This is a genomic window from Nonomuraea sp. NPDC049486, from assembly GCF_040676925.1.
Classification (GTDB): domain Bacteria; phylum Actinomycetota; class Actinomycetes; order Streptosporangiales; family Streptosporangiaceae; genus Nonomuraea; species Nonomuraea ferruginea.
Genome location: NZ_JBFAPV010000006.1, coordinates 218803 through 331455 on the forward strand (window position 1 = coordinate 218803; position 112653 = coordinate 331455).

General features: G+C 72.3%; 103 protein-coding genes and 1 riboswitch (2 of these 104 cut by a window edge). Of the genes, 60 read left to right on the forward strand and 43 right to left on the reverse strand.

Annotation, left to right across the window (positions count from 1 at the left end; translation table 11 throughout):
- The 8 genes from metH to AB0K05_RS19860 form a co-directional block, all read left to right on the forward strand.
- Positions 1-1166, forward strand: partial view of a methionine synthase gene (gene metH / locus AB0K05_RS19825; protein ID WP_148031404.1) — the 3' end only. It extends 2299 nt beyond the left edge of the window; the window shows 1166 of its 3465 coding nt (coding positions 2300-3465); its start codon lies off the left edge, out of view; the stop codon is at positions 1164-1166.
- A gap of 26 nt (positions 1167-1192) precedes the next feature.
- Positions 1193-1837 carry an HAD family phosphatase gene (locus AB0K05_RS19830; protein WP_148031405.1) on the forward strand — a complete coding sequence of 215 codons (645 nt, stop codon included), beginning with the start codon at positions 1193-1195 and terminating at the stop codon, positions 1835-1837.
- Positions 1838-2019: 182 nt separating this feature from the next.
- Positions 2020-2544, forward strand: coding sequence for a cellulose synthase (locus AB0K05_RS19835; protein ID WP_345482960.1), 525 nt, complete (start codon positions 2020-2022; stop codon positions 2542-2544).
- Positions 2545-2772: 228 nt separating this feature from the next.
- Positions 2773-3765, forward strand: a complete 993-nt coding sequence (locus AB0K05_RS19840; RefSeq protein WP_219545732.1) for an ABC transporter permease — start codon at positions 2773-2775, stop codon at positions 3763-3765.
- 45 nt (positions 3766-3810) lie between these two features.
- Positions 3811-5574: an ABC transporter substrate-binding protein gene (locus tag AB0K05_RS19845; protein WP_219545731.1), complete on the forward strand. Its 1764-nt coding sequence runs from the start codon at positions 3811-3813 to the stop codon at positions 5572-5574.
- Positions 5575-5658: 84 nt separating this feature from the next.
- On the forward strand, positions 5659-6672 hold the full coding sequence (locus AB0K05_RS19850; protein ID WP_219545730.1) for an ABC transporter permease: 1014 nt from the start codon (positions 5659-5661) through the stop codon (positions 6670-6672).
- Positions 6669-7694: an ABC transporter ATP-binding protein gene (locus AB0K05_RS19855; RefSeq protein WP_364230691.1), complete on the forward strand. Its 1026-nt coding sequence runs from the start codon at positions 6669-6671 to the stop codon at positions 7692-7694. The genes AB0K05_RS19850 and AB0K05_RS19855 overlap by 4 nt, the downstream gene beginning before the upstream one ends.
- Before the next feature lie 32 nt (positions 7695-7726).
- Positions 7727-8722, forward strand: a complete 996-nt coding sequence (locus AB0K05_RS19860) for a dipeptide ABC transporter ATP-binding protein (protein ID WP_364230942.1) — start codon at positions 7727-7729, stop codon at positions 8720-8722.
- Positions 8723-8741: 19 nt separating this feature from the next.
- Here the strand turns inward: AB0K05_RS19860 and AB0K05_RS19865 are convergent, their stop codons facing one another.
- The 3 genes from AB0K05_RS19865 to AB0K05_RS19875 are packed head-to-tail and all read right to left on the reverse strand — an operon-like array spanning position 8742 to position 11525.
- The gene (locus tag AB0K05_RS19865; RefSeq protein ID WP_148031410.1) at positions 8742-9434 is read right to left on the reverse strand and encodes a response regulator transcription factor; all 693 of its coding nucleotides are present in this window, start codon (positions 9432-9434) and stop codon (positions 8742-8744) included.
- Positions 9431-10606, reverse strand: coding sequence for a sensor histidine kinase (locus tag AB0K05_RS19870; protein ID WP_148031411.1), 1176 nt, complete (start codon positions 10604-10606; stop codon positions 9431-9433). Before AB0K05_RS19870 ends, AB0K05_RS19865 begins: the two co-directional genes overlap by 4 nt.
- A gap of 58 nt (positions 10607-10664) precedes the next feature.
- Positions 10665-11525, reverse strand: a complete 861-nt coding sequence (locus AB0K05_RS19875) for a RecB family exonuclease (protein WP_364230695.1) — start codon at positions 11523-11525, stop codon at positions 10665-10667.
- A gap of 225 nt (positions 11526-11750) precedes the next feature.
- On the opposite strand from AB0K05_RS19875, the gene AB0K05_RS19880 reads away from it, so the two are divergent.
- Both AB0K05_RS19880 and AB0K05_RS19885 read left to right on the forward strand, forming a co-directional pair.
- Entirely contained in the window at positions 11751-12845 is a 1095-nt protein-coding gene (locus tag AB0K05_RS19880; RefSeq protein ID WP_187281139.1) for a site-2 protease family protein, read from the forward strand.
- Positions 12846-13139: 294 nt separating this feature from the next.
- On the forward strand, positions 13140-14585 hold the full coding sequence (locus tag AB0K05_RS19885; protein ID WP_148031414.1) for an FHA domain-containing protein: 1446 nt from the start codon (positions 13140-13142) through the stop codon (positions 14583-14585).
- Positions 14586-15990: 1405 nt separating this feature from the next.
- Here the strand turns inward: AB0K05_RS19885 and AB0K05_RS19890 are convergent.
- Entirely contained in the window at positions 15991-16542 is a 552-nt protein-coding gene (locus AB0K05_RS19890; protein ID WP_148031415.1) for a hypothetical protein, read from the reverse strand.
- A gap of 96 nt (positions 16543-16638) precedes the next feature.
- Complete coding sequence (locus AB0K05_RS19895; protein ID WP_364230699.1) at positions 16639-17745, reverse strand: GNAT family N-acetyltransferase; 1107 nt, start codon at positions 17743-17745, stop codon at positions 16639-16641.
- 55 nt (positions 17746-17800) lie between these two features.
- On the opposite strand from AB0K05_RS19895, the gene AB0K05_RS19900 reads away from it, so the two are divergent.
- Complete coding sequence (locus AB0K05_RS19900) at positions 17801-18652, forward strand: tRNA (adenine-N1)-methyltransferase (RefSeq protein WP_148031417.1); 852 nt, start codon at positions 17801-17803, stop codon at positions 18650-18652.
- 204 nt (positions 18653-18856) lie between these two features.
- Complete coding sequence (arc, locus tag AB0K05_RS19905; RefSeq protein ID WP_148031418.1) at positions 18857-20620, forward strand: proteasome ATPase; 1764 nt, start codon at positions 18857-18859, stop codon at positions 20618-20620.
- 57 nt (positions 20621-20677) lie between these two features.
- On the opposite strand, the gene AB0K05_RS19910 is transcribed toward arc, so the two are convergent.
- Entirely contained in the window at positions 20678-21904 is a 1227-nt protein-coding gene (locus AB0K05_RS19910; RefSeq protein WP_364230702.1) for a serine hydrolase, read from the reverse strand.
- Between the two features lie 504 nt (positions 21905-22408).
- Here AB0K05_RS19910 and AB0K05_RS19915 point away from each other — a divergent pair.
- Both AB0K05_RS19915 and dop read left to right on the forward strand, forming a co-directional pair.
- Complete coding sequence (locus AB0K05_RS19915) at positions 22409-23488, forward strand: acyltransferase (RefSeq protein WP_271278153.1); 1080 nt, start codon at positions 22409-22411, stop codon at positions 23486-23488.
- 85 nt (positions 23489-23573) lie between these two features.
- Positions 23574-25088 (forward strand): depupylase/deamidase Dop, encoded by a 1515-nt coding sequence (gene dop / locus AB0K05_RS19920; protein WP_148031420.1) that lies wholly within the window; start codon positions 23574-23576, stop codon positions 25086-25088.
- A 12-nt stretch (positions 25089-25100) separates the two neighbouring features.
- Here dop and AB0K05_RS19925 read toward each other — a convergent pair whose 3' ends face one another.
- Positions 25101-25505 carry a hypothetical protein gene (locus tag AB0K05_RS19925; RefSeq protein ID WP_148031421.1) on the reverse strand — a complete coding sequence of 135 codons (405 nt, stop codon included), beginning with the start codon at positions 25503-25505 and terminating at the stop codon, positions 25101-25103.
- Positions 25506-25657: 152 nt separating this feature from the next.
- On the opposite strand from AB0K05_RS19925, the gene AB0K05_RS19930 reads away from it, so the two are divergent.
- Positions 25658-25867: a ubiquitin-like protein Pup gene (locus AB0K05_RS19930; RefSeq protein WP_148031422.1), complete on the forward strand. Its 210-nt coding sequence runs from the start codon at positions 25658-25660 to the stop codon at positions 25865-25867.
- A gap of 389 nt (positions 25868-26256) precedes the next feature.
- On the opposite strand, the gene AB0K05_RS19935 is transcribed toward AB0K05_RS19930, so the two are convergent.
- Positions 26257-27309, reverse strand: a complete 1053-nt coding sequence (locus tag AB0K05_RS19935; protein WP_364230705.1) for a DNA polymerase IV — start codon at positions 27307-27309, stop codon at positions 26257-26259.
- An 18-nt stretch (positions 27310-27327) separates the two neighbouring features.
- Positions 27328-28692, reverse strand: coding sequence for an extracellular solute-binding protein (locus AB0K05_RS19940; RefSeq protein WP_271278157.1), 1365 nt, complete (start codon positions 28690-28692; stop codon positions 27328-27330).
- Positions 28693-28962: 270 nt separating this feature from the next.
- Here AB0K05_RS19940 and prcB point away from each other — a divergent pair, with 270 nt between their 5' ends.
- From prcB to AB0K05_RS19980, 8 genes are all read left to right on the forward strand, one after another.
- Positions 28963-29709, forward strand: a complete 747-nt coding sequence (gene prcB, locus AB0K05_RS19945; protein WP_364230944.1) for a proteasome subunit beta — start codon at positions 28963-28965, stop codon at positions 29707-29709.
- Positions 29710-29730: 21 nt separating this feature from the next.
- Complete coding sequence (gene prcA, locus AB0K05_RS19950) at positions 29731-30510, forward strand: proteasome subunit alpha (RefSeq protein WP_187281424.1); 780 nt, start codon at positions 29731-29733, stop codon at positions 30508-30510.
- An 88-nt stretch (positions 30511-30598) separates the two neighbouring features.
- A complete protein-coding gene (locus tag AB0K05_RS19955) occupies positions 30599-31120 on the forward strand; it encodes a hypothetical protein (protein ID WP_364230708.1) in 522 nt (173 codons plus the stop codon).
- Positions 31121-31182: 62 nt separating this feature from the next.
- On the forward strand, positions 31183-32541 hold the full coding sequence (gene pafA / locus AB0K05_RS19960; protein ID WP_148031426.1) for a Pup--protein ligase: 1359 nt from the start codon (positions 31183-31185) through the stop codon (positions 32539-32541).
- A 79-nt stretch (positions 32542-32620) separates the two neighbouring features.
- Entirely contained in the window at positions 32621-33550 is a 930-nt protein-coding gene (locus tag AB0K05_RS19965) for an FKBP-type peptidyl-prolyl cis-trans isomerase (protein ID WP_148031427.1), read from the forward strand.
- Positions 33551-34066: 516 nt separating this feature from the next.
- Positions 34067-35281 carry an FKBP-type peptidyl-prolyl cis-trans isomerase gene (locus tag AB0K05_RS19970; protein WP_364230711.1) on the forward strand — a complete coding sequence of 405 codons (1215 nt, stop codon included), beginning with the start codon at positions 34067-34069 and terminating at the stop codon, positions 35279-35281.
- Between the two features lie 186 nt (positions 35282-35467).
- On the forward strand, positions 35468-36112 hold the full coding sequence (locus AB0K05_RS19975; protein WP_219545719.1) for a helix-turn-helix domain-containing protein: 645 nt from the start codon (positions 35468-35470) through the stop codon (positions 36110-36112).
- A 33-nt stretch (positions 36113-36145) separates the two neighbouring features.
- Positions 36146-36625: a DUF3291 domain-containing protein gene (locus AB0K05_RS19980; protein ID WP_219545718.1), complete on the forward strand. Its 480-nt coding sequence runs from the start codon at positions 36146-36148 to the stop codon at positions 36623-36625.
- On the opposite strand, the gene AB0K05_RS19985 is transcribed toward AB0K05_RS19980, so the two are convergent.
- Complete coding sequence (locus tag AB0K05_RS19985) at positions 36571-37671, reverse strand: DUF3866 family protein (RefSeq protein WP_364230714.1); 1101 nt, start codon at positions 37669-37671, stop codon at positions 36571-36573. The two genes, AB0K05_RS19980 and AB0K05_RS19985, sit on opposite strands and share 55 nt — an antisense overlap.
- 37 nt (positions 37672-37708) lie before the next feature.
- On the opposite strand from AB0K05_RS19985, the gene AB0K05_RS19990 reads away from it, so the two are divergent.
- From AB0K05_RS19990 to AB0K05_RS20020, 7 genes are all read left to right on the forward strand, one after another.
- Complete coding sequence (locus AB0K05_RS19990) at positions 37709-38683, forward strand: WYL domain-containing protein (RefSeq protein WP_148031431.1); 975 nt, start codon at positions 37709-37711, stop codon at positions 38681-38683.
- Complete coding sequence (locus AB0K05_RS19995) at positions 38680-39645, forward strand: WYL domain-containing protein (protein ID WP_364230716.1); 966 nt, start codon at positions 38680-38682, stop codon at positions 39643-39645. Before AB0K05_RS19990 ends, AB0K05_RS19995 begins: the two co-directional genes overlap by 4 nt.
- On the forward strand, positions 39642-39797 hold the full coding sequence (locus AB0K05_RS20000) for a hypothetical protein (protein ID WP_187281141.1): 156 nt from the start codon (positions 39642-39644) through the stop codon (positions 39795-39797). The genes AB0K05_RS19995 and AB0K05_RS20000 overlap by 4 nt, the downstream gene beginning before the upstream one ends.
- 67 nt (positions 39798-39864) lie before the next feature.
- Positions 39865-40185 carry a Sec-independent protein translocase subunit TatA gene (gene tatA / locus AB0K05_RS20005; protein ID WP_364230718.1) on the forward strand — a complete coding sequence of 107 codons (321 nt, stop codon included), beginning with the start codon at positions 39865-39867 and terminating at the stop codon, positions 40183-40185.
- A gap of 30 nt (positions 40186-40215) precedes the next feature.
- On the forward strand, positions 40216-41091 hold the full coding sequence (tatC, locus tag AB0K05_RS20010) for a twin-arginine translocase subunit TatC (RefSeq protein ID WP_246640117.1): 876 nt from the start codon (positions 40216-40218) through the stop codon (positions 41089-41091).
- 17 nt (positions 41092-41108) lie between these two features.
- A complete protein-coding gene (locus AB0K05_RS20015; protein ID WP_219545716.1) occupies positions 41109-41996 on the forward strand; it encodes a YegS/Rv2252/BmrU family lipid kinase in 888 nt (295 codons plus the stop codon).
- Positions 41997-42071: 75 nt separating this feature from the next.
- A complete protein-coding gene (locus AB0K05_RS20020) occupies positions 42072-44807 on the forward strand; it encodes a DEAD/DEAH box helicase (RefSeq protein ID WP_148031435.1) in 2736 nt (911 codons plus the stop codon).
- A 78-nt stretch (positions 44808-44885) separates the two neighbouring features.
- On the opposite strand, the gene AB0K05_RS20025 is transcribed toward AB0K05_RS20020, so the two are convergent.
- From AB0K05_RS20025 to AB0K05_RS20035, 3 genes are all read right to left on the reverse strand, one after another.
- Positions 44886-46310 (reverse strand): RNB domain-containing ribonuclease, encoded by a 1425-nt coding sequence (locus AB0K05_RS20025; RefSeq protein WP_364230722.1) that lies wholly within the window; start codon positions 46308-46310, stop codon positions 44886-44888.
- Between the two features lie 64 nt (positions 46311-46374).
- Positions 46375-47268 (reverse strand): 5'-3' exonuclease H3TH domain-containing protein, encoded by an 894-nt coding sequence (locus AB0K05_RS20030; protein WP_364230946.1) that lies wholly within the window; start codon positions 47266-47268, stop codon positions 46375-46377.
- Positions 47268-48440 (reverse strand): SpoIIE family protein phosphatase, encoded by a 1173-nt coding sequence (locus AB0K05_RS20035; RefSeq protein WP_271278166.1) that lies wholly within the window; start codon positions 48438-48440, stop codon positions 47268-47270. Before AB0K05_RS20035 ends, AB0K05_RS20030 begins: the two co-directional genes overlap by 1 nt.
- 130 nt (positions 48441-48570) lie before the next feature.
- On the opposite strand from AB0K05_RS20035, the gene AB0K05_RS20040 reads away from it, so the two are divergent.
- The 3 genes from AB0K05_RS20040 (at position 48571) to AB0K05_RS20050 (ending at position 56184) form a co-directional block, all read left to right on the forward strand.
- Positions 48571-49680, forward strand: a complete 1110-nt coding sequence (locus AB0K05_RS20040; RefSeq protein WP_364230725.1) for a Xaa-Pro peptidase family protein — start codon at positions 48571-48573, stop codon at positions 49678-49680.
- 201 nt (positions 49681-49881) lie between these two features.
- A complete protein-coding gene (locus tag AB0K05_RS20045) occupies positions 49882-53022 on the forward strand; it encodes a hypothetical protein (RefSeq protein WP_364230728.1) in 3141 nt (1046 codons plus the stop codon).
- A 333-nt stretch (positions 53023-53355) separates the two neighbouring features.
- On the forward strand, positions 53356-56184 hold the full coding sequence (locus tag AB0K05_RS20050) for an AAA family ATPase (RefSeq protein WP_364230731.1): 2829 nt from the start codon (positions 53356-53358) through the stop codon (positions 56182-56184).
- A 230-nt stretch (positions 56185-56414) separates the two neighbouring features.
- Here the strand turns inward: AB0K05_RS20050 and AB0K05_RS20055 are convergent, their stop codons facing one another.
- The 3 genes from AB0K05_RS20055 to AB0K05_RS20065 all read right to left on the reverse strand — a co-directional run bounded on the left by AB0K05_RS20055 (position 56415) and on the right by AB0K05_RS20065 (position 58881).
- On the reverse strand, positions 56415-56861 hold the full coding sequence (locus tag AB0K05_RS20055; RefSeq protein ID WP_187281145.1) for a hypothetical protein: 447 nt from the start codon (positions 56859-56861) through the stop codon (positions 56415-56417).
- Positions 56858-57466: a sigma-70 family RNA polymerase sigma factor gene (locus AB0K05_RS20060; RefSeq protein ID WP_219545710.1), complete on the reverse strand. Its 609-nt coding sequence runs from the start codon at positions 57464-57466 to the stop codon at positions 56858-56860. The genes AB0K05_RS20055 and AB0K05_RS20060 overlap by 4 nt, the downstream gene beginning before the upstream one ends.
- A gap of 71 nt (positions 57467-57537) precedes the next feature.
- Entirely contained in the window at positions 57538-58881 is a 1344-nt protein-coding gene (locus AB0K05_RS20065; protein WP_148031438.1) for a S8/S53 family peptidase, read from the reverse strand.
- A gap of 137 nt (positions 58882-59018) precedes the next feature.
- On the opposite strand from AB0K05_RS20065, the gene AB0K05_RS20070 reads away from it, so the two are divergent.
- From AB0K05_RS20070 to AB0K05_RS20095, 6 genes are all read left to right on the forward strand, one after another.
- Positions 59019-61601 (forward strand): CHAT domain-containing protein, encoded by a 2583-nt coding sequence (locus tag AB0K05_RS20070; RefSeq protein WP_364230735.1) that lies wholly within the window; start codon positions 59019-59021, stop codon positions 61599-61601.
- Positions 61602-61711: 110 nt separating this feature from the next.
- On the forward strand, positions 61712-62584 hold the full coding sequence (locus tag AB0K05_RS20075; RefSeq protein WP_364230738.1) for a hypothetical protein: 873 nt from the start codon (positions 61712-61714) through the stop codon (positions 62582-62584).
- Between the two features lie 249 nt (positions 62585-62833).
- A complete protein-coding gene (locus tag AB0K05_RS20080; RefSeq protein ID WP_148031441.1) occupies positions 62834-63427 on the forward strand; it encodes an ATP/GTP-binding protein in 594 nt (197 codons plus the stop codon).
- A gap of 23 nt (positions 63428-63450) precedes the next feature.
- Complete coding sequence (locus AB0K05_RS20085) at positions 63451-63936, forward strand: Lrp/AsnC family transcriptional regulator (RefSeq protein ID WP_148031442.1); 486 nt, start codon at positions 63451-63453, stop codon at positions 63934-63936.
- Between the two features lie 34 nt (positions 63937-63970).
- Positions 63971-65533 carry a glycerol-3-phosphate dehydrogenase/oxidase gene (locus AB0K05_RS20090; protein WP_148031443.1) on the forward strand — a complete coding sequence of 521 codons (1563 nt, stop codon included), beginning with the start codon at positions 63971-63973 and terminating at the stop codon, positions 65531-65533.
- A gap of 117 nt (positions 65534-65650) precedes the next feature.
- Positions 65651-65833 carry a hypothetical protein gene (locus tag AB0K05_RS20095; protein ID WP_148031444.1) on the forward strand — a complete coding sequence of 61 codons (183 nt, stop codon included), beginning with the start codon at positions 65651-65653 and terminating at the stop codon, positions 65831-65833.
- Between the two features lie 7 nt (positions 65834-65840).
- Here AB0K05_RS20095 and AB0K05_RS20100 read toward each other — a convergent pair whose 3' ends face one another.
- Positions 65841-68057, reverse strand: coding sequence for a hypothetical protein (locus AB0K05_RS20100; protein ID WP_364230741.1), 2217 nt, complete (start codon positions 68055-68057; stop codon positions 65841-65843).
- A gap of 144 nt (positions 68058-68201) precedes the next feature.
- Complete coding sequence (locus tag AB0K05_RS20105; RefSeq protein WP_364230743.1) at positions 68202-69461, reverse strand: ROK family transcriptional regulator; 1260 nt, start codon at positions 69459-69461, stop codon at positions 68202-68204.
- Positions 69462-69822: 361 nt separating this feature from the next.
- Here AB0K05_RS20105 and AB0K05_RS20110 point away from each other — a divergent pair, with 361 nt between their 5' ends.
- The 4 genes from AB0K05_RS20110 to AB0K05_RS20125 all read left to right on the forward strand — a co-directional run bounded on the left by AB0K05_RS20110 (position 69823) and on the right by AB0K05_RS20125 (position 75570).
- Positions 69823-72060, forward strand: a complete 2238-nt coding sequence (locus tag AB0K05_RS20110) for a UvrD-helicase domain-containing protein (RefSeq protein ID WP_364230948.1) — start codon at positions 69823-69825, stop codon at positions 72058-72060.
- A gap of 655 nt (positions 72061-72715) precedes the next feature.
- The gene (lnt, locus tag AB0K05_RS20115; protein ID WP_308248983.1) at positions 72716-74236 is read left to right on the forward strand and encodes an apolipoprotein N-acyltransferase; all 1521 of its coding nucleotides are present in this window, start codon (positions 72716-72718) and stop codon (positions 74234-74236) included.
- A 2-nt stretch (positions 74237-74238) separates the two neighbouring features.
- Complete coding sequence (locus AB0K05_RS20120; protein ID WP_364230746.1) at positions 74239-74982, forward strand: polyprenol monophosphomannose synthase; 744 nt, start codon at positions 74239-74241, stop codon at positions 74980-74982.
- A gap of 75 nt (positions 74983-75057) precedes the next feature.
- The gene (locus tag AB0K05_RS20125; protein ID WP_148031449.1) at positions 75058-75570 is read left to right on the forward strand and encodes an FxsA family protein; all 513 of its coding nucleotides are present in this window, start codon (positions 75058-75060) and stop codon (positions 75568-75570) included.
- Between the two features lie 72 nt (positions 75571-75642).
- Here AB0K05_RS20125 and AB0K05_RS20130 read toward each other — a convergent pair whose 3' ends face one another.
- From AB0K05_RS20130 to AB0K05_RS20165, 8 genes are all read right to left on the reverse strand, one after another.
- Positions 75643-75987 carry an RNA polymerase-binding protein RbpA gene (locus AB0K05_RS20130; protein WP_043625492.1) on the reverse strand — a complete coding sequence of 115 codons (345 nt, stop codon included), beginning with the start codon at positions 75985-75987 and terminating at the stop codon, positions 75643-75645.
- 141 nt (positions 75988-76128) lie between these two features.
- Complete coding sequence (locus AB0K05_RS20135; protein ID WP_148031450.1) at positions 76129-77571, reverse strand: MFS transporter; 1443 nt, start codon at positions 77569-77571, stop codon at positions 76129-76131.
- Between the two features lie 15 nt (positions 77572-77586).
- Complete coding sequence (locus AB0K05_RS20140; protein WP_364230750.1) at positions 77587-78387, reverse strand: glycerophosphodiester phosphodiesterase; 801 nt, start codon at positions 78385-78387, stop codon at positions 77587-77589.
- A 36-nt stretch (positions 78388-78423) separates the two neighbouring features.
- Complete coding sequence (locus tag AB0K05_RS20145) at positions 78424-78963, reverse strand: TrmH family RNA methyltransferase (protein WP_148031452.1); 540 nt, start codon at positions 78961-78963, stop codon at positions 78424-78426.
- The gene (locus AB0K05_RS20150; protein WP_364230753.1) at positions 78960-79550 is read right to left on the reverse strand and encodes a methyltransferase; all 591 of its coding nucleotides are present in this window, start codon (positions 79548-79550) and stop codon (positions 78960-78962) included. Before AB0K05_RS20150 ends, AB0K05_RS20145 begins: the two co-directional genes overlap by 4 nt.
- Before the next feature lie 11 nt (positions 79551-79561).
- On the reverse strand, positions 79562-80509 hold the full coding sequence (locus AB0K05_RS20155; RefSeq protein WP_271277720.1) for a VWA domain-containing protein: 948 nt from the start codon (positions 80507-80509) through the stop codon (positions 79562-79564).
- A complete protein-coding gene (locus AB0K05_RS20160; RefSeq protein WP_148031455.1) occupies positions 80506-81441 on the reverse strand; it encodes a DUF58 domain-containing protein in 936 nt (311 codons plus the stop codon). Before AB0K05_RS20160 ends, AB0K05_RS20155 begins: the two co-directional genes overlap by 4 nt.
- Positions 81442-81448: 7 nt before the next feature.
- Entirely contained in the window at positions 81449-82450 is a 1002-nt protein-coding gene (locus tag AB0K05_RS20165; RefSeq protein ID WP_148031456.1) for an AAA family ATPase, read from the reverse strand.
- A gap of 55 nt (positions 82451-82505) precedes the next feature.
- On the opposite strand from AB0K05_RS20165, the gene AB0K05_RS20170 reads away from it, so the two are divergent.
- Together AB0K05_RS20170 and AB0K05_RS20175 are read left to right on the forward strand one after the other, a co-directional pair.
- Complete coding sequence (locus AB0K05_RS20170; protein ID WP_187281146.1) at positions 82506-83282, forward strand: hypothetical protein; 777 nt, start codon at positions 82506-82508, stop codon at positions 83280-83282.
- Positions 83283-83316: 34 nt separating this feature from the next.
- Positions 83317-84171, forward strand: a complete 855-nt coding sequence (locus AB0K05_RS20175) for a DUF2268 domain-containing putative Zn-dependent protease (RefSeq protein ID WP_271277721.1) — start codon at positions 83317-83319, stop codon at positions 84169-84171.
- Positions 84172-84182: 11 nt separating this feature from the next.
- Here AB0K05_RS20175 and AB0K05_RS20180 read toward each other — a convergent pair whose 3' ends face one another.
- A complete protein-coding gene (locus AB0K05_RS20180; protein WP_271277722.1) occupies positions 84183-84821 on the reverse strand; it encodes a response regulator transcription factor in 639 nt (212 codons plus the stop codon).
- Positions 84818-86017, reverse strand: coding sequence for a histidine kinase (locus AB0K05_RS20185; protein ID WP_271277723.1), 1200 nt, complete (start codon positions 86015-86017; stop codon positions 84818-84820). Before AB0K05_RS20185 ends, AB0K05_RS20180 begins: the two co-directional genes overlap by 4 nt.
- A 146-nt stretch (positions 86018-86163) precedes the next feature.
- On the opposite strand from AB0K05_RS20185, the gene AB0K05_RS20190 reads away from it, so the two are divergent.
- The 3 genes from AB0K05_RS20190 (at position 86164) to AB0K05_RS20200 (ending at position 88234) form a co-directional block, all read left to right on the forward strand.
- Positions 86164-86727, forward strand: a complete 564-nt coding sequence (locus AB0K05_RS20190) for an ATP-dependent Clp protease proteolytic subunit (protein ID WP_148031459.1) — start codon at positions 86164-86166, stop codon at positions 86725-86727.
- Position 86728: 1 nt separating this feature from the next.
- Positions 86729-87346, forward strand: a complete 618-nt coding sequence (locus AB0K05_RS20195; RefSeq protein ID WP_271277724.1) for an ATP-dependent Clp protease proteolytic subunit — start codon at positions 86729-86731, stop codon at positions 87344-87346.
- Between the two features lie 126 nt (positions 87347-87472).
- Complete coding sequence (locus tag AB0K05_RS20200) at positions 87473-88234, forward strand: TSUP family transporter (protein ID WP_148031461.1); 762 nt, start codon at positions 87473-87475, stop codon at positions 88232-88234.
- A gap of 30 nt (positions 88235-88264) precedes the next feature.
- On the opposite strand, the gene AB0K05_RS20205 is transcribed toward AB0K05_RS20200, so the two are convergent.
- A complete protein-coding gene (locus AB0K05_RS20205) occupies positions 88265-89581 on the reverse strand; it encodes an MFS transporter (protein WP_364230760.1) in 1317 nt (438 codons plus the stop codon).
- Positions 89578-90339, reverse strand: a complete 762-nt coding sequence (locus AB0K05_RS20210) for a DeoR/GlpR family DNA-binding transcription regulator (RefSeq protein ID WP_271277726.1) — start codon at positions 90337-90339, stop codon at positions 89578-89580. The genes AB0K05_RS20205 and AB0K05_RS20210 overlap by 4 nt, the downstream gene beginning before the upstream one ends.
- Positions 90340-90382: 43 nt before the next feature.
- Here AB0K05_RS20210 and AB0K05_RS20215 point away from each other — a divergent pair, with 43 nt between their 5' ends.
- From AB0K05_RS20215 to AB0K05_RS20230, 4 genes are read left to right on the forward strand one after another with little or no spacing between them, the layout of a single operon-like run.
- Positions 90383-91354, forward strand: coding sequence for a WYL domain-containing protein (locus AB0K05_RS20215; RefSeq protein ID WP_148031464.1), 972 nt, complete (start codon positions 90383-90385; stop codon positions 91352-91354).
- A gap of 30 nt (positions 91355-91384) precedes the next feature.
- Entirely contained in the window at positions 91385-91999 is a 615-nt protein-coding gene (locus AB0K05_RS20220) for a LysE family translocator (protein ID WP_148031465.1), read from the forward strand.
- Positions 91996-92724, forward strand: coding sequence for an alpha/beta hydrolase (locus tag AB0K05_RS20225; protein WP_271277727.1), 729 nt, complete (start codon positions 91996-91998; stop codon positions 92722-92724). Before AB0K05_RS20220 ends, AB0K05_RS20225 begins: the two co-directional genes overlap by 4 nt.
- Positions 92725-92727: 3 nt before the next feature.
- A complete protein-coding gene (locus tag AB0K05_RS20230) occupies positions 92728-92940 on the forward strand; it encodes a hypothetical protein (protein ID WP_271277728.1) in 213 nt (70 codons plus the stop codon).
- On the opposite strand, the gene AB0K05_RS20235 is transcribed toward AB0K05_RS20230, so the two are convergent.
- Together AB0K05_RS20235 and AB0K05_RS20240 are read right to left on the reverse strand one after the other, a co-directional pair.
- Positions 92937-93356, reverse strand: coding sequence for an SRPBCC domain-containing protein (locus AB0K05_RS20235; protein ID WP_271277729.1), 420 nt, complete (start codon positions 93354-93356; stop codon positions 92937-92939). The genes AB0K05_RS20230 and AB0K05_RS20235 overlap by 4 nt on opposite strands.
- Positions 93353-93667, reverse strand: a complete 315-nt coding sequence (locus tag AB0K05_RS20240; protein WP_246640116.1) for a metalloregulator ArsR/SmtB family transcription factor — start codon at positions 93665-93667, stop codon at positions 93353-93355. The genes AB0K05_RS20235 and AB0K05_RS20240 overlap by 4 nt, the downstream gene beginning before the upstream one ends.
- Positions 93668-93753: 86 nt before the next feature.
- Between AB0K05_RS20240 and AB0K05_RS20245 the strand changes: the two genes are divergently transcribed.
- Both AB0K05_RS20245 and AB0K05_RS20250 read left to right on the forward strand, forming a co-directional pair.
- On the forward strand, positions 93754-94092 hold the full coding sequence (locus AB0K05_RS20245) for a VOC family protein (RefSeq protein WP_148031470.1): 339 nt from the start codon (positions 93754-93756) through the stop codon (positions 94090-94092).
- Between the two features lie 135 nt (positions 94093-94227).
- Positions 94228-95049, forward strand: coding sequence for an NmrA family NAD(P)-binding protein (locus AB0K05_RS20250; protein WP_364230765.1), 822 nt, complete (start codon positions 94228-94230; stop codon positions 95047-95049).
- On the opposite strand, the gene AB0K05_RS20255 is transcribed toward AB0K05_RS20250, so the two are convergent.
- Entirely contained in the window at positions 95050-95841 is a 792-nt protein-coding gene (locus AB0K05_RS20255; protein ID WP_219545693.1) for an SAM-dependent methyltransferase, read from the reverse strand.
- Between the two features lie 172 nt (positions 95842-96013).
- Positions 96014-96793: a sigma 54 modulation/S30EA ribosomal C-terminal domain-containing protein gene (locus AB0K05_RS20260; protein WP_271277731.1), complete on the reverse strand. Its 780-nt coding sequence runs from the start codon at positions 96791-96793 to the stop codon at positions 96014-96016.
- Between the two features lie 227 nt (positions 96794-97020).
- On the opposite strand from AB0K05_RS20260, the gene AB0K05_RS20265 reads away from it, so the two are divergent.
- From AB0K05_RS20265 to AB0K05_RS20275, 3 genes are read left to right on the forward strand one after another with little or no spacing between them, the layout of a single operon-like run.
- Positions 97021-98163: an ABC transporter permease gene (locus tag AB0K05_RS20265; protein ID WP_364230768.1), complete on the forward strand. Its 1143-nt coding sequence runs from the start codon at positions 97021-97023 to the stop codon at positions 98161-98163.
- Complete coding sequence (locus AB0K05_RS20270; RefSeq protein ID WP_246640423.1) at positions 98160-98885, forward strand: ABC transporter ATP-binding protein; 726 nt, start codon at positions 98160-98162, stop codon at positions 98883-98885. The genes AB0K05_RS20265 and AB0K05_RS20270 overlap by 4 nt, the downstream gene beginning before the upstream one ends.
- 24 nt (positions 98886-98909) lie before the next feature.
- The gene (locus tag AB0K05_RS20275) at positions 98910-99515 is read left to right on the forward strand and encodes a helix-turn-helix domain-containing protein (RefSeq protein WP_364230771.1); all 606 of its coding nucleotides are present in this window, start codon (positions 98910-98912) and stop codon (positions 99513-99515) included.
- 39 nt (positions 99516-99554) lie between these two features.
- Here AB0K05_RS20275 and AB0K05_RS20280 read toward each other — a convergent pair whose 3' ends face one another.
- The 5 genes from AB0K05_RS20280 to AB0K05_RS20300 all read right to left on the reverse strand — a co-directional run bounded on the left by AB0K05_RS20280 (position 99555) and on the right by AB0K05_RS20300 (position 105164).
- Entirely contained in the window at positions 99555-100325 is a 771-nt protein-coding gene (locus tag AB0K05_RS20280) for an ABC transporter ATP-binding protein (protein ID WP_148031476.1), read from the reverse strand.
- Positions 100322-101122, reverse strand: coding sequence for an ABC transporter permease (locus tag AB0K05_RS20285; RefSeq protein ID WP_148031477.1), 801 nt, complete (start codon positions 101120-101122; stop codon positions 100322-100324). Before AB0K05_RS20285 ends, AB0K05_RS20280 begins: the two co-directional genes overlap by 4 nt.
- Before the next feature lie 90 nt (positions 101123-101212).
- Positions 101213-102580 carry an ROK family protein gene (locus AB0K05_RS20290; protein WP_364230775.1) on the reverse strand — a complete coding sequence of 456 codons (1368 nt, stop codon included), beginning with the start codon at positions 102578-102580 and terminating at the stop codon, positions 101213-101215.
- A gap of 48 nt (positions 102581-102628) precedes the next feature.
- Complete coding sequence (locus tag AB0K05_RS20295; RefSeq protein WP_364230777.1) at positions 102629-103633, reverse strand: aliphatic sulfonate ABC transporter substrate-binding protein; 1005 nt, start codon at positions 103631-103633, stop codon at positions 102629-102631.
- Positions 103634-103676: 43 nt separating this feature from the next.
- Positions 103677-105164: a sulfatase-like hydrolase/transferase gene (locus tag AB0K05_RS20300; protein WP_364230780.1), complete on the reverse strand. Its 1488-nt coding sequence runs from the start codon at positions 105162-105164 to the stop codon at positions 103677-103679.
- A 168-nt stretch (positions 105165-105332) separates the two neighbouring features.
- On the opposite strand from AB0K05_RS20300, the gene AB0K05_RS20305 reads away from it, so the two are divergent.
- Entirely contained in the window at positions 105333-107699 is a 2367-nt protein-coding gene (locus AB0K05_RS20305; RefSeq protein WP_364230783.1) for a family 20 glycosylhydrolase, read from the forward strand.
- Here AB0K05_RS20305 and AB0K05_RS20310 read toward each other — a convergent pair.
- Positions 107689-108189, reverse strand: coding sequence for a class I SAM-dependent methyltransferase (locus AB0K05_RS20310; protein ID WP_364230785.1), 501 nt, complete (start codon positions 108187-108189; stop codon positions 107689-107691). The two genes, AB0K05_RS20305 and AB0K05_RS20310, sit on opposite strands and share 11 nt — an antisense overlap.
- A 115-nt stretch (positions 108190-108304) precedes the next feature.
- Here AB0K05_RS20310 and AB0K05_RS20315 point away from each other — a divergent pair, with 115 nt between their 5' ends.
- A complete protein-coding gene (locus AB0K05_RS20315) occupies positions 108305-108685 on the forward strand; it encodes a cupin domain-containing protein (RefSeq protein ID WP_271279984.1) in 381 nt (126 codons plus the stop codon).
- Here AB0K05_RS20315 and AB0K05_RS20320 read toward each other — a convergent pair.
- Entirely contained in the window at positions 108682-109059 is a 378-nt protein-coding gene (locus AB0K05_RS20320; protein ID WP_148031482.1) for a MerR family transcriptional regulator, read from the reverse strand. The two genes, AB0K05_RS20315 and AB0K05_RS20320, sit on opposite strands and share 4 nt — an antisense overlap.
- Positions 109060-109130: 71 nt before the next feature.
- On the opposite strand from AB0K05_RS20320, the gene AB0K05_RS20325 reads away from it, so the two are divergent.
- Positions 109131-109508, forward strand: coding sequence for a hypothetical protein (locus tag AB0K05_RS20325; protein ID WP_271279983.1), 378 nt, complete (start codon positions 109131-109133; stop codon positions 109506-109508).
- 44 nt (positions 109509-109552) lie between these two features.
- Here the strand turns inward: AB0K05_RS20325 and AB0K05_RS20330 are convergent, their stop codons facing one another.
- Together AB0K05_RS20330 and AB0K05_RS20335 are read right to left on the reverse strand one after the other, a co-directional pair.
- Positions 109553-110323: a GH25 family lysozyme gene (locus AB0K05_RS20330; RefSeq protein ID WP_364230790.1), complete on the reverse strand. Its 771-nt coding sequence runs from the start codon at positions 110321-110323 to the stop codon at positions 109553-109555.
- Positions 110324-110334: 11 nt separating this feature from the next.
- Positions 110335-110468: riboswitch (cyclic di-AMP (ydaO/yuaA leader) on the reverse strand.
- Between the two features lie 223 nt (positions 110469-110691).
- Positions 110692-112653, reverse strand: the 3' portion of a protein-coding gene (locus AB0K05_RS20335; protein ID WP_345483123.1) for a bifunctional polysaccharide deacetylase/glycosyltransferase family 2 protein. It continues 132 nt past the right edge of the window; the window shows 1962 of its 2094 coding nt (coding positions 133-2094); the start codon falls outside the window, past its right edge — the gene reads right to left on this strand; it ends in the stop codon at positions 110692-110694.

The window sequence follows — 112653 nt, forward strand, 5'->3', positions numbered from 1 at the left end:
AGGCCGCCGACGAGCAGAAGGCCGACGTCATCGGCATGTCCGGCCTGCTGGTCAAGTCGACCGTGGTCATGAAGGAGAACCTCGAGGAGCTCAACTCCAGGGGCCTGGCCGAGAAGTACCCCGTGCTGCTCGGCGGCGCCGCGCTCACCCGCGCCTACGTCGAGCAGGACCTCGCCGAGCTGTTCGCGGGCGAGGTCCGCTACGCCCGCGACGCCTTCGAGGGCCTGCGCCTGATGGACGCCATCATGGCGGTCAAGCGCGGCGTGGCCGGCGCCCAGCTGCCGCCGCTGCGCCAGCGGCGGGTCAAGACCGGCGCCAAGCTCGACCGCACCCCCGTCGAGGAGCTGCCGTCCCGCTCCGACGTGGCCGCCGACAACCCGGTGCCGAAGCCGCCGTTCCACGGCGACCGCATCGTCAAGGGCATCCCGCTGGCCGACTACGCGGCCTTCCTCGACGAGCGGGCGCTGTTCCTCGGCCAGTGGGGGCTCAAGCCGACCAGGGGCGGCGACGGCCCCGGCTACGAAGAGCTGGTCGAGGCCGAGGGCCGGCCGAGGCTGCGCATGTGGCTGGAGCGGCTGCAGACCGAGGGCCTGCTGGAGGCGGCCGTCGTCTACGGCTACTTCCCGTGCGTCAGCGACGGCGACTCGCTGATCATCCTCGACGAGTCGGGCGGCGAGCGCACCCGCTTCACGTTCCCGCGCCAGCGCCGCGACCGCCACCTGTGCCTGTCCGACTTCTTCCGGGGCAAGGACTCGGGGGAGACCGACGTGGTCGGCCTGCAGGTCGTCACCATGGGCAGCAAGATCTCCCAGGCCACGGCCGAGCTGTTCGCCAAGGACGCCTACCGCGACTACCTGGAGCTCCACGGCCTGTCGGTGCAGCTCACCGAGGCGCTGGCCGAATACTGGCACGCCCGCACCCGGTCGGAGTGGGGCATCGGCGGCGACGAGTCGCTCGACGACATGCTCAAGGTCAACATCCAGGGCTGCCGCTACTCGTTCGGCTACCCCGCCTGCCCCAACCTCGAGGACCAGGTGCAGCTGTTCCAGCTGCTCGACCCGGAGCGTATCGGGGTCACGCTGTCGGAGGAGTTCCAGCTCCACCCGGAGCAGGCCACCTCCGCCCTCGTCGCGCACCATCCCGAGGCCAAATACTTCAACGTCTGACGGTCCGTCGGTCCCAGGGAGCACGGGTGGAAGCGGTTTTCTTCGACATGGACGGCCTCCTGGTCGACACCGAGACGGTGTGGCTGGAGGTCGAGACCGAGGTGATGGAGCAGCTCGGCGCCCAGTGGACCCCCGGGCACCAGGCCCACCTCGTCGGCGGCTCCATGGAGCGCACCGTCGACTACATGCTGGCCGTGTCGGAGTCGACGGTGCCCGCGTGGACGGTCCGGGAGTGGATGGCGACCGGCATGGTGGCCCGCCTGGCGGGCGGCGTGCGGGTCATGCCGGGCGCCTCCGAGCTGCTCGACGCGCTGCGTGACGAAGGGGTGCCGGTGGCGCTGGTGACCGCCTCGCTCAAGGAGATCGCGGACGCGGTGCTGAAGGAGGTGGGGCGCGACCGGTTCGACGCCGTCGTCACCGCCGACGACGTCCTCCGCACCAAACCCGACCCGGAGCCCTATCTGACGGCGGCCCAGCTGCTGGGCGTCGAGCCGGTGCGCTGCGTGGTGCTGGAGGACTCGCCCAACGGGGTGGCCGCGGCGACGGCCGCGGGCTGCGCGGTGGTCGCGGTGCCCAGCCTGCTGCCGGTGGAGCCGGCGCCGGGCCGCTTGGTGGTCTCGTCTCTCGCGGAGGTCGGCCCCTCCGACCTGCGCGCCCTCCTGGCCGCCTGACGCCCTCACGCTCCCGTACGGGCGCGAGAAGGCGCACGGGTGAGCCCTCGGGGACGAACCCGGAGATCCCGTAGGCCGGGAGCCGGGTCCCCCTAAGGGATCGGTGGTTCTCCCGGAGGAGGGGCAGACGCCGGATCGCGTGCCAGGATGGAGAGAAACGCGCATACCGAGGGGTGTCCCGAATGGGTTTCGAACAGATCGCATGGTTCCCGCTCTGCATCGGCCTGACCGCCGCGGGGCTGGTGCTGAGCTTCCTGGCGTTCCGGCGCAGGGGAGCGGCCTCGGGGCTGCGGATGCTCGCCTGGGCGCTGCTGCCGCTGGCCGCCTACCTGACCGACGCCCTGCGCGCGATCTGGACCATCGGCTCCACCGCCGTGGGGTTCGTGGCCAACCTGGTGTTCAACCCGGTGGTGTGGTCGGGCGTGGCCGTGGCCGGGCTCTCGGTGGTGCTGTTCGTCGTCTCCGGCGTGCTGCGCGGCCGTAAGCTCCGCAAGGCCGAGTCCGGGGCGCCCGCCGCCGCCGAGGCCCCGGCGAAGCCCTCCGCGAAGCCCTCCGCTCAGGCGCCCGCCGCAGGCCGGCCGCAGGCGCCCGCCGCAGGCCGGCCGCAGGCGGCCGCCAAGCCCGCCGTCGAGAACAAGAAGGCCTCGAAGGGCGATGACGATTTCTCGGACATCGAGGATCTTCTCCGGCGACGTGGCATCAGCTAGATCCGCGTATGTCACGGATCTGAGACGCAACCAGGACTGGCCGTGGACAATCCCACCAAGATCGATACGAATGCGTTTCGCGTCAATCACAGTTGAGCCACATAGCGGTCTGAGGGGCTAGTCAGCGCAGCTCAGGCCATACATTCTGCCTCCTGAAGGTCGCGACGAAGCGGTCTGAAAGACGAAACTCCAGACAACGTCGTCTGAGAATTCAGGGGGCTATCCGGCATGACCGCACCGCTCGACGTTTCCGGTGCTTCGGCGCAGGTGCCGCCGGAGCCCACGCTTTCCGGAGCGGACAGAGCCGTCCAGGGCCGGTCCCTCACCCGGATCGCCTGGATGCGGCTGCGGCGCGACAAGATCGCGCTCGCCGGCGGCATCACCGTGCTCCTGCTGATCCTCATGGCGATCTTCGCCACGCCCATCATCAACCTGTTCGGTCAGGACCCCCTGGAGTTCAACCAGGACGCGATCGACCCGAACACCCTGCTGCCCCTGGGCGCCTACGGCGGCATGGGCGCCGAGCACCTGCTCGGCGTCGAGCCGGTCAACGGCCGCGACATCTTCAGCCGGATCGTCGCCGGGGCCGGCATCTCGCTGCTGATCGGCTTCCTGGCCACGATCGTGTCGGTGCTGATCGGCACCGTCATGGGCGTCGTCGCCGGCTACTTCGGCGGCTGGGTCGACCAGATCATCGGCCGCATCATGGACGTGTTCCTGGCCTTCCCGCTGCTCGTCTTCGCGATCGCGCTGGTCGGCGTGATGCCGAACGAGGGGTTCGGGCTGGAGGGCAACGGGCTGCGGATCGCCATGCTGATCTTCATCATCGGCTTCTTCAGCTGGCCCAGCATCGGGCGCATCGTCCGCGGCCAGACGCTGTCGCTGCGCGAGCGCGAGTTCGTCGACGCCGCCAGGAGCCTGGGCGCACGCAACGGCTACATCCTGTTCCGGGAGATCCTGCCCAACCTGATGGCGCCGATCCTGGTCTACGCGACCCTGCTCATCCCGGCCAACATCCTGTTCGAGGCCGCGCTGTCCTTCCTCGGCGTCGGCATCAACCCGCCCACCCCCACGTGGGGCGGCATGCTCTCGGAAGCGGTGCGGTTCTACACGCTGCCGCACTTCGTGATCTTCCCCGGTCTGGCGATCTTCATCACCGTGCTGGCCTTCAACCTGTTCGGCGACGGGTTGAGGGACGCCTTCGACCCCCGGGCTCACTGACATTCGCCAACGCTCCATCCCCATCTCCACTAACAAGGGGTATCAATGAGAAGGAAATCCGCACTGGCAGGGGCCGCGACAGCGGCGCTCGCCCTGGTGCTCTCCGCCTGCGGCGGCGGAGGGGGCGGTACGCAGCAGCCGGCGCAGTCGGCTTCGGGCGCGGCCGCGCAACCCGCGGCCGATGCCGCCCTCACCCAGGTCTACAACCCTTCCACCAAGAAGGGCGGGACCCTCAAGGCCGCGCACTCCTCCGACTGGGACAGCCTCGACCCCGGCGACACCTACTACGGCTACTCGTTCAACTTCGGCCGGTTCTACTGGCGGACGCTGACGATGTACAAGCCCGGACCGGGCGCCGAGGGCAACACCGTCATCCCGGACCTCGCCGAGTCCCTCGGTGAGCCGAGCGCCGACGGCAAGACCTGGACGTACAAGATCAAGTCGGGTCTCAAGTTCGAGGACGGCACCCCGATCACGTCGAAGGACGTCGCCTACGCGGTGGCCCGCTCCTTCGACAAGGAGACCTTCCCGCACGGCCCGTCGTACCTCAACGAGCTGCTCGACTGGCCGAAGGACTTCAAGGGCGTCTACAAGACCCCGGACGCCGACTACAGCTCCGCCATCGAGACCCCTGACGACCAGACCATCGTCTTCCACCTGAAGAACCCGTTCGCGTCGATGGACTACGTGGTCCAGATGCCGATGACGGCTCCGGTGCCGAAGGACAAGGACACCGGTGCGAAGTACCGGGAGAAGGTCGTCTCGTCCGGTCCGTACAAGTTCGAGACCAACGAGATCGGCAAGCGCTTCACCCTGGTCCGCAACGACCAGTGGGACCCGGCGACGGACCCGAACCGTCCCGCGCTGCCCGACCGCATCGAGGTCCAGCTCAACGTCAACGCCGACGACCTCGACAACCAGCTCATCGCCGGTGACATCCACCTGGACATCCCCGGCACCGGTCTCCAGCCGGCCGCGCTCGGCAAGGTGCTCCCTGACCCGGCGATGAAGGCCCGCACGGACAACCCGGTGATCCCGAGGCTCTGGTACATCTCGGTGATCCCGGACAACCCGCCGCTGGACAACGTCGAGTGCCGCAAGGCCGTCATGTTCGCCGCCGACCGCGTGGCCAACCAGACCGCCTACGGAGGCCCGGTCGCCGGTGGCGACATCGCGACCAACGTCATGCCGCCGCCCATCGTCGGCCAGGAGAAGTTCGACCTCTACCAGACGCCGGAGAACAAGGGCGACGTCGAGAAGGCCAAGCAGGCCCTCACCGCCTGCGGCCAGGCTGACGGCTTCGAGACCACGATGGTCTACCGGGCCGACCGCCCGCGCGAGAAGGCGCTGGCCGAGGCCATGCAGCAGGCGCTGGCCAAGGCCAACATCAAGCTCAACCTCAAGGGCTTCCCGGCCTCCAGCTACTTCTCCGACTACGCCGGCAACGTCGAGTACGTCAAGAAGAACAACATCGGCCTGGCCGGTCACGGCTGGGGCTCCGACTGGCCCGACGGCTACGGCTTCATGCAGGCCATCGTCGACAGCCGCACCATCCGCGACGCCGGCAACTACAACCTGAGCGTCAAGAGCGACAAGGTCGACGGTCTGATCGACCAGGCTTCGGCCGAGCTCGACGCGACGGCCCGCGCCAAGCTGTGGGTGGAAGTCGACAAGGCGGTCATGGAGGACGCCTCCCTGCTGCCCGTGGTCTGGGCCAAGGCCCTGCTCATGCGCGGCCAGGGCGTCACCAACATCGCCTACAACGAAGGCCAGAGCATGTACGACTACATCTTGCTCGGCGTCGAATAGCAGGCGAGGTACGGGGATCTAGCGAAGGCAGGTGAAGGCAGGGATGGCCTGCCCGGCGACGGGCAGGCCATCCGGCCGGTAGCGGTGCTCACATACATCATCAGACGATTCATCGGCGCGATCGCCATGTTGATCGTGATCAGCATGGTCACCTTCGGCATCTTCTTCGTCGTGCCGCAGTGGGCCGGGTCCACCCCCGAGTCCCTCGCCTCGCGGTACGTCGGCCGCGCGGCCACGGAGGAGACGGTGGCCCTGGTCGCCGAGCGGCTGGGATTCAACGATCCCGTGATCGTGCAGTACGGCCGGTTCCTCAAAGGCATCTTCCTCGGTGCCGAGTACGACTACGGCGCGGGTGTGGAGCACTGCCCGGCGCCCTGCCTCGGCTACTCCTTCATCAGCGGCCAGCCCGTCTGGCCTGACCTGATCGACCGCATGCCGGTGACGTTCTCCCTCGCCATCGGCGCCGCGATCCTCTGGGTGGTCGCCGGCGTCTCCGTAGGAGTCATCTCCGCGCTGCGGCGCGGCAGCTTCTTCGACCGCCTGTCGATGGGCACCGCCCTGGCCGGCGTGTCGCTGCCCATCTTCTTCACCGGCATGGTCTCGCTCGTCGTCTTCTCCTACGGACTCGGCTGGACACCGCCGGGCGGCTCGTGGACGGACTTCACAGAGAATCCGGCGCAATGGGCCTACAACCTGCTGCTGCCATGGATCACGCTCGCGTTCCTGTTCGCCGCCACCTATGCGCGGCTCACCCGCGCGGGCATGCTGGACACCATGGGGGAGGACTACATCCGCACCGCCAGAGCCAAGGGCCTGCGAGAACGGGATGTGGTGGTCAAACACGGCCTGCGGGCCGCGCTCACCCCCATCCTGACCCTCTTCGGCATCGACTTCGGCCTGCTGATCGGTGGCGCCATCCTCACCGAGACCACCTATACTCTGCCCGGCCTCGGTCAGTTCGCCATCCTGGCCATCAGAAACCAGGATCTGCCGCAGGTCATGGGAGTGGTCCTGTTCGCCGCGAGCTTCGTGGTCGTCGCGAGCCTGATCGTCGACCTGCTCTACGCCTGGGTCGACCCGAGGGTGAGGTTGTCGTGAGCTTTCTTGACGTCAAGGACCTGAAGATCCATTTCCCCACCGACGACGGCCTCGTCAGGTCGGTCGACGGTCTCACCTTCTCCCTCGAACGCGGCCGTACCCTCGGCATCGTGGGCGAGTCCGGCTCCGGCAAGAGCGTGACCAGCCTCGGCATCCTCGGCCTGCACAAGGGCGGCCGGGCCCAGATCTCCGGCGAGATCTGGCTCGACGACGAGGAGCTCGTCGCCATGTCCGCCGAGCAGGTACGCCGCCTGCGGGGCAAGAAGATGGCGATGATCTTCCAGGATCCGCTCTCGTCGATGCACCCGTACTACAGCGTCGGCCACCAGATCATCGAGGCCTACCGGATCCACCACGACGTCAGCAAGCAGGTCGCCCGCAAGCACGCCATCGACCTGCTCGGCCGCGTCGGCATCCCGGAGCCGGCCAGGCGCGTCGACAGCTACCCGCACGAGTTCTCCGGCGGCATGCGCCAGCGCGCGATGATCGCCATGGCGCTCTCCTGCGACCCCGAGCTGCTCATCGCCGACGAGCCGACCACCGCGCTCGACGTGACCGTGCAGGCGCAGATCCTCGACCTGATGCGCGACCTGCAGCGCGAGTTCAACTCCGCGCTCATCATCATCACGCACGACCTCGGCGTGGTGGCCGAGCTGTCCGACGACATCCTCGTCATGTACGCGGGCAAATGCGTCGAGTACGGCAAGGCCGACGACATCTTCTACCAGCCCGAGCACCCCTACACCTGGGGGCTGCTCGGCTCGATGCCCCGGCTCGACCGCGAGCCGACCGAACGGCTGCTGCCGATCAAGGGCTCCCCGCCGTCCCTCATCAACGTGCCGCCGGGCTGCGCCTTCCACCCCCGCTGCCCGTACGCCGAGCGCACCGAGGGGCGCGCGTCCACCGAGGTCCCCGACCTGGCCTCGACCGAGCGCGGCCACCTGGTGCGCTGTCACATGCCCAGGACGGAACGGCGGGCGCTGTGGGAGAACGAGATCAAGCCAGTCCTGGAGACCCAGTGAGCGAGAACGAGCCGCTTCTTTCCGTGCACAACATGGAGAAGCACTTCCCTGTGACCGCGGGCCTGTTCAGAAGGCAGGTCGGCGCCGTCAAGGCGGTCGACGGGATCAGTTTCGAGGTGTTCAAGGGCGAGACCCTCGGCCTGGTGGGCGAGTCCGGCTGCGGCAAGTCCACCACCGGGCGGCTGGTCACCCGCCTCCTGGAGCCCACCGGCGGCAAGGTGGTCTTCGAGGGCCAGGACATCACCCACCTGGGCCAGGGCAAGCTCCGGCCGCTCCGCCGCGACATGCAGATGATCTTCCAGGATCCGTACTCGTCGCTCAACCCCCGGCACACGGTCGGCGCCATCGTCGGCGCGCCCTTCCGCATCCAGGGCATCAAGACCGAGCAGGGCACCAAGAAGGCCGTCCAGGACATCCTGGAGCTGGTCGGGCTCAACCCCGAGCACTACAACCGCTACCCGCACGAGTTCTCCGGCGGCCAGCGCCAGCGCATCGGCATCGCCCGCACGCTCGCGCTCAAGCCCAAGCTGATCATCGCCGACGAGCCCGTCTCCGCCCTCGACGTGTCCATCCAGGCCCAGGTGGTCAACCTGCTGGAGGACCTGCAGAGCGAGCTCGACCTCACCTACGTGGTCATCGCCCACGACCTGTCGGTGGTGCGGCACATCAGCGACCGGGTCGCGGTCATGTACCTCGGCAAGATCGTCGAGATCGCCGACCGCAAGAGCCTGTATGCCGCGCCCATGCACCCCTACACCAACGCGCTGCTGTCGGCGGTGCCGGTGCCCGACCCGAAGGCGCGCAGGGACCGCGAGCGCATCCGCCTCACCGGCGACGTGCCCAGCCCGCTCAACCCGCCGCCCGCCTGCCGCTTCCACACCCGGTGCTGGAAGGCGCAGGAGATCTGCAAGAAGGTCGAGCCGCCGCTGGAGAAGCTGGCCGACGGCCACCAGGTGGCCTGCCACTTCCCGGAGAACGCCCCGGTCGCCACCGCGGGAGCCGCCGCGGACGACGCCGCGCAGGCCTGATCGCCGCTCCGGGCGTCCGCTACGACAGGGCGCCCGGGGTGATCAGGCCCGTCTCGTAGGCCAGCACCACCGCCTGGACGCGGTCGCGCAGCCCCAGCTTCGTCAGCACGTTGCCGACGTGGGTCTTGACCGTCGTCTCGCTGACCACCAGCTTGGCCGCGATCTCCGCGTTGGACATGCCTTTGGCGATCAGCCGCAGCACCTCCAGCTCCCGCTCGGTCAGCCGGTCGAGCCGCGCGGGCGCGGGCTGCTCGTGAGCCGCCGGCAGCCGGGCCGCGAACCGGTCGAGCAGCCTGCGCGTGACGCTCGGCGCCACGATCGCGTCGCCCGCCGCCACCACCCGGATCGCCTGCACCAGCTCGTCCGGCGGCACGTCCTTCAGCAGGAACCCCGACGCCCCCGACCGCAGCGCCTCCACGATGTACTCGTCCAGGTCGAAGGTCGTCAGCACCAGCACCTTCGGCACGTGCGCCGACGGCACCGCCCGGGGCGCGTCGCGGACGATCCGGCGGGTCGCCTCGATCCCGTCGACCCCCGGCATGCGGATGTCCATCAGCACCACGTCCGGCAGCAGCGCCCTCGTCTGCTCCTGCGCGGCCTTGCCGTCGCCCGCCTGACCGACCACCGTGATGTCGGGCTCTGCCTCGAGGATCAGGCGGAAACCGGTGCGCAGCAGCGGCTGGTCGTCCACCAGCAGCACCCTGATCGTCATGATCCGTCCTTCAACGGGAACCTCGCCCGCACCTCGAAACCGCCCCCCGATTTCGGGCCGATGTTCAGAATTCCACCACAGAGGGCCACCCGCTCGCGAATTCCGACCAGACCGTGACCCGCCTCCTCCGGTCGCGCAGCCTCGCCGCGCCCGTCGTCCACCACCCGCACGTCCAGCTCGCACCGTCCGTGACGCACGGTCACCACCGCCTTCGCGCCCGGCCCCGCGTGGCGCAGGCTGTTGGTCAGCGCCTCCTGGACCGTGCGGTAGGCGGCCAGGTCGACGCCCGCCGGCAGCGGGACCGCCTCGCCCTCGACCGACAGCCGCGCCGGCAGGCCCGCCTCCGTCATCTGCTCCACCAGCGCGGGCAGATCGCGCACCCCCGGCTGCGGCCCGAGCTCCACGCCCGCGTCGGTGCGCAGCACGCCCACGATGTCGCGCATCTCGGACATCGCCAGCCGGCCGGTGTGCTCGATCGCGGTCAGCGCCTCCCGCGCCACGTCGGGATCCGACGCCAGCACCTTGCGCGCCGCGGCCGCCTGCACCGTCATCACCGACACGTGATGCGCCACCACGTCGTGCAGCTCCCTCGCGATCCTGGAGCGCTCCTCCGCCCGCGCCGCCCGCGTGTCGGCCGCGTGCGCCCGCTCCAGCCGCGCCGCCCGGTCCTTCAGCTCCTCCAGGTACGCCCTGCGCAGCCGCATGCTCCGGCCCGTGCCCCAGACCGCCACCAGCACCACGGCCATCATCAGATGGTCGCTCCAGTGGGCCGTGCGGACCGGCCCGGCCGCCGCCCCCACCGAGTAGACCGCCAGCGACACCAGCAGCCCGCCCAGCGCCGCGGCCAGCCCCCGGTTGGCGGCCACCGAATAGAGCATCACCAGCGCCCCCACCCCGGCGAGGCCGTAGCCGTAGCCGAAGGCCGCCAGCAAGGTCTCGGGCACCAGGCTCGCGCACAGCCCCGCCAGCGGCCAGCGCCTGCGCGCCGCCACCGGAGCGCAGCTCGACAGCACCAGGAAGGCGCCCAGGGAGTCGGGGCCGCGCAGCCCGTCGACCACCAGCCCCTGCGCCTCCAGCCGGCCGACGTTCTCGGTCAGGAACAGCGACAGCGACACCACGGCCGCCAGCACCGCCAGGACCGAGTCATGGAACGTCGTTCGGTCTGCGCGCACCGCTTCACTGTAAGCCCAGGTGAGCCGGGGCTCCTCCTCCTGCAGGAGGAGAAGGCGGCTACAGCTCGTCGGTGGCGGCGCGGCGGCTGCCGCGCACCGTGTCGCCCGGCTGCCGGTCGGGCACCGGCGGGGGAGTGCCGCCGAACTCGGGGCACAACGCCTGGTGATCGCACCAGTCGCACAGCCGGCTGCGCCGCGCCCGCCACTCGCCGGTGTCGAGCGCCCGCGCGATCGCCTTCCACAGCGCCTTGACCTTGCGCTCGGTGGCCAGCAGATCGGCCTCGTCGGGCGCGTACCGCAGCACCTCGCCCCGGCCGCCCAGATAGACCAGCTGCAGCAGCCGCGGCACCTCGCGGCGCAGGCGCCACAGCACCAGCGCGTAGAACTTCATCTGGAACAGCGCCTTGGCCTCGAACTCCGGCCCCGGGGCGCTGCCCGTCTTGTAGTCGACCACCCGGACCTCGCCGGTCGGCGCGACGTCCAGCCGGTCGACGTAGCCCCGCAGCATCAGCCCGCCGTCGAGCACCGCCTCCACGTAGAGCTCGCGCTCGGCCGGCTCCAGCCGGGTGGGATCCTCCAGCGTGAAGTAGCGCTCCAGCATCTCGCGCGCCTGGGCCAGCCACGCCGCCTGCTCGCCTTCGCCGGTGAACATCTCCGCCAGCTGCGGGTCCTCCTCCAGCAGCCGCAGCCACTGCGGCTCCAGCAGCTCCAGGGCGGCGCGTACCGACCGCTCCGGCGCCGGCAGGTCGTAGAGCCGCTCGAGCACCGCGTGCACGACCGTGCCGCGCACCGCCGCCTGCGACGGCTTCTCCGGCAACTGGTCGACCACCCGGAAGCGATAGAGCAGCGGGCAGGTCATGAAGTCGCCCGCCCGGGACGGGGAGAGGGCTCCGATGATCTCCGGCTCGGTCAACGTCATGACCCGCACTCTAGGCCACCCCTCCGACACAATGCCCCGGCACAAAAGGGACACGCGCGTCCTGGATCACCCTGCGCGGCGCGTAGCATCAAGGCAGGCACAGCCCGTGGCCGAGGGCGCTTTCGACGGCGCGTTCGACGGCTCCGACGGCATGTGGACGGCGCTTGGACGGCAAGGAGTGCGGTGAGCGAGCAGAGCCCGCGACAGGAATCCTCCGGAATTCTGATGGGAAAGCCGTTCGGCATCCCGGTCTACGTGTCGTGGACGTGGTTCATCGTCGCGGCCTTCATCACCTGGCTCTTCGGTGACACCTTCCGCTACATGATCCCCGGCGTGAGCGCCGCCGGGGCCTACGGCGTCGCGTTCGCCTTCGCGGTGTTGCTGTACGTGTCGGTGCTGCTGCACGAGCTGGCCCACAGCGTCCTGGCCAAGTGGTACGGCCTGCCCGTCCGCCGCATCACCCTCTACCTGCTCGGCGGCGTCTCCGAGATCGAGAAGGAGCCGCCGACCCCCGGCAAGGAGTTCATGGTCGCCGCCGCCGGGCCCGCGCTCTCCCTCGGCCTGGCCGGCGTCGGCTGGCTGGCCGACGTCTTCCTGGTCGAAGGCGACGGGATCCCGCAGGTGCTCATCTGGCAGCTGTGGGTGGCCAACCTCATCGTCGGCGTCTTCAACCTGCTGCCCGGCCTGCCGCTCGACGGCGGCCGCATGCTCCGCGCGGGGATCTGGAAGATCGCCCGCGATCCCGGCACCGGCACCGTCGCCGCGGCCTGGGGCGGCCGGATCCTCGCCGCGCTGCTCGTCGCCGCCCCCTTCGCGCTGGCGACGGCCACCGGGCAGGAGATCGACTTCCGCGACCTCATCTGGCCGCTCGTGCTGGCCTCCTTCATCTGGATGGGCGCCTCCCAGTCGCTGCGCGCGGCCCGCATCCGCGCCCGCATCCCCCAGGTCAACGCCCGCACCCTGGCCCGCAGGGCGATCCCCGTCACGGCCGAGACGCCGCTCGCCGAGGCGCTGCGCCGGGCCTCGGAGGAGCACGCCGGCGCGCTCGTCGTGGTCGACCACGACGGCCGCCCGCTCGCCATCGTCAACGAGTCGGCCGTGCAGGCGACGCCCGAGCACCGGCGCCCCTGGGTGAACGTCGGCTCCATGGCCAAGTCCCTGGAGCCGTCCCTGGTCCTCGCCGCCGACCTGGTGGGTGAGCCGCTCATCGAAGCCATGCGCGAAACCCCCGCGGGCGAGTACCTCCTCGTCGAGCGGGGCGGCGAGATCTACGGCGTGCTGTCCACCGCCGACGTCAACCGGGTCTTCACCGGCGTCTGATTTGTCCCACTCGAATAAGCGGCCGGCCACGACTAGTGTCTTTCCCGGTGATCTAGCCGGCCCTGCGATTCGAAGGCACGACGTCTGGCCCGATAGTGTGCTGTTTGGCCAAACTTGCACAGTTGACGGGTTCACCGCGTCCCACGGTTCACCGAATCGAGACGCGACGCGGCCCCGTTGCCTGGGTATGCGTATGGCTGGTGGCCAGCACGGTGATGCGCGCACCACGGCATCGCCTGCTTCCGGGAAGGACAGTTGAGTGACCGAGCGCAGCACGGTCATGTGGGAGGACTCATGACGGACCAGGGCTTCGGGACGGTGCGGCCGCTTCCCGGCAACGGGCTCGTCGCGTACGAGAGCGGCCTGCTCCTGGTGTGCGACGTCGACGAGGACTCCGGCACCCGCCTGATCGACGCGCTGCGCCAGACGGCCGCATCCGGGGGCGACGGCAGGGCGCTCGCGCGGCGCGCCGCCCAGGTGCTCGCCGCCACCATGACCAGCGACCCCGGCACCTGCGCGGTCGCCGGCCGCGTCGGCGACGGCGTGGCCGTCCTGGTCAGCGGCGCCGCCTCCGCCCATGTCACCGGCCCGGCCGGCGAGACGCGCCTGTCCGGCAGCGACTCGCTCACCTGGGCCGACCGGCTCATCGGCGGCCCCGTCGAACGCGTCGAGCTGGTCCTGCCCGGCGCCGGCCGCCCCCACCCCGCCGTCCGCTTCGAGAGCGGCGTCGTCCACGGCGGCGGCATCGTCGGCGAGCTCACCGCCCAGAGCCCGGCTCCCTCCAGGCCGCTCACCAGCGAGATGCCCAACACGGCGCTCCACTTCGAGCCCGACCTGATGCCGCGCCAGGAGCCGCCCGCGCCCGCCCAGGCGCCGCCCTACCCCATGTCGGGCACCGACCAGCCGCCGCCGCTCCCTCCCCAGCCGCCCTCCGGCCCGCAGCCGCAGCCCCACTCCCAGCCGCAGATGGGGCCGCCGGTCATCGACCAGCCGCCCGCCAGGCCCGAACCGGCGCCGTTCCCCTCCTACGACGAGCCCGCGCCCGCCGCGCCGTCCTCCGGCAACGGCACCATGCCGGAGTACGAGCAGCAGCCCGCCCCCATGGGCCCGCCCCCGCAGGACCACTACGACCCCGGCCCGCCCCTCATGGGCCCGCCCCAGGACCTGCAGCCGCCGATGGGCCCGCCCCACGACCTTCACCCGCCCATGGGCCCGCCGTCGCAGGAGCAGCAGGCCGCGCCCGTCCAGGAGCAGGACCACGGCGACCGGCCGCTCGTCTACGGCGTCGACTGCAAGAACGACCACTTCAACGACCCGCGCGCGCCCTACTGCGCGGTGTGCGGCATCGCGCTCGTGCAGCGCGCGCTCGTCCCCTACAAGGGCCCGCGCCCCGCGCTGGGCGTCCTCGTCCTCGACGACGGCACCGCCCTGCCGCTGGAGACCGACTATCTGCTGGGCCGCGATCCCGAGCGGGCGCCCGAGGTCGCCGGCGGCAGCGCCCGCCCGGCCAAGGTGACCAGCCCCGACGGATCGGTCTCCCGCCGCCACCTGCGCGTGGCGCTCGACGGCTGGGACGTCAACCTGGTCGACCTCGGCTCGGTCAACGGCACCCAGATCCAGCCGCCCGGCGACCCCAACTTCTACGACATCCCGCCCAACGAGCCCGTCACCATCGCCCCCGGCACCACCGTCCGCGTCGGCGTCTCCCGCACCCTCCGCTTCGAACCCCACCGCGGCTGACACCCCACGCCCCGCGCCTTCCCCGAAGGCGCGGGCATCATCGACGCCCAGCCCCTCTCAGGCTGGACCACGTCGACGTCCTCCCCGTACACAACCCCTTCACCGTACGGACCTAGTCACCGTACGGACGCAGACCGCGAATAGCCTCAGCCTCCCGCCCGACCCTCGCCGTCCCCATCGGCCCTGGGGTCCCACCGGACTTGGCGCCCCGTACGACGGTGTGTACGGCCCTCACGCCCCGTACACACCGTTGGCTGACGAGCCGCAGATCGCCGGGATCGGGCCGACCGCTCCCGCCGCGACTTGCCCTTCAAGCCCCAACCAGCCCTATCGCCCTGCGGTCTCAGCCTCTCGAACGAACCTCTCCGTCCTAGTCCGCCCTTGTGTCCCACTCTGCGGCCCGTACACGCCGTGCTGACGGGCAGCTGGTCGCCGGGATCGGGCCGACAGCCTTCGCCCCGACTGCCCCTTGAGTCCCAAGCGGCCCTATCGCCTTAGTGGGCTCACCACCCCGAACCGGCCCCTGCCCCAAAGGGCTTTGCCGCCGTAGTCGTCCTGCCGCAAGGAGTCCTGGCGCGCAATCGACCCTCCGGTCCCAGCGCCGCACTCGTCCTGCCCTAAGGGGTCCCTGACGCCGCAATCGGCCCTCCGGCCCCAGGCGGGTCCTCATGCCGTAAGCGGCCCTTCGGCCCAAAACGGTCCTTACGCCGCAGCCGGCCCTGGGTCCGAATCTGGCCCTTTCCGCTTCCTCTCGTGTGGTGCCGCTGCGCTCGGTGCGTGCCGTGCCGCAGGCTCCGTGCCGCGCCCTCTTTATCTGCCTGACAGAGCACGGGGGAGTCGGATGTTCCCGCCGACGCGGGGGTGCCGGTCTCCCGCGGTGGTTCCCACCAACTGCCTGTCCGGGGAGGGCCTGGGTCCGTACGGTGCGTTTGCCACCCCTCGGCCTAAGGGCCCTTGCGCCGCACTCGTCCTGCCCCAAGGGGCCTCTCTCGCCGCAATCGGCCCTCCGACCCCAAACGGCCCTCATGCCGCAGCCGGCCCTGGGTCCGAATCCGGCCCTTTCCGCTTCCTCTCGTACGGTGCGACTGCGCTCCGTGCCGTGCATATGCGTGCCGTGCCATGCCGTGCCGCAGGCTCCGCGCTGAGCCTTTTCTCTATCCACCTGCCTGCCATCGCACGGGGGAGGCGGATGTTCCCGCCGACGCTGAGGACTCAAGGGGGTGCCGGTCTTCCCGCGTATCCAACTGCCTGCCTGCAAAGGGCGCGGGTCCGTACGGGGAGCCGTTCCCCCACGTTGGCAGGACGGGCGGGGGCGCTCGGGCGGCTGCGACTGGAGGGCCGGTGTTCCGTCCGCAGCCGGATGCGTACGAGGGGATCCCGCTGGGTGACGCCAGACCCCGTACGGTCAGCGGGGGTCAGGCCGGGGGGAGAGGCGGCGGGGGGCCGGGAGGCAGGGTTTGGGGGAGAGGGGGAGGGACTGGACGCCACGGAGCAGTCGCGCCGCGGCCTCCAGCCCGTTGGACGCCTCCAGCGCCCGCCCGGCCGCTATCGCGAAGCGGCCGAGGAGGTGCTCGTCGCGGTCGTCGAAAGCCCGCCCCGCCGCCCACAGGAACGCGTGGTCGCAGGTCACCGTGGCCAGCGGCGTCGCCAGGAACCCCGGTGTCCCCACCGACCTGTCGCAGGCCAGCAGCACCGGCCCGCGCGACACCGCCAGCTCCTTCAGCACCCCGCACTCCGCGAGCCAGAGCCGGACCCGCAGCGGGTCTCCCGGCGGCACGTGGGTGACCACGGCACACGCCTCCTCCCGGAGCGGGTCCACCCGCACGAAACCGGCATAACCCACCCGGACGACGGCGGCGGCGGCCCGGGCCAGGCTGTCCATCAGCCGGGACGACTCCAGGCAGGTGAAGGAGGAGACCAGCTCACGCATGGCGACTTCGGCACGGTCGAGCGGCATCGCGGCACTCCCTCGACAGGGTCGCGCAGCCCGATCACGCGACACTCAGGGGCGGTGACCCGGAGTATCACCCCGCACGGGCTCCTTGGCCATACCTCAAGAGGAAATCTGTCTTCCCGGGCGCAGCCGCAGCCACGAGACCTCGTCCGTACGGCTCCCGTCAAGCTGCGGGAAGAACTCCGGCCGCACCCCCTCACGCACGAACCCGGCACGTTCGAGCACCGCCTGCGACTCCAGGTTGGCCGCGTCGGTCCCGGCCACCAGCCGGTGCAGCGACGTGTGCGCGAACGCCCAGTCGGACAGCAGCCGCACCGCCCGCGTCATCAGCCCCCTGCCCCGGAACTCCGGCAGCAGCGAGTAGCCGATCATGCCCTGGCCGAACGCCGGCATGCTGTGCAGGAGCTGCAGGTGACCGGCGAACGCCCCGCTGACGGAGTCCCTGACCGCCAGCTCGATCCGCTGCCCCGACAGCCACAGGTAGCCCGTGGCCCGGCAGCGCCGCTCGTCCTCCTCCAGCGAACTGCCCGGCCCCACGTTGTATCGGGACACGCTCGGCTCGCCCAGCATCCGGTGGAAGTCGGCGGCGTCCTCCACCACCATCCGGGTCAGCCGCACCACCCCGTCGCCCAGCTCGCCGCCCTCGAAGAACGGCAGCGCCTGCTCCACCGGCTCGCCGCCGTCGCGGGCGATCCTGGCGAACGACACGAGGTCCACCCGCCGGCCGTCGCGCAGCGCCTTCGCGTCGCGCCGCCGCCCCTCCTCGGTGAACCCGGCGCGGTAGGCGGCCCGCAGGGACGGGAGGTTCTCCACCTCGGTCTCCAGCTCGACCCGCTCCACCCCGTGGTCGAGCAGCCACTCCGTCAGCCCGCGCGCCACCGCCCCGGCCACGCCCCGCCCGCGCGCCCACGGCGCCACCACGAGCTCCACCGTCGCCGACCCGTACGGGGTGAGCGGCGTCACCCCCGCCGAGCCGACGTAACGCCCCTCCTCCGTGATCGAGAACTCCGCTCCGCCCGACTCCCACACGGTCTTGGCCCGGCGCACGTGCTCGTGCGCGTCCTCCATCGTGTACGGGGACGAGATCAGCGGCAGATAACGGGCCGTCAGCGGATCGTCGCAGGTGGCACGTATCGCCGCCGCGTCCTCGTCCACCGGGGCGCGCAGCACCAGGGGGCCGACGGCGATCACTTCACGCGGGAGCATCCCTCATAGATATCGCGCGTCAGGAGCCCGCCGAAAGCCCTATAACCTTGCCGCCATGGGTTTCCGCAGGCATGGGCCGTTCCGGCCCGGGGATCAGGTGCAGCTCACCGACCCCAAGAACAAGCGCCACACCATCACGCTCAAGGAGGACGGCGTCTTCCACACCCACAAGGGCGCCATCCCGCACAGTGAGCTGATCGGGCAGCCCGAGGGCTCCGTGGTGCGCTCCTCCGGCGGCACCCAGTATCTCGCCTTCCGCCACCTGCTGCAGGACTACACGCTCGCCATGCCGCGCGGCGCCGCCGTCATCTACCCCAAGGACGCCTCCATGATCGTCGGCATGGCCGACGTCTTCCCGGGCGCGCGGGTGATCGAGGCGGGCGTCGGCTCCGGCGCCCTGACCTGCTTCCTGCTCCGCGCGGTCGGCCCGGAAGGGCACGTGACCTCGTACGAGCGCCGCCAGGAGTTCGCCGACGTGGCCGCCAAGAACGTGGAGAAGTTCTACGGCGGCCCGATGGACGACAACTGGCGGCTCGTCGTCGGCGACCTCGTCTCGTCCATCGACGAGTCCGACGTCGACCGGGTGATCCTGGACATGCTCGCCCCCTGGGAGTGCGTCGACGCCGCCGCCAAGGCGCTCACCCCCGGCGGCGTCATCTGCTGTTATGTGGCCACCACCACCCAGATGTCCAAGACGGTCGAGGCCATTCGCGATCACGGGAGTTTCACCGAGCCCCACGCGTGGGAGACCCTGGTTCGCGACTGGCATGTCGAAGGACTCGCCGTGCGGCCCGATCACCGGATGATCGGCCACACCGGGTTCCTCGTCTCCGCCAGGCGCATGGCCGACGGCGTGACCCCGCCGCCGCGCCGCCGGAGACCGAAGGGAACCACCGAAGAACTATGACAATTTGGCCACGAGGCTGCGCCGATGCGTGACACGGGAACAGATCACCGTGTTCATATGCTGGGAGTATTAAACACCCCATTGGGGATTATTCACCGAATACAGATAGTCACTGTACGAACACTGCCCGGCCAGGTTACGGAGGGGCCCGAGATAGGTAAGGTCCTTAGTAGTCGCCCTCGACTGGGAAGGAGGTGACGGGGCGTGGCAGCTCGCGATGATGCTGAGGCTCGAGCCGCGCAGCGCGAACGGGAGGTCGCTGATCTTTCAACACAGGTCTCCTTCCTCCAAGAGGAGATCACCGCGCTGAGGCGGAAGCTGGCCGAGTCACCCCGTCAGGCCAGGGTCCTCGAAGAGCGTCTCCATGAGGCACAGGCGAACCTCGCGGCCGTTACCGGCCAGAACGAACGCCTGGTGGCAACCCTCAAGGAGGCCCGGGACCAGATCGTCGCCCTCAAGGAGGAGGTCGACCGGCTGGCGCAGCCGCCATCCGGCTTCGGCACCTTCCTGGAGGCCAGAGACGACGGGACGATCGAGGTGTTCACCGGCGGCCGCAAGCTGCGGGTGAACGTCAGCCCGTCCGTCGACGTCGACTCGCTCAAGCGTGGCCAGGAGGTCATGCTCAACGAGGCGCTCAACGTGGTCGAGGCGCTCGGCTACGAAGAGGTCGGCGAGATCGTGATGCTCAAGGAGCTCCTCGACGAGGGCAAGCGCGCCCTGGTCATCTCACACGCCGACGAGGAGCGCGTCGTCCGCCTGGCCGACTCGCTGCTCGGCCAGCCCATCAGGGCCGGCGACTCGCTCCTGCTCGAAGCCCGCTCCGGCTACGTGTACGAGCGCATCCCGAAGTCCGAAGTCGAAGAGCTCGTCCTGGAAGAAGTGCCCGACATCTCCTACCACGAGATCGGCGGCCTCTCCCGGCAGATCGAGCAGATCAGGGACGCCATCGAGCTGCCCTACCTGCACTCCGACCTGTTCCGCGAGCACCAGCTCCGTCCGCCCAAAGGCGTGCTGCTCTACGGCCCGCCCGGTTGCGGCAAGACGCTCATCGCCAAGGCCGTCGCCAACTCCCTGGCCAAGCAGGTGGCCGAGCGCACCGGCCAGGAAGGCAAGAGCTTCTTCCTCAACATCAAGGGCCCGGAGCTGCTCAACAAGTACGTCGGCGAGACCGAGCGGCACATCCGCCTGGTCTTCCAGCGCGCCCGTGAGAAGGCGTCCGAGGGCACCCCGGTGATCGTGTTCTTCGACGAGATGGACTCGATCTTCCGCACCCGCGGGTCCGGCGTGTCGTCCGACGTCGAGAACACCATCGTGCCCCAGCTGCTGTCGGAGATCGACGGAGTCGAGGGCCTGGAGAACGTCATCGTCATCGGCGCCTCCAACCGCGAGGACATGATCGACCCGGCGATCCTGCGGCCCGGCCGCCTGGACGTCAAGATCAAGATCGAGCGGCCGGACGCCGAGGCGGCCAAGGACATCTTCTCCAAGTACCTGGTCACCGACCTCCCGCTCCACCCCGACGACCTGACCGAGCACGGCGGCTCCCGAGAAGCCACCATCCAGGGCATGATCCAGAGCGTCGTCGAGCGCATGTACACCGAGAGCGAAGAGAACCGCTTCCTCGAGGTCACCTACGCCAACGGCGACAAGGAAGTGCTCTACTTCAAGGACTTCAACTCCGGCGCGATGATCCAGAACATCGTCGACCGGGGCAAGAAGATGGCCATCAAGCAGTTCCTGGAGACCAAGCAGAAGGGCCTGCGGGTGCAACACCTCCTCACGGCCTGCGTGGACGAGTTCTCCGAGAACGAGGACCTGCCCAACACCACCAACCCCGACGACTGGGCCCGCATCTCCGGCAAGAAGGGCGAGCGGATCGTCTACATCCGCACGCTCGTCTCCGGCAAGCAGGGCGCCGAGGCCGGCCGTTCGATCGACACGGTCGCCAACACCGGTCAGTACCTCTAGATCACGACCAGGAGCCGCCGCCGCGTCGAAACGCCGGTCGGCGGCTCCTGTCGTGGGCTAGCCCCTCTCCGGACCGGCGGGCCAGGGGAGCGTACGGGATGCCGCGGTGATGAGGGCGCCCGCCTGGCGGACGGCCCGCACGAGGCCGTGGTCGGAGCCCGGCGGGCCGGATGCCAGGACCGCGTAGGCGAGAGGGCCCAGGATGCCCACGTCGGCGCGGACGCCGTCGTCGGTGCCCGTCTTGTTGGCCAGCCGGCCGCCCTCCGGGTCATGCCCCATGAAGGCGGGCACCAGGCCGTGGTCGGTGTTGGCCAGCATCCACCCGCGCATCAGCACCTGCCACCCCTCCGGGCCGGACAGCAGCGCCGCCAGGCCCGCCAGCTCACCGGCGGTGCCCAGGGCGAAGGCCGGCGGATGCTCGGGGCCGCGAGGCTCACGGATCCGGTCCAGCAGGCGGGTGCGGGTCAGCCCGAGCGCCGCGGCGGCGGCGTTCACCCGGTCCAGGCCGATGCGGCGCAGCAGCGCGTTCGTCGCGGTGTTGTCGCTCACCGACGCCGTGAGCAGGGCCAGGTCGCCGACCGTCCACGTCCGCGCGGACAGGCCGGGCAGCAGCCCCGACCCGCCGCAGTAGTCGTCGTCATGCAGGGACACCGGCTCGTCCGGGTCCAGGACGCCACCGTCGATGCCCATCGCCACCTCGGCCAGCAGCAGCACCTTGCCCACACTGGCCAGCGGCAGCTCCACGTCCTCACACCAGGCCAGCGCCGAGAGCCCCGCGTCCACCCGGCTCCCCGGCCCCATGCCGGAGACCCCGGCGTGCACCCTGCCTGAAACGGAGAGTTCGGCCTGAGCCGACGACGCGAGAGAGGGGCCGGTGCGGGCCGCACCTACGGCGGTGGATCCGGTGTGTGCAGAGCCTGCGGGGGAGAGGTCGGCGTGTGCTGAGCCCGTGACGAAGGGATCGGTGTGGTCCGAGGCCGCGGCGGAGAGGTCGATGTGTGCTGGGGTTGTGAAGATGGGGGCGGTTCGTCCTGGGCTGGGGGGCGATCCGGAGGGCGGGAGCGTGGTGATGGCGCGGACGGAGACGGCGAGCGTGCCGGGGCAGGCGGCCGCTATGCGCTCCAGGGCCGCGGCGAGCGCGGTGGTGTCGCCGCGCGCCGCGGCCGCCACGGTGAGATCGGCGCCGTCCGCTGCCTCCACGGCGGAGGCGGCCGTCCGGAGAACCTCGGCGGCCTCCTCCCACGAGGGGACGGGTGTGCGGACGGGGTGGTCGCGGGGAGTCATGGTGCTGATCCTTCCGGGGCGGGCGGGGTGACCACATTGTCCCGGACGGCCACCTCACCGGCCGTCACCACCAGGCGCGGGCCCGCAGCAGGTGGCGCCGTCCGCAACCCCGGTGACGGCCATGCGAAACCACCTGGTCCACCGCGATGGCGGCGACAACGGATCTCCGGAACTGCGCGCCGAAGGCATGGAGTCCGTACGGGCGATCAGTGACGGGGTGCCCGGCTGGGAGAACACGGCGGGCCACGGCGGCCGAGCCGCGTGCACGCCGCCGGACCCCGGCGCGAAGGCCGCACGATCACGTCTCAGCGGACCTGGCGGGCTCAGAGCGCAGGGTGACCAGGTACGCGCCCGACCCCGGCGATCGCGACCGCTTACCGCGACTTGGGCAAAGAAAACATCTGTGTGACGGATGTGAAAGGAGGGAACCGGAATGATCACTGGGGCGTCCAAGTCCCCATGCACCAACAGAACCGGCCGAAGCATGCTCGTGGGGACGGCCGGTTGGCCGAGCTCGACCTCCTGCGCTTCATCGCCGCCCTGGCCGTGCTGGCCTTCCACTACCTCGTGGCCTACGCGTCCGTCTGGGGCGACCGGCCCGCCGAGCTGTTCCCCGCCCTCGCCCCCATCGCCGGGTTAGGCATCCTCGGCGTCGAGCTGTTCTTCATCATCAGCGGCTTCGTCATCCTCATGACCATCTGGGGGCGCGGCCTCGGCTCGTTCGCCCGCTCCCGCCTCGTCAGGCTCTACCCCGCCTACTGGCTCAGCCTGCTCGCCGTCGCCGGCGTCTACGGTCTCACCAGCACCAAGGCGCTCGACCCCAAGCTCTCCACCGGCGAGTATCTGGTCAACGCCACCATGTTCCAGCGGCTGTTCAAGATCGGCGACGCCTCCGGCGTCTACTGGTCGCTCTGGGCCGAGCTCCGCTTCTACCTGCTCATCACCATCCTGGTCGTGGCCGGCGTCACCTACGGCCGGGTGCTCGTCTTCTGCGGCGTCTGGCTCGTCGCCGCGCTCGGCGCCGAACTCCTCGGCAACCCGGTGCTCAACGAGATCCTCATGCCCCGGTACGCGCCCTACTTCGTGGCGGGCATGGCCCTCTACCTCATCCACAAGCAGGGCAGCGCCTGGCTGCCCTGGATCTACGTCGCGGCCTCGTACGGCATGTCCCTGCACGCGGCGCTGGAACGCGTGCACGGCCGGATCGAGCTCGCGGGTTTCAAGAACATGCCCGTCACCGACGTCAGCGTTGTCATCACCATGACGCTGATCTACCTGGTCATGGCGCTCGTCGCCCTCGGCCTGCTGCGCCTGCGCGCCCGTCCCGCGCTCACCGCGCTCGGCGCGACCACGTACCCGCTCTATCTGTTCCACTCCGTGATCGCCGCCGCGCTCGTGCCGCTCCTCGTCGGCGACCTGCCGCCGTGGGCCACCGCGGTCATCACCACCGTCGTGGCCATCGTCGTGTCGTACGCGGTCTACGCGTTCGCCGAACGTCCCATCCAGCGCATACTCAAGCCCCGCCGGGCATCCGTGAGCACGGCGGCGCCCGTGGTAGAGGTGGAAAAGACGTCGGTGCCATAACTCTGTGACCCTGGGGCACTGTGAAGGGCATAGGCTCGGGCATATAAACGGCGGATAGACAGATCCGGACGAACAGAGGGTGCGCATGACGGTGCGTCGGGTGATGGGCATCGAGACCGAGTACGGCATCTCCGTACCCGGTCAGCCAGGCGCCAACGCGATGGTGACCTCCTCGCAGGTGGTCAACGCGTACCTGGCCGCCTCCGCGGCCAAGGCGCGCAGGGCGCGGTGGGACTTCGAGGAGGAGAACCCGCTGCGCGACGCCAGAGGGTTCGACCTCGCCAGAGAGGTCGCCGACCCCAGCCAGCTGACCGACGAGGACCTCGGCCTCGCCAACGTCATCCTCACCAACGGGGCCAGGCTCTACGTCGACCACGCGCACCCTGAATACTCGACGCCGGAGTGCACCAACCCACGCGCCGCCGTCATCTGGGACAAGGCCGGCGAACGCGTCATGTACGACGCCGCGCAGCGGGCCGGCGCCATCCCCTCCAACGCCCCCATCCAGCTCTACAAGAACAACACCGACGCCAAGGGCGCCAGCTACGGCTGCCATGAGAACTACCTCATGCGGCGGGCGACGCCGTTCGCCGACATCGTCCGCCACCTGACCCCGTTCTTCGTCTCCCGTCAGGTCGTGGTCGGCGCCGGCAAGGTCGGCATCGGCCAGGACTCACGCGGCGAAGGCTTCCAGATCAGCCAGCGGGCCGACTTCTTCGAGGTCGAGGTGGGCCTGGAGACCACGCTCAAGCGGCCGATCATCAACACGCGCGACGAGCCGCACGCCGACCCGGAGAAGTACCGGCGGCTGCACGTCATCATCGGCGACGCCAACATGTCGGAGATTTCCACTTACCTGAAGCTGGGCTCGACCGCGCTCGTCCTCGCCATGATCGAAGACGGCTTCCTCACCCGCGACCTCACCGTCGAGAACCCCGTCCAGGCCCTGCGCGCCGTCTCCCACGACCCGTCCTGCCGCTACGAGATCGCCATGCGCGACGGCCGCAAGCTCACCGCCGTCCAACTGCAGATGGAGTACCTCGAACAGGCGCGCAAGTACGTCGAGGAACGCGAGACCGCGCAGGACGAGATGAACAAGGACATCCTCGACCGCTGGGAGTCCGTGCTCACCCGCCTCGCCGAAGACCCCATGCAGCTGTCCAGGGAGCTCGACTGGGTCGCCAAACTCGAGCTCCTCGAGGGCTACCGCAGCCGCGACGGCCTGGCCTGGTCGCACCCCCGGCTCCAGCTCGTCGACCTGCAATACTCCGACATCCGGCCCGACCGGGGCCTCTACAACCGGCTCGTCGCCCGCGGCCGCATCCAACGGCTGATCACCGAGGACGAGGTCCAGCGGGCCGTCGAGCATCCGCCCAGCGACACCCGCGCCTACTTCCGCGGCCGCTGCCTGCGGCAGTACAGCGAGGCCGTCGCCGCCGCCTCCTGGGACTCCGTCATCTTCGACATCCCGGGCAGGGAGTCCCTCCAGCGCGTTCCCACCTTGGAGCCCCTGCGCGGCACCAAGGCCCACGTCGGAGAGCTCTTCGACCGCTGCCGCACCGCGGCCGACCTCGTCGCCGCCCTCACCGGCGGTGAGTAGCGGGGCGTCGGGCTACACCAGCCCGACGCCCAGCGTCAGCGTCCCCGCCGCGAGCGACGCGCCGCCCAGGAACGTCAGGTAGATCAGCTTGTTCGGCTTGGTGTCGCCGGGCCGCACCACCGACAGGAAGAACCCCAGCGGCATCAGGATCGGCGCCGCCACGATCGCCAGGCGCACCAGCCCCTTCACCGGGTCCGACAGCGCCGCCTGGTCCACGTACAGCATCGCCACCAGGCTGAAGAGCACCAGCACGCCCGCATGCGCGTGCCCGGCCCGCCACAGACCGCGCCGCACCGGGTTGTCGAGATAGCCGGGAACGTTCCGCATCAGGAACCGCAGCAGCGTCACACCGCCGAAGGCGATGGTCGGCACCGTGATGAGCAGCACGCCTGCCGTGCTGAGTGAAGCGGGGGACATCTCAGAACCTCCTGTGTCATCGGGGGTCCCAGTATTGGATAGCAGCGCTATCCAGTCAAGCGGGTAAGGTCAGGGGACGATCGGCGCGAAATGTCGGGCCGTTCGGGGAAGATATGGACTGAGAGGCAGTCCCCCGCACATGGAGGTAGGGCATGGCTACGAAGGACACCGGCGGGCAGAAGCAGACCGGCCGGCGCGAGTCCGAGGTCGAGGAGACCGAGGCCTCCGCGGCGCCGGACGTCCAGGAGCGCCAGGAGAAGCTCACGGACGACGTCGACGCGATTCTGGACGAGATCGACGAGGTCCTCGAAGAGAACGCGGAGGAATTCGTGCGGAGCTACGTCCAGAAGGGCGGAGAGTAGGCCCAGGCGGACATCGACAAGGAGTGCGAACGGGTGGAACCACCGGAAGGATGTAAGCGCTGCTCCGACTGCGGAGAGGCCCCTGGCCTCTCCGCAGTCGGGCTGAACAAGCGCGTGCCCGACGGGCGGGCGCGCCACCCCAAAGTCTGCTTCCGGAAACGGTCCACCCAGAGCTGTCGCGAGCGCAGAGGGTCTGCTGCCCGCCTCGCCCTACCGAAGCGATGCGCGAGATCAAGGATCATGACAGCCGGCACGACCACCTGCTGAAACACCGCTACGGCAACCCGAGCGCACGCTCCGCCGTCGACCACTGCCACCGGACGGGCCGGGTCCGGGGCAGTCGGGGTGCCGGGTCCGGCCCCGGCTCAGGAGACGGCGAGGCCGGCGTTCTACGGGGACGCGGTGCGGGTCCGGGCGGGCATCTGGTAGGCGGCGCCCACGCCGAGGAGGCGTACGGGGCGGCTCAGGTCGAAGCGGGCGAGGGCGTCGAGGGCGGCGCCGGTGACGGTCCCGGGGTCCGTGGTGGGGGAGGGGAGCGTCGTCTGGCGGGTCCGGGTGAGGAACGGGGCGAAACGGACCTTGACGGTGACGCGGATGATGGCGCGGCCCGCTCCGGCGGCGTCGGCGGTGACCTGGCGGGCGAGTCCGGAGACCTGGGCGGCGATCTCGGCGGGGTCGGTGAGGTCCTCCCGATAGGTGGTCTCGCGGCTGTGGCCACGCGGGATCCACGGCGTGGTGACGACCTCGGCCTCGCCCTTGCCGAGGGCGAGATAGCGCAGCCAGGGGCCGTTGGTGGGGCCGAAGCGGCCGGCGAGGCCCGCGGGATCGGCGGCGGCCAGCTCGGCGACGGTGCGCAGGCCGAGCTCGGCGAGTTTCCCGGCGGTCTTGGCGCCGATGCCCCACAGGGCGTCCGTGGGCCGGTGGTTCATCTGCTCGGCCCAGGTGTCGCCGGTGAGGCGGTGCACTCCGGCGGGTTTGGCGAAGCCGGAGGCGAGTTTGGCCTGGTGCTTGTTGTCGCCGATGCCGACGGAGCACGAAAGCTCGGTGCGTTCGCGTACGGCTCGCTGGATGTCGCGGGCGAGGGCTTCCGGGTCGTCGGTGCGGACGCCTAGGAAGGCCTCGTCCCAGCCCCAGACCTCGACGTCGGCGGGGAAGTCGCGCAGGACGGCCATGACGCGGGCGGAGGCGGCCTCGTAGGCGGGCGGGTCGCTGGGCAGGAAGACGGCGTCGGGGCAGCGGCGCAGCGCGGTGCGCAGGGGCGTGCCGGAGTGGACTCCGCGGGCGCGGGCCTCGTAGGTGGCGGTCGCGGCGACCGTGCGGGGCCGGGTGGGGTCGCCGTCGCCGCCCACGACCACGGGCCGGCCGCGCAGCTCGGGGTGGCGCAGCAGCTCGACGGCGGCGATGAACTGGTCGAGGTCGACGTGCAGGACCCAGTTCCTCATGGGTCCAGTATCGGCGGGTCAGCCGCTGACGTTGGCGGCGCCCCCGGCGAGTTCTTCCAGTTTCGCCTGGTAGGCGGCGGCGGCCTCGTCGGCGCTCCGGCCGGAGACGATGTCGGCGGTGGCCTCCTGCAGCGCGACCGACACCTGCGGGTAGACGGCGAGGCCGGGCCGGTAGGCGGTGATGGGCAGCACCTCGTCGGCGATGTACCCGAGCATCGGGTCCCCGGCGAGCACCTCGTCGTTGACGTCGGTGCGGGAGCTGATGCGCACCTGGCCGGCGAGCTGCGACTCGGTGGCGGCCGCGGAGTGCATGAACGCGAGCAGTTCCCAGGCGAGCCGCGGGTCGGCGGAGCGGGGGTTGAGCACGCGGACGGCGCCGCCCGACATGCTGGCGTGGTCCTGGCCGCGGATGCCGGCGCCGGGCTCCTTGGCGGGGATCCTCGCGTAGCCGACGACCTGGTCGCGGTCCTTCATGGGGGCTACGCCTGCGTTGGGCTCGATGACGGAACGCCAGAAGTAGTCGCCTTCGAGCAGGATGGCGATCTTGCCGTCGGCGAACTGGGTGAAGGACTTGTCGCGGCCCTTGGCCTCCTGCTGCAGCTTGGGGTCGCCGAGGCCGCTGCCGCCGTAGATCCGCTCGTAGAAGCCGAGCACGTCCTTCATCGCCTGGGAGGCGCCGGTCCACTTGCCCTGGCTGTAGATCTCCGCGCCCGCGCCGGCGAGCAGGGGGAGGACGCCCTGCATGGTGGTGGCCTCGCCCATGGCGGTGCCGGCGTTGATCTGGATGGGCGTGGGCACGCCCGCCGCCTTCAGCTTCTCGCCGGCGTCGATGATGTCCTGCCAGCTCGCCGGCTGCCAGTCGGCGGGCAGGCCGGCCTTGCCGAACAAGGTCTTGTTGTAGAACAGGACGCGGCCGTCGGTGCCCTGCGGCAGCCCGTACTTCTTGCCGTCGAAGATGCCCAGCCCCTGCACCGCCTGCGGGATCTGGGACCAGCCCTCCCAGGAGTCGACCGCGGCCCCGCCGACCTCGGCGAGCGGCTTGATGTAGCCGGCCTGGGCGAACTCGCCGACCCAGATGCCGTCGACGTCGATGACGTCCGCCCCGGCGCCGGACTTGAGGTCCAGGGCGAGCTTCGTCTTGTACTGCTCGTCGTCGACGCCGCTGGGCTGGAAGAGCACCTTGACGTTCTGGTGGGTCTTCTCGAACTCGGGGATGACCCAGTTCTTGATCCAGTCGGCGGATTCCGAGTTCTTGCCGCCGGAGATCGAGTTGGCGGCGATGGTGAGGGTGACGGTGCCGCCCTCGGCGGGGGCGCCGGTGCCGCAGGAGGCGAGCGCCAGGCCGGCGACGGCGATGAGCACGGGCAGGCGGGGCATGCGCATGGCGTCCTCCTGTTCAGGACGTGCGGACATACCGACAATCGCACGGGCGATGCGGGGCGTAAAGAAACGATCTGATGAACGGTTCGCCCTGAGCTGATCGTGGGAAGTGCAGACAGCGACGCAACAACAGTAGGGTCGGCACAGGAACACTGAATGTTGGGAGGGAGTCGCGTGGCGAAGAGGGATCTGCCCACCGGCTTGGTGAGCCAGCTTTTCCAGAACACCGGAAGTTCCTCGTTCACCGATTTCGTGAGCGCGTACGCGCCGGAGTTGCTGCCCCGCAGAGACGAGGTGCTGGCTACGCCGATCGGCGACCAGGTTCCGCACGCGACCACGATCGTGGCGGCGACGTTCGCCGGCGGGGTGATAATGGCCGGCGACCGGCGCGCCACGTCCGGCAACATCATTTCCCAGCGCGACGTGGAGAAGGTCTTCCGGACCGACGACTACTCGTGCATGGGCATCGCCGGCACGGCCTCGACCGGCATCGAGATGGCCCGGCTCTACCGCGTGGAGCTGGAGCACTACGAGAAGCTCGAAGGCCGCACGATGTCGGTGAAGGGCAAGGCCAACAGGCTGGCCACGATGATCCGCGGCAACCTGGCGATGGCGATGCAGGGGCTGGTGGTGGTGCCGCTGTTCGCCGCCTACGACCCCGACCGCGACGAGGGGCGGATCTTCAGTTACGACGTGGCGGGCGGTCCTTACGAGCGGGAGCGGTTCGACGCGATCGGCTCCGGTTCGATCTTCGCGCGCGGCGCGCTCAAGAAGCTCTACCGCGAGGGGGCGTCGGCCGACGACATCACGATGGTGCTCATCCAGGCCCTGTACGACGCCGCCGACGACGACTCGGCGACCGGCGGGCCCGACATGACGCGGAAGATCTTCCCGATCGTGTCGCTGATCGACGCCGACGGTTTCCGCCGGCTGACCGATGAGCAGGTGTCCGGCTACGTGCGGCAGATGCTCGACGAGCGCCTGATCTCCCCCGACGGCCCCATCGCCCCGCTGCGCTAGAAAGGACCCTCAGTCGTGTCCATGCCTTTCGGATATGCGTCCCCTGAGCAGATCATGCGGGACAAGGCGGACTACGCGCGCAAGGGCATCGCGCGGGGCCGTTCCGTGGTCGTGCTGCAGTACGTCGACGGCATCCTGTTCGTGGCGCCCAACCCGTCACGCGCCCTCCACAAGATCAGCGAGATCTACGACCGCATCGGGTTCGCCGCCGTCGGCCGCTACAACGAGTTCGAGGAGCTGCGGCTGGGCGGCATCCGCTACGCCGACATCAACGGCTACTCCTACGACCGCTCCGACGTGACCGGCCGCGGCCTGGCCAACCTGTACGCCTCCAACCTGGGCCGCATCTTCACCGAGTCGATCAAGTCGCTGGAGGTGGAGGTCGTGGTCGCCGAGGTGGGCGACGGGCCCGAGGGCGACGCGATCTACCGGCTGACGTTCGACGGTTCGGTCTTCGACGAGCACGGCTTCGCCGCGATGGGCGGCCAGGCCGACGCGGTGCTCGGCCGGCTCAAGGAGCACTACCGCGAGTCGATGTCGCTGTCCGACGCGCTGGAGGTGGCGCTGAAGGCGCTGACCGAGCCTGGCGGCGAGCGGCCGCCGGTGGAGCAGCTGGAGGTCGCGGTGCTCGACCGCAACCGCGAGCACCGCAAGTTCAAGCGCCTGGCGGGCGCCCAGCTCGACCGGCTGCTGGCGTCGGCCCCGCCCCCTGCCGAAGAGCCTCCGGCGGCGGAGTCCGACGAGAAGCCGCCGCCGACGGGCCCCGACGGCCCGGTCGACGACGGCTCGTCCCCGCTGTAGCGGCCGATTTCGTACGACAACCCCCGGTGTGAGGTGGATCACGCCGGGGGCGTCGAACCGCGGCGCGCGATCGGTCATCCTATGGTCCGTGAACACGACGATCCGCAGCCTGCTCGCCGGCGGCGCCGCCGCGGCCATCCTCCTGACGTCCTCCGCGGCGGCCGAGGCCGCCGCCGCCCCGCGCTACAGAGCGCCCAAGATCTTCGGCACTTCCTTCCAGGCCGACCCGAAGCACGACTTCACCAGGTCGCCGCGGCCGCGCCACAACGGCATCCTGCGCGGCTGGATCACCCACGTGAGCGGCGGCGTGGCCGAGTACGAACCCATCAGGTGGAAGAAGGGCAAGGTCACCGAGGGCCGGTTCGTGGGCCCGCCGGAAGGCGACGTGCGCGTCTACGCCTCGCCCATCGCCCGGAAGGTGGTCTTCCTGTCCGCGCTGGGCTGCGGCCAGAAGATGACCGGCCTGACCGTCGACCGCCGGACCGGTCTGGGCAGCAAGCGCTGCTCGCGCGCCGACCTCATCAAGCGGGCCCAGCGAGGCGAGCGACCGGCCCTCATCACCGTCCACAATGGCCAGATCGTGAAGGTCCAGGAGATCTTCACGCCCTGACGCCGGAAAACACCAGGCGGAGATCTCTCCCGCTTCCCCATCCGTGGGCATAGTGTGAGGTGATGGATCGTCGCATCTTCGGGCTGGAGAACGAGTACGGCGTGACCTGCACGTTCAGGGGGCAGCGCAGGCTGTCCCCCGACGAGGTCGCGCGCTACCTGTTCCGGCGGGTCGTGTCCTGGGGCCGATCGAGCAACGTCTTCCTCCGCAACGGCGCACGCCTCTACCTCGACGTAGGCAGCCATCCTGAATACGCAACCCCCGAGTGTGACAACGTCATCGAGCTGGTCACCCACGACAAGGCGGGTGAGCGGATCCTGGAGGGCCTTCTGGTCGACGCCGAGAAGCGGCTGCGCGAAGAAGGCATCGCCGGGGACATCTATCTGTTCAAGAACAACACCGACTCGGCGGGCAACTCCTACGGCTGCCACGAGAACTACCTCGTGGGCAGACACGGCGAGTTCGGACGGCTGGCCGACGTCCTCATCCCGTTCCTGGTGACCCGCCAGATCATCTGCGGCGCCGGCAAAGTGCTGCAGACGCCGCGCGGCGCCGTCTACTGCGTCTCGCAGCGGGCCGAGCACATCTGGGAGGGCGTCTCGTCGGCCACCACCCGGTCCCGGCCGATCATCAACACCCGCGACGAGCCGCACGCCGACGCCGAGCGGTTCCGCCGCCTGCACGTCATCGTCGGCGACTCGAACATGAGCGAGACCACGATGCTGCTCAAGGTCGGCGCGACCGACCTAGTGCTGCGCATGATCGAGGCCGGCACGGTGATGCGCGACCTGACGCTGGAGAACCCGATCAGGGCCATCCGGGAGGTGTCGCACGACATGACCGGCCGGCGGCGGGTGCGGCTGGCCAACGGGCGCGAGGCGTCCAGCCTGGAGATCCAGCAGGAATACCTGTCGAAGGCGCAGGACTTCGTCGACCGGCGCGGCGGCGACGCCATCGCGCACCGCGTGCTGGAGCTGTGGGAGCGCACGCTGCGCGCCGTCGAGACCGGCGACCTCGACCTGGTGTCGCGGGAGATCGACTGGGTGACGAAATACCAGCTGATCGAGCGCTACCGCAAGAAGTACGACCTGCCGCTGTCGTCGCCCCGGGTGGCGCAGCTCGACCTGGCCTACCACGACGTGCACCGCAAGCGCGGCCTCTACTACCTGCTGCAGAAGCGCGGCTCGGTGGAGCGGGTGGCGTCCGACCTGAAGATCTTCGAGGCCAAGTCGGTGCCGCCGCAGACGACCAGGGCGCGGCTGCGCGGCGAGTTCATCCGCAAGGCGCAGGAGAAGCGGCGCGACTTCACCGTCGACTGGGTTCACCTCAAGCTGAACGACCAGGCGCAGCGGACCGTGCTGTGCAAGGACCCGTTCCGCAGCGTGGACGAGAGAGTTGACAAGCTGATCGCCGGCATGTGAGCGGCGCCGGTTTACCTCGGGCCTACCAGGCTTCGGGTAGGGTGACGCGAATCTGACCGTCGTTCCCCGAGGGAAATCCATGCGCCGCGCTCTGGCCGCTCTGGCCGCCGTGCCTATGCTCTTCTTCGCCGCCGCGTGCGGCTCCGATACGGCCTCGACCGCGTCCGGAGACGGGTCCGCGGGGGTGAAGGTCACCGGCGAGGTGGGCGCCAAGCCTACGGTGACCTTCCCCTCCGGCGACCCCGCCACCACGTCGTCGTACAAGGTCCTGGAGACCGGCGACGGCCCCGCGGTCAAGGCGGGCGACCAGCTCATCGTCAACCTTTCCGTCTGGAACTGGGACGGCAAGGACAACGCCGCGCAGGGTTCCACGTACGACACCAAGACGCCGGAGACCCTGCCGGTGAACGAGCAGCTCCCGCAGCTGCTGCGTGACGGTTTCACGAAGATGAAGCACGGCGGGCGGCTGCTGGCGGTCATGGCCAACGACCTCGTCACCCCGGCGGCGGGGCAGTCGCCGTCCACGGAGGCGACGAAGGTGTTCGTGATGGACGTGGTCGGCACGCCGCCGAAGCCGCTCGCGGCCGCCACCGGCAAGGAGACCGGCGAGACCCTCAAGGGCGTCAAGGTGGAGAGCCCCGGCGGCGACAAGGCGCCGACGCTGACCACGAAGACGAAGGACAAGCCGTCCAAGGAGCTTGTCGTCAAGACCCTCATCAAGGGCGAGGGCGAGCCGGTCAAGGCCGGGGCCACGCTGAGCGTCCACTACACCGGCAAGATCTGGGGCACCGACAAGGAGTTCGACTCCAGCTGGGGCCGGGGCGAGCCGGCCTCGTTCCCGCTGGCGCAGGTCATCCAGGGCTGGCAGAAGGGCCTGGAGGGCGTGCCGGTCGGCAGCCGCGTGGTGATGAGCATCCCGCCGGACCTCGGCTACGGCGCCCAGGAGCAGCAGGGCATCCCGGCCAACAGCACGCTGGTGTTCGTGGTGGACGTCCTGTCGGCCTACTGACCGTCCTGACGACGGGCGTGCCTCCTTCGGTACGGGGGCGCGTCCGTCGTGTGGTTTCCGGGGACGCCTTGCCCGTTTCGTCGCGTCCGCTGACGGGTGACCCGGCGGGGCGGTAGCATCGCGGGGCTCGTGCCCGGTGCGAGCCCTCATGCGTGTCTTTCGGGAGGCGCGCACGCCCGCGCAGGAAGGTCATCCCGTTGCCCACCCCTCACTCGGTCCCCGCACCGGCGACCGGAGCGCCCCGATGACGAGGTTCGTCCACCGCCCATCCCGCCTCCAGCGTGGGCACGCCTCGCGGGTGAGTCTCCGGTGCGCGAGGAGGTCACGGCGGTGACCTCCGGGTGGTCGGGTCCGCGGGGGCGAGGATCCTCCAGGATCGGGGATCTGCCCGGGACCCGGGAGTCCCGACGGCGGCAGGAGGGCCCTCCACGGGGTCACCGGCGACGGCGGGGCCGGGCTGTCGCGCTCGCGTTCCTGCTCGTGGCGCTCGCCGCGTGTACGGGGGCGGGACCGGAAGTGACCGAGCCCCGGGTCGCGGGCTCGTTCGGAGCCCGGCCCACGATCACCTTCCCGACCGGCCCGCCGCCCGCCGAACCGCGCGTGGGAGAGCCGGCCACCGGTCACGGGGCGCCGCTGGAGCCGGGCGGTGTGGCCGTCGTCCAGTACACCGCCCACCTGTGGGACGGCCGGGAGAACCGGCTCGTCGAATCCACGTTCAACCGCGGCACGCCCGCCGCGCTCCCGCTGGGCGCGCTCCCGGCGGGCCTCGACGCCGCCCTCCGCGGCCGCAGGGCAGGCAGCCGGGTGACCGCCGCCATCCCGTTGCGGGACGGAACCCCTGGGCCCACCATCACCGGGACGAAAGGTCGCCCGGAGACCGGCGGACCCGCCTTCACGGCAGGCCCCGGCGGCCCGCAGGACGTCAGGCCTCGCGGGCCACAGGACGTCAGGCCTTGCGGGCTACGAGACGTCAGGCCCTGCGGGCCACAGGACGTCACCTTCCTGTCTGAGGCGGCACAGGAGGTCACCTTCCTGTCTGAGGCGGCGCAGGACGTCACCTTCCTGTCTGAGGCGGCACAGGCGGCTCATCGGGCTGGGGAGCACGCGCCCGGGAACGGCCCGATGGCTGCGGGTCAGTGGGCCGGTTCGCCGCCGGCGGCTCACGCCGCCGCCAGCGTCATGGAGGGCCCCGCCACGGCCGTCCGTCAGGGCGGCGTGGACCCTGCGGCGGTGGAGGACCGTCCGGGGGACGGCGGGCGGGTGGATCTGTTCTATGTGGTCGACATTCTGGGCGCGCATGCCGGGGACGCCGCCGTGGAGGCCGACGCGGGGGCGGTGGCCGGGGTTAGCGTAGGCGGTGGGGCGGCGCCGGGGGTGACGATCCCGGACGTGGCGCCGCCGGGCGGGTTCGCCGCCGCCGTGCTGGGCCGCGGCACCGGGCCCGCGGTCGAGGCCGGGCGGCTGCTCGTCGTCCAGTACGTGGCCGCGGCCTGGAGCGACCGCCGGATCGTGACGTCCACCTGGGAACGCGGCCGTCCCGAGGCGTTCACGATCGGCGACGGGAGCGTGATCAGGGGCTGGAACCGGGCGCTGACCGGGGTCCCCGCCGGGAGCCGGGTGGCCATGGTGGTGCCGCCCGACGACGGCTACGGCGCCACCGGCCGCCGGGGACTCGGGATCGGGCCGGAGGAGACGCTCGTGTACGTGGTGGACGTGCTCGCCGCTTACTGACGGCGACCCGGGGCACGGCCCGCGAACCCGGTTCTCACGCGTACATGATCAGAGCCTTGGTCCTCCTCGCCCGCGCTGCGCCACGACGCCGAGGCCGCGCGAGCAGTAGGGGGCCTGAAGTCCGGCCGGGCCCGCAAGCTGGAGCGGGTCCGCGAGAAGCCGCGCACCGGCCCTAGACTCCGGGCTGTGAGCGACGACGACCTCGATGCCCTGGCCCTGCTGCACGATCCCGTACGGCGCAGTCTGTACGAGGCGGTGGCCGGTCGCGGCGGCGAGGTGGGCAGGCAGGAGGCGGCGGAGGCCGCGGGCGTCTCCCGCACGCTCGCCGGTCACCACCTCGACAAGCTCGTCGAGGCGGGGCTGCTGGAGAGCGGCTTTCGCCGGCCGGAGCGCGGAGGGCCGGGCAGCGGGCGGCCCGCGAAGGTCTACCGCAGGGCGGCGGGGGAGCGGTCGGTGAGCCTGCCGCCGCGTGACTACGTCACCCTCGCCTCCGTGCTCGCCGGAGTGGTCGACGAGCTCGGCGCCGAGGAGCGGGCGGAGCGGGCGGCCCGCCTGGCCGGTGAACGGCTGGGCAGGAGCCGCGGCGGCCGGCCCGTCGAGGAGGTCCTGCGCGAGCGCGGCTACGAGCCGTACGCCGACGCCGGCGGCCTGCGCATGCGCAACTGCCCGTTCCACGTCCTGTCGCACGAGCAGCCGCTGCTCGTCTGCTCCATGAACCTGGCGCTGTGCCAGGGCCTGCTCGACGGGCTGGGCGACGACCCGGGGAGGGCCAGGCTGGATCCGCGGCCGGGGGAGTGCTGCGTCGCCCTTTCTAAAACAAATGGAGATTGACATAGAAGTGCGGAAAGTGGTTCGCTGAGCGTCATGCATCTTGCGGAGCTCAACATCGCGCACCTGCGCGGGCCCGTCGACTCGGCCGAACTCGCCGACTTCGTCGCCCTGCTCGAACCGATCAACGCGCTCGCCGACGAGGCCCCCGGGTTCGTGTGGCGGCTGAAGGAGAGCGAGGCGGACCCCACCGCGACCGTGGTGCACGACTACGGCGACCACCTGCTGGTCAACTTCTCGGTGTGGGAGGACCTCGACTCGCTGTGGAACTACGTCTACCGCAGCGGCCACCTGGAGGTGCTGCGCCGCCGCCGGGAGTGGTTCCACCGGGTGGCGGAGCCGTACATGGTCATGTGGTGGGTCCCCGAGGGCGTCATCCCGACGCTCGCCGAGGCGATGGCACGGCTGGAACGCCTCAGGACCGAGGGCCCCGGCCCCGAGGCGTTCACGTTCAAGGACTCCTACACCAGCAGCGAGGCCGCCAGCCTGCCCGCCGCGGCCGAGGCCAGGAAGTAGGGCAGGTCCTCCTCCAGCCCCCGGCCCATCGTCGACAGCCGCACCGGCGAGCCGCGCAGCGCCTCGTGCAGACCGTCCACCTCGACCGGCACCAGCTCGTGGCGGACGGCCAGCAGCTCGGCCTGGTCGCGCACCCGCTCGCCGAACGCGCCCGGCAGGATCGGCACCGGCACCCTGGCGCGGGCCAGCGCCACCCGGCCGTAGGCGGTCAGCGAGTGGTGGGAGATCCCGTAGTGGCGCTCGCGCCGGTCGCCGTCGCTCACCCGCAGCGCCGCGACCGGCCGCCCGAGCAGCACCGACGCGGCGTTGACCGCCTCGCCGGCCGACACCCCGGAGAACCCCCAGCGGGTGCCCGAGCCCAGGTTGCCCGGCCCTTGCGCGACGATCGCCACGTCCGCCCCCAGCACGTGGCGGGCCGCCAGCAGGCCCGTGTGGGTGGTGACCGCCTCCACGTCGCCGCCGAACGCCTGGCCCACCGTGACCGTCCCGGCCAGCCAGCCCTGCTCCCGCAGCGCCGCCGCCGACATCGAGAACCACGCGGGCAGCGCCCCGCCGTCGAGCATCACGTACGCGACCCGTACCGACGACCCCGCGTCCGCGTACAGCCCGCACAGGATCGGCGCCAGCGCCGAGTGCAGGTCGGCCACCACCACCGGCATCCCGTCGACCGAGTCCGCCTCGCGCAGCGCCTCGTGGTGCGGGGAGTCCTGCTCGTCCGCGCCCAGCACCGTGGCCTGCAACGGCGTGTAGCGGGCCTTCACCAGGTGCCCGGGCCCCTGCGGATCTTCCGGCAAACGGTTCGGCACGGCCACCACCATGGCGTAACCTCCCGTACCGAGACCCATCGCGAGTGCCGTCGTGTTGAGCAGCACCTCGTCGCCGGGTTCGGGGCGGCCCACCAGTGACGGGTAGGCCAGCGCCCGGCACGGCGCGCCAGGCTCTGAGCCGGGCGGGCCGTCCTCCCCGGGGACGGCGACATCCAGTTCCATCGCTCCCGGCCACTCGCGCCGGATCCGTACGACCTCGCCCTTGCGCCATCTGATCACGGGGGCAGGGTAGCGTCGTTGAAGGAGGAGTGAGCAGATGTCGCGCCGTAAGACAGAGCGGTTGCTGAATCTGGTGATCTGTCTGCTCGCCACCCGGCGCCCGCTGTCGGCCGAGCAGATCAGGCACGCCGTGCCCGGCTACGACCGCGACAGCGACGAGGCGTTCCAGCGGATGTTCGAGCGAGACAAGAACGAGCTGCGCGAGATCGGCATCCCCATCGACGTGGTGCGCGATCCCTGGGAGGACGAGCCCGGCTACCGCATCGAGCGGCAGTCGTACGAGCTGCCCGAGATCACGCTCGAACCCGACGAGGCCGCCGTGCTGGGCCTGGCCGCCCAGGTGTGGCAGCGGGCCAGCCTGGCCGAGGCGGCCTCGGGGGCGCTGCTGAAGCTGCGCGCGGGCGGCGTCCACACCGACGACGCGCTCGGCGGCGGGCCCGGCGGCGGCATCGGGGGAGGGGTGCTGGAGCTGCGCGTCGACACCCGCGACCCGGCCTTCCCCGCGCTGTGGCAGGCGGTGCGCGACCGCAAGGTGGTCAGGTTCGACTACCGCGGCGCCGGCAGCGAGAACGTGCACACCCGCACCGTCGAGCCATGGGGCGTGGTGAGCCGCCGCGGCCGGTGGTACCTCGCCGGCTACGACCGGGGCCGCGAGGCGCCGCGCGCGTTCCGGCTCAGCCGCATCACCGGCCCGGTGACCACCACCGGCAAGGCCGGCGCCGTCCAGGTGCCGCAGGGCGTCGACCTGCGGGCCATGGTGGCCTTCCCCGACGAGCCCGCCCAGGAGCGGATCGCGGTGGTGCGCGTCCGCCGGGGCGCCTGCGAGGGGCTGCGCCAGCTGGCCAGGGCCGTCACCCCGGGCGGCGACGGCTGGGACGAGGCCGAGCTGCCCTTCACCGACCCCGAACGGCTGGCCGGATGGATGGCCAGCCTCGGCTCCGACGTCGAGGTGGCCGGGCCGCCCGACGCCCGCGAGGCCGTCATCCGCCGACTGAAGGGGGCGCTCGCGTGAGCGGATCCGCCGACCGGCTGCCGAGGCTGCTCGCCCTCGTGCCCTACCTGATGTCCCATCCGGGCGCGCAGGTCGGCGAGGTGGCCGAGGTGTTCGGGCTGACCGAGAAACAGCTCATCGACGACCTGCAGCTGGTGTGGATGTGCGGGCTGCCCGGCCACACCCCCGGCGACCTCATCGACGTGTCCTGGGACGGCGGCGAGATCCTCATCGACAACGCCGACACCATCGCCAGGCCGCTGCGGCTCGGCATCGACGAGGCCAGCGCGCTGCTGGTGGCGCTGCGCATGCTCGCCGCCACCCCTGAGCTGGCCGAGCTGCCGGGAGACGCGCTGCCCCGGGTCGTCGCCAAGCTGGAGCGGGCCGCCGGCGAGGGCGCCGCCGCCGTCAGCAGCCAGGTCGCCGTCGACGTCGACGCCGCCCCCGACGCGCTGCCCCGGGTGCGCGAGGGGCTGACCAGGAAACGGCGGCTGTCGCTGCGCTACTACGTGCCGGGCCGCGACGAGGTCACCCCGCGCGAGGTCGACCCGATGCGGCTCGTCGTCGCCGACGGCCGCACCTACCTGGAGTGCTGGTGCTACCGCGCCGAGGCGATGCGGCTGTTCAGGCTCGACCGGATGCTCGGCGTCGAGGTGCTCGACGAGCCCGCCGACCCGCCCGCCGAGGCCGAGCCGATCGACGTCGCCCAGGGGGTGTTCCGGCCGTCGCCCACCGACGAGCTGGTGGAGCTGGAGGTGACCGCCGCCGGTCGGTGGGTCGCCGAGTACTACCCGTGCGAGCAGGTCGCCGAGCTGGGCGAAGGGCGGCTGCGGATCGCGCTGCGGGCCCGCGACGACGACTGGATTCTCAAGCTGGCGCTGCGGCTCGGCGACACCGGCCGGGTCGTCTCGCCGCCCGGGACGGCCGAGCGGGTGCGGGAGGAGGCCGAGCAGGCGCTGGGGCTGTACGCTCACCGGCCATGACGTGGATCCTGGTGTCGATCGGGCTCGGTGTGGCCGGGCTGGCCGTCCTGGCGGTCGCGGCCGTCCGGGTCGGCGCCGCCGCGTCCAAGCTGAACAGGGCAATTGTCCATGTTCACCATCAATTCGATCGCAAAGAGGACGCCAGGGGATGAGGCAGAGGCTCCGGCAGCGTACGATCGGGGGGAAACCGCACCTCGCTCTCATCATGAAGGGGGTCACATGAGCCTGGGAGCTCCGGAGATCATTCTGATCCTGGTGGCCTTGGTCCTGCTCTTCGGAGCCAAGAAGCTGCCGGATCTCGCCCGTGGCGTCGGCCGGTCCCTGCGCATCTTCAAGGCGGAGACCAGCGGGCTGACCGATGACGAGAAGCCCACCGTGGTGCAGGCCCAGCCCCAGCCACAGCCCCAGTCCCAGTCGGCGCCCCCGCCGCAGCTCCAGGCCACGCCCGTGGTGGAGCTGTCGGCCGAGGAGCAGGCGCGCCAGCTGGAGGAGCAGGCCGCGCGGCTGCGTGCCGCGGCCCAGACCGAGAAGCGTTCCTGACCTCGTCCACCTCGTCCCGAGGACTCATCGATGGCGCTGCTGAAACGGTCGGAGCCCAAGGCACCGCGTGACGCCGAAGGCCGGATGCCGCTCATGGACCACCTCCGCGAGCTGCGCAACCGGCTGCTGATCGCGATCGCCGCCGTCACGGTGGGCGTGATCGCCGGCTGGATCGTGTCGGGGCCGGTGTGGGAGGTGCTCAAGGACCCCTACTGCTCCACGACCCAGTCACACCAGCTCACCGGCGAGTGCAGCCTCACCTACAACGGCATCTTCTCGTCGTTCTTCATCACGCTGAAGATCTCGCTGATGGTGGGCCTGGTGCTGGCGTCGCCGGTCTGGCTCTACCAGATCTGGGCGTTCGTCACCCCCGCGCTCTACCGCACCGAGAAGCGCTTCACGATGGGGTTCATGGCGCTGGCCATCCCGCTGTTCGTGGCGGGCGCGGCGCTGTCCTACCTCATCATGGACGTCGCCCTGGGGTTCCTGCTCGGCTTCAGCCTCGACGGCACGGTCGCCACCATCGCGATCGACCAGTACCTCGACTACGTCCTGATCATGCTGTTGATCTTCGGGGTGTCGTTCGAGCTGCCGCTGCTGCTGGTGTTCCTCAACGTCATCGGGGTGCTGCAGCACGCGACGGTGGCCAAGCACCGGCGGCTGGTCGTCTTCCTGATGTTCGTCTTCGGCGCGATCGTCACCCCTGGCGGTGACCCGATCACCATGATGGCGCTGGCCACGCCGATGATCGTGCTGTTCCTGGGCGCCGAGCTGTTCATGTACCTGCGGGAGAAGCGGCGTCCCGCCGGCGAGTTCGACCACCTGTCCGACGACGAGATCTCACCGCTCGACCTCGGCTCCGATCCGGACGGCAAGCTGGAAGAGGATTCCGGTTCCGCGCGGTAGGGGGTAAGTTCCGGGGCGTGGCCCCCCATCTCGCCCTGCTCGTCAACCCTGCCGCCCGCGGCGGCCGGACGCTGCGCCTGCTCGAACCCGTCGCCCGCAGACTGCGCGCGGGCGGCGCCGAGCTGTCCGTGATCGTCGGCGACGACGCCGCCGACGCGCTCGACCGGGCCTGCCTCGCGGTCGCCGAGCGGCCCGACGCGCTCGTCGCCTTCGGCGGCGACGGCCTGGTCCACCTGGCCGTGCAGGCCGTGGCCGGCACCGACGTGCCCCTCGGCATCATCCCCGCCGGCACCGGCAACGACATCGCGGCCGCGCTCGGCCTCGCGCACAAGGACCCGATCGCCGCGGCCGGGACCGTCCTGCGGATGCGGCCCCGGGCGGTCGACGCCGCCCGCATCGGCACCGGCGACGGCGAGGAGCTGTTCGCCGGGGTGGTGTGCTGCGGGTTCGACTCGCGGGTGAACGAGCGCGCCAACCGGCTCACCTGGCCGCCCGGCATGGCCCGCTACCTGCTGGCCACCGCGCAGGAGCTGCGCTCCTTCGAGCCCATCCCGTTCCGGGTCACGCTCGACGACGGCGAGCCGTACGAGCGGGAGGCCATGCTCGTGGCCGTGGGCAACACCTCCTCCTACGGCGCCGGGATGCGGGTGTGCCCCGACGCGCTGCCCGACGACGGGCTGCTGGACGTGATGATGGTGGAGGCGCTGGGCAAGGCCGAGTTCCTGCGCGTGTTCCCCAGCGTCTACCGGGGCACCCACGTGACCCACCGGGCCGTCACCGTGCGGCGCGCCAGGAGCGTGCGGCTGGAGGCGCCCGGCGTGGTGGCCTACGCCGACGGCGAGCGGATCGGGCCGGGCCCGGTGACCTGCGAGATCCGGCCGGGAGCGCTGACCGTACTGACCTGACTTTGTAAAGGCGGCCGGCCCGGAGACGATCACCTTGGGACCGACCGGAATGGCGGTTTCGATAGGCTTGCGGGTATGACAACGCCAGCGGAACGCTACGCGGCCTTCCGTCAGAAGTACTCCGGTGACGAGGCCGCTCTCCGGTCGTTCCGGGGCCTGTACGAGTTCGAGCTCGACGACTTCCAGATCGACGCCTGCCGGGCGCTGGAGGCGGGCGACGGCGTGCTGGTGGCGGCCCCGACCGGATCGGGCAAGACGGTCGTCGGCGAGTTCGCCGTCCACCTCGCCCTGGAGCAGGGCCGCAAGTGCTTCTACACGACCCCGATCAAAGCGCTGTCCAACCAGAAGTACAACGACCTGGTCAAGCGGTACGGCACCGCCAAGGTCGGCCTGCTGACCGGCGACAACAGCGTCAACGGCGAGGCGCCCATCGTCGTCATGACGACCGAGGTGCTGCGCAACATGCTCTACGCCGGCTCGGCCACGCTGGCCGGGCTCGGCTTCGCCGTCATGGACGAGGTCCACTACCTCGCCGACCGGTTCCGCGGCGCGGTCTGGGAAGAGGTCATCATCCACCTGCCGGAGTCGGTCCGGCTGGTCGCGCTGTCGGCCACGGTCAGCAACGCCGAGGAGTTCGGCGAGTGGCTCGGCGAGGTGCGCGGCGACACCACGGTCATCGTCGACGAGCACCGCCCGGTGCCGCTGTGGCAGCACATGATGGTCGGCAACCGCATCTACGACCTGTTCCTGCCCGATGACGACGTGCCGCGCATCAACCCGACGCTGATGCGGGTCACGCGCGACGCCGAGCGGCTGATGGCCGGCCGCCGCGGGCGCGGCTACAACCGGCCGTCGCGGTCCAGGCCGCCCGACCGGGCGCAGGTGATCGAGAAGCTCGACGCCGAGGGGCTGCTGCCCGCGATCACGTTCATCTTCTCCCGCGCGGGCTGTCAGGCGGCCGTCCAGCAGTGCCTGTACGCCGGGATCCGGCTGACGACCGAGCGGGAGCGCCACGAGATCCGCCAGCTGGTCGACGAGCGCACCGCCCACCTGCCCGACGAGGACCTGGCCGTGCTGGGCTACCTGGAGTGGCGCGACTGCCTGGAGCGCGGGCTGGCGGCCCACCACGCGGGCATGCTGCCGGCCTTCAAGGAGGTCGTGGAGGAGCTGTTCACCCGCGGCCTGGTCAAAGCGGTGTTCGCGACCGAGACGCTGGCCCTGGGCATCAACATGCCGGCCCGCAGCGTGGTCATCGAGAAGCTCGACAAGTGGAACGGCGAGACCCACGCCGACCTCACCCCCGGCGAATACACCCAGCTCACCGGGCGGGCCGGCCGGCGCGGCATCGACGTCGAGGGCCACGCGGTGGTGCTGTGGCAGCCCGCCATGGACCCGCTGTCGGTGGCCGGCCTGGCCGGCACCCGCACCTACCCGCTGCGTTCCAGCTTCCAGCCCTCCTACAACATGGCGGTCAACCTCGTCGGCCAGTTCGGGCGGGAGCGGGCCAGGGCGCTGCTGGAGGAGTCGTTCGCGCAGTTCCAGGCCGACCGGGCGGTCGTGGGGCTGGCCAAGCAGCTGCGCAAGCAGGAGGAGGCGCTGGAGGGCTACCAGGAGGCGATGACCTGCCACCTGGGCGACTTCGGCGCGTACGCGACGCTGCGCAGGCGGCTGTCCGACCGGGAGGCGGAGATGTCCCGCCAGCGCGGCGCGGCCCGGCGCGCGGCGGCGGTGCGCTCGCTGGAGGCGCTGGAGCCCGGCGACGTCATCCGGGTGCCCGGCGGCCGGCGGGCCGGGCTGGCGATCGTGCTCGACCCCGGCCGCAACCCGCGCAACAGGTCGGCGGCGACGGGGCCGACGCCGCTGGTGCTGACCATCGGCAAGCAGGTCAAGAAGCTCGACCCGGCCGACTTCCCGGTGCCGGTCGAGCCGCTGGAGAAGATCCGCATCCCGAAGAACTTCAACGGCCGCTCGCCGAAGGAACGCGCCGACCTGGTCTCCACCCTGCTGGCCAAGATCGGCGACCGCGACCTGGGCAAGCCGCCCAGGGCGCGCGACCACGCGGTGGAGGACGAGGAGATCAACGACCTGCGCCGGCAGATCAGGCAGCATCCCTGCCACGGCTGCGACGAGCGCGAGGACCACGCCCGCTGGGCCGAGCGCTACCACAAGCTGCTGCGCGAGACCCAAGGGCTGCGCCGCAGGGTGGAGGGCCGCTCCCACGTCATCTCGCGCACCTTCGACCGCATCTGCTCGGTGCTGGAGCAGCTGGGCTACCTCCACGGCGAGCACGTCACCGACGAGGGCCGCCGCCTGGGCCGCCTCTACACCGAGCTCGACCTGCTGACCGCCGAGTGCCTGCGCAGCGGCCTGTGGGAGGAGCTCGACCCGGCCGAGCTGGCGGCGTGCGTGTCGGCGCTGGTGTTCGAGTCGCGCCAGTCCGACGACGCCCGCAGGCCGAAGATCCCCGCCGGGCGGGCGCAGGACGCGCTGACGGCCATGATCCGGCTGTGGGGCGAGCTGGAGGGCATCGAGGCCGACCACGGCCTGTCCACCATCCGCGAGCCCGACCTGGCCTTCGCCTGGGCGGCGTTCCGGTGGACCAAGGGCCACAGCCTCGACGCGGTGCTGATGGACGGCGTCAACGGCAGCGAGCTGGCGGCCGGCGACTTCGTCCGCTGGATCAAGCAGCTGATGGACCTGCTCGGCCAGATCAGCAGCGCGGCCCCGCCCGGCAGCGCGATCAGGCAGACCGCGACGAAGGCCGTCGACGGGATGCGGCGCGGCGTGGTGGCGTACTCGTCGCTGGTGTGACCGCCCGCGCGCAGCGGAGCGTCCCCGCGACCGTGCTCAGGACCGTGCTCGTGCTCAGGACCGTGCCCGGGGACCTGCTCAGGGGAGGGCGAAGCGGACCTCGCGGGTGGCCGGCTCGGCCCTGATGAGCCGTACGGTCACCTGCTCGCCCAGCGGCAGGTCGCCGTCGCAGCGCGCGATCACGGCCGGGTCGGCCAGCTGCACCAGCCCGCCGCCGCGCTCGTGCACGTCGACCACCATCGCGGTGAACTCCTGCCCGATCAGGTCGCGCAGCAGGTAGGCCTCGACCAGGTCGACGCAGGCCCGCTCGGCCGTGCCCGCCCGCCGGCCGGAGACCGCCATCAGCTCCGGCAGCTCGGCCAGCGCCCGGCGCACGTCCGACGGCACCGGCTCGCCCGCGGCGATCGCCAGGCACACCTCGCTCGCGTAGCGGTCCACCAGCCGCCGCAGCGGCGCCGTCACATGCGCGTACGGGGCCGCGACCGCGGCGTGCTCGGCCAGTTTCGGCGGCGTACCGTCGAAGGCCGCGTACCCGGCGCCGCGCAGCAGCACCCGCGCCTCGTGCAGGAACGCCGCGTGCCGGGGCAGCTTGGCGTCCAGGCCGTGCACCACCGCGCCGTAGGCGGCGCCCTCGGGCCACGGCACCTCCAGGGCCAGCGCCACCCGGCGCACCCGGTCCAGGTCGGCCGGGCGGGGCGCGGGCAGCACCCGGAGGACGCCGATCTCCGCCTCCAGCATCAGCTGCGCCGCAGCCGTCCCCGCCAGCAGCGACAGCTGGGCGTTCCACGCCTCGGCGGGCAGCGGCAGCCGGTACTCCAGCCGGTAGCCGCCGTCGGACGGGACCAACTGCTGCTCCGGCGTCGGCAGCGTCACCCCGCCGCGGTCGCGCTCCAGCGCCAGCCGCAGCCCGCCGATCTCGGCCAGCAGGCCGATCGTGCCGTCGGCGGTGCCGGTCTCGACCGCCGCCTGCACGTACTCGTAGTCGAGCCGCTCGCGGCTGCGCACCAGCGCCCGCAGCACGTCCACGCCGACCGTGCGGCCGTCGCCGTCGAGGTCGATCCGCCAGACCACGGCGGGCCGCTCCGCGCCCGGCAGCAGGCTGGCCGCGCCCTCCGACAGCACCGGCGGGTGCAGCGGCACGTTGCCGCCGGGCAGGTAGACGGTCGCGCCCCTGGCCCGGGCCTCGGCGTCGATCACGCCGCCGGGGCGGACGAACGCGCCCACGTCGGCGATCGCGTACCAGACCCGGTAGCCGCCGCGCAGCCGCTCCAGGTGGAACGCCTGGTCCAGGTCCATCGAGCCGGGCGGGTCGACGGTGACGAACGGCAGCCCGGTCAGGTCCTCGCCGCCCGGTCTGGGCACCCGGGCCACCCAGGCGGCCTCCTCGGCCACTCTGGCCGGGAAGGCGTCCGGCAGCTTCAGCTCGCGCCGGATCCGGCCGAACCCGTCTTCGAGGCGGGCGGGGACCCCGGCCGGGACCCGGATGCTGGTCGTCTTCGACACGGGGTCAACCTATCGGGCCGGGCGACTCGCGGCATTAAACCCATATGTCGGATTCTCGTGCGCCCTAGCGGTTCAGCACGTCCAGCAACCTGTTGAGCGGCCCGTCGAGCCCGTAACGGTCGGCCAGCGCCACCAGCGCCTCCGGGTCGCGCGGCTTGGCAGGCAGCGTCAGGTCGGCGTCGGGCAGCGGCGCGTCGTGCGCGACCTTGACCACGACCGGCGCGGCCTCCAGATAGTCGCGCGCGGCGGCCAGCTTGTTGCGCGCGCCCGCGGGGAACCCCTCGGCGCCGCCCCCGTCGAGCGCCTCCAGCATCGCCGCCAGCGAGCCGAACCGGGTGACCAGCGCCGCCGCCGTCTTCTCGCCCACACCCGGGACCCCCGGCAGGCCGTCGCTCGGGTCGCCGCGGAGCGTCGCGAAGTCGGCGTAGCCGCGGCCCGGGATGCCGTACTTGGCGCTCACCCACGCCTCGTCCACCAGCTGCAGGTTGCGCACCCCGCGCGCGGTGTAGAGGACCCGCACCGGGCGGGCGTCGTCGACGAGCTGGAACAGGTCGCGGTCGCCGGTCACGATGTCCACCGCGCCGGGCGCCTGGTACGTGAGCGTGCCGATGACGTCGTCGGCCTCGTAGCCCGGCGACTGCGGCCGGGGGATGCCGAGCGCGTCCAGCACCTGCTCGATCACCGCGATCTGCGGCACCAGCGCCTCCGGCACCTCCTCGACGTCGCCGTGGGCGACCCTGTGGGCCTTGTACGAGGGCAGCGCCGCCACCCGGAAGGCGGGCCGCCAGTCGGCGTCCATGGTGGCCGCCAGCCCGGTGGGGGAGTGGCCGCGCACCAGCGTGGCCATCATGTCGATCAGCCCCCGCACCGCGTTCACCGGCATGCCGTCGGGCGCGGTGATCGTCTCAGGGATGCCGTAGAAGGCGCGGAAGTAGAGCGAGGGAGTGTCCAGAAGCATCAGCACGTGCCCAGTATGCCCACCGCCAGCAGACACGCGTCGTCTTCCGGGTTCGGGCCGCCGATGTCCTCCAGCAGCCGGTCCAGGCCTTCGTCCAGGTCGCGGCCCGGCAGCTTGCACGCCGCCGTCATCACCAGGTCCAGGCCCTCGTCGATGTCGCGGGTGCGCCGCTCCACCAGCCCGTCGGTGAACATCAGGACCAGGTCGCCGCTCCGCAGCCGGGTCGTGGCGAGCTGGTAGGGAACCTCGCCGGTGGCGCCCAGCAGGATGCCGCGCGGCGGGGCGAGCCTGCTGGCCACGCCGTCGCGCACCAGCACCGGCGCCAGGTTGCCCGCCTGCCCCCAGGTGAACACCCGGGTGGCCGCGTCCAGATGGCCGATGATCGCCGTCGCGGTGGTGTCGGCCAGGCGGTGGAGCACCAGGTCGTTCAGCCAGGTCAGCAGCTGGTTCGGCGGCTCGCCCGTCATCGTCAGCCCGACCAGGGCGTGGCGGAGCTGGGCCATGTGCGCGATCGCCGGCAGGCCGTGGCCGGACACGTCGCCGATGGCCAGCAGCGCCCGCCCGTCGGGCAGGGCCGCCGCCTCGAACCAGTCGCCGCCCAGGCTCGCCGTCTTCTCCGCGGGCACGTACCGTACCGCGATCCTGGTGTGCGGCAGGTCCAGGCAGCCGACCGGCTCCGGCAGGATCGCCTCGCGCAGCGCCAGCATCACGTGCCGCTCCTCGGCGGCCTGCACCCGCGCCTCCAGAAGCTGGCGGCGCGACTCCGACATGATGCGTTCCGCGCGGCGGCGGCCCGTGATGTCCTGGATCACCCCGTGCACGCCGGTCGGCCCGCCGGGCGCCATCAGCGGCTCCAGGACCATGCGCAGATTGCGCACGTCACCGTCGGCACGGCGGACGCGGAACTCGGCCTGGACCGGCTCCACGCCCTGCGTCACCGTCCACAGCAGTTCGTCCAGCGCGGCCAGGTCGGCGGGCTCGACGTAGGCGGCCAGGTTCGCCAGAGGCAGCGGGCCCTGCACCGGGTCCCTGCCGAAGATCGCGTACACCTGCTCGGACCACACGATGCCGCCGGTGCGCAGATTCCACTCCGCCCAGCCCATGTTGCCCAGCCGCTGGGCGTGCGCCAGGCGGGCGGCGAGCAGCTCGATGTCGCCGTCGAGCATGCTCATCGGGACCTCCGGCCGGTGTGGGAACGGGACATTTGACATCACAGTACGTGATGATGCACGTGCGCTGTGTGTCTGGGGAATGGGGTGTGGTGAGAGCTTTTCGCGGATTTTAGGCGAGTACATTAAGCCTGTGACGTCCTCAGACTTGTATCCCGTGTCCCGCCTGGCCGCCGTGCGGGAGGCCACCGCCAAGGCCGGTGTCGACGCCCTGCTGCTCACGCCGGGCCCCGACCTGCGCTACGTCAGTGGCTACGACGCCAAGCCGCTGGAGCGGCTGACCTGCCTGGTGGTGCCCGCCGCGGCCGACCCGTACATGATGGTGCCCAGGCTGGAGCTGCCGGCCGCGCAGGCGTCGCCCGCCTCCCGGCTCGGCCTGGAGTTCGTGGCCTGGGACGAGACGGACGATCCCTACCGGATCGCCGCCGACCGGCTCGGGCCGGTCGGCAAGGTCGGCGTCGCCGACCGCATGTGGGCGATGGCGTCGCTGCGCTTCCGCGACGTGCTGCCCGACACCGAGCAGGTGCTCGCCGGGAGCGTGCTGCGCGAGCTGCGCATGCGCAAGTCGCCCGCCGAGGTGGCGGCGCTGCGCGAGGCCGGCGAGGCGATCGACGCGGTGCACCGGCAGGTGCCCGGCTTCCTGCGGGCCGGCCGCACCGAGCGGGAGGTGGCGCGCGACATCGCCGAGGCCATCCTCGCCACCGGCCACGCCACCGTCGACTTCACCATCGTCGCCTCCGGGCCCAACGGGGCCAGCCCGCACCACGACGTGTCCGACCGGGTCATCCAGGCCGGCGAGCCGGTCGTGGTCGACATCGGCGGCCAGATGCCCAGCGGCTACTGCTCCGACTCCACCCGCACCTACTGCGTCGGCGAGCCGCCGGCCGACTTCGCCGCCTACTACGAGGTGCTGCGCCGCGCCCAGGACGCGGCCTGCGCGGCCGTCCGTCCCGGGGTGTCGTGCGAGTCGATCGACGCGGCCGCCCGCGACATCATCGCCGAGGCGGGCTACGGCGACCACTTCATCCACCGCACCGGCCACGGCATCGGCGTCGAGGGCCACGAGGACCCGTACATCGTCGCCGGCAACGGCGAGCCGCTGGAGCCCGGCTTCGCCTTCTCCATCGAGCCCGGCATCTACCTGCAGGGGTCACACGGGGCGCGGATCGAGGACATCGTCGTCTGCACCGAATCAGGCGCCGACCGTCTCAACGTCACCACCCGGGAGCTCGTCGTCGTGTGATCGTGTGCTGCCCCGGTGTCGTCCACGTCGTGATGCCGGGGCGCGCGAACCGGCTCGTCGTGGCGTACGGGCGGGTGGTGGGCGGCGTGGGGCGGAATGTCGGGGGTGATCGCTAGCGTCCGTGCCATGCCCGTCGCCGTTCCGGCGCACCGTGCGCCTGGGACGCCCCCTGCGCGGGCGTGACCAGGCGGAGGTGCTCAGGTGAACCCGTGGCGGGAGGTCGTCGACCGGATCGAGGACGGGACGCTCGACGAGCTGGTGACGTTCCTGCACTCGCTCAACGACCTCGGCAGGCGAGCCGTCGCCGCGCACCTGCCCTCGTACGTGGCCGAGGTGCGGCGCGAGGGCATGGAGGGCCGCTGGTGGCTCCAGGACCGGGCCCCCAGGTTGCGCGCCGCCGGGGCCGCGTGCCTGAGCGGGGCGGCGCAGGTCGCCGACTGGCTCGACCGCCAGGACCTGCGCCAGGTGCGCGACCCGCGGACCGACGCCGCCCGCATCGTGTCCCTGCTCTCCCCCCGTACGGACGAGTGGCGTGCCGACCTCGCCGTGCGCCTGGTGGAAGGGCTGCGGCCGGTGCGGCGGCGCGGGTTCGACGAACGGGTGCCCAACTGGGAGCTGGCCGCCGCGCTGGTCGAGGCCACCGGCGTCGAGCCGCCCGGCAACGACGCCTTCGCCGAGGGCTGGGCGTGGCGGCTGGCCATGGCGGTCTGGATGACACAGGACGTGCCGCCGCTGCTCGACGTCGTGGCGCCCCGCCTGTTCGAGGCGGCCGGGGTGGCCGCCGCGCTCAACTGGAGCGAGGCCCGCAACCACGGCGTCTCCGCGGCGGCACGCCTGGCGGGCATGGCCGCGGACGGGCTGGTCAAGCGGGAGACGATGGTCGACGGCTGCGCCGGCCGGTTCATGGCCGGGGGAGCGCCCGAGGAGGTCGCGCCGTTCGTGACGCTCTGGAGCTGTCTGGCCGTGGACGTCACCGAGATCCCGGTGCTCGACTTCGTCCGCCTGCTGCCGTCGGCGTCCCCGGCGCTGGCGGGGCTGCTGGCCGGGGAGCTGCGCCGGGCCGACGCGGCCGGGCTGCTGGACGACGAGCTGTTCGGCGAGGCCGTGCGGTCGCTGGCCTTCCGCCCGGAGAAGAAGAACGTCGCCGCGGCACTCTCCTGGATCGCCGACCGAACCACGCCCTCCCGGGCCCCCGCCGCCCTGCACGCCCTCGCCACCGTGTTCTCCGAGGAGTCCCCCGCACTCCGCGACCGTGCCGCCCGCCTCGCCACCACCCTCGCCCACCAGGCCCTCACCCCCTCCACCCCGGGGTCCCCCGCCGCTCCTCGTCGGAAGGCCGCGAAAGGTCGCGCGTACGCACCGGCCACCGAGCAGCCGCAGAAACCGGCGGTTGTCACAAACGGCGAAAACTTCACGGGGGAGGTGGGCGCCGTCGAGATCCTTTCGAGGGAAGCGAGGGCCGCCAAGAACCTCGTGAGGGATGCGGGGCCCTTCGAGACGCTCGTGGGGGAGGTAGGAGACGGCGGGACCCTTACACGCGGAGCGGGAGATGGCCTCGCCAGGAAGGCGCAAGCCACCGAGAACCTTGCGCGCGAAGCGGGAGACGGCAGGACCCTTACGCGCCGAGCGGGAGACGGCCTCGCCAGGAAGGCGCAAGCCACCGAGAACCTGATGTGGGATGCCGGGGCCGCTGAGAACCTCATGAGGGATGGACGGGCCACCGAAAACCTCGCGGGGGAGGTGGGAGACATTGAGAACGTCGCCGGGGGCGGTGCGTTGGAGGTGGGTGAGGCGTTCGAGGTGGGTGAGGCGGTGGAGGTGGTGCGGGAGGCGGCGGGCGGGCTGCCCATGCGGTGGCGGGAGCGGCTGGGCGCCGTCATCGGGCCGATCCCGGTGCGGGAGGAGATGGGGCCGGTTCCGCCCGCGCCGGTGCCCGGCGCGCTCGCGCCGCTGCCTCCTCCGATCACGACCCCCGGCGAGGTCGCGTACGAGCTGGGCGCCATGAGCTGGCAGATGGAGCTGCAGCGGGCCGAACGGATCCTCGCCGCGCTCGTGACGCTGGTCCACCGCGACCGCGACGCCCTGGCCGAGGCCCTGCGGCCGTGGCGCCGGACGGCGGCCGAGCGGCAGCCGTACCTGCTGACCGGCCCCCAGCAGGACCTGCAGCGCTTGCTGGCCCGGTGCGCGCTGGCGGTGGTCGCGCCCGGCGAGAGCCAGGTGCCCGACGACATGGTCGCCCAGGACGTGCACTGGAACTACCCGCACCCGCTCCAGCGGTTCCTGGCCCGGCGGCTGAACGAGGTGATCGAGCTGTTCGAGTCGGGCGGGAGCGTGCCCGTGCTGCTGGCCACCCCCACCGAGCCCACCGGCCACGTCGACCCGGTGACGCTGCTGGAGCGCATGGAGTCGCCGGGCGGCGCCGAGCCGCTCGAAGCCGACTTCCACCAGGCCCTGCTGCGCCTGCCGCGGCGGCTCGACCCCGCACTCGCCGAGCGCGCCGACCGGCTCGGGTCCGCGCCCGGACGGGCGCTGGCCCACTGGCTGCGCCGTGGCGGCCTGCCCGATCCCGACGTGACGTGCCAGGTGCGGACGAGGGCGAATCAGTACGGCTCCGCGTCCGTAGAGGTGGACGGCCGGATCGCGGCGCCGCGGGAGATCCCGCCGCCGATCGCCGAGCTGTGGACGCCGTTCGAGGGGGCGCGCTACCTGTCGTACCCGCACACGATGGCGGCGTGGCCCGCGATCATGCCGTCGCACCCGGAGGTCGTCGCCGCCCATCTGGCCCGCTTCCTCCCTCAGGGCTTCAGCCGCCGCGACGGGGTCCAGGCGATCGTGGCGGCGCTCGCGCACGCTGACGGACCCGCAGGCGACGCGGTGGCGGCCGTCGTCACCTTCGGCCTCGGCCACCGCCAGCCGGAGCGGCGCGGCCACGCCGTCGACGCGCTCGTCACGCTGACCATCCGGGGCGAGCTGCCCGCCGCCGCCGTGGGCCGGACCGTCGTCCAGCTCCTCGGCGCGGACGCGGTCAGGCTGGGCGCTCTGACCGAGGCGCTGCAGCAGGCCACGACCGCCGGCGCGTACACGGGGGTGTGGGGTGTTCTCGCCGAGGCCCTGCCCGCGCTGCTGCCCGCGCCGGGCGAGCGGCCCCGCGCCGGTCTGGCGGGCCTGCTGGTGGTCGCCGCCGAGACCGCGGCGTACGCGCGGACGGCAGGCCCCCTGGCGCCCTTGGCCCCGGTGCGGGGACGGCCCGGGATCGAACGGCTGGCCGAGGTGGCCGCCCGCCGGGGAGGCAGCAGGATGGCCGAGGAAGCGCGCCGTCTCCTGGAACTCGTCAGCGGCTGACGGCCGGGCGATCGTGGGGCCGAAGCCGGGGCGGGCAGCCGCGGCTACGCGGCGGGGATCACGCCGGCCGGGGCGGTGCTGGTGTTGTCCGCGGTGCCGCCGTGGCCGGGCGGCGGTTCACGGCCGGCCGCTTCCACACGGCAGCGGGTGGACGACGAGCGCGGCGACGGCCATGACGCCCAGGACGAGCGGCCGGCGCAGCTCGGGCAGGCGGCCTCGTCGCCCAAACGGCAGCCGCTGCCCGCGCGAGTGTGACCGCTGCCACAACGTGATTCAAAGGTGTATCAAATCCGCTCCAACCACCTCTGGGAAAGGCGAGGGAGGGAGGAAGCGATGTTCGTGGGGAGAGAAGCCGAGCTCGACCTGCTACGAGCCGAGCTGCGCCTGTCGGCCGCCGGGCCTGCCCGCAGGGCGGTGGTCGAAGGGCCGGAAGGCATCGGCAAGACCGCTCTCATCCGGCAAGCGCTCGGCGACGCTTCCAAGGTCCGGACGCTCGCCGCCTGCGGCGACGCCGGTGAACGGCACCTGCGGTACGGGATCGTCCGCCAGTTGCTGCCCGACGTGGCGGGGGACGATCCGTGGACCGTCGGCCAGGCCATGTGTGAGGCGATCCGCCGCTCGCAGGCCGACGGGCCCGTGGTCGTGCTGGTGGACGACGCGCAGTGGGCCGACCGGCCGTCGCTGCGCGCGCTCTGCTACACCGTGCGGAGGCTCGGCGGCGAGCGGGTGCTGGTGCTGGTCGCCTGCCGCGACGCCGACGATCCGTGGCTGCCGGTGGGTCTGCGGCGGCTGCTGACCGGCGACGGCGCCTGCCGGATCTCCCTCCAGGGACTCTCGGTCGCGGAACTGGCCAGGCTGCCCGAACGGGCGCCTGAGGGCGCGACCGGGGGACGGCCGCCGAAGGACATGGGGAGTCCTGGAAAGGCGGCCGGTACGAGGCGGCGGCTCCCGGGGGGAGAGAAGAACGGGGAGCCGCCGCCCGGGGAGGAGAGCGGGCGCGCCGGGCCGGCGCTCATGGTGCTGAGCAGGGGACCCGGCGCCACAGGGGCGAGCACGGGCCAGGCGTCCGCCAGGGAGACGCTGCCCCCGCGGGCGGCGGCGCGGCTGCACGCGCACACCCTGGGCAACCCGCTGCACGCCCGCGCGATGCTCGCCGCCTTCCCGGCGTCGGTGCTCGCCGACCCAGGAGTGCGGCTGCCCGCCCCCGTCACGTACGCGGCCACGTTCACGCGGCGGCTGCGATCCTGCGGGCCGAGGGCGCGGGCGCTCATCGCGGCGTGCGCGGTGCTGGGGGACGGCTGCACCCTGTACGAGGCCGCCACGGTGGCCAGGGCGATGGCCGGCACAGCGGCGAGGGCTGGAGCCGACCACTCCCCGGAGACCGGAGCGCGTACGGAGGGAGCGACCGGCGCCCGGACACCGGAGCTGGACGCGCTGGAGAACGCGGTGGAGGCCGGGGTCCTGGTCGAGGAGGCCGGGCGGGCGATCCGGTTCCGGGAACCGCTGGGGAGGGCCGCCGCCTACGACGCTCTCGGAGCCGGGACGCGGGCGCGGCTCCATCTGGCCGCCGCCCGGATCGCCGGCGACACCGGCGCCGAGCTGCGCCACCGGGCCGCCGCCGCGTCCGGCCCCGACGAAGGGCTGGCCGAGGAACTGGCCTGGTACGCGGCCAAGGAGGCGCAGCACGGGCTGTGGCACGAGGCCGCCACCCACCTGGAACTGGCCGCCGGGCTCACCCACTCCGCCGGAAGGCGCGACGAGCTGCGCACCGCGGCCCTGGAGCACGTGCTGGTCGGCGGCGACGTCGTCCGCGCCGCCCAGCTGGCCGCGTCGCCGAACGCCGACCCGCGCCCCGTGCGCCGCTACGTGCTCGGCAGGCTCGCCCTGGCCGAGGGCCGCCTGGAGGACGCCGGGAGGCTGCTGGAGGAGGCGTGGTCGCACCGGGAGACGTCGTACGCGGCCGACGTCGCCGAGCGGCTCGCGTGGCTGCGCCTGCTCGGCGACGACCGGCCGGAGGCGGCCCGGTGGGCGAGGCTGGCGCTGGACCAGCCGATCCAGAGCCCCGCCGCGCGACCGTACGACGTGCTGGCCCTGGCCGGGGACCCGTGCCCGCAGGCGCCTCCGGGGAGCCTGGCCGAGGCGGTGCGGCTGCTGCGCGAGGACGAGGTCGGCCCGGCCCGCGAGGTGCTCGACCGGGCGGCGGGCGAGCTGGCCGAGGCCGGGCTGCCCTGCCACCGGCTGCTCGCGCTCGCCCTGCTGGCCGTGGCCGAGTACCGCGACGGTCGCTGGGACGACGCGGTCGAGCGGGCCGAGCGGGCCGAGCGGGCCGTGGCCGAGGCCGCAGGGCTGGGGCAGCGGTGGCTGCTGCCGTGCCTGGAGGTGGCGTGCGTGGCGCCGCTGGCCGCCAGGGGCGAGCACGACCGGGCGCTGGCGCACGTCACGGCGGCGCGGGAGGAGGCCGGGCGCCAGCGCAGCGTGCTCGGCGAGACGCAGGCTGATCTGGCCATGGCCGTGCTCGGGGCCGGGGCGGCGCCGCCCACCGCCGGGGACGCGTTCGTGCCCGACCCGCGGCCGCAGCTCGTGGAGACGTTCGTGGCGGAGGGCGCGCTGCAGGAGGCGCAGGTCGTGCTCGACGGCCTGGCCGACGCCGGTGACGGGCCCCGCGCGCGGGCCCAGCGGGCCAGGCTCGAAGGTCTGCTGTTCGCCGCGCGGAACGTTCCAGCCGCCGCCGAGGAACGCTTCACCGCCGCGCTCGAACTCGCGGGCGACGCCGGATGCCGCATGGAGGAGGCACGTGTGCTGCTCGACCTGGGCCGGCTGCTGCGCCGTACCGGAAGGAGGAGGCTGGCGGCCGAGCGGTTGCAGGCCGCGCGGGCGGACTTCGCGGGGCTGGGGGCCAGACCCATGGTCGCGCGGTGCGCGCAGGAACTGGAGGCGTGCGGGCTGGAGCCGGCGGTGACGGCGCGGCTGGGGCTGACGCCGCAGGAGTTCAGCACCGCGACGCTGGTGGCCGACGGGTTGACCAACCGGCAGATCGCCCGCGAGCTGCTCATCAGCGTCAAGACCGTCGAATACCACATCGGGAAGATCTACACCAAGCTCGGCATCGGCTCCAGGGTGGCGCTGGCCGCCCGGTTGGCCGCCTACGGGGAGAACCCCTAGCCGGGTCCTGAGGCGGGAGCCTGCCCGGCTCCCGCACGGTGACGGCCGCGCCGGGAGGAGGGGACCGGCGCGGCCGGCCACGAAGCCGCGTGGCGGCGGGAACGGCGATGCTCATCCAAGGGTCCTGGCGGCATCGCCGGGAACGCCCGCCACGCACGACCGGGTGCGCGCACACAGCGCGCACCCGGTCATTCCCAACCGCATGGGGAATCCGCCACCCGATGGACCCGTCAGACGCGGATCCAGGAGGTGACGACGGGCCCGCCCCCGCGCGGGACCACCCGGAGCCGGAGCGGGCCGGGTGCGAGGGCGTCGGCGGTGAAGCGGCCCAGCGCGTCGGAACGCACCCGCTGCTCACCGTCGCGGCGCTGCACGCGGATGTCCGTCTCCTCGGCCGGGACCAGCCGCCCCATCAGGCGCGGCCCCGACACCTCCATCTCCACCTCCACCGTCGCCGTGCGGAACGTCAGCAGCCGGGGCGCGCCCGATCCGCGGACCCGCGTCGCGGCCTGCTCGTCCCACGAGTCGAAGGCGAGCAGGGCCAGCTCGGCGTCGAGCGTCCGGAGCGTGAACGCCTGCATGGCGTCCTCCATCAGCTGCGGCGGCACCGGATCCAGCAGGCGCGCGATCACGCGCAGCTCGTTCTCCAGAGCGAGGTCGTCATCCATGTCGTTCACTCGGAACTCCCGGATACTCCGCGTCGTTCCACCAGTGTTCCGAGCCGCTTCAGGCAGCGTCCCCGCATGGGACCGACGCTGCCCACCGCGATGCCCAGGCCGGTGGCGACTTCCTGGTAGGTGGGCTTCGGCGAGGCTATGAGGACGCGCAGCAGGAGCCGGCAGCGCTCCGACAGCTCCTGGAAGGCCGCCCAGACCTCCTGGGCGCGCTCGGCCTCCGCGACCTCCTCCTCGGCTTCCAGCAGCAGCAGCTCGGGCGAGCGCTCGTCCACGTCGAACCCGATCAGCGCGACGTCGCTGACCGGGATGGCCCGGCCGCTGGTGCGGATCACGCGCAGCGCCTCGTTCCTGGCCGTGGCGGCCAGCCAGGCTCCGGCCCGTTCGGGGTCGCGGATCCTGGTGAGATTCTCGGCGAACCGGAACCAGGTGGTCTGCGCGACGTCCTGGGCGTCGGCCGCAACCGGCAGGTAGGCGCGGGAAACCGCCCACACCAGGCCGCTGAAGCGCTGGTAGAGCTCCCTCCAGGCGTCGGCCTCCCCGCCGGCGGCTGCTTTGACGAGGGCTGCGGTGTCGTCCAGCGCGGTGTCTTCCACGGTGTCGTCCAACGTCCTTTTCGGTCCAGGGGCGGAAAGCTCATGATATTTCGTGAGCCGCTCCAGGACAGGAGAACGTCCCGTCACCGCAGGTAACCGCTGAGATCCGGTACGGACAGCCGGCCCGCCACGAGCTGGCGCGCGGCCTGCCGCGACGAGATGCCGGCCTCGGACATCCGGGCCGCGATCAGCCCGGCCACGATCGGGGTGGCGAAGGACGTGCCGCTCCACTGCGCGAGCCCGGTGAACGTGGCCGTGTCACCCGCCTTCATCACCCCCACGCAGGTGCAGCCGGAGTAGAGAGGGGTGTCCGAGTGGCGGCAGGACGCGCTGTGCGGGTAGCCGTAGGTGTACTGGCCGGAGGCGAACGCGTTCACCAGCCGCTCGCCCTGCGCGTACACGGTCACCCAGTCGCCGTGGTTGCTGAAGCACGCCCTGCCCAGGCCGTCCTCGCGCAGCGCGCCCACCGAAACCACCAGGTCGCCGGAGGCGTTGACCGGCTGCCCGGCGTAGGCGGCGGGCCAGAACGGGTCGGTGCCGCCGTCGTTGCCCGCCGCCGCCACCAGCACCGTCTCCGGGTGCAGCGTCAGCTCGGCCATGAAGTCGGCCAGGCCGAGCAGCGCCGCCGCGTCGCGCGTGCGGGTGCCGGCCGACAGCGACACGATGTCGGGCCAGCCGTGGGCGCCGAGCGTGTCGCGGACGGCCAGCCCCAGCTCGTCCTCCGGCACCGCGCCCGCGTACGGGAACGTCCGGTGGACGCGCACGTCGGCGGCCGGCGCGGTGCAGCGCACCACCCCCGCGACGAACGTGCCGTGCCCGGTGTACGGGCCGATCACGCCGCCGGTGACCTCGTCGGTGACGTCGCCGTCGACGGCCGGGATGGCGGGGTCGCCGGAACCCGCCGCCAGCCACGGGTGGTCGAGGTAGCCGGGCACCAGCCCGGTGTCGAGCACGGTCACCCGCACCCCGGCGCCGGCGTCGCGGGCGCCGGGCGGCGGGCGCAGCGGCCCGGAGGCCGGCACGGGCTCGTCGCCCGGGCACAGGTTGACCCCCGCCACCGAGACCAGGTGGACCGGCGTGGCCCGCATCCGGCGCGCGGTGAGCGTGTCGGCGACCAGCCGGGCGCTGCGGTCGCCCACGTACAGGCGGCGCACCGACACCCGGCCCGCGTCGTGCTCGGGCGGCCACACCACCCGCGGGTCGGCCTCGCCCGGCACCAGGTCCTGGACCATGTTGCCCGCCCGCTCCAGGTCCTGCGCGGGCACCAGGACGTGCCCGTCGAGCTCGGCGTATCCGGGCGCGACCGAGGAGCCGGGCGTGGCGCCCTCCGGCCCGGCGACCGCGCGCAGGCCGTCGGGCAGGGCGGCGTTCACCATCTCCAGCTGAGTCCAGAAGCGGGCGTCGCCACCCGGATCCGGTGTCGTCATCGTCGGTTCCTCCCGGGGAGTGTCGCCTTGGCCGGCGGGAGGCCAGTCCATCAGGCCGCCCCGACACTTATGAGCGCCCGTGCCGGCGGTTGATACACCACGTGGACGCGGGCCTGGGGCGGCTCTACCATCTATGCGTGTCTGGGCCCCGCGAACCCGGCGATTCACACGACGTGCTCGCCATGGTGTTCGCGCGCCCCAAAGAGGCGCTCCAGGCCGCCAGGGCCATCCTCGCGGGGCGGCGCGGCCCGTACGACTCCTCGATCGCGCGGCAGGCGATCGGCATCCTGCACCGCGAGTTCGGCGACATCGAGGCCGCGATCGGCGAGCTGCGGCAGGCCGTCCGGCTGGCGCGCAGGTCCGGCTCGCCGGACCGGGAGGCCGACGTGCTCGCCACCCTCGGCATCGCGCTCGTGCACCACGGCCGCACCCGTTCCGGGCTGTCGGCGCTCGACTCCGCCGCAGGCCGGGCCACCGGCACCACCCGCGCCCGCGTGCTCTTCCGGCGGGCCGGGGCCCGCTGGATCCTCGGCCGGCACGGCGACGCGCTCGACGACCTCGGGGTGGCCGCGCCGGCGCTGCGCCGGGCCGGCGACACCGTGTGGGCCGCCCGCGCGCTCAGCCTGCGCGGCCACGTGCAGCTCGCGCTCGGCGGCGTGCGGGCCGCCGACGCCGACTTCCGCACCGCGCAGCGCATGTTCGCCACCACCAGGCAGGAGCACGACTCGGTCGTCGCCGTGCAGAACCGGGGCGTCGCCGCCTTCGTGGCCGGCGACCTGCCCACCGCGCTGGCCCTGCTCGACGAGGCCGACCAGGGGTTCCAGCGCCTCGGCACCCCGATGCCCGACCTGGTCGCCGACCGGTGCGCGGTCATGCTCGCCGCCGGACTCGCCCGCGAGGCGCTGGAGCAGGCCGACGCCGGGCTGCGGCTGATCGCACGGCTGCGCGGCCAGGCCACCCGGCGGGCCGAGCTGCTGCTGCTCGCCGCCAGGGCCGCGCTGCTGGCCGCCGACCCGGCGACCGCCCGCGAGCGCGCCGCCGAGGCCCGGGCGCTGTTCGCGAGGCAGCGGCGCGCCTGGTGGGCCGAGCACGCCCGGCTCATCCTCGTCCAGGCCGGGCTGGCGGAGGGGGCCACGCCGCGGCTGCTCGCCGACGCCCGCCGCCTCGCCGGCCGGCTCGGCGAGCTCGGCTCTCCCGACGCGTGGCAGGCTCACCTGCTGGCCGGCCGGATCGCGCTGAAGCTCGGCCGGGCCGCCGAGGCCGACCGCCACCTGACCGCCGCGGCGCGGGCCAGGCACGGCGGGTCCGCCACCGCTCGGGCCGGCGGGTGGCTGGCCGAGGCGCTGCTGGCCGAGGCGGCCGGGCAGCCGCGCCGGCTGCTGCGCGCCTGCCGGGCCGGGCTTGAGCTGATCGAGGAGCACCGGCTCACGTTCGGCTCGTCGGAGCTGCGCGCGCTCGTCACCGCCCAGGGCGCCGAACTGGTCGAGCTCGCGCTGCGCCACCTGCGCCGCGCCGGACGCAGCCGAGAGCTGCTCGGCTGGACCGAGCGCTGGCGCGCCACCGCGATCGCCGTGCCGCCCGCGCCGCCGGCGGACGATCAGGAGCTGCTCGGCCGGCTCGCCGCGCTGCGCCGGGTCGACCAGCTGCTGGCCGCCGCGCGTTCCGGCGGCGCCGCCTCCGCCCCTCGCCTCGAACGCGAGCGCGCCGCGCTGGAGGCCCGGGTACGGGCCGGGACGCTGCGCCTGCGCGGCCCCGGCTGGCGAGAGGAACGCGGCTTCGACTGCCGCCGGGTGCTGGACGCGCTCGGCCCCGGCGGGCGGCTCGCCGAGCTGGTGCTCATCGACGGCACCCTGCACGTGCTGCTGTGCGGCGACGGGCGGGTGCGCTCCTACGCCGTCGGGCCGGCCGAGCGGGCGGTCGCCGAGACGGAGTTCGCCCGGTCCCGGCTGCGCCGCCTCGCCTACCAGCTCCGGCCCGACCCGGGGGAGCTGGCCGCGCTGGGACGGCGGCTGGAGGAGGCCGTGCTCGGGCCGGTCGCCCCCCTGCTGGCCGGCGGGCCGTGCGTGGTGGTGCCGCCCAGCGTGCTGCACGCCGCGCCGTGGGGGCTGCTCCCGTCGCTGCGGGAGACCGCCTTCAGCGTGGCGCCGTCCGCCGCCGCCTGGCTGCGCGCCCGCGCGTCGGCGCCGCCACCCGGCGGCGGCGTCGTCCTCGTCGGCGGGCCTGACGTGCCCAACGCCAAGGCCGAGATCCAGGCCATCGAGGAGCTGTACGAGGACCCGGGGCCCACCGTGCTGGAAGGAGGCACGGCCACGGCGCAGGCGGTGCTGGAAGCCATGGACGGCTGCCGGCTCGCGCACGTGGCCGCCCACGGCACCTTCCGCGCCGACAGCCCGATGTTCTCCTCGCTCCATCTCGACGACGGCCCGCTCACCGGCTACGACCTCGAACGCCTGCGCCGCGCCCCCTACCGGCTCGTCCTGTCCAGCTGCGACTCCGCCCAGATGGCCGCCGTGGGCGCCGACGAGCTGCTCGGCCTGGCCACCGCGCTGCTCCACCTCGGCACCGCGGGCATCGTCGCCAGCGTGGTGCCGGTCAACGACGAGAACGCGGTCCCGCTCATGGTCCGGCTGCACGCCGGGCTCAGCAGCGGGCTGGGCCTGGCCGAGGCGCTGAGGCGGGCGAGGGGCGACGACGTCTCGTTCATCGCCATCGGGGCCTGACGCCACGCTGCTGTACCTTGATCGGATGATGCTGATCATGTGACAATTCGCTACACAGCGATATCAGCCGGTTATTGGGGGGAGTCGCCGATGTTCCCGACCGAGCGGCCGTGAGGACCCCCGGCGAGCTTGACGAGGCCTTCGAACTCGGCCGCACCTGCGCGCTGGCGGCCGAGTGCGACAGGGACCTGCGGCGCTGTGCCCAGATGTACGGAGGCCTTTTCCCGGGGGCGGCGTTCGGCCCGGAAATTTACTCGGCTCTGACCCTGACGAGCGCGTTCGGGGCGCCGTGGGCCACGGCGGAGCGGCTCAAGGTGGTCAACCGCACCGCGCTGTGGGTGCTCGCCCTGGACCGGCTCGTCGACCACACGGCCACCACCCGCGAGCAGGTGAACGAGCTGATCGGCGACTGCCTGGCGGTCGCCGACGGCGCCGCGCCCAGGGCGGCCGTCACCCGCTTCCTGGCCGACCTGCGCGACGAGCTGGCCACCGTCCAGGAGTTCGCCGACCTGCACTGGCTCTGGCGCGAGCAGCTCGGCAGGACCCTGGCGGGCATGGGGAGGGCCTGGGTGTGGCGCGACACCGCGGCCGAGGTCTCGCTCGACCGCTACGTCGGCAACGCCGACAGCCGCGGCACCTGCTTCGTCGACCTGTCCCACCTCATCTACGCCGGCGACGCGTGGGTCAGGGATCACCTGGAGGACCTGCGCCCGGCCAGCGAGCAGGTGCAGCGCTACCTCCACCTGCTCGGCGACCTCGCCTCGTACCGCAGGGACCTGAGCTGGGGCGGGCTCAACGTGCTGCTGCTCGGGGTGGCGAGGGCCGACGTGAACGAGGCCATGACCGGCCTCGCCCGCGACGCGGGCGAGCTGATCCACGGGGTACGGGAGCGCAGTCCACGCACGGCCACCTACTTGTGGCGACAAATCGGCTTTAGTGCTGGTTATCACAATATTTCGGGCTATGACCATCAGAAGTGGTGAAGCGGTTCGATGACCTGACAACCGGGTTTACTCGGTGGAGAAATCCGCCCCACCTGAAGGTGCTGTAGGCGACAAAAGTTACATATTGATTTTTAAGAGGCATGGGTGCTTGAGTGGGGTTTACGGCATTGCTAGGGTGACTCGATGCCAGGCAGATGGATCTCCCTGACTCGCCTTGACAAGCACCGTTGATCGGGCCGAGGCGTGCGGGCGCGGCACGGCCGCGGAGGGACGTACAGGCGGTGCTGGATGGACTTCGGGCGCTCTGATCACTGGCGGCTGCCCGTCCCGATCAAGATCTTGATCGCCGGCGGCTTCGGCGCGGGCAAGACCACCATGGTCGGCGCGGTGTCGGAGACCAGGACCGTCCGCACCGAGGAGATGCTCACCCACGCCGGCGTCACCGTCGACGACCTGACCGGGGTGGAGACGAAGCCCACCACCACCGTGGCCATGGACTTCGGCCGCATCACGATCCGCGGCGACTACACCCTCTACCTGTTCGGCACCCCCGGCCAGGAGCGGTTCTTCTTCGTCTGGGACGAACTGGCGCTGGGCGCGCTCGGCGCCGTCGTGCTGGCCGACACCCGCCGCCTGGCCGACTGCTTCCCGGCCATCGACTACTTCGAGAAGCGCGGCCAGCCCTTCGTGGTGGCGCTGAACTGCTTCGACGGCGCCCGCCCCTTCACCATCGGCGAGGTGCGCCAGGCGCTCGGCCTCGACCCCGGCGTGCCGATCGTGCGCTGCGACGCCCGCCGCCGCGAGTCCGGCAGGGACGTGCTCGTGACCCTCGTCGAGCACGCGATGCGCATGGGCGCCTCTCCCGTCGGGTCCATGTCGTGAACGCGACCGGCTACCTTTGACCGATGGAGGAGATCGATCGCCGGATCGTCGCGCTGCTGGCCCGCGACGGCCGGATGAGCTTTACCGACCTGGCCAGGGAGACCGGGCTCTCGGTCTCGGCGGTCCACCAGCGGGTGCGCCGCCTGGAGAAGCGCGGCGTGGTGCGCGGCTACGCCGCGATCGTCGACCATGACGCGATCGGGCTGCCGCTGACCGCGTTCATCTCGATCAAGCCGATCGACCCGGCCGCCCCCGACGACGCCCCCGACCGGCTGGCCCACCTGAGCGCGATCGAGGCGTGCCACAGCGTCGCGGGCGACGAGAGTTACATCCTCAAGGTCCGCGTGGGGTCCCCCGTGGCGCTGGAGGAGCTCCTGCAGCAGATCAGGGCCGCCGCCAACGTGTCCACCCGGACCACCGTGGTGCTGAGCACCCCGTACGAGCACCGCGCCCCCGACGTGACCCGGGGCGGCGAGAGCGCCGGGCCCGATCGACCGCCGGCCGCGTGAGATCATAGAGGCGCCGCCTCGACTGGAGCACCACATGATCGCCAAGAGCACCGCCGCGATGACCACCCGCGCCGAGACGCGCGAGGAGCTGAGCCGGGTCTCCTACGACCTGCTCGTCATCGGCGGCGGCATCCTGGGCACGTCCGTCACCTGGATGGCCGCCCAGGCGGGGCTGCGCGTCGCCATGGTCGACGCCGGCGACTTCGCCGGGGCCACCTCCAGCGCCTCGTCCAAACTCGTCCACGGCGGCCTGCGCTACCTTCAGACCGGCAACGTCAAGCTCGTCGCGGAGAACCACAGGGAGCGCCGGGCGCTGGCCGGCGACATCGCCCCCCACCTGGTCAAACCGCTCACGTTCGTGGTCCCGATCTACCGCGGCGGCCCCCACGGCGCGGCCAAGCTCGGCGCGGGCGTCTTCCTCTACTCCGCGCTGTCGGTGTTCGGCGACGGCGTCGGCAAGGTGATCACGCCGCAGCAGGCGCAGGCCAGGGTGCCCGCGCTCAAGATGGACGGCCTGCGCTCCGCCGCCGTCTACGGCGACCACCAGATGAACGACAGCCGGGTCGCGGTCATGACCGTGCGCGCCGCCGTCGACGCGGGCGCGACCGTGCTCAACCACGCCGAGGTCGTCGGGCTGCGCAAGACCGGCGCCACCGTCACCGGCGCCGAGCTGCGCGACCGGCTCGACGGCGGCGAGTTCGGCGTGTCGGCCCGGCTGGTGCTCAACGCGACCGGCCCGTGGATCGACCACCTGCGCCGCATGGAAGACCCCGGCGCCGAGCCCAGCATCCGCCTGTCCAAGGGCGCCCACCTGGTGCTGCGCCGCCACGAGCCCTGGAAGGCCGCGCTGACCATCCCGATCGACAAGTACCGCGTGTCGTTCGCCATCCCGTGGGAGGACCACCTCCTGCTCGGCACCACCGACGAGCCCTACGAGGGCGACCCGGCCGAGGTGCGCCCCACCGAGGCCGACATCACGCAGATCCTCGACGAGGCCGGCCACGCCGTGCTCGGCTCCCAGCTGGGCCGCGACGACATCACCTACTCCTTCGCCGGCCTGCGCGTGCTCCCCGGCGGCCCGGGCCAGGTGACCGCGGCCAAGCGCGAGACCGTGCTCACCCGCGGCACGGGCGGCATGCTGTCGGTCGCCGGCGGCAAGTGGACCACCTACCGCCACATCGGCCGGGTGGTCCTCGACACGCTCGCCCACCTGCCCGGCCACCCGCTCGGCGACGACCTGGCCGACATCCTGCCGGCCGTGCCGCTGCCGGGGCTGGCGAGCCCCGACGCGGTGGCCATGCGGCTGTGGACCGAGCGCGACCCCGACGCCCGCATGGACCCCCTGGTGGCCCGCCACCTCGCCTCCCACTACGGCTCGATCGCCTTCGACCTGGCCCGGCTCATCCGCGACGACCCCGGCCTGGGCGAGCGCATCCACCCCGACGGCCCCGACATCTGGGCTCAGGCGGTCTACGCCCGCGACCACGAGTGGGCGGTCACAGTCGACGACGTGGTCCGCCGCCGCACCACGCTGACCGTCCGCGGCCTCGACACCCCGTCCGTACGCGAGCGTGTGGCCGCCATCCTGGCCCGCTGACCCGCCTTTCGGTCAAGTGTGGCCGAAGACGCGGTCCGGGCGAGTCCTTCGACCCGGACGGCGACGCTCCGGCGGGAGAGAGTGAGCGCAGCCGAACACGCAGCGAAGGTGACCGACATGGCCGTTCTCCTCGGTACGAAGCCCGCTCACGACGACCCGCTGGGCGAGACCTGCTTCGCCAGGGCGGCCGGCGCGCTGGACGCCCACCGGGCCGGAGCCGCGCACGCCTGCGCCTCCTGCGGCGCCGCCTGGCCGTGCGCGCCCGCGCTGGCCGCCGCCTTCATCCTCGAACTCCACTAGCGGCGGCTCACCCGCCGCGCAGGGTCGCCGTGGTGAGCCTGCGCAGCGCCTCCGCGTACGGCGGGTCGAACCAGTAACCGGCGTGCCAGCGGGTCTCCGGCAGCGGATCGCCCGGCTCCGGCCTGGCTGGGTCCCAGCAGAACAGGTCCACCGCCGACAGCGACTCGCGCGGCCCGAACGGGTCCACCCGCCCCAGGACGGGCCCGCCGATCGGGTCGCTCAGCCGGTAAAGGTTGAACCAGGGCACCGCGTCCCGTACCGCACCCAGCGCGGCGGGCCCGAAGTAGGCGGGGAAGAACGCTGCGTACAGCCGCCGCAGCGGCGAGCCGTGCGTGAGCAGCCGCACCCGCCCGCGCGCCGCCGGGTCGAGCTGCAGCACCACCGAGGCGGCGATCACGCTGCCCTGGCTGTGTCCGGAAAGCAGCACCAGATCGGCGTCATCCCTGGCCAGCCGGCGCACCCGGGAGATCAGCTCGGGCACCACCCGCTCGGTGTAGCAGGGCGGGGCGAGCGGGTGGGTGGCGCGCGGCCAGAACGTGGACACGTCCCACAGGATCCCGATCGTCCGGCGCAGCCCCGGATCGCTGTACGCGCGCCGGCCCAGCAGCACCAGCCCGACGAGGAACGCGGCCATCGCCCAGCTGCCGATCGTGGCGAACAGCCCGGCCAGCCCGTCCACCGGGCTCAGCAGCCGGAACTGGTAGAACACGGTCACCAGGGCGAACCCCGCCAGCCCGATCCCGGTCAGCAGCCCCAGCACCTGCCCGGCCCGGTCGGTCAGCCCGGCCAGCGCCCAGCAGCCGGCCACCTCCTCGCTGTGCCGCCCGTAGTGCGGCTCCAGCCCGGGAGTCAGCCGGGCCGCCTCGGACCTGCGCGCGTTCCACAGCACGAGCCCGACCACCACCAGGCCCGCGATCAGGACCGGCACCAGCGCGGCCGTCCACCACACCGGCTCGTCCAGGAACAGCCTGTGGCCCACCGGCCCGCCCGCGCCCGGGGAGGCCGGCACGCCGAAGAACGAGGCCGTCCAGAACATCACGCCCAGGCCCAGCGCGTTCGCCACGGCCGCGGCCACCAGCAGCGCGAACCAGCTCGCCAGCCCGCCCAGTGCCCGCGGCCCCGTCCCCCGGTCGCGCCGGGCCAGCCACCAGGTGCCCGCCAGCGTGAACGCCACCAGCCCCAGCGTCAGCACGAACTGCACCGTCCCCGCCCCGACCCCCGGCAACTGGCGCGAGCCGGACGCGCCGGGCAGCCCGGCCGCCGCCGCGACCAGCGTCACGGCCAGCACCGTCGCGCCCGCCGCCTCCAGCGCCGCGCAGACCCGGCTCAGCACCGCCCCGCCGGGATCGTCGGCGCCCGGATCCACCCGCCGCGCCACCCCCGGCGCCACCACCGCCAGGACCGCGGCCACCAGCACCACGGCGTTCGCCACCGCCAGCACCAGCCCGAGGCCCGAGCGGGTGAACGGGGCCGCCACGGCCAGCCCGATCCACCCGAGGGCGAACGCCACGTGCACCGCTCGCAGCCGCCGCACCGGCTCGTCGCCGTGCCACAGCCGCGGCCGGGCCAGCAGCACGCCCGGCCGCTCGAACCCGTCGGGCGGCATGGCGGTCCGCTCGTCCCGCTGCCACGTCCGCCGCCCGACCACCCACAGCACCACCACCACGGCGAGCGGCACCAGCGCGGTCACGGCCAGCCGCCGCGAGTGCTCGGCGCCCCACAGCTCCGCCATCCACCGCACCCAGCCGGGCGCGGTCGCGTACGCGCACGCCCGCCCGGCGGCGGTGCACTGCCAGCCGATCAGGTCCACGCTGGCCCGCGTGACGGCCGCCACCAGCGTGCCCGTCAGCAGCAGCGCGAACAGCCGCTGAGCCGCCTCCAGGGCCCGCCGCACCGGCCGCCCGCCCTCCGGCCTGGGCAGCATGAAGTACGCCAGGTTGGCCAGCGCGAACGGCAGGAGCAGCAGCCACAGCGCGATGGTCCGGCCGCCGGAGGTGAGCCCGGCCCACGCGTACGCCTCGCGGTGACGCTCGCCCGGCACGTCCGCGTCCTCGGTCTCCGGCCGGCCCGCCGGCCACCAGCGCCGGTAGAACCCCGTCGTCCCGTCGCCCGCGACCAGCAGGGGATGCGGATGGTTGAGCATCTCCCCGGGCGGCGTGCCGGACACGCCGTGCACCCGCAACTCGGTCATGCCGCTCGTGCTGGTGTCCAGGAACCCGTCCATGACCGCAGCATGATGAGGGCACGCGTGACACGCCAGGGACAGGCCTACTCTGTCACGCCCACGACAGTGTCAAAGGTGGACGAAGCGGGCAGGCAGCCGGGCTTTCGCGGCCTCGGCGGCGGCGAAGCGGTCGAGGGCGTGACGTCAACCCGTCACGCCCGTGGAGTCGAGCACCTCGTCCCGCACCGTGGCCAGCGCCAGGTCGAGCGCTCCCACCAGCACGGGGTTGCCCGCCACCTGCGACAGCCGCACCCGCGGGCGGGCGATGGTCAGCGCGTGCAGCTCCTCCTCGATCAGCCGCCGCAGCGGCTCCCCGCCCGCCAGCGGCACCGCGCCGGTCAGCACGATCAGCGCCGGATCCATCACCGAGGTGATCGCGGCCAGCCCCACCGCCAGCCGCCCCGCCACCTCCCGCAACGCCGCCTCACCCGAACCCGCGGGCACCGCGTCCACCGCGCCGGCCATGCGGGTGTCCGGCGGGTTCGCCGCCGTGCTCTCTTGCGGTGGTCCCGCCGGCGGGTCCTCGGCGGCTCGGGCCGCGTTCCTGACCGTCTCGCGGAGGTCCGCGCCCGGGATGCCGTCCCGGCGCAGGACCCGCAGCACCGCCGCGCCGCCGGACAACGCCTGGAAGCCGTGGTCGGCGTACGGGCCGCTCTCGCGTGCCGTGGGCGCGCCCGGCGCGGGCATGTAGCCGACCTCGCCCGCACCGCCCGTCGCGCCACGGTGGAGCCGGCCGCCGAGGACGATCGCCGAGCCGATGCCCGCGTCGGCCCACAGCAGGACGAAGTCCGGTGTGCCCGCGGCCGCCCCGTGCGCCCGCTCCGCCAGGGCCACCAGGTTGACGTTGTTCTCCACCGACACCGGCACGCCCAGCCCCATGGACAGCCGGTCCACCAGGTCGTCGACGTGCCAGCCGGGCATGTCCTCGGCGGTCGCGTACCCCAGCCGCCCCGTCGTCGGGTCGACCGCCGCCTGCACCCCGATCACCAGGTGGCGCGGCGGCGCGGGAGGCCGCGCCCCGGCCAGCGCGGCGCGCAGCCCGCCGATCAGGTCGCCGCCGGGCGGCTCCAGCACGTGCTCGCCGACCACCGCCCCCGTCAGGTCCGCCACCCGCGCCTCGATCCTGCCCGAGGTGACGTCCAGCGCGGCCGCGTACGCCGCCGCCGCGTTGACCCGGTACACCTCGGCGGTACGGCCCGGCAAGCCCTCCCGCACCCCGTCCAGCACCACGAGCCCCGCCTCGCGCAGGCGGAGCAGCAACTGCGACGCCGTCGGCTTCGACAGCCCCGTCAGCGCGCCCAGCTCGGGACGGGTGAGCGGCCCGCGCTCCAGAAGCAGGCGCAGGGCCGCGCGATCGTTGATCGCGCGTAGCAGACTGGGAGTGCCCGGTACGGAACCGCTCACTGTCACCTCTTCCCCCGGAGGTTAGGAAACTTTCCTAACCGAAGGTGACCGTAAGGAGCGCCGGGGCGTCCGGTCAAGAGGTGCGGCGAACCCGTGACCGTACCGCAGAGAGGATCGCGCAGAATGAAGGGGCCGCACGGGAGAGGGGAGAGAGTGAAACGCGGGAGAGCGCCGCGACAGGCGTGCTAATCTCGTCGTTTGTCGTAACAACAAGCAGAATGGCCCGGAGTGTCCCATTAACCACAATAATGGTCTGGCGGCAACCCGTCAATCGGAACTCGCCAGGGAGCAGGCGTACGTCACCCGCCTCTACGAGCGGCTGGACGAGCTGCGCGAGCGCACCCAGCACCAGTTGAAGGAGGTGCTGGCGTCCGGCGCCGTCGGAACGATGCAGAACCGGTCGGAGCGCGACACGTTCGCTGACATGTACGCCTCCCGGCTGGCCCGGCTGTGGGCGGTGGAGCGCGGCCTGGTCTTCGGCCGGCTCGACCACGTCGACGAGGGCCGGCTCTACATCGGCAAGCTCGGCCTGACCGACGACGAGCAGGAGCGCCTGCTCATCGACTGGCGGGCCCCGGTCGCGCAGCCGTTCTACCGCGCGACCCCGGCGGCTCCCATGGGCCTCACCCGGCGTCGCCACCTGCAGACCCGGGGCCGCACGGTCGTCGCGGTCGACGACGACCTGCTCGACCTCGACGCGCTCACCGAGGACGACCGGGCCACGCTCAACGGCGAGGCCGCCCTGCTGGCGGCGCTGGACGAGCGGCGCACCGGCCGGATGCGCGACATCGTGGCCACCATCCAGGCCGAGCAGGACAAGGTGATCAGGTCCGACCTCAACGGGGTGCTCGTCGTCCAGGGCGGCCCCGGCACCGGCAAGACCGTCGTCGCGCTCCACCGCGCCGCCTACCTGCTCTACACGCACCGGGAGCGGCTGGAACGCCGTGGCGTGCTCATCCTCGGCCCCAACCTGACCTTCCTGCGCTACATCGAGCAGGTGCTGCCCTCGCTCGGCGAGACCGACGTGCTGCTGTCGGCGGTCGGCGAGCTCTATCCCGGGCTGACCGCGACCGCCAGGGACAAGCCCGAGGTGGCCGCGGTCAAGGGCGACCTGCGCATGGCCGAGGTGATCGCCAGGGCGGTGCGCGACCGCCAGCGCGTCCCGCGCAAGCCCGTCGAGCTGCGGCTCGGCCGCTACACCCTGACCATGGACCGCAAGATGCTGGAGTCGGCCGCGAACAAGGCCGCCCGCTCCCGCCGCCCGCACAACCAGGCTCGCGCCGTGTTCGTCCGCTCCCTGCTCAACGCGCTGGCCCGGCAGGCCGCCCGACAGATCGGCAAGGGTCTGATCGACGACGACGAGCTGGCCGACCTGCGCGAGGAGCTGCGCACCGAGCCGGTCGTCAGGTCCGCGCTCAACCGGCTCTGGCCCTACCTCACGCCGCAGCGGCTGCTGCTCGGCCTGTACGGGTCGCCGGACCGGCTGGGTTACGCCGCCGCCGGCCTGACGCCCGAGGAACGGGCCCTGCTGCGGCGCGACGGGGCCCGGGGCGGCGAGTGGACCGAGTCCGACGTGCCGCTGCTGGACGAGGCCGCCGAGTTGCTCGGCGAGATCGACGAGCAGGTGCTGCGGGCCAGCGCGATGGCGGCGGAGGAGGAGCTGGCCGCGGCCCGTCAGGCCGAGGAGCACGAGCGCGAGGCCGAGCTCGCCTACGCCCGCGAGGTGCTGGAGCTGACCGGGCTGTCCGACGTCATGGAGGCCGAACGGCTGGCCGAGCGCCAGCGCGGCGAGGGCCCGCACCTCACCACCGCCGAACGCGCCGCCGCCGACCGCACCTGGGCCTACGGTCACGTCATCGTGGACGAGGCGCAGGAGCTGTCGCCGATGGCCTGGCGGGCCGTCATGCGGCGCATCCCGACCCGGTCCATGACGATCGTCGGCGACATCGCCCAGACCGGTTCGGCGGCCGGGGCGCGCTCCTGGGCCGAGGTGCTCGACCCGTACGTGGCCGGGCGGTGGCGCCAGGAGCGGCTGACCGTCAACTACCGCACGCCCGTCGAGCTCATGGAGGTCGCCGCCCGCGTGCTCGCCACCATCGACCCCGGCCTGGAGGCGCCGCGGTCGGTCCGCGAGATCGGGGCGAGCCCGTGGGCCGCGCCGCTGGCCGAGCTGCCCGCGATCGTCGCGGACGAGGTGGCAGGCGGGGGCAAGGTCGCGGTCGTGGCGCCCGACGAGCTGCTCGCCTCGCTGGGGGAGTCGGTGGAGGGCGCCGTGGTCGTCACCCCCGGCGCCGGGCGCTCCCGCGGCGCGGAGGCGCTCGACGCGCCCGTCGCCGTGCTCGGCGTGGCCGATGCCAAGGGGCTGGAGTTCGACTCGGTGATCGTGGCCGAGCCGGACCTGATCGCGGCCCAGTCGCCGCGCGGCACCAGCGATCTGTACGTGGCGCTCACCCGTGCCACGCAGCGGCTGGGCGTGGTCCACGATCGCCCGCTCTCAGATGCTTTGCGCGGCTTGGCGAGGCGGCCCGATGGAGACTCCGGCAGTGCCGGTGGGGTGCCTGCCGTGCCGGGTAATGGCCGCCCACCTGGGAAAACTTGATGTTTCTGCTGATCGGGACACGGTTGACATCTGAGGCTGAGTCGGTAGTTTGCTGCCCAGTCCAGCACGGGACTTGGCCGGTTGGCCGTCTCTGACATCGCCGGATCCTGCGTCCGTGACGGAGCGTGGCTTCGTCCACACAGCCAGGTGCAGGGCCGTCGGTCCGTCGAGTCGGGGCACCCCAACCGGGCGGGGGGTTGGACCCGGGACGGGCCCGGGAGCCCAGTAGACAACGGAATTCCGCGCTCGCCGCCGACGAGACGGGTCCGGTCCGAAGGGTTTCCGGGCCCTCTTCCCGTTCCCGTGCGCCGGGCTCGTCAGTGCGCCGGGTGGTCCCGTTCCTCGCGGGATCACCCTGTCGCCGCGTCCGGCATGACCGGAGAGCGCCTCCGGGGCGGTAGCGTTTTCGCATAGCAAGGCGTGCGGATCGCGAGGAGACCCCGCAGTGGTGCAGGAGAAGACGGGCCGACCGGCCACCCCCGGAGACGGGAGCGGCCCGCCCACGCCCTCATCCGCCGCCCCGGCCGTTGAAAGTTTCACCGGCTCTGCCGCCCCCACGGACGGCGAACGGCCGCCTCCGGCCGAACGTGAGGGCTCTCGTCCCAGTGATGATGGGCCGCCGGAAGGGCGGAAGCGGAAGCGGCGGGGGCGGACGGTGGGGGAGTCGCGGCGGGTGCTGGCCGCCCGGCTGGGCGCCGCCGTGGCCGGTGGGGTGCTGCTCTATCTGGCGTTCCCGCCGCTCGGGTGGTGGCTGTGCGCGCCGCCCGGGCTGGCGCTGATCGTCGCCTCCCTGTACGGCGCGTGGCCCAGGAGGGCGGCGTGGATCGGCTACGTCGCCGCGGCCGTGTTCCTGACGCCCGCGCTGGCCTGGGTCAGCACGATCGGCGTCGACGTGTGGATCATGCTGGTGGCGGTCGAGAGCCTGTTCTACGCGGCCATGGCCGCCGCCGCGGCGCTGGTTCTCCGGCTGCGGCTGTGGCCGGTGTGGTTCGCGGCGCTCTGGGTGGCGATGGAGTGGGCGCGCGGGCTCGTCCCGATCGGCGGGTTCCCGTGGGCGCGGGTGGCCTTCAGTCAGGGCGAGTCGCTGTTCACCCCGTACGCCGCGCTGGGCGGCGCTCCGCTGGTCTCGTTCGCCGTGGTGGTGTGCGGCGCCCTGATCGCCCACGCGGTGCTCGTACGGCCGCGTACGGGCCTGCTGCGCGGGGTGCCGGTCGCGCTGGCCGTGGCCGTCCCGGTCGTCGCCCTGGCCGTGCCCAGGCCGCCGGACGAGGGCCGCACGGTCAACGTCGGCATCGTCCAGGGCAGCGTGCCGGGCCGCGGCATGCACATCTTCGGCGACGAGCCCGCCGTCGTGCTGAGGAACCACGCCGAGGAGACCAAGCGGCTGGCCGGGCGGGTCCGCGCCGGCGAGCTGCCCGCGCCCGACCTGGTGGTGCTGCCGGAGAACTCCACCGACATCGACCCCTACACCGACGCGTTCGCCTACGGCACGATCCACGACTCGGTGCGCGACATCGGCGTGCCCACCCTGGTCGGCGCGGTCGTGGCGATCGGCGACGAGCATCGCGCGACCCGCAGCCTGGTGTGGGATCCCGCCACCGGTCCCGGCGACTACTACGACAAGCAGAACCTGGTGCCGTTCGGCGAGTACACCCCGTTCAAGGAGCTCGTGCTCGCCCTGTACGAGCGCGCCAACCTGGTCGGCAGGCAGTCCGTCCCCGGCACCGGACCCGGCGACCTGAAGATGGGCCCGGTCACCGTCGGCGCCGTCAACTGCTACGAGGTGGCCTACGACGGCACCGTGCGGGCCACCGTGCGGGCCGGCGGCACGCCGCTGGTGGTGCAGACCAACAACGCCTCCTACGCCCTGTCCAATCTGCCCGCCCAGCAGTTGGCGATGTCCCAGCTGCGGGCGGTCGAGCACAACAGGGCGGTCGTGACGGCGGCCACGACAGGCATCTCCGCGTTCGTCACGCCGGACGGTAAGGTCTCGTGGCAAACCAGGGAGCTGGTTGCCGACAGCACCGTTGTAACCGTGCCGATACGCACCGAACAGACGATCGCCACGAGGGTCGGCGCGGCTCCCGAGTGGGCATTGATGATGTTGGGAGCGGCGGCCACCGTCGTCGCCGCCCGGCGCGGGCGCCGGGCCGACCGGATGATGGGGGACGACTGACGATGGAGACGCTCGGCCGGGTGCTGGTCATCGTCCCGACCTACAACGAGCGCGAGAACCTGCCGTCGATCACCGAGCGGCTGCGGGCCGCGCTGCCCGAGGCCCACCTGCTGGTGGCCGACGACAACAGTCCCGACGGCACCGGCAAGATCGCCGACGAGCTCGCCTCGGAAGACGACCACGTGCACGTCCTGCACCGGCCGGCCAAGCAGGGGCTCGGCGCCGCCTACATCGCGGGGTTCCGGTGGGGGCTGGGCGAGGGCTACGACGTGCTGGTGGAGATGGACGCCGACGGCTCGCACCGGCCGGAGGAGCTGCACAAGCTGCTGACGTCGCTGTCCGAAGGGGCCGACCTGGCGATCGGGTCGCGTTACGTGCCGGGCGGCAAGGTGAGGAACTGGCCGGCCACGCGTGAGCTCCTGTCCCGGGGCGCCAACCTCTACACGCGGATCATGCTCGGCCTGCCCGTCCGCGACGCCACCGCGGGGTTCCGCGCCTACCGGGCGGCCGTCCTGGAGAAGGTCGGGCTGGCCGACGTGGAGTCGCAGGGCTACTGCTTCCAGGTCGACCTGACCCTGCGCACCTGCCGTCACGGGCTGCGGGTCGCGGAGGTGCCGATCACGTTCGTCGAGCGGACGGTCGGCACCAGCAAGATGAGCGGCCGGGTGATGGCCGAGGCGTTCTGGCGGATCTTCCAGTGGGGGCTCGTCGGGCTGCCCGCGCGGCTGCGCGGCCGGCGCTCCTGACCGCAGGAACGCGAGGACGGTTCCGGGCGTTGTTCTACCTAGACGTGTCCTTGATGTGCACAGAACGAGGCGACGATGCGGCTTCTGCTTTTCCTGGCCTTCCTGGCGATCCCCATCCTGGAGGTGTGGCTGCTGATCCAGGTCGGGTCGGTGATCGGCGGCTGGCCGACCGTGGGCCTGCTGGCGGCGGCGGCGCTGCTCGGCTCATGGCTGGTGCGGCGTGAGGGACGCCGCGCCTGGCACAGGCTGCAGGAGTCGATGCGCACCGGTGTGATGCCCGAGCGCGAGCTGGCCGACGGGGCGCTCGTGCTGGTGGGCGGCGTGCTCCTGGTGATGCCGGGATTCCTCAGCGACGTGGTCGGCCTCGCGTGTGTCCTGCCGTTCACCCGGCCGGGGATGCGGCGGCTCGGCGGGTGGTTCTTCGACCGGCGGGTCAAGCGGATGGCGGCGGCTTCCCCGTACGCGAACATGTTCCCGCCCCAGTCCGCGGGGCCGGTGCGCGCGGACGTCCCGCAGGCCGGTCCCCACGGCGGCGCGCCGCGCGGGAAGGTCGTGCACGGCGAGGTCATCCGCGAGGACCGCGACTAGCGACGCCGCCGGTCACGCGCGCAGCAGAAAACCCCCGGGCCGCCGGCCCGGGGGTTCACCGTGAGAGTGATGTCAGGCGCTCTTGCGGCGCTGGGCCCTCAGGACCGCCAGCCGCTCGTTGAGCACCTCTTCCAGATCTTCGATGGACCGCCGCTCGAGGAGCATGTCCCAGTGAGTCCGCGGCGGCTTGGTCTTCTTCGACTCCGGCTGCTCGCCGTCGACCCGCACCGCGGTCGCGCCGCACATGCGGCACTCCCAGGTCGCGGGAATCTCAGCCTCGGCGGCAAGCGGAACCTCGAAGCGATGCCCCTTGGGGCAGGTGTAAGACACCTCCTGGCGCGGGGCCAGATCCGTGTTACGGTCGTTCTCGTAGCTGGTTGCCCCGAGCCGGGTGCCACGAAGCGCGCGCTCGCCCATGTTTGAATGCCTCCTACAGGGCCCCCATGCGTGGGGGGTCTGTCTCCCACGGTGTGTAACGCTTGGTACCGTGATGGGATTCCCACCCGCGGGGAGATCCAATCGCTATACCGCCGAGGAGTTCGGGGCCGCGCCCGCTCGTCAGAGGTTCCTCGGCACCTCGTTGCCCGCCGCGCGGATCGCCTTCGGCAGGTTGACCAGCGCCAGCAGCACGAACCCGAGCACGAAGAAGACGACCATCGACATGATGGCGATGCGGTAGCTGTTGGTGAGCTGCAGGGCGATCGTCACCGTCAGCGCGCCGATGAACGCCGAGCCCTTGTCGCTGATCTGCAGCAGGCTGAAGTACTCGGCTTCCCGGCCCTTCGGGATCACCTGGGAGAAGAGCGAGCGCGACAGCGCCTGGGTGCCGCCGAGCACGATCGCGATGGCGAAGGCCATGAGGTAGAACTGCACCGCCTGCCCTTCGCGGACGAACAGCGCCATCATCACGATCACCGTCCACACCACGATGCTGGCCAGCACCGTGCGCTTGGTGCCGAACCGCTCCGCGAGCCTGCCCAGCAGCAGCGCCCCGAAGAACGCCACGAACTGCACCATGAGGATCGCGGTGATCTGCACCGTGCGGTCCAGTTTGAGCGCCTCGGAGGCGAAGGCCGCGCTGTTGCCGATCACCGTCTGGATGCCGTCGTTGTAGACCAGGTAGGCCACCAGGAACAGCAGCGTCAGCGGGTAGCGGCGCAGCTCCTTCAGCGTCCGCCAGAGCTGGCGGAAGCTGCCGCCCACCGACGCGAGCGCGGTGTGCTCGTGCGCCGGCGCCGGCCGGTTGCGCAGCCGCAGCAGCGGCACGATCGTGAAGGTCGCCCACCACAGCCCGGCCGACATCATCGCGATGCGCACCGACTCGCCCTGGGTCAGCCCCAGGCTCTCGTGGCTCAGGAAGAGCACCAGGTTGAGCGCCAGCAGCAGCCCGCCGCCGAGGTAGCCGATCGCCCAGCCCCGCGAGGACACGCGGTCGCGCTCGTCGGGGGTGGAGATCTGCGGCAGCCACGAGTCGTAGACGACGACCGAGGCCCCGTAGGCGACATTCGCGATGACGAACAGCCAGCCGCCGAGCATGTAGCGGTCGCCCTCGACGAAGAACAGCCCCATCGCGGCGAGCGCGCCGACGTAGGCGAAGACGCCGAGCATCTCCCGCTTGCGGCCGGTGTGGTCGGCCAGCGCGCCCACCATCGGCAGGACCACGATCTGCAGCAGCACCGCCACGGTCGTGATCAGGCCGAAGAACGCGACCGGCCGGATGTCCATGCCGAGCACGTCCACGTAGCCCAGGCCGGGGTTCTGCGCGGCGAGCCGGTCGAAGCCGGCCGCGCAGGTGGCGGCGTCGACCTGGGCGAAGTCCTTGGCGCACGAGGCGGTCTTGGCGACCTCGATGATGTACGGGCCGAGGAAGACGGAGATGATCGTGGTGTAGAAGGCGGAGTTGGCCCAGTCGTAGACGTACCAGCCGCGCTGTTCGCGCCGGCGTACGGCGGGTGACTCGGAGGCGGGGTCGGAGGCCGCGGGGGGTGCGGGTACGGACATGTTGTGGAGTCGCTCCTAGGCGGCCATGCGGCCGGGATGCCACTGGCCGCGCCGCTCCAGGACGTCGCGCAGCCCGGTGATGTTGTCGGTCATGATGCCGTCGACGCCCAGATCGAGCAGGCGCTCCATCCGGGGGGTGTCGTTGATGGTCCAGACGTGCACCTGCATGCCGAGCGCGTGGGCCGTCCGCACCAGGTGGCGGGTGGCGACCCGCAGCCCGCGGAAGCCGACCGGCACCTGCGCGCACGGGATCGCCGCGCGTTTCAGCCTGGCCAGCAGGCGGCCGTAGCCGGAGGTGGCGGCGGCGGCCCGGAGCGCGGCCACGCCGCGCGGCCCGAGCGCCGAGCACACCTCCCGCCCGAGCGCCGCCCTGGCCAGCACCAGCCGCTCGTCGGAGAACGAGGTGAGGCAGATCCGGTCGTAGGAGTTCGTCCGGCGGATCGCCTCGGCCAGCGGCGCGATCGCCCCCGGCTCCTTCACGTCGATGTTGAACCGGATCTCCGGCCAGGTGCCCAGCAGGTCCTCAAGCAGCGGGATCTCGTGGACGCCGCCGACGCGGGCCCGCTTGACCTCCTGGTAAGGCAGCTCCGAGACGCGGCCCCGCCGGTCGGTCACCCGGTCCAGCGTGTGGTCGTGGAAGGCGAGCAGCACGCCGTCGGAGGTGGCGTGCGCGTCGGTCTCCAGATGGGTGTAGCCGAGCCGCACGGCCCGATCGAACGCCTCGAAGGAGTTCTCCGCCCCCTCCAGCGCCCCGCCCCGGTGGGCGAAGGCCAGCGGGCCCGGATGGTCGAGAAAGGCGAATCGGCGGCTGAGCACGGTCTGAAGTATGCCTTCCACGGGTGAACAAAAAGATTACGAATCGGGTAGATTCTGCCACTCCTGGCGGCGGGCCTCGGCCAGCGCGATGGCGGCCGCCACCGCCACGTTGACCGAGCCGACCCGACCCACCTGCGGGATGTAGCAGACGCCGTCGGCGGCGTCCAGCAGCGCGGGGGAGCAGCCGTGGTCCTCGCTGCCGACGACCAGGCACACGTCGCGGCCCAGCGCGGCCCGGTGCAGCGGCACCGCCTCGGCGGTCAGCTCGACCGCCATCACGGTGAAGCCGTCCTCCCTGGCCGCCTTGACGGCCTCCAGCGCGGGCACCGGGTCGTGCCACTTCACCAGCCGGTCGGTGCCGAGCGCGGTCTTGCCCGCCTTCGGGTTGGTGGGCGGGGTGGCGTTGCCGGCCAGCCAGATCTGCTCCACGCCGAACGCCGCGGCGGTACGGAAGATCGACCCGACGTTGAACGGGCCGGTGACCGACTCCAGGATCAGCGCCAGGCGGTTGGCGGTGTTCCTGCGCCAGGTGCGGTTGAGCCGTTTGACGTCGGTGGGGCGCAGCTGCCTTCTCATTTTTCGACCTTCAGTACGCGGTAGGAGGCCCTGGAGGCCTCGCGGGAGGCCCGCCAGCCCTGCTCGCCGAGCCAGCGCTGCAGGGAGTCGGAGCCGAGGTGTTTCTGGACGACCAGGTGGGCGGCGCCGCCGGGGGCCAGCCGCGTCAGCCACCTGGTGAGCATGTCGTGCAGGGCCGCCTTGCCGATGCGGATCGCGGGGTTGGACCAGATCGCCTGGAACGTCACGTCGTCGGGGACGTCGTCGACATGCATCGACCTTACTTTGTCAAGGCCCGCGGCCCGGGCGTTGCGCGCCGTCAGCTCGACGGCCCGCCGGTTCACGTCGACGGCCCACACGGTCGCCTCGGGCGCCCGGGAGGCCATCGTCAGCGCGATCGGGCCGTAGCCGCAGCCGAGGTCGAGCAGGTCGCCGTGCGGGGGCGGCGGCGGGACGGTCTCCAGCAGGATCTTCGTGCCGAGATCGACCCGCTCGGGCGAGAACACGCCGCTGTCGGTCTCCAGCCGCAGATGGAGGTCGGGCAGGACGAGGTCGGCCTGACCCGGCCTGCTCTCGGCCCCCGGCCGTTCGGAGAAGTAGTGCCCCACAGCGGAGAACGTTACGGGATCCGGCTGCCGAACAAGACCGCCGCGCCCCCGACCAGCAGCCCGGCGAAGAGCGCGGCCAGGATGAACTGCTGGGTGATCTCCTGTTCGACCACCTTGTAGCCGAGCGAGGTGCCGATCTGTTCGTAGACCTCGCGCAGCTCGCTGCCGGACTCGGCGGTGTAGGCGCGGCCGCTGGTGCCGTCGGACAGCGCCTGCAGGGTCTGCTTGTTGACCGGGACGTTCACCGGGCGGCCGTCGATGGAGACGGTGCCGTCGGGGGTGCCGTAGGCGATCGTGGAGACCGGCACGTGGGCCTGCTGCGCGGCGTCGGTGGCCTCGCGGACCGAGCGGCCGGAGGTGTTGTCGCCGTCGGACAGCAGCACGATCGCCGAGGGCGGCGGGTCGCTGGTGGCGTCCTGGTCGAAGGAGCGGACCGCGTCGAGCGAGTTGAAGACCGCTTCGCCGATGGCGGTGCCGGGGCGGGTGGTCAGGTTGCCGATGGCGGTCGCCACGGCCTGGTGGTCGGTGGTGGGGGAGATGACCACGTTGGCGGCGCGGGCGAAGGCCACCACGCCGACGTTGAACCGGTCGGGCAGCTCCTGGACGAACGCCTGGGCGGCGGTCTTGGCCGCGGAGATGCGATCGGGCTCGACGTCGCCGGCGTCCATGGACAGCGAGACGTCGAGCGCGATCATGATGGTGGCGCGGTCGCGCGGCACCCGTACCTCGCCGGCGGGCCGGGCGGCGCCGACGACCAGTAGCGACATCATGACCAGGAACAGCACGGGGGGCACGTGGCGGCGCCAGCCGGGGCCGCTCGGCGCGACAAGGTTGAGCAGGGCCAGGTTGGTGAAGCGCACGGTGTAGCGGCGCCGGGCGAACTGCGCGGCCACGTAACCGGCGATGAGGAGCACCACCAGCACGAACAGCCACAGCCAGGCAGGCGACAGGAACGTCAAGGGTTCACCTTCCGGTGTGCCAGGTGGCTCATGCGCCGCTGGCGCAGGACGAACTGGGCGACGTCGAACACCCAGTCGCGGTCGGTGCGCAGCACCAGGTGTCCGACGCCCGCACGGCGCAGCGCGAGGCGGGTGCCCTCCCGCTGGAGGGCGGCGGCCTCCGCGTAGTCACGGCGGATTTTCGGGGAAAGGTGCACTTCGCGTACCTTCCCGGTCTCCGGGTCGGCGAACGCGACGCGGCCCACGTCGGGCAGTTCGAGTTCGCGCGGGTCGATGACCTCGACGGCCAGCGTCTGGTGGCGGGCCGACAGGCGGCGCAGCGGGCGCTCCCAGGGGCGTTCGGCGTCCGGGTCCAGGGTGGGTGCGGCATCCAGGAAGTCGGAGACGATCACGCGCATGCCGCGCCGCCTGCGGGTGGCGGCCAGGACGTCGATGCCCTCGGCGAGGTCGGGCGGGTCGGCGACAACTTGGCCGCGCGGGGCGTCCATGAGCGCGCTGAGCAGCCCGTACAGGGCGGGCCTGCCGGTGCGGGCGGGCATGCGGTGGATGTGCTCGTCGTGGATGACGAGCGCCCCGAACCGGTCGGCCATCCGGCTGGACAGGAACCCGATGGCCCCGACGGCGGCGACGACCAGGTCGCGCTTGTCGGTGTCGGCGGTGCCGAAGTCCATGCTGGGGGACAGGTCGGCCAGCGCCCAGGTCTCCAGCTCGCGGTCGGCGACCAGGTCCCGCACGTGCGGGACGGTCGTGCGGGCGGTGACGTTCCAGTCCATGCGCCGCACGTCGTCCTCGCCGGGCACGTAGACGCGGCTGTCGCCGGCCTCGCTGCCGGTGCCGGGCAGGAGGCCCTGGTGGGCGCCGTGCAGCAGCCCGTCGAGCCGCCGGGTCACGGTGAGCTCCAGGCGGCGCAGGGCCTGTTCGGCTGTGCTCATGTGATGCTCAACGGTTCTGGTTCCAGACGACGAGGGGCGGAGGGACGGCGTGCAGGATCTGGCGTACGACCTCTTCGGGGTCGACGCCGTCGGCGAGGGCGTCGAAGGTGAGCATGAGCCGGTGGGACATGACGTCCACGGCCACGTCGCGCACGTCGTCGGGCAGCAGGTAGTCGCGGCCGCGCAGCACGGCCAGCGCCCGCCCGGCGGAGACGAGGCCGAGCGTGGCGCGCGGGCTGACGCCGACCTCGATGGTGTCGACCAGGTCGGGCAGGCCGTACTCGGCGGGGGAGCGGGTGGCCATGACCAACCGGACGACGTAGTCGGCGACGAGCTGGTGGACCGAGACGTTCTCGGCCGTCTCCTGCAGCGCGGTCAGCCGTTCGGGGTCGAGCACCCGGGAGGGCGCGGGCGGGGTGACGCTCATGCGCTGGAGGATCTGCAGCTCCTCGTGCGCGCTCGGGTGCGGCACCCGCACCCGGAACAGGAAGCGGTCACGCTGCACCTCGGGCAGCGGGTAGACGCCTTCGGACTCGATCGGGTTCTGGGTGGCCAGCACGATGAACGGCCTGGGCAGCGGGTGGGTGACACCGGCGAGCGTGACCTGCCGCTCGGCCATGACCTCCAGCAGCGCCGACTGGACCTTCGCGGGGGCGCGGTTGATCTCGTCGGCGAGCAGGAAGTTGACGAACACCGGGCCCAGCTCGACGTCGAACTTCTCGGTGGACGGATGGTAGACGCGGGTGCCGACGATATCGCTCGGCACCAGGTCGGGCGTGAACTGGATGCGGGCGAACGTGCCGCCCACGACGGTGGACAGGGTCGAGGCGGCGAGGGTCTTGGCGACGCCGGGGACGCCTTCCAGCAGGCAGTGACCACGCGCCAGCAGCGCGACGATCAGCCTCTCGACCATGTGATCCTGCCCGACGATGACCCGCCGGACCTCGTCGAGGGTCTGACGCAGCACGTCCGCGTCCGTTCCGCCTGGCAACTCTTCGGCGACGCTCATGACGCTATTCCACCAAAGGTGTCGCAAACGTGCACGACGCCACGTCTGTGCTTTCATGGCAGATGTGGCCAGTCCGCTTCAGTACGGCGATCCACCACGGCTAGGGCCGTACGTGGTGCAGGCGCGCCTGCACACCGCCCCGGCCGGTTTCGTCTACCTGGGCCAGGGGCCCGACGGCCGCGCGGTCTCACTGGCCCTGCTGACGAGAGGCGCGGCGTTCGACCCCGCGGCGCGCGACCGGTTCGTCACCGCGATCAGGCAGGCGGCGCCGGAGCAGGAGCGGCCGGGCGTGCGCGGCTGGTTCGGGCGCGGCGGCAGGTCGCGGACCGCGGTGCTGGACGAGACGCCGCCGGTGCTGGCGATCAACACCGGCCGGGCGCCGTGGGTGGCGGTCCCGTACGCGCCGGGCCGCCCGGGGGCCGAGCGGTTCCTGGACCCGGTGATGGTGGGCGGCACGCTCATCGGGCAGGCGCACGGCCCGGACTTCGTCCCGTACTGGCTGACCGACCGGGCGCCGGCGCTGGCGCCGCCGGTCAGGCGGCGGCCGCTCACCGAGACGCGCAAGCGGGTGCTGATGGCGGCCCTGGCCCTGGTGCTGCTGCTGTTGCTGGTGACGGTGTTCCTGCTGCTGATGCTGCTGGGACGCTCCGGCGGCGACCCGATGCCGCAGCCGCTGCCGCCGACGCAGTTCCTGCCGACCCCGCCGCCGACGCCGACCTCGCCGGAGCCGCAGGAGCCGACCCCGTCGCCGTCGCCCTCGCCGTCGCAGAGCGGTGAGCAGACGCCCGGCCGCTCGCCCGGTGACGACTCCTCGCAGGATCCGCAGCTTTGACTCTCCCGTAACGGGAGGCTTTAGCCTCGCCGTCATGGAGTTCATCGTTCACGACACCGTTTCCGCCATGGCCGCGACGCTCCGGGAGCCGCTGGAGCGGCGGCCGGACGCGCTGCGGGAGATGCTGGCCCCGATGCGCGAGGTGATCCCGATGCCCGGCGACATCGTCGACATCCACCACCAGGGCGGCGGCTTCCGTGTCGACGGCGAGGACCCCCGCTACCTGGAGGCGCTCGACCGGCTCGCCGCGGCGGACGTGCTGGGCCAGGTGGAGCGCGAGCTGGAGCGCGCCTCCGCGGCGCTGGGGCACCTGAAGCAGGCCGAGACGCTGCAGGTGATGTTCGTGCTCGGCAACCCGGACAACGCCCATCTGATGGGCACCGCGGGCGGCTACTACGGCATGGGCGGCGCCCCCGGCTGGCTCTACCTGCTGGCCTGGCCGGACGAGCGGGTCATCGGGCGGATCGCGCACTGCGCCGTGCACGAGTTCCACCACAACGTGCGGTACACGAACGTGGAGTGGGACCCGGAGAACGTCACCGTCGGGGAGCACGTGATCTCCGAGGGGCTGGCGGAGGCGTTCGTGCGCGAGCTGTCGGGGCCGGAGGCGATGGGGCCGTGGTCGTCGATGGTGACCGGCGCGGACTTCGACCTGGCGTACGAGCGGATCATGGCGGACTTCGGGCTGCGGGGGATGTGGAACACGCCCGCGTACGTGCTCGGCGACGACGCGACCCGGGCGTTCGGGCAGGAGCCCAAGGGGATCCCCAACATGGCCGGGTACGCGGTGGGGCTGCGGCTGGTGGACCGGGCGCTGGCCGGGACGGGCAGGACGGTGGCGGAGCTGTCGGGGCTGCCGGTCGCCGAGATCGTCCGTACGGCCGGGTAGGGGCGCGCCGGTCAGCCGGGGGAGACGAAGCCGGACTCGTAGGCGGCGATGACCGCCTGCGTGCGGTCGCGCGCGCCGAGCTTGGTGAGCACGTTGCCGACGTGGGTCTTGACGGTCTCGGGGCTCACCACCAGCTCGGCGGCGATCTCGCCGTTGGACAGGCCTCTGGTCATGAGCCGCAGCACGTCGCCCTCGCGCCCGGTCAGCCGGTCGACGCCGGGCACGCGGACGGCGGGCCGTCGCGCGGCGAGCGCGCGGATGGCGGCGGGGAACAGCAGCGACTCGCCGGACGCCACCAGCTTCACCGCCCGCACCAGCTCCTCCGGCCTGGCCCGCTTGAGCAGGAACCCGTCGGCGCCGGCGCGCAGCGCGTCGTACACGTAGTCGTCGTTCTCGAACGTGGTCACCACCAGGACCTTGGGCGGCTCCTCCAGGGCGGTCAGGCGGCGGGTGGCCTCGATGCCGTCGAGCGCGGGCATGCGCACGTCCATGAGCACCACGTCGGGCCGCTCGCGCCGCACCACCGGCAGCACCGCGGCGCCGTCGGCGGCCTCGCCGACCACGGTCAGGCCCGGCTCGGTGTCGATGATGATCCGCAGCCCGGCCCGGATGAGGTCCTCGTCGTCGGCCAGCACGACCCTGATCGTCATGGCTCCGACCGTAGCGGGAGCCGGGCCGAGACCCGCCAGCCGCCCCCGTCAGGCCCCGCCGTGATCTCGCCGCCGAGGAGCCTGACCCGCTCCCGCATCCCCTCCAGCCCTCTGCCCCCGCCCGGCGTGCCGTGGTTCGCGCCGGTGCGGTTGCCGATCCGCAGGCAGAGGTCCCCGTCGCGGACGTGGGCCGACAGGCTGATCGGGCCGCGGCCGTGTCTGATGGCGTTGGTGAGCGCCTCCTGGACGATCCGGTAGGCCTCTCGGGAGACCACGGCGGGCACGGACGACAGGTCGCCCACCTCCTGCCGCACCTCGGCCCCGGTGGAGCGCACCAGCGCGTCCAGGTCGGCCAGGGTGGCCCGCGGCGCCCGGTCGCGGTCGTCGCCCGCGCGCAGCACGCCGAGCACGTGGTCCAGGTCCTCCAGGGCGGCGCGGGCCGACTGCTCGATCGCCGCCAGCGCCGTCCTGGCGGTGCCGGGGTCGCGGTCGAGGACCCGGCCCGCGGCGGCGGCCTGGAGCGTGACGACGCTGAGCGCGTGCCCCACCGAGTCGTGCAGCTCGCGGGCCAGCCGGTTGCGCTGGGCCAGCACGCGGGCCCGCGACTCGGCCGCGGCCAGCCGCTCGGCCGGGGTGGGGCCGAGCAGCGCCGGGGCGAGCCTGGCCAGCAGCCCGCCGGACGCGGACACGAGCAGGACGAGCAGCGCCAGCATGGCCAGCCCCGCGGCGGGCCAGCCGATCGCCGACCAGCCTGGCTGCACGCGCACGCCGAGCACGTCGGCCGGATCGCCGGTGAACGGCAGCGCCATCGTCACCGCCGTGAACGGCACGATCGCGAGCGTGCAGCCGCTGGCCAAGCCGCCGATCGCCAGGTGCAGGGTGTACCAGGCGGCGGTGCGCCGGCGTTCCTGCCAGGAGCGCCGGCCCTCCTGCGGGGCGGTCTCGACCGCGACGCCGAGCAGGCTCTGCGCCGCGTTCACCTCCAGCGCGCGCACCGGCAGGAACAGCCCGGTGAGCGCCACCACCGGCAGCGCCGCGGCGAACACGCCGAGCTGCAGGGGCAGCAACAGCAGGGTCGTCGACTCCCGCTGCGCCCATCCGGCGATCAGCACCCCGGCCATCATGTACGGCATCAGCAGCGCCCCGCCGAGGATCAGGCACGCCCACCGCCGCGCCAGGCGCCGATTCCATGTCACACCGGTGATTCTATGTCGAGCTTTATTCGCTCTCGGTGGAATGCGCTTTTGGAGAAATGCGCCCAAGGCGAAAAGATTCCTTAGTCGAGGGCGCGCGGGTCTAGCGTCGACCATGCAATTGGTTCGAGTCGGAAAGGGCGACGTCCATGACGGAGAACGCGCGCACGCAATGGCCTGACCAGCTCAGCCAGCGCCTTCTGAAGGAACGCATCCTCGTTCTCGGCCAGGAAGTCGACGACGACATATGCAACCGGCTGTGCGGTGAGCTGCTTTTGCTGGCGGCCGAGGATCCCAAGCGCGACATCACGCTTTACATCAATTCGCCGGGCGGTTCCGTGCAGGCCGGCATGGCGCTGTACGACATGATGCAGTTCGTGCCGTGCGACGTGGCGACGGTCGCGATGGGGTTCGCCGCCTCGATGGGGCAGCTGCTGTTGTGCGCGGGCGCGCCCGGCAAGCGCTACGCCCTGCCCAACGCCCGCGTCGTGATGCACCAGCCGCTCGGCGGCATCGGCGGCTCGGCCACCGACATCCAGATCCAGGCCGAGAACATGATCTACACCAAGCGGCGGATGGCCGAGATCATCGCCCACCACACCGGCCAGCCGCTGGAGCGCATCCAGGCCGACTCCGACCGCGATCGGTGGTACACCGCGCAGGAGGCTCTGGAGTACGGGTTCGTCGACCACATCGCCGAAGGGATGAACTGACATGAGCGGGCGATACGTCCTGCCGTCCTTCACCGAGCGCACCTCGTACGGCATCAAGGAGATGAACCCGTACAACAAGCTCTTCGAGGACCGGGTGATCTTCCTCGGCACCCCGATCGACGACACCGCGGCCAACGACGTGATGGCCCAGCTGCTCACGCTCGAGTCGATCGACCCCGACCAGGACATCAACCTCTACATCAACTCGCCGGGCGGCTCGTTCACCGCGATGACCGCCATCTACGACACGATGCAGTTCGTCCGGCCGGAGATCCACACCGTCTGCGTCGGCGAGGCGTCCTCGGCGGCGGCGGTGCTGCTGGCGGCGGGCACGCCGGGCAAGCGGGCCGCGCTGCCGCACACCCGGATCCTGCTCCACCAGCCGGCCACCGAGGGCGGCCGGGGCCAGTCGAGCGACCTGGAGATCCACGCCAGGGAGATCCTGCGGATGCGCGACCAGCAGGAGGAGATCCTGGCCCGCCACACCGGGCGCACCGCGCAGGAGATCAGGCGCGACATCGAGCGTGACCGCGTCTTCACCGCCGAGCAGGCGCGCACCTACCGGCTGATCGACGACATCTACGCCTCCCGCAAGCGGTCCCTGGTGACCGCCCGCTGAGCCGCGGGCGCCCGGAAGATGGGCTCCGGGCGCCCGCACCTGTAAGCCCTGGCCCCGTGCCCTCCGGCGCTGGACGAAGGTCGCTACGCTTGCGGGGATTTGTCGGGGTTTCGGGGGAGAAGTGGCGTGCCGCTGGAGCAGGTCCTGATGTTGCTGGTGGCCGCCGCCGGAGCGGGCTGGGTGGACGCCGTCGTGGGCGGCGGCGGGCTGCTGCAACTGCCCGCGCTGATGATGGCCGGGGTGGCGCCCGTCGAGGCGATGGCGACGAACAAGTTCTCCTCCGTGTTCGGCACCGCGTCCGCCGCCGTCACGTACACCCGCACCACCAAGGTGGACCGGCCGGTCGCGCTGCCCGCGGCCGGGCTGGCCGTGCTCAGCGCGGCGCTCGGCGCGTCGGCCGCGGCGGCGATCTCGGCGGAGGTGCTGCGGCCCCTCGTGATGGTGATCCTGCTCGGCGTGGCGGCGTTCGTCACCCTGCGCCCGGCCATGGGCGCGGTCGCCCGCCCGCAGCTCCGCACCCGGGCCCGCGTGACCGTGGCGGTGCTGACGGCGGGCGTGGCCATCGCCTTCTACGACGGCATCATGGGCCCCGGCACGGGCACGTTCCTGATCATCGCGTTCACCGCCCTGCTCGGCCTCGACTTCGTCTCCGCCTCCGCCTCGGCGAAGATCATCAACACCGGCACGAACATCGGCGCCCTGCTGTTCTTCGGCTGGCACGGCCACGTGCTGTGGGTGCTCGGCCTCGGCATGGCCGCCTGCAACATCGCCGGCGCCCAGGCCGGCGCCCGCATGGCGATCCGGCGAGGCACGGGTTTCGTCCGGATCGTGCTGCTCTGCGTCGTGGCGGCCATGGTGTCCAGGCTCGCCTGGCAGCAGTTCGGCTGACGGTCAGGTGACGTGTTCGTACGGACACCGTCAGCGGGCGCGCAGGGCGGCGGCGGCGAGGGCGACGAAGGCGGCCAGGATCGCGGGGATGGCCAGGGCCCGGGGTAGGCCGGTCAGCTCCGCGGCGGCGCCGATGAGCACCGGGCCCGACAGGAAGCCCAGGTAGCCGATGCTCGCCGTCCTGGCCAGCGCCCGGCCCGCGAAGGCCGGGTCGCGGTGCCCGGCCGCCGAGAAAACCTGCGGCACGATGCACGACAGCCCGGCCCCGAACAGGCCGAACCCCGCCACGCCCGCCACCGGGTGGCCGACGAGCAGCGCCATCCCGAGCCCGGCCGCCGCCAGCAGGCCGCACGCCCGGACCAGCGGCACCGGGCCGAACCTGGCCGCCAGCCGGTCGCCCGCCAGGCGGCCCGCCGTCATCATGATGGAGAAGGCGGCGTAGCCAGCGGCCGCGAACCCGGCCGCGGCCCCCATGTGCTCGCGCAGGTAGACCGCGCTCCAGTCGGCCGCCGCGCCCTCGCCGACCAGGCAGCAGAACGCCAGCACGCCCAGGAACACGATCCCCTTCGGCCGGCTCCCCGGCCCGGCGGGCTCCCTGACCGGTGGCGGGCGCAGCGCCCACAGCGACGCCCACAGCGCGAGCGCGGTGATCGCCGCGCCTGCCGACCAGAACGTGACCGCGGGGGAGAGGCCGGCCTGCGCGAACAGCCCGCCGGCGGCGGCGCCCGCGAACCCGCCGAGGCTGAAGACGGCGTGGAAGGAGGACATGACGCGCCGCCCCCACGCCCGCTCCACCACCACCGCGTTGGCGTTCATGGACACGTCCAGCACGCCGTGCACCGCGCCGAAGGCCAGCAGGGCCAGTGCCAGCGTCGCCAGGTTCACCGCGTACGCGGGGGCTACCAGGGCGGGGCCGTGCAGCAGCGCGGCGGGGATCATCACACGGGCGCTGCCGAACCGGTCCACCAGCCGGCCGACCGCCTGCATGCCCGCCATCGCGCCGGCCGCCAGCCCCAGCAGCGCGAGGCTCAGCTCGCCCTCGCCGAGCCCGAGGTCCTGCTTGATGGCCGGGATCCGGGCCGTCCACGTGCCTATCGCGGCCCCCGCCAGCAGGAACAGCAGGTAGACGGCGACCCTGGCGCGCCGGACGTCACCCGGGTCGAGGCCCGTGTCCCCGCCTCCCGCGCCGCCACTTCCCACCGGAGCGGTCCCGGCGTCCCGGCGAGAACGGGGGTTGTGGTCGGGTGTGGCGGCCTCGGGGATTTCAGGGTGCCCGGGGTTGTGGTGGGGTGCGGCGGTCTCGGGGTTTTCCGGGGGCCGGGGGGCGCGCCCGGGTGTGGCGGTCACGAGGGTTCCTGGACGACGCGGACCGTGACCCCTGCCGCGAGGAGGGCGTCGTGCTCCTCGCGGGGGATCCTGTCGTCCGTCACCACCACGTCCAGCCGCGAGATCGGGCACACCGCGCCGAACGCCGTGCGCGCGAACTTGCCCGAGTCGCACACCGCGATCACCCGCCGGGCCGACGCGATCGCCGCCCGCTTGATCGCCACCTCCGGCAGGTCGTGCGCGGTCAGCCCCTGCGCGGCCGACAGCCCGCAGCAGCCGACCACCGCCGTGTCGAACCGCAGCGCCCCGATGGACGTCTCGGCCAGCGGGCCCATGAAGTTCAGCTCGCCCGGCCGCACCTCGCCGCCGGGCAGCACCAGCCGCACCCGCGGCGCCGCCGACAGCAGCGACACCACCTGCAGCGCCAGCGGCACCACGGTCAGCCGGCGGTCCACCAGCGCCCGCCCCACCTCGGCCGCCGTGGTGCCGCCGTCGAGCACCACCGCCTCCCCGTCGGCGATCAGCGAGGCCGCCTCGGCGCCGATGCGCCGCTTGGCCTCCACCGCCTCCCGTTCCCTGAGCGCGTACGGCGGCTCCTCGCCGCGCAGCAGCAGCGACAGCGCGCCGCCCCTGATCCGCCGCACCACCCCCTGCTGGGACAGCTCCTCCAGGTCGCGCCTGATCGTCATCTCCGACACCCCGTGCTCCTCGGCCAGCTCGGCGACGGAGACGGTGTCGTTCGTCCGCAGGGCGTTGAGTATGCGATGTAAACGATCCATATGTTCATATAAACATAGACAATGTGCGCTCTACAATAGGTGCATGCGCGCCAGCCGTCTGCTCTCCCTCCTCCTGCTGCTGCAGACGCGCGGCCGGATGACCGCGCCCGAGCTGGCCGAGGAGCTCGAGGTGTCGATCCGTACGATCTACCGCGACGTGGAGGCCCTGTCGGCCGCCGGCGTGCCGGTCTACGCCGACCGCGGCCCCGCCGGCGGCTACCAGCTGCTCGACGGCTACCGCACCCGGCTCAACGGGCTGACCGCCGAGGAGGCGTCGTCGCTGTTCCTGGCCGGGCTGCCGGGCCCCGCCGCCGAGCTGGGCATGGCCGAGCTGGCCGCCAACGCCGAGCTGAAGCTGCTGGCCGCGCTGCCGCCGGAGCCGCGCTCGCAGGCCGCGAGGATGCGCGAGCGGTTCCTGCTGGACGTGCCGGGCTGGTACCGCGGGCCCGACGACGTGCCCCACCTGAGCGAGGTGGCCGAGGCGGTGTGGGCGCAGCGGCCGCTGCGGATGACCTACCGGCGCTGGGGACGGCAGGTCGTCGAGCGGCTCGTCCACCCGTACGGGCTCGTGCTCAAGGGCGGGTCGTGGTATCTGGTCGCCGCTCCGCCCGGCGAGAGCCCGCGCACCTACCGGGTGGCGCGCGTCCTCACCCTCGCCGCCGAGCCCGGCCGCTTCGACCGGCCGGAGGGCTTCGACCTGGCCGGGTTCTGGAAGGCGTACGCGGCCGAGTTCCGCGAACGGATGTACACCGCGACCGCCGAGATCAGGCTCGCCCCCGGCATGGAGGAGCTGCTCGCCTACACGATGGGCCAGGACGTGGTGGCGGGCGCCCTGGCCGGGGCCGCCGAGCCCGACGCCGAGGGGTGGCGGACGCTCACCCTGCCGGTCGAGTCGATCACCCACGCCCGCTGGCTGCTGCTGCGCATGGGCGCGGGCGTGGAGGTGCTCGGCCCGCCCGAACTGCGCGCTCTCATGGTGGAGGCGGTGGCGGAGCTGCGGAAAATGTATGAGTAAGTCGGGCCCGTTCCTGGCACGATGCCCGGTATGTATCTCCTAGCGTTCATCGGCGCGTGTGTCCTGGTGGCGATGGCCCCAGGCGTCAGCACCGCCGTCATCCTGCGCCAGACGCTCCGCTCCGGCCGCGGCTCCGGCATGGCGGCCACGCTCGGCAACGAGACCGGCATCCTGCTGTGGGGGCTGGCCGCCGCCTTCGGCCTGTCGGCGCTGCTGCTCGCCTCACAGCTCGCCTACGACGTCATGCGGGTCACCGGCGCGGTCGTCCTGGTGGTGATGGGCGCGCAGGCGCTCTGGCAGGCCCGCAAGGGCGGGGCCGCCGCCGTCGAGGTCGCGCCGGTGGACGGGCGCCGCCGCGCCTACCTGGCCGGGCTCGGCACGTGCGTGGCCAACCCGAAGGCGGCGGTGTTCGCGATGTCGTTCCTGCCGCAGTTCGTGCCGCAGGGCGCAGACGTGCCGCTCACCCTGGTCACGCTCGCCGTCGTCTGGGTGCTGGTCGACATGCTCTGGTACGGGCTGCTGGTGTGGGCGGTGACCCGGGCCAAGGACCTGCTCGGGCGGCCCGCGGTCAAGCGGCGGCTGGAGCAGGTGTCCGGCGCCGTCCTCGTCGGGCTGGGTGTGCGACTGGCGCTGGAGGGCCGATGACGATCTGGTACGAGCGGGCGGGCGAGGGCGAGCCGGTGGTGCTGCTGCCGTCGAGCGCCGCCGACGCAGGCATGTGGGACGGCCAGTGGGACGCGCTCGCCGCGCGGTTCCAGGTGATCAGGGTCGACTACCGGGGGTTCGGCCACACCCCCTACCAGGCCGACCGGCCCTACAGCGACGCCGGCGACGTGGCCGAGGTGCTCGCCGAGCTCGGCGTCGAGCGGGCGGCGCTGGTCGCCTCCTCGTACGGGTGCCGGGTCGCGCTGCAGCTGGCCGGCCTGGCCACCCGGCTGGTGCTCATGAACCCCGGCTCCGGCCTGCCCGAGACCGAGGATGTGGTGGCGTTCGGCGAGGAGGAGGACCGGCTGCTGGAGGCCGGCGACGTCGAGGGCGCCGCCGAGCTGAACGCCCGCACCTGGCTCGGGCCGGAGGCGGACGAGGCCACCCGGCGGCGGGTGGTGGAGATGCAGCGGCACGCGTTCGCGGGGCAGCTGGCCGCCGACCCCGAGCCTTCGCAGTTCTCGCCGGAGTACGACCTCGACGCGATCACGGTGCCCGCCCTGATCGTCACCGGCCCGTACGACCTGCCGTACTTCCGCGCCGGCGCCCGCCACCTGGCCGGCCGGCTGGCGGACGCCGAGCTGGTCGAACTGGAGTGGGCCGGCCATCTGCCCGCTCTGGAGCGGCCGGAGGAGGTCACCCGGCTGTTGCTGGACTACCTTTAGACCATGGCGGACGATCTGGCCGAGCTGGTGCGGCAGGCCCAGGACGAAGACCCGCTGCGCGCGCTGCAGGCCACCGCCGCGCTGCGCCGCGAGATCGAGCGGGTGGAGGCCGTCCAGGTGCGGCGGGCCCGGGTGGCCGGCCTGGCCTGGGCGCAGATCGCGCACGCGATCGGCGTCACCAAGCAGGCCGTGCACAAGAAGTACGGCAAACGCTAGGCCCACCGGCGGGCGAACCAGCCCAGCACGATGTTCCACGAGTAGCCGCGCCGGATCCGCCCGGCTACGTCGGGCGGCAGCGTGTCGAGGCCCCGGTGCTCCAGCGTCACCTCGGTGCCGCCGTCGACCTCGGTGAACGCGACCTCGATCTCCATCCGGCCGGTCGGGTTGATCAGGTCGGCCCAGACCAGGCGGTGCGGCGGATCCCAGGTGAGGATCCGGCCGGTGTCGACGTGGCCGCCGTCGGACCACAGCTCGCGCAGGTAGCCGTGCTGGAACCGGATGCCGACGGCCCGCTCCGGGTCGACCCAGCTGTGCCGGCCGCGCACGTACCAGGCGTCGATCTCGTCGGTGAAGACCCGGAAGGCGGTCGCGGGGTCCACCGGCACGGTGACGCCGGCCCTGACGGTGTTCACCGGCCGCGCTCCACGTGGTCCTTGAAGGAGCCGAGCTGCTCGGCCCAGAACGCCTGCACCTGGTCGAGCCAGGCCTGCAACGCGGTGAACGGCTCGGGCCGCAGGGTGTAGACGCGCAGCCGGGCGTCGTCGCCGCCGGCCTCGGCGCGTACCAGGCCGCCCGCGCGCAGCACCCGAAGGTGCCTGCTCAGCGCGGGCGCGCTCATGCTGACCGCCTCCGCCAGCTCCCCGGCCGGCCGGGGACCGTCACGCAGCAGGTCGATCACCTTGCGCCGGGTCGGGTCGGCGAGCGCGGCCAGCGTCGCGTCCAAGTCGTTAACGTGTTGGTTAATCGTTGCCTTCTCGGTTAGATTAGTGCTTAACGTTGTCGTTGAATATTATCGCGGAGGTTTCGCGTATGCCTACCGAGCTCGGCTACTACACCCTGTCGGTGAAGGACCTGGACCGGGCGGCGGCCTTCTACGGGCCGCTGTTCGGCTGGGAGTTCACGCGCGAGCACGAGACGTACCTGCACGTCACCAACAGCACCCTGCCCATGGGCCTGAACGCCGGCGGCCCGTCGTCCCAGCCGAACCTCTACTACAAGGTCGACGACCTGGACGCCGCCATCGCCCGGGTCCACGAGCTGGGCGGCACCACGGACGAGCCGTACGAGAGCAAGTCGGGCCGCGGCTGCGCCTGCACCGACGACCAGGGCACGGTCATCAGCCTCTGGCAGCCCGCGCCCGGCCTCTAGCCTCCTTCCAGGCCCCGGCCGCCCGGCCCGGCCGGGCGGCCGTACGGTGCGTCCCGGTGAAAGGTCCCGTTCGCGGACAGGAACTGACCGCGAGATCTCCTACCGTTCGGGCGTCACCGACCGAAGGAGATCCGCATGACCATCCTCGTCACCGGCGCCACCGGCAACGTGGGCCGCCCGCTCGTGGAGCGGCTGCTGGCCGCCGGCCACCGGGTGCGCGCGCTCACCCGCGACCCGGCGCGCGCGAACCTGCCGGAAGGCGCGCGGGCCGTCGCCGGCGACCTGGCCGACGCCGGATCCCTGGCCGCCGCCTTCGAAGGCGTCACCGCCGCCCATCTGATCACCTTCGACGGGGCCGACCATTCGCCCCTGGCGAACGGCCCCGCCATCGTGGCCGCCGCCGTCGAGGCCGGGGTGCGCAGGGTGACGGTGCTCCAGGGCGGGCTGTCCAGGAGCCCGCTGGAGGAGGCGGTCGCGGCGAGCGACCTGGAGTGGACCTTCGTGGGACCGGTGGAGTTCATGTCGAACGTCCTCGAATGGGCCGGCTCCGTCAAGGAGGAGGGCGTGGTCCGCGACGGGTTCCCCGAGGCCAGGAGCGCCATGGTGCACGACGCGGACATCGCCGCCGTGGCCGCCGCCGCGCTCACCTCCGGCGGGCACGCCGGGCGGGAGTACGTGGTGACGGGCCCGGAGGTGTTCACCACGGCTGACAAGGTACGGGTGCTGGGCGAGGTCCTCGGCAGGGAGATCCGCTTCGTCGAGCTGAGCCGCGAGCAGATCACCGCCGAGTGGCGGCGGCAGGGCTACTCCGAGGAGGACGTCGCGTTCTTCCTCACCGTGCGCGCCGACACCCCGGAGGTGGGCCGCACGGTGCGGCCCACCGTCGAACAGGTCACCGGACGGCCGCCCCGCACCTTCCGCCAGTGGATCGAGGAGAACGCCGCCGCGTTCTCCTGACTACGGCTTGCGGCCCACGCCCGCGTAGTAGACGGCCTCCCGGTCGGCGTAGAGCGTCTCGGGCGTGGGGCGCCAGCGCGGCAGCGCCACCACGCCCGGCTCCAGCAGCTCCAGCCCGTCGAAGAAGCCGGTCAGCTGCTCGTGCGTGCGCAGCGTGATCGGTACGGCGCCGCTCTCGTTCCAGCTGCGCACCCCGTCCTCCAGCTGCTTGCCGACCAGGCCGTGGGAGATGGCCAGGTGACTGCCCGGGGCCATGGGGGCCATCAGCCGCTGGATGATCTCCTTGGGCCGGTCGCTGTCGGGCAGGAACTCCACCACGCCCAGCAGCACCAGCCCGACCGGCTGCGAGAAGTCCAGGTACTCGGCCGCCGCGGCCACGATCTCGGCGGGCTCGCGCAGGTCGCTGTCGATGAACCAGGTGTCGCCCTGCCCCGGCCCGCGCAGCAGCGCCCGCGCGTGGGCCAGCACCACAGGGTCGTTGTCGACGTACACGACCTTGCAGTCGGGCGAGACCGACTGGGCGACCTGGTGGGTGTTGTCGGCCGTGGGGATCCCGGTGCCGATGTCGAGGAACTGGCGGACGCCCGCCTCCCCGGCCATGTAGCGCACCGCCCGGCCGAGGAACTCGCGGTTCGTCTTGGCCAGGATCGGCAGCTCGGGGACCGCCTGGAGGATCTGCTCGCTGACGACGCGGTCGACCTCGTAGTTGTCCTTGCCGCCCAGCCACAGGTCGTAGATCCGGGCCGGGCTCGGGATCTCGGTGTTCACACGGCTGAGCGGATCGTCGGTCATCGTCGTGCCTTCCGGGAAGGGGCTGTACGCGACAGAGCCTAACGCGAGGAAGATCCCAAGTCTCGATCTTGGCCCGAGAGCTCCCGTTCCGCGGGACTTCGTGCCCTCCCGGAGATGCGGGCGCCGGGACCTCAGGGGGCTGAGGTCCCGGCGCCGGTCGGTGGGCGGCCGGTCAGTCGATCGTGATCAGCCCGTAGCCGCCGTCGTAACGGTGGTAGATCAGCCGGCCGCGGCCGGTCTCCGCGTCGGCGTAGAACTCGAACGCCCGCCCGCTGACCTCCAGCCGGTCCACCGCCTCGGCGGTGGTCAGCCGGGGCGCCGCGCCCGGATCGATCGCGAGCGGCACCGCCACCTCGCCGAGCGCTTCCGGCCTCGGCTCCACCTGGGCCATCCGGTAGCCCTCCTCGGCCCGGTACAGGACGCTGTCCTGACCGCTGCCGGCCTCGGTGAACAGGTAGAAGCCGAAGTCGAGCTGCTCCATGTCGAAGGCGGCCTCGTCCGGAGTGGCCCGGTAGGCGGCCAGCGTCTTGCGGCGGACGATCTCCCGCTCGGCGTCCGCCGGGCGCGGCAGGACCGGCAGCGAGGACTCCCGCCGCTCCGGCGAGTAGCGTCCGCGCGTCTCCTCCCAGTGCCTGGCGGTGCGCCGCAACCGGGTACGCGCCCGGTCCTCCAGCAGGTCGAGTGCCTGGTACATGGACGGGCCGGCGGCCTGGGCGCGGATCAGGCGCCCGTTGACGTCGAGGTTGGCCTGCGCGGTGTACGGCCGCTTCGCGTCGGGAGCGTCCGGGGCGGTCAGCTTGACCCGCGCGAACAGCACGGGCTCGCCGGCCAGCCGGGTGAGAGCGGCGACGGCCTCCCTGGCGTGCTCGACGGCTCCCTGGCGGACCGGGCCACGTGTCTCGACCCGAACGTCGGCGGGGTCGATGGCGACCGGCGCGTTCCGGCGTCTCATGTCGTGCCTCCTTCTGCCGTTCCTTGCGAGCTCAGCCAATCGCGGAACGCCAGGACGCCGGTAGAGGAGAAAGACCATCGGAAAGGGACCTTCAGCCCTACGCGTCTCATCGGTTGCGACCTCTCCGGTTGCGTCTTTCCAACGCAGTGTTGGTATCTTGCCAACGGCGCGTCGGGAAGTCGGGGCGCTCGTCCGTCCCGTGAAATCCCTTCCTGTGAAGGAGTGCCATGTTCCTGGCCTGGCGCGAGCTGGTCTTCGCCCGCGCACGTTTCGGCCTGATGGGCGGAGTCGTCGCCCTCATAGCGATCCTCGTCGTCCTGCTGTCCGGTCTCTCCTCCGGGCTCGTCAACGACGGTGTCTCCGGGCTCCAGCGGTTGCCCGTCACCGCGTTCGCCTTCGCCGAGGGGACCAAGACCGACTCCGCCTTCTCCCGCAGCACCGTCAATGTGAACCAGGCCGAGACGTGGAAGGGCCGCGACGACGTCGGCGACGCCGTCCCGTTCGGCAACATGCTGGTCAACGCCAAGGTCACGACCGCCGCGGGCGCCCAGACGCCGATCGACCTGGCCCTGTTCGGCGTCGACCCCGGCTCGTTCCTCGCACCCGCCGTCTCCGACGGCGCCGGACTCGGCGACCCCGACGGGATCGTGGTCAGCCAGACCGTCCTGGACGACGGCGTGGCCATCGGCGACACCGTCGTCATCGACCGCCTGGGCACCCGGCTCAAGGTCATCGGCACCACCGGCGACCAGCGCACCTTCGGCCATGTCGACGTGGCGTACCTGCCGTTGCGCGCCTGGCAGCAGGTGCACGCGGGCGCCGGGCCGGGTGACGAGGCGCGCGAGGGAGCGTACGAGGAGGCCACGGCCATCGCCCTGCGCGCCCGGGACGGTAACGAGATCGACCTGTCCGGCGGCGACGCCGCGGCGGGCACCACGAGCATGACGCTGGAGGACTCCTTCGGCGCCTCCCCCGGCTACACCGCCGAGATCTCCACGCTCACGCTCATCCAGGTCTTCCTGTACGCCATCTCCGCGCTCGTCGTCGGGACGTTCTTCACCGTGTGGACGATCCAGCGCAAACACGAACTCGCCGTCGTACGGGCCATGGGCGCCTCGACCGGCTACCTCATGCGCGACACGATGATCCAGGCGACCGTCATCCTGACCGTGTCCACCGCCGTGGGCTTCCTGATGGGAGTGGGCGGCGGCGCGCTGCTCACCACCACCCCCATGCCGTTCGCCCTGGAGGCGGGCCCGCTCGTCGTCGCCGCCCTGCTGCTCGTCGGCCTCGGCCTCGCCGGCGCCGCGGCGGCCGTGGGCCGCATCGTCCGAGTCGACCCGCTCGCAGCCCTGGGAGGGCAGAGATGACCACCAGCCACACGTCCCCGCGCCCGGACTCCCGCCGGACCGGCGCCGAGGAACGCGGCGGCCTGCGGGTGGAGGGCGTCACCCTGGCCCTCGGCGACGGCGACGCCACCGTCACCGCGCTCGACGACGTCCACCTCCACGTGGCGTCCGGCGAGTTCGTCGCCGTCGTCGGGCCCTCCGGTTCCGGCAAGTCGAGCCTGCTCGCGGTCGCCGGCGCGCTCACCACGCCCGACACCGGCCGGGTCCTGCTCGACGGCGTCGACATCTCCCGGGCGAGCTCCCGGGAGAAGGCACGCCACCGCCGCGAACGGATCGGGTTCGTCTTCCAGTCCGGCAACCTCATCCCGGCCCTCACCGCGCTGGACCAGCTCCGCTTCGCGCTCGACGTGGCGGGCAGGCGCGCGGGTGACGGTCACGACCCGCGAGAGCTGCTCGACCGGGTCGGCATGGGCCACCGCGCTGGACACCGGCCCCATCAGCTGTCCGGCGGCGAGCGGCAGCGCGTGGGCATCGCCCGCGCACTCGTCACCCGCCCGGCGGTGTTGCTGGTGGACGAGCCGACCGCCGCACTCGACCGCGCCCGCAGCGACGACATCGTCACGTTGCTCGCGCACGAGACGCACGAATCCGCCGTCGCGACGATCATGGTCACCCACGACCACGATGTGCTCGGCCACTGCGACCGCGTCCTGTCGATGGTCGATGGGAGACTGTCGGAGTAGGCCGACCATGGTGGAGGAGGGCACGTGCCGCGCATCCGGGCGTCGACCGTCGCCGAGCATCGGGCCGCCCAGCACCGGGCGCTGCTCGACGCGGCCAGGGAGATCCTCGCGGAGACCGGCCGGCCGCCCACGCTGAGCCGGGTCGCGGCGCGCGCCGGGCTGGCCCGGCCCAGCCTCTACCAGTACTTCCGGTCATCGGAGGACCTGCTCAACGCGGTGGTGGAGGACGTCTTCCCCCGCTGGTCGGCCCGGGTCGCCGCCGCGATGGACGCCGCCGCGACCCCGGCCGACCGCGTGCTCGCGTACGTGCTGACCAACTTCGAGCTCATCACCGAGGGCGAGCACGCGCTGGCCACCGTCCTCGCGGAGGTCGCACCGGGCGACACGGTCGCCGAACAGAGCCGCACCATGCACCAGCAGCTCCTGGAGCCGCTCGTGGAGACGCTGCACAGCCTCGGCGTCCCCGCGGTGCCCGAGACGGCGGAGATGATCAACGCCATCGTGTTCGCCGGGTCCCGGCTGATCGAGTCCGGCACCGACCTGCGGACCGTCTGGGAGTCGGCCAGGGCCCTGCTGGAGCCGTTCCTGCGCGCGACCGGCACGGGCCCGGCCCCTCCCGAGGCGACGTGACCGCCGGCCGGCCGGGGGCGCCCGCCCCCGGCGTACGGGTCAGGCCGCGGGGGCCTGGTGGTAGACCGAGTGCCACACCTCGTTGCGGATGCGGGAGAACTCCGGTGACAGCCGCACCTCCTCGGTGCGCGGGTACGGCAGGTCCACGTCGATGATCCGGTGGATGCGGCCCGGCCGCGCCGCCATGACCACGACCCGGTTGGCCAGATAGACGGCCTCGTCCACGTCGTGCGTGATGAACATGACCGTGCGCCGCTCCCGGCTCCACGTGTCCAGCAGCTGATCCTGCAACTGCACGCGGGTGAGCGCGTCCAGCGCGCCGAACGGCTCGTCCATGAGCAGCACCTGCGGCCCGACCGCGTAGGCGCGGGCGATCGCGCAGCGCTGCTTCATCCCGCCCGACAGCGTCTTGGGCAGCGCGTCGGCGAAGTCCGTCAGCCCCACCAGGTCGATCGCGTGCTGGGCGCGGCGGTGCCGCTCCTCGGCGGAGATCGGCTGGAGCCTGAGCCCGAACTCGACGTTCTTGCGCACGGTCAGCCACGGGAACAGCGCGTACTGCTGGAAGATCACCCCGCGGTCCGGCCCCGGTCCGGTGACCGGCGCGCCGTCCAGCAGGATCCGGCCCGTCCCCGGCTCGACCAGCCCCGCCGCCATGCCCATCAGCGTGCTCTTGCCGCACCCCGACGGGCCCACGACGGTGACGAACTCACGGTCGGCGATGTCCAGGTCCACCCGGTCGAGGGCGAGGAACCGGCCGCCCTTGAGCTCGAACGTCTTCGACACGCCCTGGAAGGAGATCTTGGTGTTCATCGGCGTTCCTGCCATCCGGTGAATCGGCGCTCGGCCAGCAGCAGCAGCCGGTCCATGATCAGGCCGAGCACGCCGATGCTGATCAGACCCACGAAGATCGTGGGCAGGTCGTAGTAGAGCTGCGCCTGCTGCATCCGGTAGCCCAGCCCTTCCTGGGCGGCGATCAGCTCGGCCGCCACCAGCGTCCCCCAGGCCGCGCCCAGCCCGATCCGCATGCCCACGATGATGAACGGCGTCGAGGCCGGCACCACGACCTTCAGGAAGATGGTCCGGTCCGAGGCGCCCAGCACCCGGGCGGCGTTGATGAGCGTCTTGTCCACGTCGAGCACGCCCTGGAACGTCGAGACCACGCTCGACAGGAACGCCGCCAGGAAGATGACGAACACCTTCGGCGTCTCGCCGATGCCCATCAGCAGGATGGCCAGCGGGATGATCGCCAGGGGCGGGATCGTACGGAAGAACTGCACGTACGGCTCGATCAGGGCACGCGCGGTGGCGTACCAGCCCATCAGGAAGCCGACAGGGATGGCGAGCAGGGTGCCCAGCGCGAAGCCGGTGAACACGCGGCGCAGGCTGGCCAGCATGTCGTTGGTCAGGGTGCCGTCGGCGACCAGCTCGACGCCGCGAGCGGCCACCTCGACGGGGCCGGTCAGGCCCGTGATGCCGGACATCGACAGCGCCGTCCACGCGCCCAGGCCCGCCAGGACGGCGACCACGTTCAGGACGAGGGTGCGGCCCGGCCGCCGGAGCCGGCGGCCGGGGGAGGGCGGAGGGTCGGTCACGCTCACGGCGGTCATGTTCTGGGACTCTTCATGGCTCAGTGGAGATCCTCTTCGGTGGCGCAATAGCCCACAGGGTCCTGAAATATTGGGCTTTTTTCGGACAAATCACGGTAGTGCGGGACGGAGGTGGGCGGGGATCGACGGCTCCTCGTGCAGCAGGAGCGCGATCGCGCCCATCGCCGAGGCGTTCACGCCGAGGTCGGCCTGGGTGACCTCGATCTGTCGGGGCGACCGGGGCAGCGCCTGACGGGAGATCGCGTCCCGGATGGGGTCGAGGACCAGGCTGCCCAGCGCGGCCAGCTCGCCGCCCACCACGACCAGCGCGGGGTCGAGCTGGGTGACCGTGCCCGCCAGCACCCGGCCCAGGTCGGCCGCCGCCGAGGCGACCACCTCGCACACCGCGGGCACCCGGTCCTGAGCGGCGGTGACCAGCTCGTCCAGGCCCGCCAGCGGCACCCCGCGCGCGGCGCAGGCGTCCAGCAGGCGCTGACCGCCGATGCGGCCCTCCAGGCAGCCCCGGCCGCCGCAGTGGCAGGGCGGGCCCCCGGGGTCGAGCGAGACGTGGCCCACCTCGCCGCCCGCGCCGTGCGCGCCGCGCAGCAGCCTGCCGCCGGCCAGGAACCCGCCGCCCACGCCGACGGACCAGCGCACGTACACCATGTCCCGGACCGGTCTGGCCACCCCCCAGGTCGCCTCGGCCAGCGCCGCCAGCCTGGCGTTGTTGTCCACCGCCACCCGCACGCCGAACTCCTCGGCGACCCGCAGGGCGAGCGGCAGGTAGCGCGCGGGCACCCCTTCCGGCAGCCCTGCACGCTCGCCGGAACCAGCGCGAGATCCCAAGGGTCCGGCCACGCCCGCCGGTCCGGCATTGCCGGACCGCGCGTGGGGTCCCGGAGGTCCGGCCGCGTCCGCGGAATCCGAGGGGCTGGACGGTGCGTGCGTGGGTTCCGAGAGGGCGGGTGTGGTCGGCGCCGGGGTGGGGGCGGGGAGGTGGTCGTCGAGCACCCCGACGAGGCCGAGGCCGACCGCCTCCAGCGCGCCGAGGCTGATCCCGCGCTCCGCGGCGACCTCGCGGACGAGCCGCACCGCCGCCTCCGCCTGCTCCGCCGGGGCGGCGTCCTCGCGCAGGGCGGCCGAGGCGGTGGCGACGACCTGGTGGGCGGCGTTGGCCACGGCCAGCCGTACCCGGCCCCGCCCCAAGTCGAGGCCCAGGAGCAGGCCGGCGGCCGGGTTGAGCGAGACCAGCGCGGCGGGCCTGCCCCGGCCGCGCGGCTCGGCAGGCACCGCCTCGGTCTCGATCACCGCATCCCTTTCCATCAGGTCGGAGATGATGGCGAACAAGGTCGTACGCGACAGTCCGGTGCGCTCGGTGAGCTGGGCGCGGCTCAGCGCGCCCGCCGAGCGCAGCGCGGACAGCACGGCGTCCTCGTGCACCCGCCGCAGCCGCTGCAGCGCGTCAGTGGGGGTCGACATGGCACCATGATGGTGGGCGACGGATTTCTGTCATCTTCTCGCGAAAAATCAGCCCGCGGCCGCCGACGCGTACAGGTCGGCGGTGAAGTACGTGGCGGGGTCGGGTGACTCGGTCAGCTTGCCCATGGTGACGAAGATGTCGGCCAGGCCCTTGTACCATCCGGCCACCGAGCCGTCCTCGGCCATCTTCCGCAGCTCCGCCGTCGGCACGATCTTCGTCACCGACGAGGCGCCCTTGAACTGCTCCCCGGGCGCCTTCAGGAACGTGGCCGTCAGCGTCTCGGCCTCGGCCGTGTTGGCCGCCACCCAGTCGTTGCCCTCCTGCAGCACCTTGAGCACCTTGGTGACGGTCGCGGCGTCCTCGGCGACCAGCTCGTTGCGGGCCACGAAGGAGCTGGGGAAGCTGAGCGCGGGATAGTAGTCCTCGCTCTTGGTCAGCTCCACCAGGTCGGGCACGTTCTTCTTGATGGTGTCGATCAGCGGGTACCAGATGGCCGCCGCGTCGATCTGCTTGCCGCTGAAGGCGGTCACGACCGTGCTGGGGTCCATGTTGACCTTCTCGACGTCCTTGCCCGTCAGCCCGGCCTCCTTCAGCGCCAGTTCGAGGATCATGTCGCCGGAGGTGCCCTCGGGCACGCCGATCTTCTTGCCCTTGAGGCCGGCGATCGAGGAGATGCCGGAGCCCGGGTGGACGATCACGCGGTCGGCCATGCCCAGCATGTTCGGGGCGATGATCTTGGCCTTGCCGCTGGCGGGCAGCCAGGTGGCGCCGGAGCCGATGTAGCCGAAGTCGATGTCGCCCGAGCCGAGCGCCTGGATCTGCAGCGGGCCGTTGGTGAACACCTTCAGCTCAGGCTCCAGCCCGTGCTTGGCCCACAGGCCCTGCTTGTCGGCGGCGGCGAGCACCGCCGCGCCGGCGAAGTCGGCGATGTAGCCGAAGCGCACCTTCGCGGGCTCGGCGCCGCCCTCCTCGGAGGAGGAGCCGCACGCGGTGACGGGCAGCAGGATGGCCAGGGCCGCGAGGGCGGCGGCCAGTATGCGAGGACGCCTCATCGGGAGGTCCTTTCTGGGTTCACGGGTGGGGTGACGGGCGGCATCAGGCCACCTCGTCAGCGACGCCGTCCACGTCGGGGGCTCGGCCCTCGCCGATGTCGGCCATGTAGCTCATCCAGCTGTACGCGGGATCGCCGCGGCGCAGCAGCTCCTGGTAGAGCCGCGCGGTCATGTCACGCCGGACCGCCGCGTAGGCGGGCACGGCGTAGACGTTGCGCAGCTCGTGCGGGTCGCTGTCCAGGTCGTACAGCTCGTGCACGCCTTCGGGGTTGAACACCAGCTTGTGGCGGTGGTCCCGGATCATGCGCTGGGAGTAGGGGAAGTGGTGGCCGTGGAACTCGGTGACCACCGAGTCGCGGCCCTCGGGCGGCTCGCCGCCGATCAGCGGGAGCAGGCTCGCGCCGTCGCACGGATCCTGCGGCGGCAGCCCGGCGAGATCGAGGATCGTGGGGTTGAGGTCGATCAGCGTGGCGAAGGCGTCCACGGTCCGCGCCGGGGCGCCCGGCACCCGGACGATGCCCGGGATGCGGTAGATGTCCTCGTACATGGCGGGGCCCTTGTCGTTGAGCCGGTGCGCGCCCGTGAACTCGCCGTGGTCGGCCGTGAAGATCACCGCCGTGTCGTCCCACAGACCCAGCTCGCGCAGGGCGGAGAGCAGGCGCCCCACCTGCGCGTCGATCAGCGACACGTAGCCCCAGTAGGCGGCGATCAGCCCGCGCCAGGCGTCGGCGTCGAAGTGGTCGGCCGACCAGTACTCGGAGTAGCGGCGCTGCACCTCGGGTTTGCCGTCGAAGGTCTCGGCCATGGACTCCGGCAGCGGCACCCGCTCCGGGTCGTACATGTCGTAGAACTCGTCCGGGATCAGGTACGGCAGGTGCGGCCCGTACCAGTGGCAGGACAGCACGAACGGCCTGTCGCCGCGGTGGAAGTCGCCGGCGTAGCGCTCCAGCAGCTCCAGCGTGCGGTCGGCGAGGAAGGTCTCCACCGTGGCCGCCGCGGGCTGCTTGAGACGGCCGGCGATCAGGTGGCCGCGGCCGGTGCCGTTCTGGGCCGTGCCGAAGACGGGCCGCTCCACCGCGAACGGGGGATGGCCGTGCTCCTTCAGCCAGCTCTGGTAGGAGGGGTGGTGGAACGGGTTCAGCGCGCCCGGCAGGTGCTCGCCGTCCATGCCGTAGAACTCGGGGCCCCGTTCGCGGCCGATGTGCCATTTGCCGACGTGGCCCATGTTGTAGCCGGCGGCCAGCAGGGGCTCGGACATGACCGGCTGGCCGGCGGCGACCTCGTCGCGTCCGCCGCCGTTGCGCTCCGGGTTGACGAGCATGCCATGCCGGAACGGGTGCAGGCCGGTGAAGAGCGAGGCCCGCGCCGGGGTGCAGATGGCGGTCGGCGTGTAGAACCGGTCGAAGCGCGTGCCCTCCGCCGCCAGGCCGTCCAGCGCGGGCGTGCGGACCTCCGGGTTGCCGTAGCAGCCGAGAGTGTCCACCCGATGCTGGTCGGTCATCAGGAACAGGACGTTGCGTGGACTGGTCACCCGTACTCCGATCGCTCATTTTTTCCTGGGCGTTTACGTTAAAGGTGACCAGCGCTGACCGCAAGAGGGGCGACCTGGGCGTTACCGCTACTTTATTTCCGCTCTCTTGACGTTAATCGGCAAGGGTGATCACACTGTGCGAACCACCGCGCATCGATAAGGAGTCCCATGCGCCGCTCCCTCGTGGCCCTAGCGACCGCCGCGCTCTTAACTCCCGCACTCACCATCCCCGCACCGGCCCAGGCCGCCGCCGGGCCCGTCAACCTCGCGCTCGCCGGCGCCGCCACCGCCTCCAGCGTCGAGCTGGACCGCGCCGACTTCGTGGCCGCGCACGTCAACGACGGCGACACCGCCACCCGCTGGTCATCGAAGTACCAGGACGACAACTGGGTCCAGGTCCAGCTCGCCGCACCCGCCAAGGTCGACCACGTGACACTTCACTGGCCGAACGCCTGCGCGCGCGACTTCGTCCTGCAGACCTCGGCCGACGGTCAGACCTGGACCGACGTCGCCTCGCTGCGGCGCGACACGTGCCCGCGCACCGACGTGATCGACGTGCGCTCCGCAGAGCCGGTCTCGTACGTGCGCGTGCACGGGAAGCAGCGCTGGGCCGCGTACGGTTACTCGATCTCCGAGTTCGAGATCTGGGACGGTCCGCCCGCCGCCCCCGAGCCCACGCTCGGCCTGCTGCCCAAGCCGGTGTCGCTCACCGAGACCGGCGGCGCCCCGTACACGCTGCACCGCAACACCCGCGTCCTGGCCCTCGGCGACGCCGCCCAGGCGCCCGCGAACCACCTGGCCCGCCTGCTGCGCCGGGCCACCGGCCACAAGCTGACGGTCGCCGCCGCCGGCCGCGGCCCGGCGCCCATCGTCATCGAGGTCGGCGCCGGCAAGGCGCCCGAGGGCCACGAGGCCGAGGGGTACACGCTGTCGGTGACCGCCGCCGAGGTGCGTATCCGCGCCGCCACCCCGAACGGCGCGCTCCACGGCGTCCAGACGCTCCGCCAGCTCTTCCCGCAGTGGGCCGAGTCGGGCGAGGTCGTCGGCGCCGAATGGACGGTGCCCGCCGTGGAGATCACCGACTACCCGCGCTTCGCGCACCGCGGCATGATGCTCGACGTCGCCCGCAGCTTCTACCCGGTGGACGAGGTCAAGACCTACATCGACGCCGCCGCCCAGTTCAAGGTCAACCGCCTGCACCTGCACCTGACCGACGACCAGGGCTGGCGCATCGCCCTCGACGACCCGGCGAGCAACCCGTCCGGCATCGACTACGGCGCCCTCACCGAGGTCGGCGGCGCCACCGCGATGACCGAGCGGGGCACCGAGCCCGGCATCACCGGCTTCTACACCAAGGCCGACTACGCCGAGATCGTCCGCTACGCCGGCGAGCACGGGATGACCGTCATCCCCGAGGTCGACCTGCCCGGCCACGTCAACTCGGCGCTGCACTCCATCCCGCAGCTCAACACCCCGGGCGCGCGGCCGGCACTCAAGCCGGGCGAGACCACCGTCCCGCACAACGGCACCGGCGCCGTCGGCTACTCCTCCCTGGACGCGCACAGCTCGGTCACGTACGAGTTCGCCGAGCACGTGCTCACCGAGATCGCCGCCATGACCCCGGGCCCCTACCTGCACATCGGCGGCGACGAGGCGTTCTCGACCAGCCACGCGGACTACGTCAAGATGGTCGACGCCTTCACCGGCAACGTGCGCGCCCTCGGCAAGACCGTCGTGGGCTGGAACGAGTACGCCGGCACCGCGCTGCCGCGGGACAACGCGGTGGTGCAGTTCTGGAACGGCAACCGGAACGCCGTGGCCGCCGCCGTGAACGACCGCGGCGCCCAGGTCGTGCTCTCCCCGGCCGCGCACGCGTACGTGCCGCAGAAGCAGGATTCGCGCCAGCCCGAGGGCGGCACCTGGGCGTGCGGCGGGCCGTGCGGCCTGGACCGCCACTACAACTGGGACCCCGGCACGTACATCCCCGGCATCCAGGAGAGCAGCGTGCTCGGCGTGGAGTCGGCGGTGTGGGGCGAGTTCATCCGCCGCGTCGAGCAGGCGCAGTACTACGCCTACCCGCGCCTGATCGCCACCGCCGAGGTCGGCTGGACACCCCAGGACCAGCGGGACTACGCCGACTTCAAGAACCGCCTGGCGAAGATGGGCGGCAGGCTGACCGTGCAGGGCACGAACTTCTTCCCGACCGCCGACGTGCCCTGGCGGCTGGAGATCCTCGGCGGATCGGTGAGCACCCGCACCGGCCGGCCCACCGGCGCCTCCTGGACCCTCACCGCGCCCGGCCACACCGCCGCCGGCCTGGAGGCGGCCGTCACCTGGAGCGACGGCGTCCAGGAGCCCGTGACCCCGGCCACCACCAGGGAGGGAAGCATCCCCGGCATGCGGATCAACGCCGCCTTCACCGTGACCTCGGCCAGGACCTTCAGCCGGCCCGGCACCTACACCGGCACGCTGACGGTCCGCACGCCGGGCGGCGCGCCCGTCACGGGGGACCTGACGGTCACCGTCACGGGGTGAGCTCACCCTTCAGGCACAGCAGGAGACCGCGCGTCAGGGTGGTGGACGTGAAGCCGGACCCGGCGAGCGCGGCCTGGACCTTGACCGCGATCTCCTGCGCCTTGGCGGCGCCCGGCGGCTCGTAGAACAGGTAGAGCGAGCCGCCGGGCGCGAGCGCGTGCTTGACCGCCGCCAGCTCGGCGGCGGGGGAGCGGGTCCAGAAGACGTTCACGTTGACGGCGAACACCTTGTCGTACGGGCCGCCGGGCAGCCCGCCGCCGTCGAGCTCGGCCTGCTCGATCACCGCGGCGCCCGCCTCGACGTGGCGGGCGTTGCGCTCGCGTGCGGCCTTTACCGCCGCCGCCGACCGGTCGATCGCGGTGACGGAGGCGGAGCGCTCGCAGAGCAGTCCGACGGCGACGCCGCGGCCGCAGCCGATCTCCAGAACCCGCTCGCCCGGCCGCGTCTCCAGGGTCTCGACGGCCCACAGCAGCCTCTCCGGCACCTTCATGACGGTGAAGCTAGCACCGCGCCCGGTGTCCGCCTGCCGGACATTACGTTTATGTCAGCTTTTGTCCTGGCAAGAGTCATACGCCAGCTTGAACCGCGAGACACAGGAGCCGACCGTGCACCATTTCGCGATCGCCACCGTCGCCGAAGAGAGCACCGACTTCCGCCGGGTCCTGTGGACCGGGGAGAAGGTCCAGGTCGTCACCATGACCATCCCGCCGGGCGGTGAGATCGGCGAGGAGGTGCACGAGGACACCGACCAGATCCTCACCTTCGTCTCCGGGACCGGAGAGGCCCGTGTCGGCGGTGAGGTCCGTCCGGTGAAGGCGGGCGACCTGGTCGCCGTCCCGGCGGGCACCCCGCACAACTTCGTCAACACCGGCGCCGCGCCGCTCGTGCTCCACACGGCGTACGGGCCGCCCGAGCACGCCGACGGCACCGTGCACAAGACCAAGGAGGAGGCCGACCTGGCCGAGTCCGGCGAGGGCTCGCGCTAGAAGGACAGGCCGGTCGGGAAGCGGCAGTCGCCGGAGCGGCAGTCGGCGAGGCTCCGGGCGGCGAGGTCGCGGGCCCGGGCCAGCTCGGCGATCCTCGCGTCGATGCGCTCCACCACCGCTTCCAGCCGCCACCGCTCGCTCGCGCAGGTCGCGCCGCCCGCGTCGTGGGAGCGCAGGGCGCCGGCCACCTCGTCCAGCGTGAAACCCAGCTCCTGCAGGGCCTTGGCGGCGCGGATCCTGGACACCGCCGACGCGTCGAACACCCGGTAGCCCGACGGCCTGCGCCCCGCCGCCGGCAGCACGCCGCGGCGCTCGTAGAAGCGGACCGTGTCCACGCTGACCCCGGCCTCGCGGGCCACCTCGCCGATCTTCACACCGCTCTCCTCTTGACCCTGGACCTAGGTCCAGACTCTACGCTCCGGAAGTGACGGAAGGAGAGCACATCATGGACACCCCACCGATCGTCTGCGACATGACCACCGCCCGCGACACCCCCGAGGAACGGCTGGCCGAGTACCGGCGGCTGTTCGGCGAGGCGCTCACCGGACGCGAGCGGACCGCCGGGGGCATCCGGTTCCGGTTCCGCGCCGGTGACGGGGTCGAGGAGTGGGTACGGGATCTCGCCGCGCGGGAGAAGGCGTGCTGCGCGTTCTTCACCTTCGAGGTCACGGCGCCGGGTGACGAGGTGATCTGGGACGCGGCCGCGCCCGATGACGCGGGGCCGATCCTGGAGGAGTTCTACCTGCTGCCGGAGACGGCGGTGGGTCCGGCCGAGCTGCTGCGGCGCATGGAGGAGCGTGGGCTCAGGATCCACCAGGGCTGAGACGACTGTGACGCCTCCCTCAACGGGAGGCGTCACAGAGCGGGTCAGGCCGGACGGCCCAGGCTGCGGAGCTGGTCGGGGGTCAGGGCGGAGACGTTGTGGTCGATGGGCTTGTCGGAGTACTGGTGGATGGTCCACGACTTCCAGTCCGCCGGCGGGGTGATCTCGCCCTTGGGCTTGCTGTAGTGGGCCACCCAGAGCGGGTACTCCGACAGTCCCGCGCCGTAGGTGTCGGCGAAGTGCCAGCCGCTGTAGAACAGCGGCGTGACGCCGGTCTTGGCCTTGACGTGCGACAGCCAGGCCTTGGCCCAGGCGTTCACCTCGGAGACGGACCTGCCGTTGGTCGTCTCCAGGTCCAGCACCAGCAGGTCGCCGGGCTTGGCGGGCTGGGAGTTCACCACGGACAGGAAGTGCTCGGCCTCGGCGATCGGGTTGTTGCGCGGGTGCGCGTAGTGGTACGCGCCGCGCACGATGCCCTTCTTGTCCAGCTCCTGCCAGTGCCGGGCGAAGGTCTTGTCGGTGAAGCCGGTGCCCTCGGTGGCCTTGATGATGCCGAACTCGGCCGGGCTGGCCGCCCAGTCATGGTCGGGCTGGTAGTTCGACACGTCCTGGCCGTACGTGAGCTGGGCCGCCTGCTGCTGGGCGATGGCCGGGTTCGGCTCGACGGGGGCGGCGGCGCCGCCGGTGGCGGCGATGGCGGTGCCGGTCACGCTGGCGACGGCGGTGGTCCCCGCCAGCAGCGCGCCGGCGAAGGCGTACTTGAGACGGTTGCTGGGACGGTACTTCAGCGCAGCGGCAAGCCGAGGCTTGGGCATGAGGAAATGACTCCTTGCTTCCATGCCGCCTACCGGGTTAGCTGACGGGTTCGGAGTTGGAAGTCCCCTACGGACGCTGGCGTCCGATTCACCCCAGGAAGTGGGTCCCCGGCTCCGCGAGACGCGGATTCGGCGGCCGTGCGCTGCCCTGGCGTGAGGGGGACACCGTCAGGACAGCGCACGGTCCGGTCAATCGATGCGGCAACAGAGTTGAGGTATCACCGCGAATACGCAAAAGGTATATATGCAGACAAAAATATTGCAAGTATGACATATCCGGTTTGGCGGTTCGGACCCGGGGTAACACCCCCGAAACCCCTTGTACGTAAGGGAATCCGGCCTCCGGGTAAAATCTCCCGCCGGTGCCGTCACGGCGCCGCGAAAGTGCCCTGCCTGCGCACCGTGTGCCAGCGCAGCCGCACCCCGAGCAGCGCGGTCGCCACCGACTGGAACACCACCAGATACATCAGCTGCCGGTACACCAGCTGCTGCAGCGGCAGCACCCACAGCGCCGACACCCGCTCCCGGTCCAGCCGCAGCGCGTACCAGCCCGCCGCCGCCTGCACCACCACGAACCCGGCCCACACCGCCACCGCCGGCAGCGGGTCGCCGACCGCCGTGTGGTAGACGGCCATCAGGTCCACCACCGGCGCCAGCAGCGGCAGCAGCACGTGGAACAGCGCCAGGTAACCCAGGCAGCGGCGGCCGAACGGACCCGGCTCGGCCAGCGCGCGGCGGTGCTTCCACATCGCCTGCATCGTGCCGTAGCACCAGCGGTAGCGCTGCCGCCACAGCTGCCCCAGGGTCGCGGGCGCCTCCGTCCACGCCAGCGCCCGCTCCTCGTACACCACCCGCCAGCCCGCCCGGCACAGCGCCATCGTCAGGTCGGTGTCCTCGGCCAGCGTGTCGGTGCTCACCCCGCCGAGCCCGACCAGCGCGCCGCGCCGGAACGCGCCGATCGCCCCCGGCACCGTCGGCATGCAGTCGAGCAGCTCGAACGCGCGCCGGTCCAGGTTGAAGCCGATCACGTACTCGACGTGCTGCCAGCGGCCGATGAGCCCGCGCCGGTTGCCGACCTTGGTGTTGCCGCTCACCGCGCCCACGCGGGGGTCGGCGAGCCGGCGCACGAGATGCCCGATCGTGTCCGGCTCGAACACCGTGTCACCGTCGACCATGACGAGGAACTCGTGGCGCGCGTGCCGGATGCCGGTGTTCAGTGCGGCGGCCTTGCCGGCGTTGTCCTGCCTGATCACCCGTACTCCCGGCAGCCGCGGCCCGGCGGCGGCCTCGGCGGTGCGGTCCGTGGAACCGTCGTCCACCACCAGCACCTCCACCGGCCCGGGGTACGCGGTCGCGACGAGCGAGCGCACGGTCGCGGCGATCCCCGCCTCTTCGTTGTACGCGGGCACGATCACGCTCACCCCCGGCGGCCGTTCCCAGGTCAGGGCCGGTCCCGGACCCCGGGAGCGCCGGGCGTGCACCCGGGCCAGCACCACCAGGAGCAGCAGCCGGGCCAGCGTCAGCACGCCGGTGGCGAACAGCACCCACCACAGCGCGTCCGTGAACGCGTTCGCCGCGCGCTGCGCCAGGCCGAGCGCGGCGCCGGCGATCCGCTCCGGCTGCGCGGCCGGCCGGTGCGCCGACGGCATGCCGAGCGCGGAGGTCAGCGTCTCGGCGCGGTAGCCGGCCCGGTCCAGCCGGTCGAGCAGGCGGCAGACGGCCTCGACTGTCTGGGCGCGGTCGCCGCCGGAGTCGTGCATCATCACCACCGCCCCGCGCCCGCCCCGCGGGAACGCGGCCCTGGCGATGCCGGCCGCGCCCGGCCTGCTCCAGTCCTCGGTGTCGAGGTCGGCCAGCGCGATCAGGTAGCCCTCGCGGCCGAGCATCGCCAGGGTGTCCCACTGCTCGCCGGTGATGGCGTCAGGGGTCGAGGAGTACGGAGGGCGGGCCAGCATCGTGTGCAGCCCCGTCGCCCCGGCCAGCGCCTTCTGGGTGAGGTTCAGCTCCAGCTCGGCCCGCCAGGCGGGGACGGCGGACAGGTCGGGATGGGTGTAGGTGTGGTTGCCGATCTCGTGTCCCTCGGCGACGATCCGGCGGGTCAGCTCCGGATGGGCGGCGATCTTCGAGCCGACCGTGAAGAACGTCGCCTTCGCCCCGTGCTTCTTCAGCGCGTCCAGCACGAGCGGCGTCCACTCGGGGTCGGGCCCGTCGTCGAACGTCAGCGCCACCGTGCGGGCCTTCGGGCGGGCGCCGGCCGGCTTGTCCCCGGTCAGGTCGAGCACCGGGCCGCTGCGGCGCACCGGCTCCAGCCACGACGCCGGGTCCCCGCC

Excerpts from the sequence above, each read along its gene's own strand:
- AB0K05_RS20225 (WP_271277727.1), top strand. The coding sequence starts at position 91,996 with ATGACGATCTGGTACGAGCGGGCGGGCGAGGGCGAGCCGGTGGTGCTG.
- AB0K05_RS20295 (WP_364230777.1), bottom strand. The coding sequence starts at position 103,633 with ATGAGGCGTCCTCGCATACTGGCCGCCGCCCTCGCGGCCCTGGCCATC.
- AB0K05_RS20260 (WP_271277731.1), bottom strand. The coding sequence starts at position 96,793 with ATGAGACGCCGGAACGCGCCGGTCGCCATCGACCCCGCCGACGTTCGG.
- AB0K05_RS20220 (WP_148031465.1), top strand. The coding sequence starts at position 91,385 with ATGTATCTCCTAGCGTTCATCGGCGCGTGTGTCCTGGTGGCGATGGCC.
- AB0K05_RS19900 (WP_148031417.1), top strand. The coding sequence starts at position 17,801 with ATGGGTTTCCGCAGGCATGGGCCGTTCCGGCCCGGGGATCAGGTGCAG.
- AB0K05_RS20195 (WP_271277724.1), top strand. The coding sequence starts at position 86,729 with ATGAGCGGGCGATACGTCCTGCCGTCCTTCACCGAGCGCACCTCGTAC.
- AB0K05_RS19840 (WP_219545732.1), top strand. The coding sequence starts at position 2,773 with ATGACCGCACCGCTCGACGTTTCCGGTGCTTCGGCGCAGGTGCCGCCG.
- AB0K05_RS20080 (WP_148031441.1), top strand. The coding sequence starts at position 62,834 with ATGGACTTCGGGCGCTCTGATCACTGGCGGCTGCCCGTCCCGATCAAG.
- AB0K05_RS20290 (WP_364230775.1), bottom strand. The coding sequence starts at position 102,580 with ATGTCGACCCCCACTGACGCGCTGCAGCGGCTGCGGCGGGTGCACGAG.
- AB0K05_RS20270 (WP_246640423.1), top strand. The coding sequence starts at position 98,160 with ATGACCACCAGCCACACGTCCCCGCGCCCGGACTCCCGCCGGACCGGC.
- AB0K05_RS19930 (WP_148031422.1), top strand. The coding sequence starts at position 25,658 with ATGGCTACGAAGGACACCGGCGGGCAGAAGCAGACCGGCCGGCGCGAG.
- prcA (WP_187281424.1), top strand. The coding sequence starts at position 29,731 with ATGCCTTTCGGATATGCGTCCCCTGAGCAGATCATGCGGGACAAGGCG.
- AB0K05_RS19860 (WP_364230942.1), top strand. The coding sequence starts at position 7,727 with ATGGAGAAGCACTTCCCTGTGACCGCGGGCCTGTTCAGAAGGCAGGTC.
- AB0K05_RS19845 (WP_219545731.1), top strand. The coding sequence starts at position 3,811 with ATGAGAAGGAAATCCGCACTGGCAGGGGCCGCGACAGCGGCGCTCGCC.
- AB0K05_RS20255 (WP_219545693.1), bottom strand. The coding sequence starts at position 95,841 with ATGACCGACGATCCGCTCAGCCGTGTGAACACCGAGATCCCGAGCCCG.
- AB0K05_RS20230 (WP_271277728.1), top strand. The coding sequence starts at position 92,728 with ATGGCGGACGATCTGGCCGAGCTGGTGCGGCAGGCCCAGGACGAAGAC.
- AB0K05_RS20280 (WP_148031476.1), bottom strand. The coding sequence starts at position 100,325 with ATGAACACCAAGATCTCCTTCCAGGGCGTGTCGAAGACGTTCGAGCTC.
- AB0K05_RS20330 (WP_364230790.1), bottom strand. The coding sequence starts at position 110,323 with ATGCCCAAGCCTCGGCTTGCCGCTGCGCTGAAGTACCGTCCCAGCAAC.
- AB0K05_RS20285 (WP_148031477.1), bottom strand. The coding sequence starts at position 101,122 with ATGACCGCCGTGAGCGTGACCGACCCTCCGCCCTCCCCCGGCCGCCGG.
- AB0K05_RS20310 (WP_364230785.1), bottom strand. The coding sequence starts at position 108,189 with ATGAAGGTGCCGGAGAGGCTGCTGTGGGCCGTCGAGACCCTGGAGACG.
- AB0K05_RS20085 (WP_148031442.1), top strand. The coding sequence starts at position 63,451 with ATGGAGGAGATCGATCGCCGGATCGTCGCGCTGCTGGCCCGCGACGGC.
- AB0K05_RS20090 (WP_148031443.1), top strand. The coding sequence starts at position 63,971 with ATGATCGCCAAGAGCACCGCCGCGATGACCACCCGCGCCGAGACGCGC.
- AB0K05_RS20160 (WP_148031455.1), bottom strand. The coding sequence starts at position 81,441 with ATGAGCACAGCCGAACAGGCCCTGCGCCGCCTGGAGCTCACCGTGACC.
- AB0K05_RS20325 (WP_271279983.1), top strand. The coding sequence starts at position 109,131 with ATGGACACCCCACCGATCGTCTGCGACATGACCACCGCCCGCGACACC.
- AB0K05_RS20125 (WP_148031449.1), top strand. The coding sequence starts at position 75,058 with ATGCGGCTTCTGCTTTTCCTGGCCTTCCTGGCGATCCCCATCCTGGAG.
- AB0K05_RS19910 (WP_364230702.1), bottom strand. The coding sequence starts at position 21,904 with ATGACTCCCCGCGACCACCCCGTCCGCACACCCGTCCCCTCGTGGGAG.
- AB0K05_RS19875 (WP_364230695.1), bottom strand. The coding sequence starts at position 11,525 with ATGACGTTGACCGAGCCGGAGATCATCGGAGCCCTCTCCCCGTCCCGG.
- tatA (WP_364230718.1), top strand. The coding sequence starts at position 39,865 with ATGAGCCTGGGAGCTCCGGAGATCATTCTGATCCTGGTGGCCTTGGTC.
- pafA (WP_148031426.1), top strand. The coding sequence starts at position 31,183 with ATGGATCGTCGCATCTTCGGGCTGGAGAACGAGTACGGCGTGACCTGC.
- AB0K05_RS20130 (WP_043625492.1), bottom strand. The coding sequence starts at position 75,987 with ATGGGCGAGCGCGCGCTTCGTGGCACCCGGCTCGGGGCAACCAGCTAC.
- AB0K05_RS20035 (WP_271278166.1), bottom strand. The coding sequence starts at position 48,440 with ATGAGCATGCTCGACGGCGACATCGAGCTGCTCGCCGCCCGCCTGGCG.
- AB0K05_RS20135 (WP_148031450.1), bottom strand. The coding sequence starts at position 77,571 with ATGTCCGTACCCGCACCCCCCGCGGCCTCCGACCCCGCCTCCGAGTCA.
- AB0K05_RS20100 (WP_364230741.1), bottom strand. The coding sequence starts at position 68,057 with ATGGACGGGTTCCTGGACACCAGCACGAGCGGCATGACCGAGTTGCGG.
- AB0K05_RS19925 (WP_148031421.1), bottom strand. The coding sequence starts at position 25,505 with ATGTCCCCCGCTTCACTCAGCACGGCAGGCGTGCTGCTCATCACGGTG.
- tatC (WP_246640117.1), top strand. The coding sequence starts at position 40,216 with ATGGCGCTGCTGAAACGGTCGGAGCCCAAGGCACCGCGTGACGCCGAA.
- AB0K05_RS20190 (WP_148031459.1), top strand. The coding sequence starts at position 86,164 with ATGACGGAGAACGCGCGCACGCAATGGCCTGACCAGCTCAGCCAGCGC.
- AB0K05_RS20145 (WP_148031452.1), bottom strand. The coding sequence starts at position 78,963 with ATGAGAAGGCAGCTGCGCCCCACCGACGTCAAACGGCTCAACCGCACC.
- AB0K05_RS20165 (WP_148031456.1), bottom strand. The coding sequence starts at position 82,450 with ATGAGCGTCGCCGAAGAGTTGCCAGGCGGAACGGACGCGGACGTGCTG.
- AB0K05_RS20215 (WP_148031464.1), top strand. The coding sequence starts at position 90,383 with ATGCGCGCCAGCCGTCTGCTCTCCCTCCTCCTGCTGCTGCAGACGCGC.
- AB0K05_RS20020 (WP_148031435.1), top strand. The coding sequence starts at position 42,072 with ATGACAACGCCAGCGGAACGCTACGCGGCCTTCCGTCAGAAGTACTCC.
- dop (WP_148031420.1), top strand. The coding sequence starts at position 23,574 with ATGACGGTGCGTCGGGTGATGGGCATCGAGACCGAGTACGGCATCTCC.
- AB0K05_RS20305 (WP_364230783.1), top strand. The coding sequence starts at position 105,333 with ATGCGCCGCTCCCTCGTGGCCCTAGCGACCGCCGCGCTCTTAACTCCC.
- AB0K05_RS19895 (WP_364230699.1), bottom strand. The coding sequence starts at position 17,745 with ATGCTCCCGCGTGAAGTGATCGCCGTCGGCCCCCTGGTGCTGCGCGCC.
- AB0K05_RS19880 (WP_187281139.1), top strand. The coding sequence starts at position 11,751 with ATGGGAAAGCCGTTCGGCATCCCGGTCTACGTGTCGTGGACGTGGTTC.
- AB0K05_RS20095 (WP_148031444.1), top strand. The coding sequence starts at position 65,651 with ATGGCCGTTCTCCTCGGTACGAAGCCCGCTCACGACGACCCGCTGGGC.
- AB0K05_RS19835 (WP_345482960.1), top strand. The coding sequence starts at position 2,020 with ATGGGTTTCGAACAGATCGCATGGTTCCCGCTCTGCATCGGCCTGACC.
- AB0K05_RS20120 (WP_364230746.1), top strand. The coding sequence starts at position 74,239 with ATGGAGACGCTCGGCCGGGTGCTGGTCATCGTCCCGACCTACAACGAG.
- AB0K05_RS19885 (WP_148031414.1), top strand. The coding sequence starts at position 13,140 with ATGACGGACCAGGGCTTCGGGACGGTGCGGCCGCTTCCCGGCAACGGG.
- AB0K05_RS20265 (WP_364230768.1), top strand. The coding sequence starts at position 97,021 with ATGTTCCTGGCCTGGCGCGAGCTGGTCTTCGCCCGCGCACGTTTCGGC.
- AB0K05_RS20065 (WP_148031438.1), bottom strand. The coding sequence starts at position 58,881 with ATGACGACACCGGATCCGGGTGGCGACGCCCGCTTCTGGACTCAGCTG.
- AB0K05_RS20050 (WP_364230731.1), top strand. The coding sequence starts at position 53,356 with ATGTTCGTGGGGAGAGAAGCCGAGCTCGACCTGCTACGAGCCGAGCTG.
- AB0K05_RS20175 (WP_271277721.1), top strand. The coding sequence starts at position 83,317 with ATGGAGTTCATCGTTCACGACACCGTTTCCGCCATGGCCGCGACGCTC.
- AB0K05_RS20250 (WP_364230765.1), top strand. The coding sequence starts at position 94,228 with ATGACCATCCTCGTCACCGGCGCCACCGGCAACGTGGGCCGCCCGCTC.
- AB0K05_RS19990 (WP_148031431.1), top strand. The coding sequence starts at position 37,709 with ATGTCGCGCCGTAAGACAGAGCGGTTGCTGAATCTGGTGATCTGTCTG.
- AB0K05_RS19935 (WP_364230705.1), bottom strand. The coding sequence starts at position 27,309 with ATGAGGAACTGGGTCCTGCACGTCGACCTCGACCAGTTCATCGCCGCC.
- AB0K05_RS20170 (WP_187281146.1), top strand. The coding sequence starts at position 82,506 with ATGGCAGATGTGGCCAGTCCGCTTCAGTACGGCGATCCACCACGGCTA.
- AB0K05_RS20245 (WP_148031470.1), top strand. The coding sequence starts at position 93,754 with ATGCCTACCGAGCTCGGCTACTACACCCTGTCGGTGAAGGACCTGGAC.
- AB0K05_RS20180 (WP_271277722.1), bottom strand. The coding sequence starts at position 84,821 with ATGACGATCAGGGTCGTGCTGGCCGACGACGAGGACCTCATCCGGGCC.
- AB0K05_RS19940 (WP_271278157.1), bottom strand. The coding sequence starts at position 28,692 with ATGCGCATGCCCCGCCTGCCCGTGCTCATCGCCGTCGCCGGCCTGGCG.
- AB0K05_RS19965 (WP_148031427.1), top strand. The coding sequence starts at position 32,621 with ATGCGCCGCGCTCTGGCCGCTCTGGCCGCCGTGCCTATGCTCTTCTTC.
- AB0K05_RS20030 (WP_364230946.1), bottom strand. The coding sequence starts at position 47,268 with ATGCTTCTGGACACTCCCTCGCTCTACTTCCGCGCCTTCTACGGCATC.
- AB0K05_RS19980 (WP_219545718.1), top strand. The coding sequence starts at position 36,146 with ATGCATCTTGCGGAGCTCAACATCGCGCACCTGCGCGGGCCCGTCGAC.
- AB0K05_RS19890 (WP_148031415.1), bottom strand. The coding sequence starts at position 16,542 with ATGCCGCTCGACCGTGCCGAAGTCGCCATGCGTGAGCTGGTCTCCTCC.
- AB0K05_RS20210 (WP_271277726.1), bottom strand. The coding sequence starts at position 90,339 with ATGGATCGTTTACATCGCATACTCAACGCCCTGCGGACGAACGACACC.
- AB0K05_RS20000 (WP_187281141.1), top strand. The coding sequence starts at position 39,642 with ATGACGTGGATCCTGGTGTCGATCGGGCTCGGTGTGGCCGGGCTGGCC.
- AB0K05_RS19865 (WP_148031410.1), bottom strand. The coding sequence starts at position 9,434 with ATGACGATCAGGGTGCTGCTGGTGGACGACCAGCCGCTGCTGCGCACC.